The sequence below is a fragment of the Bifidobacterium ramosum genome, assembly GCF_009299505.1.
Taxonomy (GTDB): Bacteria; Actinomycetota; Actinomycetes; order Actinomycetales; family Bifidobacteriaceae; genus Bifidobacterium; species Bifidobacterium ramosum.
The window spans coordinates 346,030-461,372 of the sequence record NZ_WBSM01000001.1; the positions used below are offsets into that span (position 1 = coordinate 346,030).

Annotated in this window: 91 protein-coding genes, 3 tRNA genes and 1 other RNA gene (1 of these 95 running past the window's edge); 69 read left to right on the top strand and 26 right to left on the bottom strand. The window is 65.8% G+C overall.

The genetic code is table 11. The annotated features are described in order from the left end of the window. The first annotated feature begins 147 nt into the window (after positions 1-147). From DSM100688_RS01330 to DSM100688_RS01360, 7 genes are all read left to right on the top strand, one after another. Positions 148-2,952 (top strand): DNA translocase FtsK 4TM domain-containing protein, encoded by a 2,805-nt coding sequence (locus DSM100688_RS01330; protein WP_239519300.1) that lies wholly within the window; start codon positions 148-150, stop codon positions 2,950-2,952. 80 nt (positions 2,953-3,032) lie between these two features. Then, a complete protein-coding gene (gene pgsA / locus DSM100688_RS01335) occupies positions 3,033-3,722 on the top strand; it encodes a CDP-diacylglycerol--glycerol-3-phosphate 3-phosphatidyltransferase (protein WP_152357366.1) in 690 nt (229 codons plus the stop codon). 222 nt (positions 3,723-3,944) lie between these two features. Beyond that, a complete protein-coding gene (locus DSM100688_RS01340; protein WP_240811834.1) occupies positions 3,945-4,475 on the top strand; it encodes a CinA family protein in 531 nt (176 codons plus the stop codon). Positions 4,476-4,578: 103 nt separating this feature from the next. Then, positions 4,579-5,091 carry a helix-turn-helix domain-containing protein gene (locus tag DSM100688_RS01345; RefSeq protein ID WP_152357367.1) on the top strand — a complete coding sequence of 171 codons (513 nt, stop codon included), beginning with the start codon at positions 4,579-4,581 and terminating at the stop codon, positions 5,089-5,091. A 196-nt stretch (positions 5,092-5,287) separates the two neighbouring features. Beyond that, positions 5,288-5,530, top strand: coding sequence for a DUF3046 domain-containing protein (locus tag DSM100688_RS01350; protein ID WP_152357368.1), 243 nt, complete (start codon positions 5,288-5,290; stop codon positions 5,528-5,530). Positions 5,531-5,796: 266 nt separating this feature from the next. Further along, a complete protein-coding gene (gene recA / locus DSM100688_RS01355) occupies positions 5,797-6,963 on the top strand; it encodes a recombinase RecA (RefSeq protein ID WP_152357369.1) in 1,167 nt (388 codons plus the stop codon). A 143-nt stretch (positions 6,964-7,106) separates the two neighbouring features. Further along, on the top strand, positions 7,107-7,664 hold the full coding sequence (locus DSM100688_RS01360) for a regulatory protein RecX (protein ID WP_239519303.1): 558 nt from the start codon (positions 7,107-7,109) through the stop codon (positions 7,662-7,664). Between the two features lie 91 nt (positions 7,665-7,755). Here the strand turns inward: DSM100688_RS01360 and rnpB are convergent. Beyond that, positions 7,756-8,123: RNase P RNA component class A (gene rnpB / locus DSM100688_RS01365), an RNA gene on the bottom strand. A gap of 245 nt (positions 8,124-8,368) precedes the next feature. Here rnpB and hpf point away from each other — a divergent pair. The 3 genes from hpf (at position 8,369) to trpD (ending at position 13,406) form a co-directional block, all read left to right on the top strand. Beyond that, positions 8,369-9,022 carry a ribosome hibernation-promoting factor, HPF/YfiA family gene (hpf, locus tag DSM100688_RS01370; protein ID WP_152357371.1) on the top strand — a complete coding sequence of 218 codons (654 nt, stop codon included), beginning with the start codon at positions 8,369-8,371 and terminating at the stop codon, positions 9,020-9,022. 252 nt (positions 9,023-9,274) lie between these two features. Then, complete coding sequence (gene secA / locus DSM100688_RS01375) at positions 9,275-12,190, top strand: preprotein translocase subunit SecA (protein ID WP_152357372.1); 2,916 nt, start codon at positions 9,275-9,277, stop codon at positions 12,188-12,190. 169 nt (positions 12,191-12,359) lie between these two features. Further along, positions 12,360-13,406 carry an anthranilate phosphoribosyltransferase gene (gene trpD / locus DSM100688_RS01380; RefSeq protein ID WP_152357373.1) on the top strand — a complete coding sequence of 349 codons (1,047 nt, stop codon included), beginning with the start codon at positions 12,360-12,362 and terminating at the stop codon, positions 13,404-13,406. 282 nt (positions 13,407-13,688) lie between these two features. Here trpD and DSM100688_RS01385 read toward each other — a convergent pair whose 3' ends face one another. Beyond that, positions 13,689-14,270 carry a hypothetical protein gene (locus DSM100688_RS01385; protein WP_152357374.1) on the bottom strand — a complete coding sequence of 194 codons (582 nt, stop codon included), beginning with the start codon at positions 14,268-14,270 and terminating at the stop codon, positions 13,689-13,691. Between the two features lie 53 nt (positions 14,271-14,323). Between DSM100688_RS01385 and DSM100688_RS01390 the strand changes: the two genes are divergently transcribed. Next, on the top strand, positions 14,324-15,034 hold the full coding sequence (locus DSM100688_RS01390; RefSeq protein ID WP_152357375.1) for a lysophospholipid acyltransferase family protein: 711 nt from the start codon (positions 14,324-14,326) through the stop codon (positions 15,032-15,034). A gap of 259 nt (positions 15,035-15,293) precedes the next feature. Here DSM100688_RS01390 and DSM100688_RS01395 read toward each other — a convergent pair whose 3' ends face one another. After that, complete coding sequence (locus DSM100688_RS01395; RefSeq protein ID WP_152357376.1) at positions 15,294-17,630, bottom strand: protein kinase domain-containing protein; 2,337 nt, start codon at positions 17,628-17,630, stop codon at positions 15,294-15,296. Positions 17,631-17,763: 133 nt separating this feature from the next. After that, entirely contained in the window at positions 17,764-18,849 is a 1,086-nt protein-coding gene (locus DSM100688_RS01400; protein ID WP_152357377.1) for a polyprenyl synthetase family protein, read from the bottom strand. Between the two features lie 198 nt (positions 18,850-19,047). Between DSM100688_RS01400 and DSM100688_RS01405 the strand changes: the two genes are divergently transcribed. The 3 genes from DSM100688_RS01405 to DSM100688_RS01415 all read left to right on the top strand — a co-directional run bounded on the left by DSM100688_RS01405 (position 19,048) and on the right by DSM100688_RS01415 (position 23,666). Then, on the top strand, positions 19,048-19,725 hold the full coding sequence (locus tag DSM100688_RS01405; RefSeq protein ID WP_152357378.1) for a DUF4192 domain-containing protein: 678 nt from the start codon (positions 19,048-19,050) through the stop codon (positions 19,723-19,725). Between the two features lie 151 nt (positions 19,726-19,876). Continuing rightward, entirely contained in the window at positions 19,877-21,277 is a 1,401-nt protein-coding gene (locus tag DSM100688_RS01410; RefSeq protein ID WP_152357637.1) for an RNA polymerase sigma factor, read from the top strand. Positions 21,278-21,347: 70 nt separating this feature from the next. After that, positions 21,348-23,666, top strand: coding sequence for a DNA gyrase/topoisomerase IV subunit B (locus tag DSM100688_RS01415; protein WP_152357379.1), 2,319 nt, complete (start codon positions 21,348-21,350; stop codon positions 23,664-23,666). 68 nt (positions 23,667-23,734) lie between these two features. Here the strand turns inward: DSM100688_RS01415 and DSM100688_RS01420 are convergent, their stop codons facing one another. Beyond that, on the bottom strand, positions 23,735-25,174 hold the full coding sequence (locus DSM100688_RS01420; RefSeq protein WP_152357380.1) for an aspartate ammonia-lyase: 1,440 nt from the start codon (positions 25,172-25,174) through the stop codon (positions 23,735-23,737). A 201-nt stretch (positions 25,175-25,375) separates the two neighbouring features. Here DSM100688_RS01420 and DSM100688_RS01425 point away from each other — a divergent pair, with 201 nt between their 5' ends. Then, a complete protein-coding gene (locus tag DSM100688_RS01425; protein WP_152357381.1) occupies positions 25,376-26,590 on the top strand; it encodes an MFS transporter in 1,215 nt (404 codons plus the stop codon). Between the two features lie 28 nt (positions 26,591-26,618). Here DSM100688_RS01425 and DSM100688_RS01430 read toward each other — a convergent pair whose 3' ends face one another. Continuing rightward, positions 26,619-28,124 (bottom strand): DUF4153 domain-containing protein, encoded by a 1,506-nt coding sequence (locus DSM100688_RS01430; RefSeq protein ID WP_152357382.1) that lies wholly within the window; start codon positions 28,122-28,124, stop codon positions 26,619-26,621. 152 nt (positions 28,125-28,276) lie between these two features. Between DSM100688_RS01430 and DSM100688_RS01435 the strand changes: the two genes are divergently transcribed. The 8 genes from DSM100688_RS01435 to DSM100688_RS01470 all read left to right on the top strand — a co-directional run bounded on the left by DSM100688_RS01435 (position 28,277) and on the right by DSM100688_RS01470 (position 42,792). Further along, the gene (locus DSM100688_RS01435) at positions 28,277-28,876 is read left to right on the top strand and encodes a DUF2975 domain-containing protein (protein WP_239519272.1); all 600 of its coding nucleotides are present in this window, start codon (positions 28,277-28,279) and stop codon (positions 28,874-28,876) included. After that, positions 28,877-29,104, top strand: coding sequence for a helix-turn-helix domain-containing protein (locus DSM100688_RS01440; protein ID WP_152357383.1), 228 nt, complete (start codon positions 28,877-28,879; stop codon positions 29,102-29,104). A 51-nt stretch (positions 29,105-29,155) separates the two neighbouring features. Continuing rightward, positions 29,156-33,949: a DEAD/DEAH box helicase gene (locus tag DSM100688_RS01445; protein WP_152357384.1), complete on the top strand. Its 4,794-nt coding sequence runs from the start codon at positions 29,156-29,158 to the stop codon at positions 33,947-33,949. A gap of 454 nt (positions 33,950-34,403) precedes the next feature. Continuing rightward, positions 34,404-36,080: a potassium-transporting ATPase subunit KdpA gene (kdpA, locus tag DSM100688_RS01450; RefSeq protein WP_152357385.1), complete on the top strand. Its 1,677-nt coding sequence runs from the start codon at positions 34,404-34,406 to the stop codon at positions 36,078-36,080. A 1-nt stretch (position 36,081) separates the two neighbouring features. After that, positions 36,082-38,256 carry a potassium-transporting ATPase subunit KdpB gene (gene kdpB / locus DSM100688_RS01455; protein WP_152357386.1) on the top strand — a complete coding sequence of 725 codons (2,175 nt, stop codon included), beginning with the start codon at positions 36,082-36,084 and terminating at the stop codon, positions 38,254-38,256. Between the two features lie 64 nt (positions 38,257-38,320). Further along, positions 38,321-38,953, top strand: coding sequence for a K(+)-transporting ATPase subunit C (kdpC, locus tag DSM100688_RS01460; RefSeq protein ID WP_152357387.1), 633 nt, complete (start codon positions 38,321-38,323; stop codon positions 38,951-38,953). Positions 38,954-39,064: 111 nt separating this feature from the next. Then, complete coding sequence (locus DSM100688_RS01465; RefSeq protein WP_204316613.1) at positions 39,065-42,028, top strand: ATP-binding protein; 2,964 nt, start codon at positions 39,065-39,067, stop codon at positions 42,026-42,028. Next, positions 42,025-42,792, top strand: a complete 768-nt coding sequence (locus tag DSM100688_RS01470) for a response regulator (protein WP_152357388.1) — start codon at positions 42,025-42,027, stop codon at positions 42,790-42,792. Before DSM100688_RS01465 ends, DSM100688_RS01470 begins: the two co-directional genes overlap by 4 nt. On the opposite strand, the gene DSM100688_RS01475 is transcribed toward DSM100688_RS01470, so the two are convergent. Beyond that, positions 42,782-45,490 carry a DNA gyrase/topoisomerase IV subunit A gene (locus DSM100688_RS01475; RefSeq protein ID WP_152357389.1) on the bottom strand — a complete coding sequence of 903 codons (2,709 nt, stop codon included), beginning with the start codon at positions 45,488-45,490 and terminating at the stop codon, positions 42,782-42,784. The two genes, DSM100688_RS01470 and DSM100688_RS01475, sit on opposite strands and share 11 nt — an antisense overlap. Positions 45,491-45,610: 120 nt before the next feature. Between DSM100688_RS01475 and DSM100688_RS01480 the strand changes: the two genes are divergently transcribed. Beyond that, a complete protein-coding gene (locus tag DSM100688_RS01480; RefSeq protein ID WP_152357390.1) occupies positions 45,611-46,873 on the top strand; it encodes an alkaline phosphatase family protein in 1,263 nt (420 codons plus the stop codon). Between the two features lie 41 nt (positions 46,874-46,914). On the opposite strand, the gene sepH is transcribed toward DSM100688_RS01480, so the two are convergent. Further along, positions 46,915-47,982, bottom strand: a complete 1,068-nt coding sequence (sepH, locus tag DSM100688_RS01485; protein ID WP_152357391.1) for a septation protein SepH — start codon at positions 47,980-47,982, stop codon at positions 46,915-46,917. Between the two features lie 150 nt (positions 47,983-48,132). On the opposite strand from sepH, the gene DSM100688_RS01490 reads away from it, so the two are divergent. From DSM100688_RS01490 to DSM100688_RS01505, 4 genes are all read left to right on the top strand, one after another. Further along, complete coding sequence (locus tag DSM100688_RS01490; RefSeq protein WP_152357392.1) at positions 48,133-48,426, top strand: DUF4193 domain-containing protein; 294 nt, start codon at positions 48,133-48,135, stop codon at positions 48,424-48,426. Beyond that, on the top strand, positions 48,426-48,902 hold the full coding sequence (gene dut, locus DSM100688_RS01495; RefSeq protein ID WP_152357393.1) for a dUTP diphosphatase: 477 nt from the start codon (positions 48,426-48,428) through the stop codon (positions 48,900-48,902). Before DSM100688_RS01490 ends, dut begins: the two co-directional genes overlap by 1 nt. Positions 48,903-48,931: 29 nt before the next feature. Next, positions 48,932-51,271, top strand: coding sequence for a RelA/SpoT family protein (locus DSM100688_RS01500; RefSeq protein ID WP_152357394.1), 2,340 nt, complete (start codon positions 48,932-48,934; stop codon positions 51,269-51,271). A gap of 91 nt (positions 51,272-51,362) precedes the next feature. Then, positions 51,363-51,899: a peptidylprolyl isomerase gene (locus DSM100688_RS01505; protein WP_152357395.1), complete on the top strand. Its 537-nt coding sequence runs from the start codon at positions 51,363-51,365 to the stop codon at positions 51,897-51,899. Positions 51,900-52,008: 109 nt separating this feature from the next. Here DSM100688_RS01505 and DSM100688_RS01510 read toward each other — a convergent pair whose 3' ends face one another. The 3 genes from DSM100688_RS01510 to DSM100688_RS01520 all read right to left on the bottom strand — a co-directional run bounded on the left by DSM100688_RS01510 (position 52,009) and on the right by DSM100688_RS01520 (position 54,467). Next, positions 52,009-52,200, bottom strand: coding sequence for a hypothetical protein (locus DSM100688_RS01510; RefSeq protein WP_152357396.1), 192 nt, complete (start codon positions 52,198-52,200; stop codon positions 52,009-52,011). Positions 52,201-52,363: 163 nt separating this feature from the next. After that, a complete protein-coding gene (locus DSM100688_RS01515) occupies positions 52,364-53,326 on the bottom strand; it encodes a hypothetical protein (protein WP_152357397.1) in 963 nt (320 codons plus the stop codon). 319 nt (positions 53,327-53,645) lie between these two features. Next, positions 53,646-54,467 (bottom strand): Cof-type HAD-IIB family hydrolase, encoded by an 822-nt coding sequence (locus tag DSM100688_RS01520; RefSeq protein WP_152357398.1) that lies wholly within the window; start codon positions 54,465-54,467, stop codon positions 53,646-53,648. A gap of 279 nt (positions 54,468-54,746) precedes the next feature. Here DSM100688_RS01520 and DSM100688_RS01525 point away from each other — a divergent pair, with 279 nt between their 5' ends. From DSM100688_RS01525 to DSM100688_RS01580, 12 genes are all read left to right on the top strand, one after another. After that, positions 54,747-55,709, top strand: a complete 963-nt coding sequence (locus DSM100688_RS01525) for a MetQ/NlpA family ABC transporter substrate-binding protein (protein ID WP_152357399.1) — start codon at positions 54,747-54,749, stop codon at positions 55,707-55,709. Positions 55,710-55,861: 152 nt separating this feature from the next. Further along, positions 55,862-57,037 carry a methionine ABC transporter ATP-binding protein gene (locus DSM100688_RS01530; protein ID WP_152357400.1) on the top strand — a complete coding sequence of 392 codons (1,176 nt, stop codon included), beginning with the start codon at positions 55,862-55,864 and terminating at the stop codon, positions 57,035-57,037. Further along, positions 57,034-57,765: a methionine ABC transporter permease gene (locus DSM100688_RS01535; RefSeq protein WP_163146767.1), complete on the top strand. Its 732-nt coding sequence runs from the start codon at positions 57,034-57,036 to the stop codon at positions 57,763-57,765. The genes DSM100688_RS01530 and DSM100688_RS01535 overlap by 4 nt, the downstream gene beginning before the upstream one ends. Positions 57,766-57,833: 68 nt before the next feature. After that, positions 57,834-58,982, top strand: a complete 1,149-nt coding sequence (locus DSM100688_RS01540; RefSeq protein ID WP_152357401.1) for a M20 metallopeptidase family protein — start codon at positions 57,834-57,836, stop codon at positions 58,980-58,982. A gap of 6 nt (positions 58,983-58,988) precedes the next feature. Beyond that, positions 58,989-60,686, top strand: a complete 1,698-nt coding sequence (locus DSM100688_RS01545; protein ID WP_152357402.1) for an NAD+ synthase — start codon at positions 58,989-58,991, stop codon at positions 60,684-60,686. 82 nt (positions 60,687-60,768) lie between these two features. Then, complete coding sequence (locus DSM100688_RS01550; protein WP_152357403.1) at positions 60,769-60,984, top strand: hypothetical protein; 216 nt, start codon at positions 60,769-60,771, stop codon at positions 60,982-60,984. Between the two features lie 243 nt (positions 60,985-61,227). Next, positions 61,228-63,600 (top strand): formate C-acetyltransferase, encoded by a 2,373-nt coding sequence (gene pflB / locus DSM100688_RS01555; RefSeq protein ID WP_152357404.1) that lies wholly within the window; start codon positions 61,228-61,230, stop codon positions 63,598-63,600. A 112-nt stretch (positions 63,601-63,712) separates the two neighbouring features. Then, complete coding sequence (gene pflA, locus DSM100688_RS01560) at positions 63,713-64,594, top strand: pyruvate formate-lyase-activating protein (RefSeq protein ID WP_152357405.1); 882 nt, start codon at positions 63,713-63,715, stop codon at positions 64,592-64,594. Positions 64,595-64,928: 334 nt separating this feature from the next. Then, positions 64,929-65,651 (top strand): DUF3000 family protein, encoded by a 723-nt coding sequence (locus tag DSM100688_RS01565; RefSeq protein ID WP_152357406.1) that lies wholly within the window; start codon positions 64,929-64,931, stop codon positions 65,649-65,651. Beyond that, entirely contained in the window at positions 65,641-66,930 is a 1,290-nt protein-coding gene (locus DSM100688_RS01570; RefSeq protein WP_152357407.1) for an HRDC domain-containing protein, read from the top strand. The genes DSM100688_RS01565 and DSM100688_RS01570 overlap by 11 nt, the downstream gene beginning before the upstream one ends. A gap of 54 nt (positions 66,931-66,984) precedes the next feature. Further along, positions 66,985-68,385, top strand: coding sequence for a trigger factor (tig, locus tag DSM100688_RS01575; RefSeq protein ID WP_152357408.1), 1,401 nt, complete (start codon positions 66,985-66,987; stop codon positions 68,383-68,385). Positions 68,386-68,509: 124 nt separating this feature from the next. Continuing rightward, complete coding sequence (locus DSM100688_RS01580) at positions 68,510-69,889, top strand: chloride channel protein (RefSeq protein ID WP_152357409.1); 1,380 nt, start codon at positions 68,510-68,512, stop codon at positions 69,887-69,889. Positions 69,890-69,961: 72 nt separating this feature from the next. Here the strand turns inward: DSM100688_RS01580 and DSM100688_RS01585 are convergent, their stop codons facing one another. The 5 genes from DSM100688_RS01585 to DSM100688_RS01605 form a co-directional block, all read right to left on the bottom strand. Then, entirely contained in the window at positions 69,962-70,189 is a 228-nt protein-coding gene (locus DSM100688_RS01585) for a hypothetical protein (RefSeq protein ID WP_152357410.1), read from the bottom strand. 8 nt (positions 70,190-70,197) lie between these two features. Continuing rightward, positions 70,198-70,494: a hypothetical protein gene (locus tag DSM100688_RS01590; RefSeq protein ID WP_152357411.1), complete on the bottom strand. Its 297-nt coding sequence runs from the start codon at positions 70,492-70,494 to the stop codon at positions 70,198-70,200. Positions 70,495-70,644: 150 nt separating this feature from the next. Beyond that, positions 70,645-70,857 (bottom strand): hypothetical protein, encoded by a 213-nt coding sequence (locus DSM100688_RS01595; protein ID WP_152357412.1) that lies wholly within the window; start codon positions 70,855-70,857, stop codon positions 70,645-70,647. Further along, positions 70,850-71,122 carry a DUF4160 domain-containing protein gene (locus DSM100688_RS01600; protein WP_163146768.1) on the bottom strand — a complete coding sequence of 91 codons (273 nt, stop codon included), beginning with the start codon at positions 71,120-71,122 and terminating at the stop codon, positions 70,850-70,852. Before DSM100688_RS01600 ends, DSM100688_RS01595 begins: the two co-directional genes overlap by 8 nt. Next, positions 71,106-71,429 (bottom strand): hypothetical protein, encoded by a 324-nt coding sequence (locus DSM100688_RS01605; protein WP_152357414.1) that lies wholly within the window; start codon positions 71,427-71,429, stop codon positions 71,106-71,108. The genes DSM100688_RS01600 and DSM100688_RS01605 overlap by 17 nt, the downstream gene beginning before the upstream one ends. A 232-nt stretch (positions 71,430-71,661) precedes the next feature. On the opposite strand from DSM100688_RS01605, the gene DSM100688_RS01610 reads away from it, so the two are divergent. Further along, positions 71,662-73,146 carry a class I SAM-dependent DNA methyltransferase gene (locus DSM100688_RS01610; RefSeq protein WP_152357415.1) on the top strand — a complete coding sequence of 495 codons (1,485 nt, stop codon included), beginning with the start codon at positions 71,662-71,664 and terminating at the stop codon, positions 73,144-73,146. Continuing rightward, on the top strand, positions 73,146-74,237 hold the full coding sequence (locus DSM100688_RS01615; protein WP_152357416.1) for a restriction endonuclease subunit S: 1,092 nt from the start codon (positions 73,146-73,148) through the stop codon (positions 74,235-74,237). Before DSM100688_RS01610 ends, DSM100688_RS01615 begins: the two co-directional genes overlap by 1 nt. 20 nt (positions 74,238-74,257) lie before the next feature. Here the strand turns inward: DSM100688_RS01615 and DSM100688_RS01620 are convergent, their stop codons facing one another. Together DSM100688_RS01620 and DSM100688_RS01625 are read right to left on the bottom strand one after the other, a co-directional pair. Beyond that, a complete protein-coding gene (locus DSM100688_RS01620; protein WP_152357417.1) occupies positions 74,258-74,443 on the bottom strand; it encodes an aminotransferase in 186 nt (61 codons plus the stop codon). Positions 74,444-74,474: 31 nt separating this feature from the next. After that, entirely contained in the window at positions 74,475-75,044 is a 570-nt protein-coding gene (locus DSM100688_RS01625; protein ID WP_239519273.1) for a helix-turn-helix domain-containing protein, read from the bottom strand. A 274-nt stretch (positions 75,045-75,318) separates the two neighbouring features. Here DSM100688_RS01625 and DSM100688_RS01630 point away from each other — a divergent pair, with 274 nt between their 5' ends. From DSM100688_RS01630 to DSM100688_RS01675, 10 genes are all read left to right on the top strand, one after another. Next, a complete protein-coding gene (locus tag DSM100688_RS01630) occupies positions 75,319-76,536 on the top strand; it encodes an ATP-binding protein (RefSeq protein ID WP_152357418.1) in 1,218 nt (405 codons plus the stop codon). A gap of 83 nt (positions 76,537-76,619) precedes the next feature. Next, positions 76,620-80,096: a DEAD/DEAH box helicase family protein gene (locus DSM100688_RS01635; RefSeq protein ID WP_152357419.1), complete on the top strand. Its 3,477-nt coding sequence runs from the start codon at positions 76,620-76,622 to the stop codon at positions 80,094-80,096. A gap of 120 nt (positions 80,097-80,216) precedes the next feature. After that, positions 80,217-80,822: an ATP-dependent Clp protease proteolytic subunit gene (locus tag DSM100688_RS01640; RefSeq protein ID WP_152357420.1), complete on the top strand. Its 606-nt coding sequence runs from the start codon at positions 80,217-80,219 to the stop codon at positions 80,820-80,822. Between the two features lie 5 nt (positions 80,823-80,827). Further along, entirely contained in the window at positions 80,828-81,553 is a 726-nt protein-coding gene (locus DSM100688_RS01645; protein WP_152357421.1) for an ATP-dependent Clp protease proteolytic subunit, read from the top strand. 139 nt (positions 81,554-81,692) lie between these two features. Then, entirely contained in the window at positions 81,693-83,066 is a 1,374-nt protein-coding gene (gene clpX / locus DSM100688_RS01650) for an ATP-dependent Clp protease ATP-binding subunit ClpX (RefSeq protein ID WP_152357422.1), read from the top strand. A 117-nt stretch (positions 83,067-83,183) separates the two neighbouring features. Next, a tRNA-Arg gene (locus DSM100688_RS01655) sits at positions 83,184-83,257 on the top strand. Between the two features lie 34 nt (positions 83,258-83,291). Further along, a tRNA-Arg gene (locus DSM100688_RS01660) sits at positions 83,292-83,365 on the top strand. 48 nt (positions 83,366-83,413) lie between these two features. Further along, positions 83,414-83,487, top strand: a tRNA-Arg gene (locus tag DSM100688_RS01665). A gap of 178 nt (positions 83,488-83,665) precedes the next feature. After that, entirely contained in the window at positions 83,666-84,928 is a 1,263-nt protein-coding gene (gene nhaA, locus DSM100688_RS01670; RefSeq protein WP_152357423.1) for a Na+/H+ antiporter NhaA, read from the top strand. A 28-nt stretch (positions 84,929-84,956) separates the two neighbouring features. After that, a complete protein-coding gene (locus DSM100688_RS01675; RefSeq protein WP_152357424.1) occupies positions 84,957-85,742 on the top strand; it encodes an LOG family protein in 786 nt (261 codons plus the stop codon). Here DSM100688_RS01675 and DSM100688_RS01680 read toward each other — a convergent pair. From DSM100688_RS01680 to DSM100688_RS01690, 3 genes are read right to left on the bottom strand one after another with little or no spacing between them, the layout of a single operon-like run. After that, the gene (locus DSM100688_RS01680; protein ID WP_152357425.1) at positions 85,732-86,403 is read right to left on the bottom strand and encodes an O-methyltransferase; all 672 of its coding nucleotides are present in this window, start codon (positions 86,401-86,403) and stop codon (positions 85,732-85,734) included. The two genes, DSM100688_RS01675 and DSM100688_RS01680, sit on opposite strands and share 11 nt — an antisense overlap. A 56-nt stretch (positions 86,404-86,459) precedes the next feature. Beyond that, positions 86,460-87,401: a succinate dehydrogenase/fumarate reductase iron-sulfur subunit gene (locus DSM100688_RS01685; protein ID WP_152357426.1), complete on the bottom strand. Its 942-nt coding sequence runs from the start codon at positions 87,399-87,401 to the stop codon at positions 86,460-86,462. A 59-nt stretch (positions 87,402-87,460) separates the two neighbouring features. Next, positions 87,461-89,356 (bottom strand): FAD-binding protein, encoded by a 1,896-nt coding sequence (locus tag DSM100688_RS01690; protein ID WP_152357427.1) that lies wholly within the window; start codon positions 89,354-89,356, stop codon positions 87,461-87,463. A gap of 56 nt (positions 89,357-89,412) precedes the next feature. Here DSM100688_RS01690 and DSM100688_RS01695 point away from each other — a divergent pair, with 56 nt between their 5' ends. Further along, complete coding sequence (locus tag DSM100688_RS01695; protein WP_152357428.1) at positions 89,413-89,757, top strand: MGMT family protein; 345 nt, start codon at positions 89,413-89,415, stop codon at positions 89,755-89,757. Between the two features lie 9 nt (positions 89,758-89,766). On the opposite strand, the gene DSM100688_RS01700 is transcribed toward DSM100688_RS01695, so the two are convergent. From DSM100688_RS01700 to DSM100688_RS01720, 5 genes are all read right to left on the bottom strand, one after another. Continuing rightward, positions 89,767-91,182, bottom strand: a complete 1,416-nt coding sequence (locus DSM100688_RS01700; RefSeq protein ID WP_152357429.1) for a DNA-processing protein DprA — start codon at positions 91,180-91,182, stop codon at positions 89,767-89,769. Beyond that, positions 91,179-92,714, bottom strand: coding sequence for a YifB family Mg chelatase-like AAA ATPase (locus tag DSM100688_RS01705; RefSeq protein WP_152357430.1), 1,536 nt, complete (start codon positions 92,712-92,714; stop codon positions 91,179-91,181). Before DSM100688_RS01705 ends, DSM100688_RS01700 begins: the two co-directional genes overlap by 4 nt. Then, positions 92,714-93,163: a YraN family protein gene (locus DSM100688_RS01710; protein ID WP_152357431.1), complete on the bottom strand. Its 450-nt coding sequence runs from the start codon at positions 93,161-93,163 to the stop codon at positions 92,714-92,716. Before DSM100688_RS01710 ends, DSM100688_RS01705 begins: the two co-directional genes overlap by 1 nt. Positions 93,164-93,439: 276 nt before the next feature. After that, positions 93,440-95,074, bottom strand: a complete 1,635-nt coding sequence (locus DSM100688_RS01715) for a substrate-binding domain-containing protein (RefSeq protein WP_163146769.1) — start codon at positions 95,072-95,074, stop codon at positions 93,440-93,442. A 122-nt stretch (positions 95,075-95,196) separates the two neighbouring features. Further along, a complete protein-coding gene (locus tag DSM100688_RS01720; RefSeq protein ID WP_152357432.1) occupies positions 95,197-96,414 on the bottom strand; it encodes an NADP-dependent isocitrate dehydrogenase in 1,218 nt (405 codons plus the stop codon). 115 nt (positions 96,415-96,529) lie between these two features. Between DSM100688_RS01720 and DSM100688_RS01725 the strand changes: the two genes are divergently transcribed. The 16 genes from DSM100688_RS01725 to whiA all read left to right on the top strand — a co-directional run. Next, positions 96,530-97,651: a GuaB3 family IMP dehydrogenase-related protein gene (locus DSM100688_RS01725; RefSeq protein ID WP_152357433.1), complete on the top strand. Its 1,122-nt coding sequence runs from the start codon at positions 96,530-96,532 to the stop codon at positions 97,649-97,651. 170 nt (positions 97,652-97,821) lie between these two features. Continuing rightward, positions 97,822-98,301, top strand: a complete 480-nt coding sequence (locus tag DSM100688_RS01730; protein ID WP_152357434.1) for an Rv3235 family protein — start codon at positions 97,822-97,824, stop codon at positions 98,299-98,301. Positions 98,302-98,389: 88 nt separating this feature from the next. Further along, the gene (locus DSM100688_RS01735; RefSeq protein ID WP_152357435.1) at positions 98,390-100,450 is read left to right on the top strand and encodes an AMP-dependent synthetase/ligase; all 2,061 of its coding nucleotides are present in this window, start codon (positions 98,390-98,392) and stop codon (positions 100,448-100,450) included. After that, complete coding sequence (locus DSM100688_RS01740; protein WP_152357436.1) at positions 100,447-100,935, top strand: peptide deformylase; 489 nt, start codon at positions 100,447-100,449, stop codon at positions 100,933-100,935. The genes DSM100688_RS01735 and DSM100688_RS01740 overlap by 4 nt, the downstream gene beginning before the upstream one ends. Before the next feature lie 275 nt (positions 100,936-101,210). Continuing rightward, on the top strand, positions 101,211-102,044 hold the full coding sequence (gene rpsB, locus DSM100688_RS01745) for a 30S ribosomal protein S2 (protein WP_152357437.1): 834 nt from the start codon (positions 101,211-101,213) through the stop codon (positions 102,042-102,044). Between the two features lie 76 nt (positions 102,045-102,120). After that, a complete protein-coding gene (tsf, locus tag DSM100688_RS01750) occupies positions 102,121-102,972 on the top strand; it encodes a translation elongation factor Ts (protein WP_152357438.1) in 852 nt (283 codons plus the stop codon). 187 nt (positions 102,973-103,159) lie between these two features. Next, on the top strand, positions 103,160-103,837 hold the full coding sequence (locus DSM100688_RS01755; RefSeq protein ID WP_239519274.1) for a hypothetical protein: 678 nt from the start codon (positions 103,160-103,162) through the stop codon (positions 103,835-103,837). A 116-nt stretch (positions 103,838-103,953) separates the two neighbouring features. Next, entirely contained in the window at positions 103,954-104,694 is a 741-nt protein-coding gene (gene pyrH / locus DSM100688_RS01760; protein ID WP_152357439.1) for a UMP kinase, read from the top strand. A gap of 85 nt (positions 104,695-104,779) precedes the next feature. Further along, positions 104,780-105,334, top strand: coding sequence for a ribosome recycling factor (frr, locus tag DSM100688_RS01765; RefSeq protein ID WP_152357440.1), 555 nt, complete (start codon positions 104,780-104,782; stop codon positions 105,332-105,334). 81 nt (positions 105,335-105,415) lie between these two features. After that, positions 105,416-106,402, top strand: coding sequence for a phosphatidate cytidylyltransferase (locus DSM100688_RS01770; protein ID WP_152357441.1), 987 nt, complete (start codon positions 105,416-105,418; stop codon positions 106,400-106,402). A gap of 73 nt (positions 106,403-106,475) precedes the next feature. Beyond that, positions 106,476-107,666 (top strand): dual-specificity RNA methyltransferase RlmN, encoded by a 1,191-nt coding sequence (rlmN, locus tag DSM100688_RS01775; protein WP_152357442.1) that lies wholly within the window; start codon positions 106,476-106,478, stop codon positions 107,664-107,666. A gap of 203 nt (positions 107,667-107,869) precedes the next feature. After that, complete coding sequence (gene uvrA, locus DSM100688_RS01780) at positions 107,870-110,803, top strand: excinuclease ABC subunit UvrA (protein ID WP_204316630.1); 2,934 nt, start codon at positions 107,870-107,872, stop codon at positions 110,801-110,803. A 6-nt stretch (positions 110,804-110,809) separates the two neighbouring features. Next, the gene (uvrC, locus tag DSM100688_RS01785; protein WP_152357443.1) at positions 110,810-113,086 is read left to right on the top strand and encodes an excinuclease ABC subunit UvrC; all 2,277 of its coding nucleotides are present in this window, start codon (positions 110,810-110,812) and stop codon (positions 113,084-113,086) included. Between the two features lie 77 nt (positions 113,087-113,163). Beyond that, a complete protein-coding gene (locus tag DSM100688_RS01790; protein ID WP_152357444.1) occupies positions 113,164-114,120 on the top strand; it encodes a shikimate dehydrogenase family protein in 957 nt (318 codons plus the stop codon). Between the two features lie 23 nt (positions 114,121-114,143). Then, positions 114,144-115,097 (top strand): RNase adapter RapZ, encoded by a 954-nt coding sequence (rapZ, locus tag DSM100688_RS01795; RefSeq protein WP_152357644.1) that lies wholly within the window; start codon positions 114,144-114,146, stop codon positions 115,095-115,097. 185 nt (positions 115,098-115,282) lie between these two features. Then, positions 115,283-115,343: the start of a DNA-binding protein WhiA gene (gene whiA / locus DSM100688_RS01800; protein WP_152357445.1), read on the top strand. Its footprint extends 887 nt past the window's final position; the window shows 61 of its 948 coding nt (coding positions 1-61); it begins with the start codon at positions 115,283-115,285; its stop codon lies off the right edge, out of view.

Genomic DNA, 115,343 nt, shown 5'->3' on the forward strand with positions numbered 1-115,343 from the left:
CCGGCGCCGTCGCGTCCGCCTGGCCGGCGAAATGACGGGGCATGGGTAGAATCGTGAACCGTTATGGCACGAACAGCATCCTCATCAGGCAAGAACGGCAACGGCAACCCGCGTTCGGGGGCGCGCGGCGACGAACCCGCGACCGACATGGCGGACGAATCCCTCGGCAAGAAGATCCTGCTCGCGATCCCGCGGGCGTTCGGTGCGGCCGTACGATCGATCGCCGGCGTGGGGGAGTATGATCCGGCGTACCGCCGCGACGGGCTGTGCTTCGCGATGATCGTGCTGGCCGTCTGTTTCTGCGCTTCCGAATGGTTCCGCGTCAACGGTGTGCTCGGCCGCATCCTGCACGCGTGCGCCGCCGGTCTGTTCGGCATGATGAGCGTGATCGTGCCGGTGCTGTTGGTGCTGGTCGCCGTGCGGCTGATCCGCAACTCCGGCAAGAACTCCGACAATCCGCGTGTCGTGACCGGCTGGGTGCTGCTGCTGTGGTCGATCTGCTCGATCATCGACGTGGTCGTCGCGGCCGACACGCCGGGCTTCGACATCACGCTGCTGCAGCGTGCGGGAGGACTGTTCGGCTTTGTGCTCGGCTCGCCGTTGGCATGGGGACTTTCCGACGCGTTCGCGATCATCGTGTTCGTGGTGATCGGCCTGTTCGCGCTGCTGCTCATCACACGGACGCATGTGACCGATCTGCCCGACAACGTGCGCGCCCTGAGGGAACGGCTCGGCGGTGCGGCCGCGTCCGACGCCGACGACGACCAATTCCCGAACGAGGTGCGCGTCGGTGACGACACGTTGTCGTTCTCCGACGGCGTACCCGCGCATGACGGATCCGACGACGGGACCGATGGCCGCAAGCCCGCCAAGCAGGGCTTTTTCGCGAGGCTGTTCGCGCGGCGGCATCACGACGACGACCGGTCGCTCGACCGGTACGCCGGCGACGATCCGTTCGACCACGCCGCCGACCGCCACGGCGAAGCCGCCGAAACGTCCCTGCGCGACCCGGCCGCCGCCGTGCCGACCCGCAGCGTCTCGTCGAACGGTGGCGCATACGCGCACGATGCGATGTCGTCGCATGGCGACGCGACGCAGCGGTACGGCGCGGCCGGCGGCACCGCGGTGATGCCCACCCGTACGATCAGCGGCACGGCGACCGTTGCCATGCCCAACGACGCGACAGTCGCCACGCCGGTGTCGGCGGCGCAGGCAGCGGCCGACCCATGGGCCGGCGTCGCGCCGGACGGCACTGCCGCCATGCCGGCCGTCGGAGCGTCCGTCACACCGTCTGTCACGTCGTCGCCGGTGGCGACCGAACACGGCAACGTCGATCCGAACACCGGCGAGATCCTCGACGATCCGGACGAGGTCGCGGATCCGTCCGCGACGCCGGACGATGCGAACCGTCCATACCAGCTGCCGGATCTCAACATCCTCGCCAAAGGGCAGCCGCACGCGGCGCGCACCCCGGCCAACGACAACGTCATCCGCGCCCTGACCAACACGTTCCAGCAGTTCAACGTCGACGCGAAGGTCGTCGGCTTCCTGCGCGGGCCCTCCGTCACCCAGTACGAGGTCGAGCTCGGCCCCGGCGTCAAGGTCGAGAAGGTCACCAACCTGCAGAAGAACATCGCGTACGCGGTGGCCAGCTCCGACGTGCGCATCCTCTCGCCGATCCCGGGCAAATCCGCCATCGGCATCGAGATCCCGAACGTCGACCGCGAGATCGTGCATCTGGGCGACGTGCTGCGTTCCGACAAGGCGCTTAACGACCCGACGCCGATGCTCACCGGCGTCGGCAAGGACGTGGAGGGTCGGTTCGTCACCGCCGACCTCACCAAGATGCCGCACCTGCTCGTCGCCGGCGCGACCGGCTCCGGCAAGTCGAGCTTCATCAACTCGATGCTCACGTCGATCATCATGCGTGCCACGCCCGAACAGGTGCGCATGATCATGGTCGACCCCAAGCGCGTCGAACTGTCCGCATACGCGGGCATCCCGCACCTGCTCACGCCGATCATCACCGACCCGAAGAAGGCCGCGCAGGCGCTCGAATGGGTCGTCAAGGAGATGGACGCGCGCTACTCCGACCTCGAGTTCTTCGGCTTCCGCCACATCAAGGACTTCAACGAGGCCGTGCGCGCCGGCAAGGTGCACGCGCCCGCCGGCTCGCAGCGCAAAGTCGCCCCGTATCCGTACATCCTTGTGGTCGTCGACGAGATGGCCGACCTCATGATGGTCGCCAAGAACGACGTCGAAAGCTCCATCCAGCGCATCACGCAGCTCGCGCGAGCCGCCGGCGTGCACCTCGTGCTCGCCACGCAGCGCCCGTCCGTCGATGTCGTCACCGGTCTCATCAAGGCGAACATCCCGTCCCGGTTGGCGTTCGCGACCTCGTCGGCCACCGACTCGCGCGTCATCCTCGACACGGTCGGCGCCGAGACGCTCATCGGCCAGGGCGACGCCCTGTTCCTGCCGATGGGCCAGGCCAAGCCGATGCGCGTGCAGGGCTCGTGGGTGAGCGAATCCGAAATCCGCAAGGCCGTCGAATTCGTACGCACCCAGCGCAAGCCGCGCTATCGCGAGGACATCGAGGAAATGGCCAAGGAAGCCGAGAAGTCCGCCGTCGAACCGGACGAGGAGATCGGCGACGACATGGACGTGCTGCTGCAGGCCGCCGAACTCGTCGTCACCACGCAGTTCGGCTCCACGTCGATGCTGCAGCGCAAGCTGCGCGTCGGCTTCGCCAAGGCCGGTCGACTCATGGATTTGCTCGAATCTCGCGGCGTGGTCGGCCCATCCGAAGGCTCCAAGGCACGGCAGGTGCTCGTCCAGCCGCAGGATCTGCCGGCGGTGCTCGCGTTCATCCGCGGCGAGACGAGCACGATCCAGCGTTCCGGCGCGGCGGCGGGCGCGCCCGCGTCGCAGCAGGGCGAACTGGGGGAGTGAACCGGCTTCCCGGTTCGCCTTTCAGCCAATTCCCGGCATCCTCCCATCCGAGGTAGCAACGTAAGGGTATCGTGAACAGTATGGAAAACGACAAGATCGAAAGCCAGCAATCCGCCAAGTCGTCCCTGCTGGACGGCTGGAACGCGCCGCCGAACCTCGTCACCTACTCGCGCATCGTGCTCGTGGTGATCTTCCTCGGCCTGTACATCGCGGCAGGCCCGTGGGGCGTGGAGCACTATGCCATGCGCTGGGCGGCCGCGATCCTGTTCATCGTCGCCGCGTCCACCGACAAACTCGACGGCTGGATGGCGCGCACGTTCAACCAGGTCACCGAGCTTGGCAAGCTCATGGACCCGATCGCCGACAAGCTGCTCACCTGCGCCACGCTCATCGTGGCCGCCGCGTTCGGCGAGCTCGGGCCGACGGCGCTCGGCTGGATCGTCGTCGCGCTGTTCCTGATCCGCGAGGTCGGCATCACCGTCATGCGCTTCTTCGTCATCGACACCGGCGGCAAGGTCATCGCCGCCGCATGGCCGGGCAAGCTCAAGACGCTGTTCCAGTGCATCGGCTTGGCGATGCTGCTTCTGCCGTTCTGGCAGTTCGCGGGCGGCACCGGCGACAATCCGATGTGGCTGACCATCTACCTGTTCGTCACGTATCTCATGATCTACGTGGCGCTGATCCTGTGCCTGTACTCCGGAGGCGTGTATCTCTACAACACGTTCCACGGGCGCGGCAAGGGCGGGAAGGCTGCGGCCGACGCCCGTTAGACGGATGCGTGCCTTCGGCTCCCCGGTTGCGGGGAGCCGTTTTTCGTTACGGCGCGATGTTCGGCAAAGGAATGACGACTGACTGGCATGACTGACATGAACGACTTGACTAATGTGACTGACTTGAACGGTGCTGCTGATGCCGCCGGTGCTGCTGATGCCGCCGGTGCGGCCGACGGCGGGCGCGGTCTCGCCGGACGCTGCGACGCGTGCGCGACGGCGATCCTGCGCATATGCGAGGTGCGCCGATGGAAGATCGCGGCGGCGGAATCGTTGACGGGCGGACTGCTCGCGGACGCGTTCGTGCGCATCCCCGGTGCGTCCGCCGTGATGCTGGGGTCGGCCGTCACCTACGACATCCATGCCAAGGCGTCGGTGCTGGGCGTCGATCGCGACCTGCTGGAGCGCGAGGGGGCGGTGCATCCCGAGGTCGCACGGCAGATGGCGGCCGCGACCGCACGGCTATACGCACAGCCGGCGTACGACGGACGGATCGTCGGCCTATCGACCACCGGTGTGGCGGGGCCGGGGCCGGACGGCGACAAGCCGGCGGGACTGGTGTACATCGGCGTGTCGATGCCGGGGAGCGGTGGCGTCGGCGGCGACGGGCGGCGCACGATCGCGCGCGAACTGCATCTGGACGGTACACGCGAGCAGGTGCGGCGACTGACCGTGCTGAGCGTGCTGGAGACGGTGCTCGCCATGTTGGACGATCCGACGCACGACGGGGGCGACGCCGGGGCGGTGCGGTGATGTCAGCAAAACTTGCGTGGATTCACAGCAAGTTTTCAGGAATAAACGGTGCCGACCGGTGTTGAAGGTAATGGAAACACTGAACGAACGAAGGAGCGCCGAGATGGAAACGATGACCCGCACCGCCGACACGATGAACGTCGAGGAACTGAGCCCGCTGGCCGCGCGTCCGGGGAGCGCGCGCATGCGCGATCTCACGCCGGCGCAGCGCCGTGCGGTGATGTTCGCCCAGCAGCAGGTGCTGGCCGCGCGCGCCGCCAAGAAGGCCAAGGACGAACGCAAGGCGGCATTGAGCCGCATGTGGCAGGAGGAGGATTCCTCCGATGCGCGCACGCGTGGCATGTCGCACGTGCGCGAGACCGTCGTCGAACCCCATGACGTGTCGTTGCGCGAGGCCATCGGCCATGTGCTGCGCGAGCTGCGCACCCGCGACCGCAAGACCCTGCGTGAGGTCAGCGAAAAGGCCGGCGTGTCGCTCGGCTACCTGTCCGAGGTGGAGCGCGGCCAAAAGGAGGCCAGCTCCGAGCTGCTCAGCTCCATCGCCGAATCGCTGGGCGTGAGCACGCCGAAGATGCTGCGCATGGTCGCCGACTACCTCGAATCCGTCGAGGCGTAAGGCCGGCCGGGTGCCGACCATGTATCTCGGTCGGGCATTCGGATCCGAGGCGCATGCGTGAGTCGCGACTTTCTCAACGGACATGCAGCCGATTTCCTAGTGGGAATCGGCTGCATGTCCGTTGCTGGTTGTGCGGGAATATGCCGTCGGACGGGCGGACGGCGGTGCGCGGACGGGTGTTGTAGACTGGGGTGCCGTGCGAGAACGGGAATTCTGGGAACTGGTGGACGAGGTGTTCGGTCACGGCTACGGGCGCAGCCTGTCGCGCGACCAGCGGTTGCTGAAACTGGACGGCATGACCGTGGTGGAGGCGCTGGCCGCCGGCGAACAGCCGCGTGTGATATGGAACGTGCTCTGCGACCAGATGGATGTTCCCGACGACCGGCGATGGGGACGCGACCATCAGGCGCCACCGCTGCCGGCCGGGTTCGGTCGATGACGACACGCCGGCGATGCTGGGAAAGTGCAATTTTTCGAACAAATGTTCGCAACTGTGGGTATAGTTATCCACAGTGACAGCACGTCGTCGGATGTGGCGGGCGTTGTGCACTTACGCCGTAATCCCTTACGGCAGTAAGGGTGCGCGATTTTCGACACGCCCGAAGCGGAAGCCTTCGACCACAAGGGTCGATACGGCTTGCGCATGGGTGCGGCCGATCCGTAGCGTGGAAGTGCACCGTCACCGCAACAGGCAAGGAGAAACTCATGGCACAGCAGACCAACGGTTCGGCGAAGCAGCCGGACGCCGGCAAACCCGGCATCGACCCGCGTCGCCAGGCGGCGCTCGACACGGCGCTGGCCCAGGTCGAAAAGAGCTTCGGCAAGGGCTCGGCGATGCGTCTCGGCGACAAGCCCGAGCAGAACGTCGAAGTGATCCCGACCGGATCACTGGCATTGGACATGGCGCTCGGCATCGGCGGCCTGCCCAAGGGCCGCATCGTCGAGATCTATGGCCCGGAATCCTCCGGCAAGACCACGCTGGCGTTGCACGTGGTCGCCAATGCGCAGAAGGCCGGCGGCGTGGCCGCGTTCATCGACGCGGAGCATGCGCTTGACCCGGTCTATGCACGCAAGCTCGGCGTCGACACCGATTCGCTGATCGTCTCGCAGCCAGACAACGGCGAACAGGCGTTGGAGATCGCCGACATGCTCATTCGCTCGGGCGCCCTCGACGTGATCGTCATCGACTCGGTCGCGGCGCTGGTGCCGAAGGCCGAGATCGAGGGCGACATGGGCGACAGCCATGTCGGCCTGCAGGCGCGTCTGATGAGCCAGGCATTGCGCAAGATGACCGGCGCCCTGTCGCAGGCCGGCACCACCGCCATCTTCATCAACCAGCTGCGTGAGAAGATCGGCGTGTTCTTCGGCAGCCCGGAGACCACCACCGGCGGCAAGGCGCTGAAGTTCTACGCGTCCGTCCGCCTCGACATCCGCCGCATCCAGACCATTAAGGTCGGCGACGAAGCCGTCGGCAACCGCACGAAGGTCAAGGTCGTCAAGAACAAGATGGCGCCGCCGTTCAAGTCCGCCGAATTCGACGTGCTGTACGGCGAGGGCATCTCGACTGAGGGGTCGGTGCTCGACATGGCGTTGCAGTGCGGCGTCGTCAAGAAATCCGGCTCGTGGTTCACCTACGATGGCGAACAGCTGGGGCAGGGGCGCGAAAACGTGCGTAAGTTCCTCAAGGAGAATCCGGACGTCACCGAAGAGATCGGCAACAAGGTCAAGATCGAGTTCGGTCTGATCCCTGCGCAGGACCAGTTCGCCGAAGACGATGGGACCACGAACGCCGACGGCGGAGCGGAGGGCGGCAAAGCCGGCGACGTGTCAAAGGACGCCAAGTCCGCCGCCAAGACGGACAAGGCCGCGTGAGGCGCTGAACCATGATCGATGCCAAGGACTTTCTCGCGTCCCGGCCGCCGGTGCTGGATGGCGTCGGGACGCCGGAGCCTGACGTTGCGCCGGCGTTTGACGAGCCGCATGGTTCCGGAGCCATGGCGCGGGATCGTCATGGCATGTGTCGTGGCGGCCGCGCGCGTGTCGGCGGTGGTGCGGATCGTCGCGCCGTGGGCCGCCGTTCCCGCGGCGGATTCGGGCCGGTGACGTTGGCCGAGGATCCGCAGGACGTGGACTCCTGCCGGGAGGCGGCGTTGCGCCTGTTGGATGCGGCGCCGCGGTCATCCGGCGCGTTGCGAGACCGGCTGTGCGACAAAGGCTACGACGCCGATGTGGCCGATGCCGTGGTCACGCGTCTGACCGAGGTGCGTTTGCTGGACGACGAATCCTACGCCCAGTCGGTCGTGCGATACTGCGCCGGCCGCATGATGGGCGCCCGCGGCACGATGATGGAGCTGAGCCGCAAGGGCGTGCCCCGGGAGATCGCCCGCAGGGCCGTCGCGCAGGCCGATGAGACGGGTGTCTTCGAAGACGCCGCGTGGGAGTTGGGCCGACGCTACGCGCGCAAGACCGAAGGCATGGATCCCGACAAACGGCGTCAGCGTTTCTGGTCGGCCGGCGGCCGCAAAGGCCACGATCCGGAGACGCTGCGCCGGGTGGCCGGCGAACTGCTGTAATCGGAGGCACCGCCGCCGCGACGGCGGGTGCCGGATGCGCATCGTCGCATGCCGTGAATGCCGCGATATACGGCGCTGCACAGGAAAGAGGAAAGTGAGACCTCTTATACCCCGGGTTCTGTCACGCCGCATACGCGGCGCGGATGGCCATCCATCTCGACCTGACGTCGCCGCCAGGCTCTAGCAGCCTACCCGAAGGCATCGGGCGAGCAGCCCTCAAACGCCTTCTGCTTGGCCTTGCTCCCGATGAGGCTTGCCATGCGGCCTGCCGTTGCCGGAGGCCCGGTGGTCTCTTACACCGCCGTTTCACCCTTACCGGCCGTGCGGCCGGCGGTCTGTTCTCTGCTGCGCTATCTCTCAGGTTGCCCTGGGCGGACGTTATCCGCCATCGTGCTCTATGGAGCCCGGAAGTTCCTCAGCCCGGATCGAAGATCGGGCCGCGGCCATCAAGAGGTCTCAAGCGCACCATCATACACGACGTCCGGCCGAGACCGCAGCCGGCACGTCGACGCCCGTCACGGCGCACGCATACCGCCAATGCAAGCACGGGAACGTTACCGCGACACGAAGAAAAACATCATTATTCTTCGGGCGAGTTTCCCGCCGTTTACCATTCGTTCGGCTACAATAAAACATACCGACGGCGAAGTCGCCGCTGGTTCGCCAAATAGCGGGTAGCACCGCTTGAGTCTAGGGAGGTCCACATGGAAATCGTCGTTACCGGACGCCACACGCAGGTCAAGCAGAGGTTCCGTGATGTCGTCGAAAGCAAGATGAATCGTGTGACCGCTATCGCCCCGGATGCTCAGCGCGCGCAGATCGTGTTGACGCACGAGGGCAACCCTCGCCAGGCCGATACCGCCAAGCGAGTGGAAATCACCGTCATCGCAGGCCGCACCGTGGTGCGTGCCGAGGCGTCGAGCACCGATGAGTTCAGCGCGCTCGATATGGCGCTCGACAAGCTGACCCTGCGTCTGCGCCGCACCCGCGACCGTCGCAAGGACCATCGTCGCGGCTACACCAACCCGGTTCCGGTCGACATGGGCGTCGTCGAACCCGAGGTTGAGGAGACCGTCGAGGAGGAGCCGAACAACAGCCCGGCCGCCGCGGTCGCCTCCGATCTCGGCCCCGGCGAGTCGGTGGAGGTTCAGGTCGGCGACACCCCGATCGTCATCCGTCGCAAGCTGCACATCGCCGAACCGATGACCATCGACGAGGCGCTGTACGAGATGGAACTCATCGGCCACGACTTCTTCCTGTTCGTCAACAAGGAGACCGGCCGTCCGTCCGTCGTCTACCACCGCCACGGCTGGAGCTACGGCGTCTTCGAGATCGACACCCCCGAGAACGTGCAGTGAACGACGATCCTCCGTCATGCAGCGGCATGACGGAGCGCCCGGCGGCACGGCAGGCCGGGTGAACGACCCATAACGGGATCCATAGCGAAAGGTCCGTACGGAACATGATCCGTACGGACCTTTTTTGCGCGTCACGTGGACGATATCGCCAAAAAATCGGCGTGTTCGCGTACTATGGACGAAGTTTGAGCCCGGTTCACGCCGAATTGGGCTATGCTCGTTTACGGTAACCAACTCTATAGGGAGCGAAACGTGGTAGATATCGTCGACAAAGCCCTGCGCATGGGCGAAGGCCGCCAGATCAAGAAACTGGAAAACGTGGCCAAGGCCGTGAACGCGTTGGAGGACGAGATTTCAGCCCTCAGCGATGAGGAGCTCAAGGGGCAGACCGCCAAGTTCAAGCAGCGCCTCGACAACGGCGAGAAGCTCGACAGCCTCATGCCGGAGGCATTCGCCACCGTGCGCGAGGTGTCCAAGCGCACGCTCGGCCAGCGTCACTTCGACGTGCAGCTCATGGGCGGCGCCGCCCTGCACTGGGGCAACATCGCCGAAATGAAGACCGGCGAAGGCAAGACCCTGGTCGCCACCCTGCCGAGCTACCTCAACGCGCTCGAAGGCAAGGGCGTGCACGTCGTCACCGTCAACGACTACCTCGCCAGCTACCAGAGCGAGCTCATGGGCCGCATCTACCGCTTCCTCGGCATGTCCGTCGGCTGCATCATCACCGAGCAGAAGCCGCCGGAGCGCCGCAAGCAGTACAACGCCGACATCACGTACGGCACCAACAACGAGTTCGGCTTCGACTACCTGCGCGACAACATGGCGTGGGAGAAGAGCGAGCTCGTGCAGCGCGGCCACCACTACGCCATCGTCGACGAGGTCGACTCCATCCTCATCGACGAGGCCCGCACCCCGTTGATCATCTCCGGTCCGGCCGAAGGCGACGTGACCCGCTGGTACCGCCAGTTCGCACGCCTCGTGCCGAAGCTGACCCGCGACGAGGACTACGAGGTCGACGAGAAGAAGAAGGTCGTCGGCATCCTCGACCCGGGCATCACCAAGGTCGAGGACTTCCTCGGCATCGACAACCTGTACGAGCCGAACAACACCGCGCTCATCGGCTACCTCAACAACGCCATCAAGGCCAAGGAGCTGTTCCTGCGCGACCGCGACTACGTCGTCACCCACGGCGAGGTGCTCATCGTCGACGAGCACACGGGCCGCATCCTGCCGGGCCGCCGCTACAACGAGGGCCTGCACCAGGCCATCGAGGCGAAGGAAGGCGTCGAGGTCAAGCCCGAGAACCAGACCTTCGCGACCATCACCCTGCAGAACTACTTCCGCATGTACGACAAGCTCGCCGGCATGACCGGTACCGCCGAGACCGAGGCGGCCGAGTTCATGGGCACCTACAAGCTCGGCGTGCTGCCGATCCCGACCAACAAGCCGATGATCCGCAAGGATCAGGACGACCTGATCTTCCGCACCAAGAAGGAGAAGCTGGCGGCCATCGTCAAGGACGTCGCCAAGCGCCACCACAAGGGCCAGCCGGTGCTGCTCGGCACCGCGTCCGTCGAATCGTCCGAGATCGTGTCCTCGCTGCTCGACGTGGCGAAGATTCCGCACAAGGTGCTCAACGCCAAGCAGCACGAGCAGGAGGCGGCCGTCGTGGCCGTCGCCGGCCGCAAGGGCGCCGTCACCGTGGCCACCAACATGGCCGGCCGTGGTACCGACATCATGCTCGGCGGCAACGTCGAGTTCCTCGCCGACGCCAAGCTCAAGTCCGAGGGCTACTCGCCGGACGACACGCCGGACGAGTACGAGAAGCGCTGGCCGGGCACCCTCGCGCAGATCAAAGAGCAGGTCAAGGACGAGCACGAGGAGGTCGTCGAACTTGGCGGCCTGTACGTGCTCGGCACCGAGCGCCACGAATCCCGCCGTATCGACAACCAGCTGCGCGGCCGTTCCGGCCGTCAGGGCGATCCGGGCGAATCCCGCTTCTACCTGTCGCTTGAGGACGATCTGATGCGCCTGTTCAACACGCAGCTCGTCGCCCGCGTCATGGCCAAGGGCATGCCGGAAGGCGAGCCGATCGAGTCGAAGAGCGTCTCCAAGGGCGTGCGCACCGCGCAGAAGGCCGTCGAATCGCGCAACTTCGAGATCCGCAAGAACGTGCTCAAGTACGACGACGTGATGAACAAGCAGCGCACCGTCATCTACTCCGAGCGCCAGGCCGTGCTGCAGGGCGAGGACATCCACAACGACATCGAGCGCTTCTTCGCCGACACCGTCGAAAGCTACGTCAAGGGCGCCAACAACAGCTCCGACAAGCCGAAGGACTGGGACTGGGAGGGTCTGCTCAAGGCCCTGCGCACCGTGTTCCCGATCGACTTCGACGTCGAGGCCGCCAAGGAGGCCGCCGGCAAGCTGAAGGGCGAGAAGGCCGTCGAGGCCGTGCGCGACGCGTTCGTGGAGACCATCAAGGCCGAATACGCCAAGCTCGAGGAGAAGATCGGCGCCGAAGGCCTGCGCCAGCTCGAACGCCGCGTCGTGCTCGCCGTGCTCGACCGCAAGTGGCGCGAGCACCTGTACGAGATGGACTACCTCAAGGACGGCATCGGCCTGCGCGGCATGGGCCAGCGCGACCCGCTGGTCGAATACCAGCGCGAAGGCTACCAGATGTACAACTCGATGATCGAGGCCATCAAGGAGGAGAGCGTGCAGCTGCTCTTCCACGTGGACGTCGAGCAGGTTGCCCGCACCGAGGATACCACCACCGAATCCGACGAGGATGCGGCCGTGGACACTGCCGAGGCCGCGCTGGGCATCGACACCGCCGAGGCGGAGAGCGAGGTGGCCGACACCGATGCCGAAGTGACTTCCGAGCCGAGCGAGGACGAATCCGACGAATCCGACGAGCAGGCCGCGGCCATCGCTGAGGCCGCCAAGGAATCCGAGGCCGGCGAGGCCACTGCACCGGTGGTCGCGGGCCCCGCGCCGATGAGCCACGCCGAAGGCAAGGTGCCGGCGAACAAGCGTCCGAAGAGCGATGAGCTCAAGACGCCGTGGGCCGACGGCCGCACGTTCCCGGGCACGCCGAAGAACGCGCAATGCCCGTGCGGTTCGGGCCGCAAGTACAAGATGTGCCACGGCCAGAACGAGCAGTGACATCGCCTCGATGACCGCCGCGGTGGCGGTCATCGCATGACGGCAGGCTTCCCGTGTTCCGGGAGCCTGCCGTTTTGCTATATGGAAGATCACGCAATGGGTAACGATAAGCCATTACAATAAGCGGCGATAACATCTAGCACGGCGCCATCGCGCCAAGGAGGGCATCATGGCAGAGATCACATGGAAGTCGATTCTCACCAAGCTGGTCGGGGGAGACCATTTGAGCGCGGAGGAATCGGAGTGGTTCGTCGACGACCTGATGCAGGGCAACGCGAATCCGGCCGCCGTGGGCGCGGCGCTGGCCATGCAGCAGCAGCTCGGCCTGACCGCCGACGAGGTGTCCGGCGCGGCCAAGGCGATGGTCGCACACGCCGTGCCGCTGCACGTCTCCGGTGAGACCACCGACATCGTCGGCACCGGCGGCGACGGCTTCGCCACCGTGAACCTGTCCACCATGGGATCGGTCGCGGCCGCCGCGGCCGGCGTGAAGATCGTCAAGCACGGCAACCGCGCCGCGTCGTCCAAGTGCGGCGCCGCCGACGTGCTCGAGGCGCTCGGCCTGCCGCTGACCCTCACCCCTGAGGCGGTCGGCGAGGTCGGCGACGAGGTCGGCATCACGTTCGCATTCGCCCGCACCTTCCACCCGGCCATGCGCTTCGTCGGTCCGGTGCGCGCCGCGCTCGGCATCCCGTGCGTGTTCAACGTGCTCGGCCCGCTCACCAACCCGGCCAAGCCGGCGCATGTCGCCATCGGCTGCGCGAACCGCGCGATGAGCCCGATCATGGCGGCCGTGTACGCGGCCAACGGCCAGTCCGGCATGGTGTACACGTCGCACGAGGGTCTCGACGAGCTGGCCCCGACCGGTCCGGTGTCCGTGTGGGAGATCCGCGACGGCAAGGTCAGCGAGACCGAATTCGATCCGACCGTCGAACTGGGGCTGGCGAAGATCGACGTGGCGACGCTGCGTGGCGGCGAGCCGGAGGTCAATGCGGCGGCGTTCCGCGACTTCGTTGCCGGCAAGGACATCCCCGCGCGTTCGACCGCGCTGCTCAACGCCGCGTCCGCGATCGTGGCCGACGGTCATCTGGTCGGCGATGGCACGCTGGGGGAGCGGTTCGCGCAGGCGTATGCGCTCGCGCAGGACGCCGTCGACTCCGGCAAGGCCGAGGCGCTGCTCGCCAAGTGGATCGAGACTGCGCAGGCCAAGGCCTGACGATTCCGTAAGCAATCCGTAAATAGTGGACATACTGTATACTGTCTGTCCCACTGTCTATTTTCTTCAACGGACGTACAGCCGATTTGCCTACCGCAATCGGCTGTATGTCCGTTAACGATATTGGCATGGTGACCGGTACGTTCGATCGGTCTAGCCAATGCGATTCGCGTAGCTCGGTCATACTCAACGGACATACGGCCGATTATCATGCGTAATCGGCTGTATGTCCGTTAGTCTATGGGACGTCTGCGGCTGCCGTGCCGTACGGCAGTTACGACGCTACACCCGCGCGCCGTCGTCGGTGTAGCCGTTGCGCGTCTCGGTATGCCCCTTGTGCTGGATGATCAGGCCGGCCGCGCCGATGATCGCGCATGCGCCGAACACCGTGCCCAGCAGGGCAGCCAATGCCGGCACGAACACCGAGGCGATCACGCCGACGATGCCGGCCACCAGCAGCACCCAGAACACCAGCTTCGACATCTTCACCGGGCCGATCTCGGGATTCGGCGGCGTGAAGTCGTCGCCGTACCGGTTCATCACGTCGTCCGTGTCCAGCCAGCTGGAGGCCGTGTTGTCGCGCGGTCCGCGGATGCGCGCGCCCAGCGGCCGCAGGTCATCGGTGAACGTGCCGTTGTCCAGATCGTTGACCGACAGCAGCGCCTCCTTCTCCTTGCGACGCGCGTGCTTCTCGAAACGTTTCGCATTGCGCGAATGCTCCACGTCCTTGAGATCGTCCGCATGCGCTTCGGCGAACGCGGCCCACGCGCTGTCGAGATCGTTCGCGTCGCCGTTCCCGGCACCGTTGTCCGACTGGGGTGTCGGCTGTTCTTCACCCGCATTGCTATTGTTGAGGTCAGTCATATCCACCACTGTAATCAGCGGCAATGCCAAGCGGCTGAAAGGAGCGTCGCAATATGCTCTACTGGTTCTTCGTCAAGACGCTGGGACCCATCGCCCGCCATCATCTCGGACCGTCCGTGTCCGGCCTGAACAACATTCCGCGCAAGGGCGGCGCGATCATCGCGGCGAACCATCTCGCCGTCATCGACGACGCGCTCATTCCGATCACCTGCCCGCGCATGGTGCACTTCATGGGCAAGGCCGAATACTTCGAAGGCAAGGGCATCAAGGGCAAGTTCAAGAAGTGGTGGTTCACGTCCGTGGGCGTGTTCCCGGTGGACCGTTCCGGCGGCTCCAAGTCGCTCGGCGCGCTGGAGCACGCGCGTGAGATCATCGAGGACGGCCACCTGTTCGGCATCCACATCGAAGGCACCCGCAGCCCCGACGGCAGGCTGTACAAGGGCCACACCGGCGCGGCGCGCCTCGCGTTCGAAACCGGCTGTCCGATCGTGCCGACTGCGATCATCGGCACGCGCGAACTGCAGAAACCGGGCACGGTCATCCCGCACAAGGGCAGAACGCAGGTGATCTACGGCAAGCCGATCCCGGTCGAACGCAAGGCCGACGTGACGCATGAGGAGCTGCGCGAGCTTACCGACCGCATCACCCGCGAGATCCAGGCCATGAGCGGTCAGGAGTATGTGGACGAGTATGCGCAGAAGGTCAAGGCGCAGCTTAAGGCGGAGGCGGAAGCCGCGGCCGAGGGTGAGGCCAAGCAGGCGTAAGCCACAGGCGGCAGGCGTAGGCCGAACGGGCATACCGAATACAGGCTAGTCCCAATACGGGCATAGCCCAGCGTCTCGCCAATACACCACAACCACAACGGACATGCAGCCGATTTTCCTATGGAAATCGGCTGCATGTCCGTTTCTTATGTCCGTTTATGCAGGTTTTCTTATGCGCTCTTATGCCCGTTTTCCTATGGCAAGATGCGGTAAACACATGGCGAAAAGAGGAGAAGAGAAGGAGCTTGAGAGAACGGTCTCACACGATCGTCAGCGTGATGACGGTGGGATTGCCATCGGTGTCGCGCAGCCGCACTGATCCGCCGTCGGACACGTCGTCATTACCGTTCTTGATCGACCGCACAGTGCCGAACAGGCCGCCGAGTACACGCTCGGTCTTGACCTTAAAGCCGAGTTTCTCGAGCTGTTTGGTCACGTCGCTTTCCTGCTTGCCGACGAGCCCGGACGGAATCGTCGCCGTTTCGGGACCCTTCGACACCACGACATCCACCGAATCGCCCCAGTGCAGCTGCGCGCCCGCATCCTGCGACGCGGACACCACCGATCCGGCCTTGACCTTGTCGTCGTACGCCTCGGTCACGTTCGCCGTCAGCCGCAGCTCCTCGAGCGCGGTCTCCATCTCGGCCTGCGTCTTGCCCACGATGTCGGGCATCGTCACCGGCATCGGCCCCTTCGACAGCACCACCGTGATCTTCGCGTTGTGCTTGAGCTTCAGCCCCGGTTCGACCACGTTGCCCGACTCGTCGGTGATGCTGATCGCCGCGCCGGCCGGCAGCGTCTCGTCGTACTGGTCGTTCGCTGCATCGTGCTGGATGTTGTCAAAACCTGCCTGCTTGAGCGCGGCCAGTGCGTCCTTGCCGTTGCTCGACGTCGCGTCGAGGATGTCGGACGGCACCGTGGCCGTCTTCACGCCCTTGGACACGACGACGGCCATCGTGCCGTCACGCTTGCTGATGCGAGTGCCCACGTCGGACGGTTCGGCCGAGATGATCGCGCCGGCCGCGACGGTGTCGCTGTATTCGTCGCTGGACGTGTACCTGATCTGCGCGTCGTGCAGCAGCTGCTCGTAGTCGGACCATTTCGCGCCGGTGACGCTGCACACCTTGCCCTGCGTGCAGGAGACGTCGCCCGGCTGGGGCACGGTCCAATAGCTGCCTGGCCCGAAGTTCTGCCACCATGTCGCGCCGCCGATCGCGCCGGCCACGGCGAGCAGCAGAACGATGATGGCGATGACGAGCGGCGTGCGCAGCTGGCGAGGACGCTTCGCCGGCCGCGGCGCAGCTGGCGAAGCGGACGAAGCCGCGTCGTTGTGATGCCCGGTCGTGTCGTCAGTGTGCGCGGCGTCGCCGGACGGCGCCGGGAAGGTCTTGGTCGGACTGGTCGCCAGTTCGATGTCGTCGAAGATCTGCGTGGCACCGGTATCGGCATGGATATCGGCATCGGATGATTCATGCGATGCCGACGTGACGGATGATGCTGCCGCGGCGGATGCGGCGTCGCCGGTCGGCGGAGCCGGGGGTCCGGTCAGGGTTTTTCCGTTCGACGTCAGCGCGACCGTCGCCTGGCCGTCGCCGACCGTTGCGGACGCGTGCGTATCGTCCGCCAACCGATCGGCGGACGGCTGGTTCGGGATCGGCTTATCCGCGGCGGGACGCACCGGCACCGCGATCGTGCCGTCGTCATCGCCCTGCGTGCGCGGACGACGATACGTCCACGACGGGATCGCCAGCGTGGACGTCAGATCAAGCAGCTCGTTCGACGCCGCCACCGCATCCGCCGGACGATCCTCGACCTTGCGCGCGGTCAGATGCGCGATGAACCTCGCGACCCCCGGATCGATGCCCGGGCACGGCACCGCGATGGGCGGCACGTCCTCATGCACGTGCTTGAACACGAGCGTCACCGGATTATCGGAGACGAACGGCACCTCGCCGGCCAGCATCTCCCACGCCATGATGCCCACCGAATACAGGTCGCCCTGCGGGGTCGCCTGGTTGTATTCGATCATCTCCGGCGCCAGATAGGCGGCGGTGCCCAGCAGCATGCCCGTCGACGAGAGCGTGGCCTGCGACGCGGCCTTCGCCAGACCGAAATCGGTGATCTGCACATGGCCGCGGTCGTTGAGCAGGATGTTCTCCGGCTTGATGTCACGATGCACCACGCCCGCACGATGCGCCGACGCCAGCCCGTCCAGCGTCTCGGCCACGATGCGCAGCGTCTCGCGCACGCTGAACGGCCCCTGCTCGTTCATTTCGCGGCGCAGGTTCACGCCGTGCACGAACTCCATGACCAGATAGTCGAGCCCGTCCACCTCGCCGGTGTCGTACACCTGCACGATATGCGGGTTCGCGATCGCCGCGGCCGACTTGGCCTCGCGGCGGAACCGCTCCACGAACTGCGCGCGGTGAGGGCCCTGCGCGAGCTGGGTGTGCATGATCTTGATGGCCACCGTGCGTTCCAGCCGCATATCCATGGCCTGATACACCGTGGCCATGCCACCCTCGGCGATTCTGCGGATGATACGGTAGCGCCCTTCGATCATCTGCCCTTCATGGGGGTGTACGGATTCGCTCATGGTGCGGTTCGGTTCCTTGCTACTGCTGATGTCAGGACTCATATCAGAACTCACGTGTCCTGCACACAGTGTACATGCAGCCGTACATTATTCGGTACCGTCGTCCAAGGATCATGCGGGACCATGCGTCTGCTCATGCCAGCGGCACGAACCGTGCGCATGCGGCCTCCAGCAGTGTCCTGCCGGTCTCGTCCAGACCGAGTCCGCCGATCGCGGCCCTGGACTCCCGCCACAATCCGGCGATGCGCTCGCGGGAGCGGTCGACCGCGCCGGTCGCCGTGAACATGCTGATCGCGCGGCGCACGTCGTCGTCGCTGCGCGACGGGGCCTCGAACATCGCACGCAGCGCGACACGTTCGTCGTCGTTCGCCGCGGCAAGCGCGTCGGCCAGCAGCACCGTGCGCTTGCCCTCGCGGATGTCCCCGCCGACCGGCTTGCCGGTGTTGCGGCTCGATCCGACCACGTCCAGCAGATCGTCCGCCAGCTGGAACGCGAGGCCGAGCGGCCGGCCGACCGCCAGCGCCTGCTTGCGTGCATCGCGCGGCGTGCGCCCAGCGGCCAGCAGCGCCAGCTCGATCGGCGCGATCGTCGTATAGCTCGCCGTCTTCCAACGGAACACGTTGAGCGAGGCGTCGGCCAGCGCCTGCGGATCGTCCAACGGCGTGAGCTCCACGGCCAGATCGAGCACCTGGCCGACCTCGACCTCGCGATGCATGGTGAGGAACGTGTCGACGAGCGCCGCGGCGTCGCCGAACCGGCGTGCGGCCGTATTGGCGATGGCGACGCTCGCGGTGGCCAGCAGGTCGCCGAGCATGATGCCCAGCCCGGTGCCGATCGGATCGCTGCGCGTGGCGGCGGCGAGCGCACGGTGCGCGGACGGCTTGCCGCGGCGCAGGTCGGAGTCGTCGATGATGTCGTCGTGGACGAGGGCCGCCGTCTGGAACACCTCGATGGCGCAGGCCAGATCGAGCATGGCGTCGTGACCGCCGTCGGCGTCCTGCGCCGGCGTCGCGCCGGCGGCCGCGGCGTACGCGTCGAGCGCCAGCAGCGCGCGCAGCCGCTTGCCGCCCTCGCTGGAGGTCACCGCCTGCGCGACCACCTCGTCCATCACCGTGCGGCATGCGGCGGCGACCGCATCATCGTTCGCCGCGGCCAGATAACCGCGCACCAGCGCGACGATGCGCGACTCGATCAGGGCCTTGTTCATGTCAACACTCATGCCCCCAAGGTTATCCACATGGGTTGTCGAACACAAGAACGTTGCAATGCCGCCGTTCGCTACCGTTCGACCACATAGGTCGAAAACCGGCCGCCGGGGCGCGCCGAACGGGCACAGTGGAAGGTGACGCGCATGGTGCGCGCATGGCGGCCCGGCCACGCCCGCCGCCATCGGACGATCCACACAGGAAGGATGATCATGGACACGACGACGATGCGACGCACGGCCGCCATACGACGGCTGGACCGCGGCCGTAACGCGGACCGCGACGGTGACACGCCGTTCGACGAGAGCGGACTGGAGACGATCACGCGACGGTTTCGCGCCGCACGGATGGAACACGGGCGGCGCAAGGCCGACGAGGCATGGGTGCGCGGGCCGTTCGCCGCATGGCTGGGCAATCTGGCCGCCGGTGCGAGTGATCCGTGCGACGCGACGCTGCACGACGACCATGTCGCGTCGATCGCGGTCGGCATGCGCGAGTCGCTGCCGATCCGCGACGCGCTCATCGTGTCGCTGCTCGCCGCTCGGCCCTGCGACCGTGCGACGATGACGGCATGCGCCGCCGACCCGCACGGCGCGGCGACACGGCATCTCATGGCCGACCTGATGTCGACGGCGTACGAACGCCCCGACCCGCCGGACTTCGCCCGGTGCCTCGCGGGCCTGTCGATGCTGGCGCAGATCGCGCGCGGGGTGCCGCCGCGCTGGCGCGTGCAGCCGATTGCGGCGCTCGCCTACGTGCTGTGGTGGCTCGACGACGACCTCGCGGTGCCGTACGCCTTGGAATGCCTGGCCTTGGACGGCGATTGCACGCTGGCCGGCATCGTCGTGTCGACGGTTGAACGGGGCGTGTGCCCGGCGTGGTGCCGATAGGGACGCGGGGTGGTTTTCCGTTCGCTGGCGGAACAACGGGAATAATCGTCCTTGGAGGGTGGTTTACTCCAATAGTTGACGATTTGCCCTTGCCAGAAGTGCGCCCTATGTGGTATAAGCGCGACTGGCAGGATCATGCAGGAGGATGAACTTGGCCAAGAAGGATGCGACGGCAACCAAGGACAACGCCGAAGAGAACGAGAAGGCGACGTCCGCGAAGAAACCCGCCGCCAAGGCGAAGAAGAAGACCTCGGCGAAAACCGCTGCGACACGCAAGACCGCCTCCGACACCAAACGCAAGGCCACCGCCAAGCAGGACGAGCCCAATGAGGTCGACGAGAAGGTCGATGACGATCTGGACGAGGACGACGACCAGGACGTCGACGCCGATCTGGACGATCTGGACGAGGATCTGGACGACGTCACCGATGATGACGACGATCTGGACGACGAGGACGACTCGGACGATCTGGACGACGAGGACGTCGACGATGACGAGGAGGACGACGAGGACGAGCCGAAGGCCAAGGAGATCGAGACCCCGAAGGCCAAGGGCGCGTTCGTCGTGCGCGACGACGATGACGACGACAACCTGACGCCGTCGGGCAACCCGAAGCGCCGCGTCATCGCCGCCGGCGCCACCGCCGACCCGGTCAAGGACTACCTCAAGCAGATCGGCCGCGTGAGCCTGCTGAACGCCGAACAGGAGGTCGACCTGTCCGAGCGCATCGAGGCCGGCTTGTACGCGCAGCACCTGCTCGACACCGAATCCGACAAGATGGACTTCAAGCGCAAGCGCGAGCTCAAGTGGGCCGCGAACGACGGCAAGAAAGCCAAGGACCACCTGCTCGAGGCCAACCTGCGACTCGTCGTCTCGCTCGCCAAGCGCTACACCGGCCGCGGCATGCTCTTCCTCGACCTCATCCAGGAAGGCAACCTCGGCCTGATCCGCGCCGTCGAGAAGTTCGACTGGAAGAAGGGCTTCAAGTTCTCCACCTACGCGACCTGGTGGATCCGTCAGGCCATCACCCGCGCCATGGCCGATCAGGCGCGCACCATCCGCGTGCCCGTGCACATGGTCGAGGTCATCAACAAGCTGTCCCGCGTGCAGCGCCAGATGCTGCAGGATCTCGGCCGCGAGCCCACGCCCGACGAGCTGGCGCGCGAGCTCGACATGCCGGTCGAGAAGGTGCAGGAGGTGCAGAAGTACGGCCGCGAGCCGATCTCGCTGCACACCCCGCTCGGCGAGGACGGCGATTCCGAGTTCGGCGACCTCATCGAGGACACCGACGCCATAGCGCCGTCTGACGCGGTCGCGTTCTCGCTGCTGCAGGAGCAGTTCAAGCAGGTGCTCGAGACGCTCAGCCCGCGCGAGGCCGGCGTCATCAAGATGCGCTACGGCCTCGAGGACGGCCAGCCGAAGACCCTCGACGACATCGGCCGCGTGTACGGCGTGACCCGCGAACGCATCCGCCAGATCGAGTCCAAGACCATGTCGAAGCTGCGCCACCCGTCGAGGTCGCAGACCCTGCGCGACTTCCTCGACCAGTGACCCGCTCCCGTGCTCCCCGTCAAACAGGGAGCACGATTTTTTCCCACGTGTAGACCGAACAAGGAGAACCATGCCCGAATCCTACGGCGCCGACAGTCTTACCGTGCTCGAAGGCCTTGACGCGGTGCGCAAGCGCCCCGGCATGTACATCGGCACGACCGACAGCCAGGGCCTCATGCACTGCCTGTGGGAGATCATCGACAACTCCGTGGACGAGGCCCTCGCCGGCGCGTGCGACCACATCACCGTCACCCTGCACACCGACGGCTCCGTCGAAGTGGCCGACAACGGCCGCGGCATCCCCGTCGACGTCGAACCGAAGACCAAGCTCACCGGCGTCGAGGTCGTGCTCACCAAACTGCACGCCGGCGCGAAGTTCGGCAACGCCTCGTACAACGCCGCCGGCGGCCTGCACGGCGTCGGCTCGTCGGTCGTCAACGCGCTGAGCTCACGACTCGACGTCGAGGTCGACCGCGACGGCAAAACCCATCACATGGCCTTCCATCAGGGCCACCCCGGCGTGTACACGGACGCCGACCCCGCGCATCCGTCACCGGACTCGCCGTTCAAACGCACCCGTAAGAACAAGCCCACCGAACTCGAGATCATCGGCAAGGTCAGTCCCCGGACCACCGGCACGCGCATCCGCTACTGGGCCGACCCCGAGATCTTCAACGACACCGCGCAGTTCAGCTACGAGCAGCTCATCGACCGCGTGCGGCAGACCAGCTTCCTCGTGCCCGGACTGAAGATCACCGTCATCGACGAGCACATTCCCGAAACCGGCGACGCCGGCATCGACGAACTGCGCGAGATCGACGACATCGTCCCGCCGGACGCGACGAACGACACGGCCGCCGATACGTCGGCGACGGACACGGATGCCGCGGACGATGCCACGGCGCCGCTGCTCGATGGATTCACGGAAGCCGCCGCGACGTCGTCATCGGCCGGTTCCGCCGCCGTCGCGGTCGCCAAGGCCGACGAGGCAGGCCACACGCACCGCCGCATCGAGGAATTCTGCCACACCGGCGGTGTCAAGGACTTCGTCGACTTCCTGTCGAACGGCGAGCCCGTCTCCGACATCTGGCGCATCAGCGGCCAGGACACGTACGTCGAGGAGACGCAGGCCGTCGGCGAGAACGGCGAACTGCACGCGCAGAAGGTCAAGCGCGACTGCGGCGTCGACATCGCGCTGCGCTGGGTCAACGGCTACGACACCGTGATCCGCAGCTTCGTCAACGTCGTCGAGACGCCCGGCGGCGGCATGCACGTCGACGGGTTCCTCAACGGCATCACCAAGCAGATCCGCAAAACCGTCGAAGACAACGCGCGCAAGCTCAAGGTCAACCTCAAGGACCCCGCACAGAAGGTCGAACGCGACGACATCACGGCCGGACTCGTGGCCGTCGTCACCGTGCGCATCGCCGAACCGCAGTTCCAAGGCCAGACCAAGGACGTGCTCGGCACCGCGCAGGTGCGCCCGATCGTCACCAGAATGACCGACAAGCAGTTCGGCGAGATGATCACCGGATCGAAACGCGGCTACAAGGAACAGTCCGGCCGCGTGCTCGACAAGATCGTCGGCGAGATGCACGCGCGCATCCAGGCGCGCAAGACCAAGGAGGTCACGCGCCGCAAGAACGCGCTCGAATCCGCGTCCATGCCGCCGAAGCTGTCCGATTGCCAGCCGGGCAACGACGACGTGGCCGAACTGTTCATCGTCGAGGGCGACTCCGCGCTCGGCACCGCCAAGGCCGCGCGCAACTCCGCGTTTCAGGCGCTTCTGCCGATCCGCGGCAAGATCCTCAACGTGCAGAAGGCGTCGCTCGCGCAAATGCTGTCCAACAAGGAATGCGCGGCGATCATCCAGGTCGTCGGCGCCGGCTCCGGCCAAAGCTTCGACATCGAACAGGCGCGGTACCACAAGATCATCATGATGACCGATGCCGACGTCGACGGCGCACACATCCGCATCCTGCTGCTCACCCTGTTCTACCGGTACATGCGCCCGCTCATCGAAGCCGGGCACGTGTACGCCGCCGTGCCGCCGTTGCACCGCATCGCGCTCGCCGGCTCGCACAAGGGCGAGTTCATCTATACGTACTCCGACGACGAACTCGCCGGCAAGCTCGCCGATCTCGACCGCCGGCACATCGCGTACAATCCCGACATCCAACGATACAAGGGTCTGGGCGAGATGGACGCCGACCAGTTGGCGGACACGACGATGGACCCGCGCACGCGCATGCTACGCCGCATCCGCATGGAGGACGCCGCACAGGCCGCGGGCATCTTCAGCCTGCTCATGGGCGACGACGTGCCGCCGCGCAAGCAGTTCATCGTCGACAACGCCGATGATTTCGACCGTTCCAAGATCGACACCTGATCCTGAACGACATTCGCCCCTCTCCGCCTGTACGACGGGGAGGGGCGAACCGTTGGTACCGTCTGCCGCTACTCGTGATGCTCGCGGCAGGTCTGGCCGAGCCGACGCGACAGGGCGATCGGGTCAAGCAGCGCATCCAGCTGCTCGGCCGGCAGATCGGTGCGCTCGCCGGCGACCTCGCGCACGGACCGTCCGCTGACCGCCGCCTCCTTGGCGATGTCGGCAGCATGCTCGTAGCCGATCGCATCGTTGAGCGTGGCCGCGATCGACGGCGAATACTCGGCGTAACGGCGGCCCACGGCCGCGTTGATGGTGATGCCGTCCACGCAACGTTCGCGGAACATCGCCATCGCGCGGGTGAGCAGATCGATGCCGCCGAGCAGCGCGTGAATCATCACCGGGTCGAACGCGTTGAGCTGCAGCTGGCCTTCGGACGCGGCCCAGGTCACGGTCGTGTCCATGCCGAACACCATGAAGCAGCACTGGTCCACGCATTCGGGGATGACCGGGTTCACCTTGCCGGGCATGATGCTGCTGCCCGCCTGCCGTGCCGGCACGTTGAGGTCGTTGAAGCCGTCGTGCGGACCGGAGTTGAGCAGGCGCAGGTCGTCGGCGGCCTTCTTGAGGTGGATCGCGAGGTTCTTGACGGTCTGCGAGACGGCGATGTACGCGCTCATGTCCGTCATCGCGGCGATCGGGTCGGGCGCGGCCGTGATCGGCAGTCCGGTGATGCGGGCGAGATGCTCGGTGGCCGCCTTGCGGAAGCGCAGGTCGGCGCAGATGCCGGTGCCGATGGCCGTCGCGCCGAGGTTGAGCGACATGAGCTGCGGCACGACGCGTTCGAGCTCCCCGGTGTCGGCCTTCATGAAGCTGGCGAACGCGTGGAACTCCTGACCGTAGGTCATCGGCACGGCGTCCTGCAGCTGCGTGCGGCCGATGGTCACGTCGTTGGCGTGCCGGTCGGCGAGGTCGTGGAACGCGCGCGCGAGCTTCTTCGTCTCCTCGGCGAGCGGGCCGAGCGCGTCGATCAGCGCGAGCTTGCAGGCGGCCGGATACGTGTCGTTCGTGGACTGGCTGTGGTTCACGTCGTCGTTGGGGTGGATGTAGGCGTAGTCGCCGCGGGCGTGGCCGGCGATCTCGAGCGCGCGGTTGGCGATCACCTCGTTCATGTTCATGTTCGTGGAGGTGCCCGCGCCGCCCTGCAGCACGTCGACGGGGAACTGGTCGGCGAGCCCGCCAGCCTCGATTTCGAGGCAGGCCGCGATGATCGCGCGCGCCTTGTCGCGGTCGATCAGGCCGAGCTCCTCGTTGGCTTCGGCGCAGGCGCGCTTGACGGTGGCATAGGCCTTGACGAGCTGGGGATGCGCGGAGTCGGGGATGCCGGACACGGTGAAGTTGCCGATCGCGCGTTGGGTGTGGATGCCCCAGTAGACGTCGTCCGGCACCTCCATCGTGCCGATACAGTCATGTTCCAGCCGGGTCCGTCGCGTCGCGTCGTTCGTGCTCATCGTGTGCTCCTTTATTCGGCTCGTGGCCTTATGTTCCGTCACCATCATGACGGGTTTGCGCGCGACATGCCATAGTTCGCCGTGCGCGAAGGCGATGTGATCCGCGACACGCCGTAGATTACCGACTGGTAATTATCGACGGGTTCGGATACCATGTGTACGAACGTACACTATCGATCGTCGAATATCGAAGGGGTCCCGATGGTCAATCTGCTGCTCGCCGTGATCTACATCGCCTTCATCTCCTTAGGGCTGCCGGACGCGCTGCTCGGCGCGGCGTGGCCGACCATGAGCCAGACGCTGGGCGCGCCCGTTTCGTGGGCCGGCGGCATCTCGATGACGATCTCCGCGGGCACGATCGTCTCGGCGCTGCTCAGCGACCGCATGACGCTGCGGTTCGGCGCCGGCCGGGTCACCGCCGTGTCGGTCGGCATGACCGCCGCCGCGCTGATCGGCTTCTCCATCGCACCGAACTACTGGGTGCTCATCGGCATGGCCATACCGTACGGCCTCGGCGCCGGCGGCGTGGATGCGGCGCTCAACAACTACGTCGCCATCCATTACGAAAGCAAGCATATGAGCTGGCTGCACTGCATGTGGGGCGTCGGCACGCTCATCGGCCCGTACGTCATGGGCTATGCGCTGTCCAACGGCCAGGGTTGGCCATGGGGCTACCGCTACATCGGCCTGCTGCAGATCGCGCTCACCGTCATGCTCGTGATCAGCCTGCCGCTGTGGAAATCGCGCAAGACGAGCGCGGCCGAACGGGCCGGCAAAGGGGCCGATGCCGGTGCCGACGCCGGCGCCGGCGCGGCCGCACCGTCCGAGCCGCGCAAACCGCTCGGACTCAAGGGCGTGCTCGCCATCCGCGGAGCCAAGGAGATCCTCGTGATGTTCCTGTGCTACTGCGCCATCGAACAGACCGCGATGCTGTGGGGCAGCAGCTACATGGTGCTCGCCGACGGCGTCGACAAGGTCACCGCCGCCAGCCGCATCGCCGTGCTCTACTTCGGCATCACCATCGGCCGCGCCCTGAGCGGATTTCTGACCATGAAATTCAGCGATCCCGCGATGATCCGCCTCGGGCAGGCGCTGATCCTCGCCGGCATCGTCATCATGCTGATCCCGCTGCCCGCGCACCTCGGCGTCTACGCCGGGCTCGCGGTGCTCGGCCTCGGCTGCGCGCCGGTCTACCCGTGCATCATCCACTCCACCCCGTCCTATTTCGGCGAGGAGAACTCGCAGGCCATCGTCGGCGTGCAGATGGCGTGCGCGTACGTCGGCACCATGCTCATGCCGCCGCTGTTCGGCCTGATCGCGCAGTACGTGACCATTCGGCTGCTGCCGCTGTACCTGTTCGCCTTCCTCGTGCTCATGGTCGTCATGCACGAATCGCTGCGCCTCAAGCGCGCCTGACGGCGCGGCGGCGGATCGCCGAGCGTGGTCAGTACGCCGGATCGAAGCCGTGCGCCGCATTGTATCCGTCGACGATCGACGCAACGTCGCCATAGCCGAGCGCGACGAACCAGAGTGTGAACAGCACGAAGCACACCGCGACCAACGGCAGACGGTCCGCGGCCATCCTGACCAGACACAACGCCAGCATCGACGCGAGCAGTCCGATGAACGTCATCGACGTGAACCGCAGCCACGTCAACCCGTACGCACCGACGTACAGCGCGAGCCGCAACGCCGCCGAAGCGAGCATCACCCCGGTCGCCGCGACCAGACCGACCAGCATCACGGCGATCACGCGCGTGCGCCGCACATACGTCAGCACCACGCCGAACAATGCCAGATTCACCGCGGCGACGAACAGCAGCTGGAAGAACCCGCTGCGCGCATACTCGGCGTAGGTCAGCCCGCCCGGCAGACCCTCGCGCGCGAACAGGAACGTGAACTGCACCGCGCAGAACAGCGCGTACACCGCCAGCAGCGATCCGAGCACGATCGAGGCGACCAGCGCATCCGGCCTCGCCGTCACCGAACGCCCGTACAGGGCCGCAAGCTCGCCGCGGTCGCGATCCTGGCAATCCAGCAGGGAGAACATGAACGGAAAGGCGACCAGCACGAACGCGGCGTGCGGCAGGAACGACGCCAGGTCGACGTCGCCGATCACACGCCTGACCGCATAGGAGAACACCATGTCCGCGTTCATCAGCAGCGCGGTCATCGCGATCAGCATGGGCACGGCGATCAGCGCGGCCACGCCGATCCTGCGCATGACGGGACGCGTGCGGCCGCGAACCAGCGCATGCGCCACGTCGGCGGCCGCACGCGCGAACGCGCCCAATCCGGCGAACGGCTGGACGATCCAGCCCGTGAACCAGCGCAACGCGATGCCCAGCGGGCGGCGGACGTCGTACCGGCCGTTGACGAGCTGCAGATGCAGCATGAGCAGCGACGGGACGGCGACGAGGCCGGTGATGAGTTCGAACGCGGGGTCGCCGGTATCGGTGCCGCCGCGCGAGACCATCCAATAGGCCAACGCCGCGATCGCCGCGACGGTGAACCATGCCAGCGGCCGGGTGCGCGCGGCGCGCCAATGCAGCGCGGTCACGGTCGCGGCGCAGGCCAGCCAGAAGACGGCGAACAGCAGGCTCGTCCGATCGGGATATCCGTAGACGGACGTCAGACCGGCCAGCACCAGCCGGTCGAACAGCAGCGGGATGGCGAATGCGGCGGCGAACAGTTGGATGGCGCGGGTGCTGACGACCTTCGGCCTGGTTTCCGGCGGTGTCGCTTGTGGTTGCGGCTGTGTCCGGGCCGGCGCCGTGTGTGCGGGCTGCGTTGCGGGTTTCGACGCGCGGTCGGCATTCCGGCCGCAGGGCAGCTGCGAGGCGAGGACGATGGCGTTCGGCGCGATGCCGTCGCGGCGGACGGCCGCCGGATCGGCGGATGACGGGGAGCCGGGCACGGCGGCCGGCCGGTTGTGCTGTGAGACGTTCATGGCTGCAAGCGTAGGCCGCCGATGGTCGCGCGGATATGCCGACCGATGGTTCTTCACCGAACTTGCATATCGAAAAACGATAGGTTACTATCGAATTGCGATTGTTGATGATTGTAATTCGATAATATCTGCGATAAGGATAGGTGATCGACATGGGGGATATGAGTCGACTGCGCGGCCGTGCGGCGGCCGCTGGGATGCCGAAGGACGGCGGCGATCCGTCGTGGAAGGAATTCCATCCGCGGGCGATCGCCGCGCTCAAGGTGCTGATCGTCCTGTTCGAACTGATCTGCATATGGGGGCAGGTCGGCGTGGTCGCCGCGGCCGGCGACTTCGTGACGGCGTATCCCGAATTCGCGGCCGCGCGATGGCCGTACACCATCGCCGGAGTGCTTGGCGTCGCGTGCTTCGAGATCGCGCTCGTGCCGCTATGGAACCTGCTGACCCTGGTGAAGCGCCGCGACGTGTTCTCCGGCAAGGCAATCCTGTGGGACAACGTCATCATCGGATGCGCCGGCGCCGAAGGCGTGCTGGTGCTGTTCGTGCTGCTGTACAACTCATTCGCCCACGACTCCTACTATGACGCGTATCAGAGCGCGACGGTGGATGTGGCGATGGGCGCGTTCGCGTTGAGCCTCGTCTGCCTTGTCGCGCTGCTGCTCATCGCCGCGTTCATCCTGCTCATGCTCGTCATGCGATCGCTGCTGACGGCCGCCATCGCCCAGCGTGACGAACTCGAGGCGGTGATCTGAATGGCGATCCTCGTGAACCTCGACGTGATGCTCGCCAAACGCAAGATGAGCGTGGGCGAGTTCGCCGAACGCATCGGCATCACGCCGGCCAACGTGTCCGTGCTCAAGAACGGTCGCGCCAAGGCCATTCGATTCTCCACGCTCGACCGCATCTGCGAGGTGCTGGACTGCCAGCCCGGCGACGTGCTCGAATGGGTCGACGGCGGTGGCGCGCGGGATGCCTCGTAGGTGATGGCGCCGCGTGTCGCCTCGTCCGAGGCGGCGGGCATAATCGAACACATGTACGAATGCTTGGACCTGTTCTCGGAGCCCACCAGGGCATGGTTCAAACATGCGTTCGGAGAGCCGACCGAGGCGCAACAAGCGGCATGGCCGGCCATCCATGCGGGAGGCAACGTGCTGGTGATCGCCCCCACCGGCTCGGGCAAAACCCTTTCCGCGTTCCTTTCGGCCATCGACCGGCTGATGGGGGAGCGAGCCGCACGGTCGGCGAAAGGCGTCACGGTGCTGTACGTCTCGCCGTTGAAGGCGCTCGCCGTCGACGTGGCGAAGAACCTGCAGGCGCCGCTCGAGGGCATATCCGCCCAATGCGATGCGATGGGCCTGCACGCGCCGGCCATCGCCGTGGCGACCCGCAGCGGCGACACCACACCGAAGGAACGGCGCGCGATCGTCTCCCATCCGCCGGACATCCTCGTCACCACGCCCGAATCGCTGTACCTGCTGCTCACCTCCAAGGCAAGGCGGATCCTCAAGACCGTGGGCACGGTGATCGTGGACGAGGTGCATGCGCTCGCCGGTACCAAACGCGGCGCGCATCTGGCGTTGAGCCTCGAACGGCTCGACCTGCTCACGGCCGGTCCCGCCCAACGCATCGGCCTGTCCGCGACGGTGAATCCCGCCGGGGAGGTCGCACGGTTCCTCGGCGGCGCGCGACCGGTGACCATCGTGGATCCGTCCTCACACCCGGCGATGGATCTGCGCGTGGTCGAACCGTTGGCCAATATGCGCGACCTGCACTCCGCCGATGCGCCGTCCCGTTCCAGCGGCGCGGGCGTGCAGCGGCCGGCCACGCCGCATATCTCCGGAGTCACGCCGGCCATGCAGCGGCTGGCCGAGCGCCGCGGCCTCGCCGTTGCCTCAGAAAACGGCAACAGTGGGGCAGGCGGCGCTCGGCACGGTGCCGCATCCGCCGAAGCGGCCGGCATTGCCGGAGTGCGCGACGATCGCGCCTCCGGCTCCATCTGGCCGGTCGTGGAGCGCAGCGTGCTCGACGAGATCCTCGCCCACCACACCACGCTCGTCTTCGTCAACTCGCGCGGGCTGGCCGAACGGCTCACCGCACGGCTCAACGACCTGTACGCCGACATGCGCGGCGCCGGGCACGCCATCGCCTCGCCGGAGGGGCGCGAAGGCTTCGCCGAACACTACGATGCGGTGGTCGGTTCGACCACCATGCTGGTCCAATCGCACGGGCCCGATGACGTGATCGCGATGGCGCATCACGGCTCCGTCTCCAAGGACCGGCGCAAGCAGATCGAGGAACAGCTCAAGCACGGGCGGCTGCGCTGCGTGGTGGCCACGAGCAGCCTCGAGCTCGGCATCGACATGGGATCGGTGGACCTGGTCATCCAGATCGCCCCGCCACTGTCGGTCGCCTCGGGCCTGCAGCGCGTGGGCCGCGCCGATCACCGCGTCGGCGGCGTCTCGCACGCGCTGTTCTACCCGCTGACCCGCGAACAGATCATCGGCGTCGCCGCCAGCGTCGAAAGCATGCGATCCGGCGACATCGAACCGCTGGCGATACCGCGCAATCCACTTGACATCCTCGCCCAGCAGACCGTCGCCGCGGCCGCGATGGACGACCTCAAACCGGACGAGTGGTACGCCACGGTGCGCAAGGCGGCCCCGTTCGCCGAGCTGGACCGCGACGTGTTCGACGCGGTCATGGGCATGATGACCGGAGCCTACAACACCGAGGAGTTCTCCGCGTTCCGCCCCGCCCTCGTCTGGAACCACGAGGACGACATCATCTCCGCCCGTCCCGGTGCGCAACGGCTCGCCGTCACCAGCGGCGGCACCATCCCCGACCGGGGACTCTACACGGTCGTCCTCCCGGAGGCGGATGCGGGCAAAGGGCAGCGACGGGTCGGCGAACTCGACGAGGAGATGGTCTACGAGTCGCGCGTCGGCGACGTCATCACCCTCGGCACCTCCACATGGCAGATCCAGGAGATCACCCGCGACCGGGTCGTCGTCACCCCCGCGCCGGGGTGCACCGCACGTCTGCCGTTCTGGCATGGCGAGGGGGACGGGCGCGATGCGGGATTCGGGGCCGCCAAAGGCCGATTCATACGGGAAGTGACGAAAGGACTGCGCCCGGCATCGACATACGAGGGCCCGGATACGGGCGCAGCCGGCCCGGACGGCGGGAAACCCCGCTTCGACGACGGCACGGGGCGGCGCCTGCGCGACGACGGTCTCGACGGCAACGCCATCGACAACCTCGCCGCGCTGCTCGCCGAACAGCAGGCCGCCACGGGCGTCGTGCCGAATGATCGAGACCTCGTCATCGAACGCTGCCCCGACGAGGAGGGCGACTGGCGCATCGTCCTGCATTCGCCGTACGGCCGGCGCGTGCACGAGCCATGGGCGATGGCCATCACCGACCGGCTCAGGCAACGCTACGGATTCGACGGGCAGGTGTATGCGGCCGACGACGGCATCGTCATCCGACTACCAGATGGGGAGGGAACCATACCCGTCCGCGAACTGGTCACGTTCGACCCCGACGACCTGCAGCGCATCGTGGAGACCCAGGTGGGGGAGAGCGTCCTGTTCGCCGCGCGCTTCCGCGAATGCGCGGCACGGTCCCTGTTCCTGCCGCGCACCGAACCCGGCAAACGCGTGCCGTTGTGGCAGCAGCGGCTGCGGGCCGCCCAACTGCTCAACGCCGCCCGGCTGAAGCGCAACTTCCCGCTGCTGCTCGAAACCGCGCGCGAATGCCTGAGCGACGTGTACGATCTTCCCGCGCTGCGCCGGATCATGACCGGACTGAACGCCGGAACCATCGCCATGCACGTGGCGGACACCGGCACCCCGTCGCCGTTGGCGGAGAACCTCCTGTTCGGATTCGTCGGCTCGGTCATGTACCAGTACGACGTGCCGCAGGCCGAACGCAGCACGCAACTGCTGTCCATGGATCCGGACGTGCTGGAACGGCTGCTCGGCACGACGGACATATCCGCCGTGCTCGACCCGGACGTGATCGCCGAAGTCGAAGGCCGGCTCGCCGAACGCACCTTCTGGAACGAGCTCGCCGAAGACGACGTCGTCGGGCGCGTCACGCGATACGTCAAAACCCACGGGCCGTTCACCACCGACCGGCTCATCGCCGACCTGCATCTCGACGCCGAGGACGCCGTGCACACGCTCGACCGGCTCTCGCAACGGGGCGTCCTGCTGCGCGGCACGTTCCTGCGGACGGCGGCGCGATCCGGCGACGCCGACGCGCAGGGCACGGGGTCGTCGCATGACGGCACGCAATGGCTGCACCGCGACGTGTTCCGCCGCATCCGCGCCCTGTCGCTCGCCAAGGCGCGCAAGACGATCAAACCGGTGCCGCCGGACGTCTACCAGACGTTCCTGCTCGACCGCCAGGGCGTCGGGCCGGTCGGCGGCGCACGATACCAGGGCGCCGACGGGCTGATGCGGGTCCTCGAACAGCTGGAGGGCGTGTCCCTGCCGATAACGGTGTGGGAGACCTCGGTGCTCCCCGCCCGGGTGGCCGACTATACGCCCGCGATGCTGGACGAACTGCTGGCCGGAGGAGACGTCATCTGGGTGGGCGACGACGCCGGCGACGGCCCGTCCTCAGAACGCGGCCGGCATGACGGGCGCATCGCCTTCCACCCCGCCGATTCGCTGCTGATCCCCGCGCACCCCGATGCCGCGACCAGGCCGGCCGGCGGCGACGCGCGCGCCGGCGACGCCGCTTCGACCATCCCCGACGCCATCCTCGGCGTGCTGGCCTCCGGCGGCGCCTACCGCGCCGACCAGCTCGCCATGATGACCCGCGAACGCTGGCGGCACGACGGCGCCGAAACCGTCGACCCCCGTACCGGCGAGATCCTGCCGTCGCCATGGTCCGACCGGCAGTTCGAAGAGGCGTTATGGTCGCTGGTCTGGCGGGGCGCCGTCACCAACAGTTCGCTGACGCCGGTACGGGCGCTCGGCGCCGGTACCGGGACCGTGCGCGCGCCGGCCCGTGCCGCGCGCCGGCGCATCCGGGTGCAGCCGCGCATCCCGCAGACCATGGCGGGGCTCTGGTCGGCGATCGCCGCCGAACCGGAGGAACGGGAACCCTACGACGGGACGACCGGGCACGGCGGCGATCCCGACCGGAAGACCGACGTGACGGAGGCGGGCGCGGGAGCCGACGGCGGCGCCGTCACGCCGGAACGGCTGGCCATCGCCCGCGTGGACGCGCTGCTCGACCGCTACGGCGTGATCGCACAGCCGCTGGTCGACAAGGAGGACGTGCCCGGCGGGTTCTCCGGACTATATCCGGTGCTCAAACGCATGGAGGAGCACGACATGCTGGTCCGAGGCCTGTTCGTCGCAGGTTTCGGCGCGGCGCAATTCGCCGTCAGGGACACCGTCGACGCGCTGCGCGATGCCGACGCCTCGCACAGCCGATCCGCGATCGCCCTTGACGCCACCGACCCGGCCGCCCTCTCCGGAACGGCCGTCGCATGGCCGGACAGCGCCGGCCGGCCGACGCGTCGGGCCGGCACCCTCGTCGTCCTCGTCCACGGCAGGCCGGTGCTGTACGCCGCGCCGCGCAGCCACCATCTGCTCGCCTTCGACCACGACGAATCCGCGTTGCGCCCGGCCTGCGACGAACTCGCCTACACGCTGCAACGGCGGATGTCGTACACCGGGCCATCCGCCGGCGGCGTCACCTTCGCCGATCTCGACGGCGAACCGCTCACCCAACGCAACGACGCCACGCGCATCCTGCACGCGGCCGGCTTCACCCCCTGCCCCCAGGGCATGAAGCTGTACCGATAGGTCCGCCCGGCGTCCCCTCACGCCGCCTTCCCGCGCACACCCGTTAGGAAACCGTTAGCGAATCGCCGCCGCGCGCCTGCGGGGGCGTATGTGAACCGTAAAAACCGGTCCGCGCGCGATTGCGCCTCCATAGCATGAAGGTGTCATGCCTCGACGGCGTGCGTTCCGAGCATTCCGGATACGGGAGGGAAGGGGCGCATGCCATCGGGCTGCCTCGATTGAAGGAGCAAACATGCCTTGGTGGGTCGATCTCGCCTATGTGGTCTGCACGATCGTGATCTTCGTGCTGTTCGATCTGTTCGGAAAGTGGGTGGACAAGCTATGATGACGTTCTTCGCCGTCCTGGGCGTCGTCCTGGGCATAGCGGCAATCGCCTACATGATCTATTCCCTGTGCCGCCCCGAGAAGTTCTGAACTGGTTTTGAGCGATCTTTAGGAATCAAAGGTTCATCACATGGTATATCTTTTTGCGATCATGGCGTTCGCATTGATCGCCATCATCCTAGCGGCGATCTACAAGCCGCTGGGCGACTACATGTTCAACGTGTTCACGGCCGACAAGGACCTCTTCTTCGAGAAGTGGATCTACAAGGTGGTCGGCGTCGACTCCAGAAAGGGCCAGACCTGGAAGGCATACCTGCGCGGCGTGCTCGGGTTCTCCCTGATGAGCGTGCTGGTGCTCTACCTGCTCCAGCGCGTGCAGCACTGGCTGCCGTTCTCGCTGGGCTTCCCGAACGTCGAAGGCCCGCTCGCGTTCAACACCGCGGCCTCATTCGTGACCAACACGAACTGGCAGTCCTACTCGCCGGACGTCACGCTCGGCTACACCGTGCAGTTCGCCGGCCTCGCCGTACAGAACTTCGTATCCGCGGCCGTCGGCATCGCCGTGGCGATCGCGCTCGTGCGCGGCTTCGCATGGCGCAAATCCGAAACCATCGGCAACTTCTGGGTCGACCTGACCCGCTGCACGATGCGCATCCTCATGCCGATCTCCATCGTCATGGGCATCATCCTCATCGCCCTCGGCGTGGCCCAGAACCTCGCCGGCTTCGTCGACGTGAACACCGTCGCCGGCGACACCCAGAGGATCATGCAGGGCCCGGTGGCCTCCCAGGAGGTCATCAAGGAACTCGGCACCAACGGCGGCGGCTTCTTCAACGCCAACTCGTCCCACCCGTACGAGAACCCGAACATGTGGACCAACCTCATCGAGATCGTCCTCATGCTCGCCATCCCGGTGGCCCTGACCCGCACGTTCGGCCGCATGGTAGGCGACATCCGCCAAGGCTATGCGCTGCTCGGCGCGATGGTCATCCTCTTCGGCGTGAGCTTCCTCGCGGTCGTCACCGCCGAATCGTTCTCCGACGACCCGATCACCGCCCTGACCGGCGGTTCGATGGAAGGCAAGGAGACCCGCTTCGGCATCGTCTGGTCCGGCCTGTTCGGCACCACGTCGACCAGCACGTCCACGGGCGCCGTCAACTCGATGCACGACTCGTACACCGCGCTCGGCGGCATGATGTACATGCTCAACATGATGCTCGGCGAAGTCAGCCCCGGCGGCGTGGGAGCCGGCCTGTACGGCATCCTCGTGATGGCCGTCGTGGCCGTGTTCATCGCCGGCCTCATGGTCGGCCGCACGCCGGAATACCTCGGCAAGAAGATCGGCCCGCGCGAGATGAAGATGGCCTCGCTCTACTTCCTCGTCATGCCGATCACCGTGGTGCTGGGCGTCTCCCTGAGCTTCGCCCTGCCGTTCGCACGCCAGTCGATCTTCGACACCTCGCTCAACAACGACGGCAACCACGGCTTCTCCGAAGTCGTCTACGCCTTCACCTCGGCCGCCAACAACAACGGCTCCGCGTTCGCCGGCCTCACCGCCGACACCCCGTGGCTCGACACCGCCCTGGGACTGGCCGTGCTGATCGGCCGCTTCCTGCCGATCGCGCTGGTGCTCGCGCTCGCCGGCTCCCTCGCCAAGCAGGACAAGGTGCCGGTGACCGCCGGCACGATGAGGACCGACAACGGCCTGTTCGTCGTCCTTCTGGTATTCGTTATCTTCCTGATTTCCGCGCTGACGTTCTTCCCGACGCTTGCTCTGGGACCGTTGGCAGAAGGTTTGGTGGCTTGATATGACTTCCGCAACTGCGAACGACGTCGCCGACAACGCGACCTCCATCGCGAACGACGTCAAAAAGTCCAACGAGCAGTCGTTGGGCGCGATGCTGGGCAAGAGCCTGCCGGATGCGTTCCGCAAGTTCGACCCGCGCAACATGTGGCACAACCCCGTCATGTTCATCGTATGGGTGGGCGCCGCGTTCCTGACCCTGCTGGGCATCTGCCAGTTGTTCGACCCCGCGCTGGCCAACGGCGAGCCGATCTACTTCACGTGGATCGTGGCCGTCGTGCTGTGGGCCACCGTGCTGTTCGCCAACCTCGCCGAGGCCGTGGCCGAAGGGCGTGGCAAGGCGCAGGCCGACGCGCTGCGCAAGACCCGCACCACCACGCCGGCGCGCATCGTCAAAGGCTACGATGCGAAGAACGACCCGGACGTGCGCGGCCCGGAACGCGGCGAGGGACCGGCCTACATCGAGGAGATCCCGAGCTCCGACTTGAAGCTCGGCGACGTGGTGGTCGTCTCCGCCGGCGAGCTCATCCCCGGCGACGGCGACATCATCTCCGGCATCGCCTCGGTCGACGAATCCGCCATCACCGGCGAATCCGCGCCCGTCATCCGCGAATCCGGCGGCGACCGCTCGTCCGTCACCGGCGGCACCCGCGTGCTGTCCGACCGCATCGTCGTGCGCATCACCCAAAAGCCCGGCGAAAGCTTCGTCGACAAGATGATCGCCCTGGTCGAAGGCGCGAACCGCCAGAAGACCCCGAACGAGATCGCCCTCGACGTGCTGCTGAGCTCGCTGACCATCATCTTCCTGGTCGTCGTGCTGTGCATCAACCCGCAGGCGTCCGCGGTCGGCGCGTCCGTGAGCCTCACGGTGCTCGTCGCCCTGCTCGTGTGCCTCATCCCGACCACCATCGGCGCGCTGTTGAGCGCCATCGGCATCGCCGGCATGGACCGTCTGGTCCAGCGCAACGTGCTCGCCACCTCCGGCCGCGCCATCGAGGCGGCCGGCGACGTGACCACGCTGCTGCTCGACAAGACCGGCACCATCACCTACGGCAACCGTCAGGCCTCCGAATTCCACGCCCTGCCGGGCGTGGACCACGATGAGATGGCCAAGGCCGCGGCCCTGAGCTCGCTGGCCGACGCCACGCCGGAAGGCCAGTCCATCGTCGCCCTCGCCAAGTCCGAAGGCTTCGAGATGGACGAGGTGCCCGGCTCCGTAGCCGTGCCGTTCACCGCCGAGACCCGCATGTCCGGCCTCGACCTGCCGAACGGCGACCGCATCCGCAAGGGCGCCGCCTCGGCCGTCGAGGCGTGGATCGACAGGGAGGGCGGCGCGATGCCGGTCGAGGTGCGCGACGCCCTGCACCAGAAGGTCTCCTACATCTCCGCTCAGGGCGGCACCCCGCTGGTTGTCGCCGAACAGTATGCGAACGGCGAGGTCAAGGTCCTGGGCGTCGTCCAGTTGAAGGACGTCGTCAAGAAGGGGCTCAAGGAGCGTTTCGCCGATCTGCGCAAGATGGGCATCCGCACCGTCATGGTCACCGGCGACAATCCGCTCACGGCCAAGGCCATCGCCAAGGAGGCCGGCGTGGACGATTTCATCGCCGAGGCCAAGCCCGAGGACAAGCTCGCCTACATCAGGAAGGAGCAGGCCAAGGGCCAGCTCGTCGCCATGACCGGCGACGGCACCAACGACGCCCCGGCGCTCGCCCAGTCCGATGTCGGCGTGGCCATGAACTCCGGCACCTCGGCCGCGAAGGAGGCCGGCAACATGGTCGACCTCGACTCCGACCCGACCAAGCTCATCGACATCGTGGCCATCGGCAAGCAGCTGCTCATCACGCGCGGCGCCCTGACCACCTTCTCCATCGCCAACGACGTGGCGAAGTACTTCGCCATCATCCCGGCCATGTTCATGGAGAAGTTCCCGGGTCTCGGCCTGCTCAACATCATGGGCCTGCACAGCTCGCTGTCCGCGGTGCTGTCCGCGATCATCTTCAACGCGATCATCATCGTGTTGCTCATCCCGCTGGCCCTGAAGGGCGTGAAGTACCGCGCCGAAGCCAGCGAGAAGATCCTGGGCCGCAACCTCAAGGTCTACGGTCTGGGCGGCATCGTCGCGCCGTTCATCGGCATCTGGATCATCGACCTGTTCGTCCGTCTCATCCCGGGCTTCTGATCCCTCGGATCCATGAAACGGAACCGATTCGGACATCGAAGACATTGAAGAAGGAATGAATGCAATGAAGAACACCATCTCATTGAACATGCGCAGCTATTGGGCCGGGTTCAAGGCCGTGATCGTCTTCACCGTCATCGTGATCGTCTACACGTTCGCGATGACCGGCATCGGCCAGCTCGGCATGCCGGCCAAGGCCAACGGTTCGATGCTCACGAACGCGCAGGGCGAGGTCGTGGGGTCGAGCCTGATCGGCCAGTCCTTCACCGACGAGAACGGCGACGCGCTGCCGCAGTACTTCCAGTCCCGCCCATCGGCCGCATCAGACCCGAACAAGGACGAGGACAACCAGGGCTACTATGCCGCCGCATCGTCCGGCACCAACAAGGGCCACGCCGACGCCGACCTCATCAAGAACGTCACTGAGCTGCGCAAGGCCATCGCCAAGCGTGAGGGCGTGAGTGCCAAGGACGTGCCGGCCGACGCCGTCAGCGCATCCTCCTCCGGCCTCGACCCGGAGATCAGCCCCGCATACGCGGCCATCCAGGTCAGGCGCGTGGCCAAGGAGCGGGGGTTGAGCGAGGAACAGGTCGAGACTCTGGTCAGGAAGTACACCACCGGCCGCGGTCTCGGCTTCATCGGCGAGCCCACGGTCAACGTGGTCGAACTCAATCTGGCGCTTGACGAACTCAAGTGAGCCGATCTCCCGTGAAGGGACGATGGCGTGGAGCTTCCGCGTCACCGCCCCTTCACGGCGTTCATCGTATACAGTCGTATAACGGGATGTTTCGCAAGCACGGGGGATGATATGGCACAGGCACGGGGAACGTTCAGGGTGCTGCTGGGCGCGGCGCCGGGCGTCGGCAAGACGTGCGCGATGCTCAAGGAAGGGCATCGGCTGCAGGAGGACGGCAAGGACGTGGTCATCGCCCTGTTGGAGACCCACGGCCGCGCCGCCACCGCCAAGGCCGCCGAAGGACTGGAGATGGTGCCGCGACGCCGCGTGCGCTACCGCGGCATGTGGCTCGAGGAGATGGACCTGTTCAGGATCATCGAACGGCACCCGCAGGTGGCGCTCGTCGACGAGCTCGCCCACACCAACGCCCCCGGATCGGTGCACAGGAAGCGCTGGCAGGACGTCATGGACCTGCTCGACGCCGGCATCGACGTGATCACCACCATCAACGTGCAGCACATCGAATCGCTCAACGACGTGGTGCGCGAGATCACCGGCAGCACGCAGAAGGAGACCGTGCCCGACAAGGTGCTGCGCTCCGCGTCACAGGTCGAACTGGTCGACCTGCCGCCCGAGGGCCTGCGCGAACGCCTCGCCGCCGGATTCGTCTACAAGCCCGACCGCGTGGACGCGGCCCTGAGCAACTACTTCCGCGTCGGCAACCTCACCGCGCTGCGCGAACTGGCCCTGCTGTGGCTGGCCGGCCGCGTGGACGAGGCGTTGAAGACCTACCGCGAGGAACACCACATCAACGCCAAATGGGAGACGCGCGAACGCGTGATCGTGGCGTTGTCAGGCGGCCCCGAAGGCGAACAGCTGCTGCGCCGCGGCGCACGCGTCGCCCGGGCGTCCGGCGGCGGCGACCTCATCGCCGTGCACGTCACCCCCGAGGACGGACTCGCCGGCTCCAATCCGGCGCTGCTCATCAAACAGCGCGAACTCGTCGAGGAACTGGGCGGCACCTACCATCAGATCGTCGGCGAGGACATCGCCGAAGCCCTGCTCGACTACGCCCGCGCGAACAACGCCGCGCAGGTGATCGTCGGCGTCTCGAGGCGCAACGCGCTGTCCCGCTGGCTCGGCCGCCCCTCCACGCCCAACAGCATCATCGAGAAATCCGGCGACATCGACGTGCACATCGTCACGCACGCGTTCGCCAGCCGGGGCTTTCGCATGCCGTCGGCGAACAGGCCGCCGATCGAGTGGAAGCGGCGGGCGGCGGGATTCGCGTTCGCCGTGCTGTCCGTACTGCTCACCGGCTGGATGCTGTACCGGTTCAGCGCGCCCGCCTACGCGCAGCGCGACGCGCTGGTCCTGCAGCTGCTGGTCGTGATCTCCGCCGTGGTCGGCGGACTTGCGCCCGCCATGGTGTGCGCCGTGCTGTCCGGATTCGTGCTGGACCTGCTCTATACCATGCCCATCGGCACCCTGCACGTGATGCGCGTCTCGGACATGGTGACCATCGTGCTCTACGTGCTCGTGGGCATCATCGTCTCCGCCGTGGTGGACCGTGCCGACACGATCGCGCGGCAGGCCCAGCGCGCCAGCGCCGAATCGGAGATCCTGGCCGGCGTGGCCGGCGCCGTGCTGCGCAGCGACGACCCGTTGCAGGCCATCGTGCACCGCACTCGCGAGGCGTTCGGCTTCTCCTGCGTGCGCGTCGTGCAGGACGGGCGCATCATCGTCTCGGACGGCGAGCCGGGCACCGTCGCGGGCGGCGGCACGGGGGAGACCGGCACCGACGTCGCCACGGGCGTCGAGGAACCGGAGACCATCGCCATGTCCGACTCCGGACCGCAGCTCAAACTGTACGGCAAACCCGTCGAGGCATCGGACCAGCGCATGCTGCTGGCCATCCTCTCGCAGATCCAGACCGTGCTCGAGCACAAGGACCTGGAACGCAAGGCCAGCGAGATCGGCCCGCTCGCCGCCGCCGAAAAGGTGCGCACCGGCCTGCTCAACGCGGTCAGCCACGATCTGCGCCGTCCGCTCGCCTCGGCCACCGCCGCCGTCTCGGGACTGCAGCGCATGGGCGACACGATGAGCGAACGCGACCGCCGGGAACTGCTCGGCGTGGCCGCCAACGGGCTCAAACAGCTCACCAGGCTCGTCACCGACCTGCTCGACGTCTCCCGCATCCGCGAGGGCGCCCTGCCGCTCGCGCTCGCCGCCACGGACGTGGGCGAGGAGATCATCCCGCTGTTCGACGAGCTGAACATCGGACCGTGGTCCATCGACCTGGACATCGACCCCGATCTGCCGCTGGTCGTCGCCGACCCGGCGCTGCTGCGACGCGCCCTGTCGAACGTGCTGGTCAACGCGATGCGGTTCACGCCCGCCGGCAAACGCGTGCGGCTGTCCGCGTCCGCGTTCAACGGCGTGGTCGAGATCCGCGTGGCCGATCAGGGGCCGGGCGTTCCCGACTCGCGCAAGAACGACATCTTCCTGCCGTTCCATCGGCTCGGCGACACGGACAACACCACCGGGCTCGGATTGGGCATGGCGCTGTCGAAGGGGTTCGTCGAGTCGATGGGCGGTTCGATCAGCCCCGAGGACACGCCCGGCGGGGGACTGACCATCGTGATCACCCTGCGCGCGGCCGACCGCACGCTGCGCGCCGGGCAGCCGATCCCGCCCGACGAGCGGCCCGATCCGGCCGACATCCTCGAAAAGGACACGCTCAACGTCTCCGGGGCCGTCTCCGACGTGATCCTGCCGCTGCCGGGCGACGGACGCTCCGACGAACGCGGCCTCGACCGGTTCATCACCTACGGCATCATGCGCGGCGACGACGCGCACGACGAGGGACGCGACGACGGCCGGTCGCACGACGACGCGGATGACGGCGCGGATGACGGTGCACACGACGGCGCGGACGACGGTGCGGACGACGACCTGAATGATGACGCGCATGACGACGCGCATGACGACGGCGGACGCGATGATGGACGAGTCGACGCGCGCGACGACGGCGACATGCGCGACGACGATGACGACGAGACGGCCACGACCGCATCGGAGGGGGCACGGCGATGAAGATTCTGGTGGCGGACGACGATCCGCAGTTCCTGAAGGCGTTGAAGATCACCCTGCATTCGCAGGGCTACGGCATCGTCACCGCGCGCGACGGCGTCGAATGCATCACGGTGGCGGTGCAGGAGCATCCCGACCTGTTCGTACTGGACCTCGGCATGCCGCGGATGGACGGCATGGGCGTGATCCAGGGGGTGCGCGGCTGGACCGACGCGCCGATACTGGTCGTGTCCGGGCGCACCGACGCGCGCGAGAAGGTGGCCGCACTGGACGCGGGCGCCGATGACTACGTGACCAAACCCGTCTCCATCGACGAGCTGCTGGCCCGGATCCGCGCGCTGCTGCGCCGCGTCTCCCAGGAGAACGCCGCCAAGAACGAGACACCGCTGGTGCGGTTCGGCGACGTGACCGTGGATCTCAACGCGCACGCCGTGTTCCGCGGGGGAGCGGGGCGCGAGACCCGCGTGCGGCTGACCCCCACCGAATGGAAGGTGCTCGAGGTGCTGGTGCGCAACGCCGGCAGGCTCGTGACCCGCCACGACATGCTCACCTCGATCTGGGGCGCGCAGCACGTCAGGGACACCGGCTACCTGCGCCTGTACATCTCGCAGCTGCGCAAGAAGATCGAACCCGACCCCTCGCATCCGAGGTATCTGAAGACCGAAACCGGCATGGGATACCGTCTGGACACGTCCGGCGGCGCGGGCGACGGCACGGCCGGAGACCCGGGTTCCGTGCCGTCGCCGGCCGCACCGCCTACCCGATGAACGCGATCGGCGCCGCCAGATCGACGCCCGAGCCGTCGCGGCGCATGTCCGGCTTCGGCAGCTCCACGGCCGCGCCTCCTTCGGTGGAGGCGTGCAGCGGATACGCGCCGACCCATGCCAGGATCAGCGCGTTCTGACCCTTGAGGAAACGTTGCGAGCGCACGCCGCCCGTGCCGCGCCCCTTGGTCGGGTACATCTCCAGCGGCGTCACCTTCGCGGCGCCGTTCTCCGTGCCGGCCAGGGCGTCCTTGTCGCCGGCCACGGTGAGCACCACCGCGCCGGACGCGGAGAACATGCCGTTGTCGCCCTCCTCGTACGTCCACGCGATCTTGCCGGCCGGCACCACGTTGAACGACACCGCGGCGCAGTCCTCGGCCAGGCGGATGCCGGCCATGCCGCCGGCCGTGCGTCCCTGCGGGCGCACGTTGCCCGCGTCGAACGTGAGCAGCGACGAATCCGACGAGACGAACACCAGACGGTCGTCGTCCGCGGCGTCCGCGGCGAACAGCACACGGTCGCCGTCCTTGAGGTCGATCACGCTCCACGAATCCATCGTGGTCGGCGATTCGCGGTTCCACCGCTTCACCACGCCGTCGCGCGTGCCGATCGCCAACGGCGGCAGCTGCACCGCGTCCGACGAGCCTTCGCCCACCGGTTCGACGCCGTTGAGCGTGCCGGTCATCGGCACGGCCGCCACCACGCTCTCCCCGCGCACCGGTTCGGTGCTTTCGGTCGATCCCAGAAGCTCGTCGGCCCGCACGCCGCCGGTCGTGCTCAGCACCTCGGCCGCGGGCAGCGACGGCAGTTCGACCACGTGGGCGAGCACCAGCCGGCCGACCGACGTGACCAGACCATACGACGAGCGCGTGCTCGTGCGGAAGATCGACGTGATCTGGTCGTCCGCCCTGCGCGTGTCGGTCGACGAGCGCGACTCCCATACGTCCCATGCGGCGGCCGACGTGCGGGCGATCAGACCGGACGCGCTGAGCATCACCACGCACGGCTCGTCGTCGATCTGCAGCGCGGCCGACGCGGCGCCCTCCTCGCCGGACCGCTTCGCCGCCGCCGTGGCCGCGGCGACATCGGCGGCTGCCGATGACAGCGTCGCCGCCGTGCGCGCCGCCTCCAGCGCGGCCGTCGACGCGCTGTCGTCGCCATGCGGCACCACCGGTGTCAGCGTCCCGTCCGGACCCTCGTCCAGCAGCACGGTACGCCGCGGCGAACCGTACGCGGCGACCGCCTCGTCCATTTCGCGCACCACCACACGGTCCAGCTCCTGACCGGACGCGAGGATGCGGTCCAGCTCCTCGATGCGGCGTTTGAGATCGTCGCGCTCCGCCTCGAGTTCGATGCGGCTCATCTTCGTGAGCCGACGCAGGCGCAGGTCGAGGATGTACTGCGCCTGGACGTCGTCGAGGTCGAACACCGCGATCAGACGGTTCTTCGCCGCATCCGCGTCGTCCGACGTGCGGATCACCTGGATCACCTCGTCGATGTCGAGCAGCGCCAGCAGCAGGCCCTCGACCAGATGCAGACGCTCCAGCGCCTTCTTGCGGCGGAACTCGCTGCGCCGGCGCACCACGGAACGCCGGTGGTCGATCCACACGCCGAGCATCTCCTTCAAGCCCATCGTGTGCGGGCGGCCGTCCACCAGCGCCACGTTGTTCATCGTGAAGTTGTCCTGCAGCGGCGTGTTGCGGAACAGCTGCGCGAGCACCGCGTTCGGATCGAACCCGGTCTTCACCTCGATCACGAGCCGGGTGCCGTTGTGCCGGTCGGTCAGGTCGATCGCCCCGGAGATGCCTTCGAGCTTATGGTTCTTCACGCCTTCGGAGATGCGTTCCAGCACGCGTTCGGGCCCGACCATGTACGGCAGTTCGGTCACCACGATCGCCTTCTTGCGCGCGGTCACGTTCTCGATATGCGTCTTGGAACGCGTGGTGAGCGACCCTCGGCCCGTGGCGTACGCCTCGCGGATCCCGTCGCGGCCGATGATGATGCCGCCGCCGGGCCAGTCCGGCCCCGGCACGTAGCGCATCAGCTCCTCGAGCGAGGACGTCGGATACTTCATGAGATGCTTCGCGGCCGCGACCACCTCGCCGAGGTTATGCGTCGCCATGTTCGTGGCCATGCCCACCGCGATGCCCGAGCCGCCGTTGACCAGCAGGTTCGGGATGGCCGACGGCAGCACCGTCGGCTCCTTGAGCTTGTTGTCGTAGTTCGGCGTGAAGTCGACCGTGTCCTCGTCGAGCCCCGCGTTCATGCCGAGCGCCGCCGGGGCGAGCCGGGCCTCCGTGTATCGCGAGGCGGCCGGGCCGTCGTCCAGCGAACCGAAGTTGCCGTGGCCGTCCACCAGCGGCAGGCGCATCGCGAACGGCTGGGCGAGGCGCACCATCGCCTCGTAGATCGCCGAATCGCCGTGCGGATGCAGCTTGCCCATCACCTCGCCGACCACGCGCGCCGACTTCATGTACGGACGGTCCGGATTGAGGTTCATCTGCCCCATCTGATAGACGATGCGCCGCTGCACCGGCTTCAGACCGTCGCGCGCGTCGGGCAGGGCGCGCGCGTAGATCACCGAATACGCGTATTCGAGGAACGACTTGCTCATCTCCTCGTTCAGCGGCGTTTCGACGATATGCTCCTTGACCTGGCGGAGGTCATAGGCGGGTGATGCCGGCTTGCGGTGTGATGCCATGCGTGCGCTCCCAGCTGTCGATGGTCGGATGATGTCAACAACCGCACCATGATACCGAAACCGCACGCCAACCGCCGCCCGGGAACGGATTGTTCACCCCGCAGTGATTGAATGGAAACCATGAGTGTGGATGTTCCCGACATGGAAGAGCTGCTGCGGTTCGCGCCGGTCGCCCGGTACGACGACCACGCCGACGCCGTCCCCCCGGCCGACACGGCCGCGGGCGACGCCGGGCGGGGCGCGCGCGGGGGAGCGCTGCACCTGTCCGCGATCCTGCCGGCGATGTCCGCGGCCATCGGCCATCCCATCCCCACCGTCGTCCACCACGACCCCGAACGGCTGCGGCGCGCGCTCGGCATGCCCGAGGCGGCCTCCGCGATCGTCGTGCTCATCGACGGGCTCGGATACTGGAACCTCGCCATGCGGCTCGGCCATGCGCCCTACCTGCGTTCGCTGATGAACGAGCCGGCCAACCAACGCCCGATCGCCACCTGCGCGCCCAGCACCACCGTCGCCGCGATGGCCACGTTCGGCACCGGCACCTGCCCGGGCCTGACGGGCATGGCCGGATACACGCAGCTCAACACCGAAACCGGCAAACTCTGCCAGCTCATACAGTTCACCGACGCGATCCCTCCCACCGACCTGCAGCGCCAGCCCACCGTGTTCGAGCGGCTCGCCCTGCGCGGCGTGCGCGTCACCAGTTGCGGTCTGCCGAAGTTCAAGGACTCGCCGCTCACCGAGGCGGCCCTGCGCGGCAGCGACTACATCGGCGGGGTCACGCCGCGCGACCGTGTGCTTGCGGCCTGCCGTGCCGCGCAGACCCCCGGCCTGACCTATCTGTACGTGCGCGACGCCGACAAGATCGGCCACGGCCACGGCTGGGATTCCGACAAGTGGATCGCCGTGTTCGAACGCATCGACGCGCAGCTCGCGCAGCTCAAACGCAGCGCGCCGGCCGGCACGCTCATCGTCATCACCGCCGATCACGGCATGATCATGGCCGATCCCGAGCAGCGCATCGACATCGCCGACGAGCCGGAGCTCAGCCGCGGCGTGCGCGTGGTCGGTGGCGAACCGCGTTCGCTCATGCTGTACGCCGACGACGGCGAGACGGCCGAGACGATCGCCGCGCGGTGGCGTGCGCGGCTGGGGGAGTCGGCGCTGGTGCGCACGCGCGACGAGGCGATCGCGCAGGGACTGTTCGGCCCGGTCGAGGACCGGATCCGCCCGATGCTTGGCGACGTGATCGTCTCGGCCGCGGCCGCGGTCACGATCGTCGATTCACGCACGCAGTCGGACAAGGCGACGCATCTGCCGAGCGTGCACGGATCGTGCAGCTATCTGGAATCGGACATCCCGTGCCTGATCGACGTCGCGTGATGCCGGCCGCGTCGCATGTCATGGACGATCCATCGGCCGGTTCACTCGCCGAACAGGATCTCGTCCCAGCTGGGCACCGCCGACCGGCCGGACTTGCGTTTGGCCGGCTTGACCGGTGTCGGGGACGGATTCGGCTGGACGAGCGCGTCCGGTTGGGCCGTCGATGACGTGGCCGACGTTGCGTTCGGCTGTGCCGGTGCCGACGTCGGTGTCGGTGCGGCCTGAGCGATGACGGTCTGTGACGGCGTGGATTCGGCGGCCGACATGGGCGCCGCGGTCGGCGACGCGACGGTGCCGGCTGACGTCGAGACCCCGGCGGCAACCGTGCGCGGGTCGATGCCGTCACCCGTCAGCGACGGCGGAACCGCGGCCTGACCGTCCGCGGCATCCGGCGTGGCCCACCGCGACACCTCGCGTTCGATCCGCGCCGAACGCAGCGAATCGCCCGGCAGATTCAGCGACAGCGCGAACCCGTCCTGCCCCTCGGCGTCCGCATCGTGGTCGCCGGATTGCCCTTTCACGCCCAGATTCTGCTCGCCGAGCAGCTTCTTCGCCGTCGAATTGACGCACACCACCGCATTGTCGTGCATGTCCCACGTCCACTCGGCCTTGATCCCGCGCCCCGCGGAGGTGAACCGCGCGGTGATCCGCCACGGCTCATGACCCCGGCGTGTCGCCTGCCATGCCAGCGTTTCCATGCCGATGCGCGCCGTCGCCAGCGTGCGTTCGATGAGCTCCGACACCGTGCGCACGCGGCTCTCCTTGGGCGCGGGCACCGACAGGAACTGTTCGATCGCGTACTGCTTCTCGGTCTCCACGGCCGACGAGAACCGGCGCACCAGCGCCTCGCTCAGCCCGTAACGTTCGGCCACGCGCGCCGGGTCGGCGCCCGCGCGGATCAGCGACTGGATCTGCGAGATCGGCAGCGACTCCACCGGTTTGGGCTGCCGCGTCTGCGATTCGGAACGGATCTGCTTGGCTTCGAGAATGGCGCGTTCCAGCGTGTCGTCGACGCTCACCGCGAATCGCAGGTTACCCACCGCGAACACGAGATCGCCCGCGTCGTCGACATGGTCGAAACGGGCTTGCTCCAGCGGATTCTCAGGCATGCGCAACCACTTTCCTTGACACTCGGGCCTACGTCTCTATTGTGCCCTACGTGTCGTATTTTACGAGTATTTCGAATCGTGTATCCTATGCCGAGTAAAAGTCATGTATTCTATGGCGCAGAAGAAGTCAATCTCGACGAAAGGATCACGATGGCTCAGGATTACGATTCCCCTCGTAACAAGGATGAGGACGAGGAGTCGCTGCAGGCGCTCGGCAAGGGATCGCAGAACTCCTCCAGCGACATCGACGACGATGAGAACGCCATCGCCGAGGACTACGAGCTGCCCGGCGCCGATCTGAGCAACGAGGACGCTTCGGTGACCGTCATCCCGATGCAGGGCGACGAGTTCATCTGCTCCGAATGCTATCTGGTCAAGCACCGCAGCCAGCTCGCCTACACCACCGACGACGGCCAGCCGGTCTGCAAGGAGTGCGCCGCCTGATGGCGATCGACGAGACCTACAACGAGCCGGAAACCGTCGAGGTGCTGGTCAAATCCCTCGACCCCGAGCATCCGGCCGATCTGCATTACGCCCACGCCGGCGACGCCGGCGCCGACCTGCGCACCACCGAGGCCGTGACCCTCAAGCCGTTCCAGCGGGCGCTCGTGCCCACCGGCGTGGCCATCGCGCTGCCCGCCGGCTACGTCGCGCTCGTCCACCCGCGTTCCGGACTGGCCGTCAAACGCGGCGTCACCGTGCTCAACGCGCCCGGCACCGTGGACGCCGGCTACCGCGGCGAGATCAAGGTGCCGCTGATCAACCTCGACCCCGAGCAGACCGTCGAATTCCAACCCGGCGACCGCATCGCGCAGCTGGTCATCCAGCGATACGCCGAGGCGCGGTTCATCCCGGCCGAGACGCTGCCCGGTTCCGACCGCGCGGAACGCGGCTTCGGCTCGACGGGCGTGGCGGAGTAGGATAGGAACCCATACGAGGGAGGTGGGCTATGGCGAACGCCGAAAACGAGTATGCGGCCGCACGCAAGCTGGGATGCGAGATCAGCGATGATCCGGTCAACCCGCTCAAGCCGATCATGGAGGCATGCCGCGCCCACCATCCGAACGAGGACCTGTCGATCCTCGAACGCGCCTACCGTCGCGCCGTCACCCAGCACGCCACGCAGCGGCGCAAGTCCGGCGAACCGTACATCATCCATCCGTTGGCCGTCGCGCAGATCCTCGCCGACCTCGGCATGGGACCGCTTGTCGTCGCCGCCGGTCTGCTGCACGACACCGTCGAGGACACCGACTACACGCTCGACGAGTGCCGTGCCGAATTCGGTGACACCGTCACCGGGCTCGTCGACGGCGTCACCAAACTGAGCAAGATGGAGTACGGCGACTCCGCGCAGGCCGAGACGATCCGCAAGATGGTCGTCGCGATGAGCCGCGACGTGCGCGTGCTCGTCGTCAAGCTCGCCGACCGCGTGCACAACGCGCGCACCTGGCGCTACGTCAAGCCGGCCGGCGCGCAGAAGAAGGCACGCGAGACGCTCGACGTGTACGCGCCGCTCGCCAACCGCCTTGGCATGAACGCCATCAAGACCGAGCTCGAGGAGCTCAGCTTCAAGGTCCTCTATCCGAAGATCTACAACGAGATCGTCGTGCTCGTCGCACGCCGCGCAGGCCAGCGCGACGTGTACCTCAAGCAGATCCTCGCCGAAATCAACGAGGACCTCGACGCGCAGCACATCAAGGCGTACGTGACCGGCCGTCCGAAGGACTACTTCTCGATCTACCAGAAGATGATCGTGCGCGGCCACGATTTCGCCAACATCTACGATCTGGTCGGCGTACGCATCATCGTCGACACGATCCAGGACTGCTACGCGGCGCTCGGCGCCGTGCACGCGCGGTGGAGCCCGGTGCCCGGCCGGTTCAAGGACTACATCGCCATGCCCAAGCTCAACATGTACCAGTCGCTGCACACGACGGTCGTGGGGCCGGGCGGTAAGCCGGTCGAAATCCAGATCCGCACGTGGGACATGCACCGGCGCGCCGAATTTGGCATCGCCGCGCACTGGAAGTACAAGGAGAACGGGCAGGCCGGACGTGCGCTGAGCTCGCCGGACAAGGCCGACCGCAAGCGCGGCAGCGGCGAATCCGACAATCAGGAGCTCAGCGAGGCCGACAACCTCAAATGGATCCAGCAGCTCGCCGACTGGACCTCCGAAACGCCGGACTCCGACGAGTTCCTCGGTTCGCTCAAGGAGGATCTCGGCGCGGCCGAAGTATACGTGTTCACGCCGAAAGGCAAGATCGTCTCGCTGCCGGCCGACGCCACGCCGGTTGACTTCGCATACGCCGTGCACACTGAGGTCGGCCACCGCACCATGGGCGCGCGCGTCAACGGCCGTCTCGTGCCGCTCGACACCAAGCTCGAAAACGGCGACACCGTCGAGGTGCTCACGTCGAAATCCGAGACCGCCGGCCCGTCGCGCGACTGGCTGAGCTTTGTCAAAAGCCCGAAGGCGCGCAACAAGATCCGCCAGTGGTTCTCCAAGGAACGCCGCACCGAGGCGATCGAGGAGGGACGCGACGAACTGACGCGCGCCATGCGCAAGCGCAATCTGCCGATCGCCGCGCTGCTCATCCCCAGCGCACTGGTTGGTGTGGCTGACGAGCTCAACTTCTCCAGCGCCGACAATCTGTTCGCCGCCATCGGCGACGGGCAGATCTCCACGCAGAACGTCATCGCGCACCTCGTCAAGGACGCGGGCAGCGACGAGGTCGACGAGGAGATCGAGCAGGAGGCGCTGCCGCTGCGGCAGGTCGAGGCCCCCAAGAAGACCACCAACGCGCTCGGCGTGTCCGTCAAGGGCGTCGGCGACGTGTGGGTCAAGCTGGCGCGCTGCTGCATGCCGGTGCCGGGCGATCCGATCATCGGCTTCATCACGCGCAGTCAGGGCGTGTCCGTGCACCGTGCCGACTGCCAGAACATGCTCGACCTGAAGAAGCGTCAGCCCGAGCGCGTCGTCGACGTGCAATGGACCAGCACCAAGGGCCTGTTCATGGTCAAGATCCAGGTGGAGGCGCTCGACCGCCAGCATCTGCTCAGCGACGTGACGCGCGTGCTGTCCGACCACGGCGTGAACATCATCTCCGGCTCGCAGGCCACCGGCCGCGACCGTGTCGCCATCAGCCAGTTCAGCTTCGAAATGGCCGACCCGCAGCATCTCAACCGGCTGCTGGCCGCCGTGCGCAAGATCGACGGCGTATTCGACGTGTACCGCATCACCGGATCCAAGGATTCGCAGGAGCCGCGGCTGCGCAAGATGCAGCAGTGACGCTTCGGAGCGGGGCGTGCCGTCGGCCGCCCCGCGTCGTCATGCGCGATGCGCGTCGGCCGGTCGGGAGCATCTGGGAGACTGTGCTGTTATGAGTACTATTGTCATGCACACCTCCGAAGGTGACATCAAGATCAACTTGTTCGACGACGAGACCCCGGTTACCGTCAAGAACTTCCTCGGCCTCGCCACCGGCGAGAAGGAATGGACGGACCCGTTCACCGGCCAGCCGTCGCACGAGCCGTTCTACAACGGCCTGACCTTCCATCGCATCATCAAGGACTTCATGATCCAGGGCGGCTGCCCGCTCGGCAACGGCACCGGCGGCCCGGGCTACGACTTCGACGACGAGATCGTCCCCGATCTCAAGTTCGACCGCCCGTACCTGCTCGCCATGGCGAACGCCGGCCTGCGCCGCGGCCGCGACGGCAAGATCCACGGCACCAACGGTTCGCAGTTCTTCATCACCACCGTGCCGACCCCGTGGCTTGACGGCCACCACACGATCTTCGGCGAGGTCGCCGACGACGAATCCAAGAAGGTCGTCGACAAGCTCGAGGCCGTGCCGACCGACCGTTCCGACGCGCCGCTCGAACCGGCCATGATCGAATCGATCGACGTGTTGTGACGTAATCGCTGTGCCTCCTTGCCGTTGATCGGCAAGGAGGCACGATCGTCTGTGGGCGCATTGACGGCCGCCGATGCGCCGATGCCGCTTGACGTCCATGTCCTGCCGCCTACCGGGCATACACCGTCGGCGAACCGGTCAGCCGTTCCCGGGCCGACGGCGGAATCGCGCGGATCTGCCGGATGATATCCTCCAGCGCCGGATCCACGGGATCGTCGCATCCTGCGTCGAACCGGGCCGTATTGCTGTTGCGCACCACACGGGCCAGTGCCGGGCGCTGCCTGCGAGTGAAGAAGACCATGATTGCCTCGATTCGGTGGGATGATTGGCGGTTGCCCTCTGACGGTTCCCATCATGGCCGATCCGGCCGGGGTTCGTCATCGGGGACATGCCCCATTCTTCCCTGAATCGCCGCCGCCCGTCCTCATCCGCATGGGTGATCTTCCGTTCTCCGCCGCCGACGATCATCCTCCCGGACGATGCCGCGGCACGCCGGCCTCGACGAGCTTGCGCTCCAGCCGTTCCGGGTGCGTCAGATCGTCGAACTCGAACCGCACGATGCGCGTCACCCCCTGCGCCAGCAGATGCACCTCCCGCTCCCGCTCGGCATGCACCCGGGCCTGGATGGTGCCACGTCGAGCGTCGGCCATCACATACTTGCCCATGCCGTCGTACTCGCCGACGATCACGACGCCGCCCGGCAGCTCCCACGTGAAATCCGCACGATACGGCGTCTCCGGGTTCGTGGGATGGGGAAACTCCCGCTGCAATCGCGGCACCATGAACCCGAGTTCGATCATCATCGCCCGCGCCAACGACTCGCCGCCGTTCTCGCTGAGCGGGTCGGCGTAGGCGCACGATCGGGCGATCATCGCACCGTCCTGTCCCAACTCACGGCACAACGACGGCAACCCTTGGATATCCACGCCCCGACGCGCGGCAGAATCGACCATCGGCAGCATCTCGCGGAACGAATGCCGTTGCGCGCAGTCGATCAGCGTGCGCCGCGCGTCGGTCACCCGTAGCCCGTCGACGACGACCGGCCGTACGTCCGGCATATGCAGACGATGCACGATGCCGGACGAACGCCGTGGTCCGGCATACGGGTCGGCCACGAATACGGCTGCGTTGCGGTGCGTCGCATACTGGTGCTCGAATCCGTGTACGCAGGCCGCGGTCAGCCCGGCGAACACCCATTGGGGATGCAGCACGGCCAGCGAACGCGCCAGATGCAGATGCTGCTGATGGGGCGTCAACGAGCGCCAGTACTCGCTTCTGACGTATAGGTTGCGATGCGGGCGGTCCAGCAATCCTTCGCGCGCCCGCCGCAGCAATGCGCGCCGGTCACGGTCGGCGAGACCGACGGCGCATCGTTGTTCCCGCTGCGCCGTATCCAGTATGTCTTCGATGCGTCGATTGGTTTTCATGCATCGGACGATACGGCATACGGCAAGGGGAAGGAGCGATATTCGACCTATGTGGTCGAACGCTATTGGATAAACCGCTTTATGTGGATAACTGGGATGCCCGTGTCTGCGATTTCATGCCCCCCGGCGTCGGCTAAGCCGTGCGATCGGCAACCGCTGACGTACGTTTGTGCACAACCATCTGCAAAAACGTACAGACAGAGCCCCGTCGTGTACGTTTTTGCAGAGGCTACGGCAGAAACGTACGGATGAGCGTGCGTAGCGTACGTTTCTGCCGATGGGGTTGGCGAAAACGTACGGATGGCCGCGGGCTTAGCCGCTACAGCACGCGGAAGTGGCGCAGGGCGTTCATGATGCCGTCGTGGTCGACATCATCGGTGATGTAATCGGCGGCCCGTTTCGCCGGCTCGGTGGCGTTGCCCATCGCCACGCCGATCCCCGCGAATTCGAGCATCGCCGCGTCGTTGCCGCCGTCGCCAAACGCGATCGTCTGCTCCCTCGTCCACCCGTAGTGGCGCATGAACCGTTTCATGCCCTCGGGCTTGCCGCCGTTCGCGGGGATCAGATCGGTGAAGTCCGGATGCCAGCGCACGCCCATGATGTTGCGGCACAGGGAGGTCACTTCGGCCTCCTGCTCGGGGGTGATGTAGGGGCTGATCTGGAACGTCTCGTGCGTGAGGGTGCGCACATGCGGATCGTCGACGAACACCTTGGGTGCGGTCTTGCCCAGCTGCGCCCATGTGGCGCGCATCGCGTCGGTGACCTGGTTGAAGTACACGTAGTCCTTCTCGCAGTAGTTCGCGCACACGTCGGGATGCTCGTCCAGCCAGCGTGTGACGACGGCGATGTCGTCGGCGTCGAGCGGCTGCTTCTCGAGGAATCCGTGGTCGTCGAAGCAGTACTGGCCGTTCAGTCCGACTATACCGTCGAAGTGCACGGGGATCGTCTCGAGCACGACCGTCATGTGCGAGGGAGCGCGGCCGGTGCAGATGAACACCTTGATGCCGCGATCCTGCAGCCGGTGCAGCGCGTCGATGGTCGACCGCGGCACGATGTGCGTGACGAAGCTGGTGAGCGTGCCGTCGATGTCGAAGAACGCGGCGCGGACGTCCGGTCGGTCGGATGGTGCGGTGACGGTCATGCGGTGCTCCGTTTCGTAATGCTGAGAGTTGATGTCCGTCTCCAGTGTACGGACGATCATGATGGGACGCGTCGTCCGAAACACCGTCCACGATACGGAAAACAGGCCGACTCGGACGGCCGTAGCCGGTTATCAGGACCCCGCCGTCATTGGGGATTCGCGCGCGCTATAAGGAACGCGTATACGGCAATCCGCCATTTTCCGCCGATCCGGAGCCATTGGCGTCGTATGGTGGGATACGTCAACAAGCCAGGACATGAGAAGAGAGGAAGACTACTCATGGCAAACACCACCCAGCAGCCGGCCAGCCCGAACGAGCCGGTGCGCGTCAACCACACCGCCCGTAACATCGTCATCGCCGTCGTGGTCGTGGCGCTCGTCGCCGTGGCCGTGTTCTTCGGCCTGCGCACCGTCAACGCCAAGGACAGCGACGCGAAGGGCTCCGCGAACAACCCGGTCAAGATCGGCGTGGTCGGCGCCACCGATCCGCAGTGGACGGTGTTCCAGAAGAAGGCCGAGGAGGCCGGCATCCACGTCAAGATCGTCGACTTCCAGGACTACACCTCCGAAAACCCGGCGCTCGACTCCGGCGAGCTCGACCTCAACGAGTTCCAGCACCTGCTGTACCTCGCCAACTACAACGTGCAGAACAACAAGGACCTCCAGCCGATCGGCGGCACCGCCATCTACCCGCTCGGCGTGTACTCCGCCAAGGTCAAGAGCATCGACGAGATCAAGTCCGGCGACACCGTCGCCATCCCGAACGACGAAACCAACCAGGCGCGCGCCATCGGCGTGCTCAAGGCCGCCGGCCTCGTCGAGCTCAAGGGCGACTGGACCGCGTTCACCACGCCCGCCGACATCGACACTGCCAAGTCCAAGGTCAAGGTCACTCCGCTGAAGGCCGAGCAGGTCGCCAACTCGCTCAAGGACCCGACCATCGCCGCGGGCGTCGTCAACAACGACTACGTCGCCGACGCCGGCCTCAAGCCCACCGACGCGATCTACCAGGACAACGCCGAAAGCGAGGAGGCCCGCCCGTACATCAACGTGTTCGTCGCCCGCAAGGCCGACGTGAACAACGAGACCTACAAGAAGCTCATCAAGATCTTCCAGACCAAGGACGTGCTCGACAAGCTGCAGGAGAACTCCGGCGGCACCGCGGTCTTCGCCGACAAGTTCAGCGCCTCCGACCTGCAGGGCTATCTGGCCGACATCGAGAAGGACGCCAAGGCCCAGTGACCCGCGTGAGACGCGAGCCCTCCAAGATAGCCCCGTCGGCGTAGCATCGGCATGACGCCGATCCCATCCATACGGCTCCTGCCACCGTGCCACGCACGGCGGCAGGAGCCTCGTCCATGCGTGCGGCACACGCCGCGCATAAGGAGCACCGCATGTCCCAACCCATCATCACGTTCGACCACGTGGTCAAGGAATTCCGCCAGAAAGGCGCGAAACAGGCGTTCCGGGCCGTCGACGACGTGAACCTGACCATCAACCGCGGCGACGTGTTCGGCGTCATCGGCTATTCCGGCGCCGGCAAGTCCACGCTGGTTCGTCTCATCAACGCCCTCGAACGGCCCACCTCCGGCACCGTCACCGTGCTCGGCACCGATGTCACCAAGCTGAGCGAATCCAAGCTGCGGCCCATCCGCCAGAAGATCGGCATGATCTTCCAGCAGTTCAACCTGTTCTCCACGAAGACCGTCGCGCAGAACGTCGCCTACCCGCTGCAGCTCGACCATTGGCGCAAGGACTATCAGGACCGACGCGTGGCCGAACTGCTCGAGTTCGTCGGCCTCGCCGATCAGGCCGGCAAATACCCGTCGCAGCTGTCCGGCGGGCAGAAGCAGCGCGTCGGCATCGCCCGCGCGCTCGCCACGAACCCCGAGATCCTGCTCGCCGACGAGGCGACCAGCGCGCTCGACCCGGACACCACCAACGAGGTGCTGGCGCTGCTCAAACGCGTCAACGAGGAGTTCGGCATCACCATCGTGGTGATCACGCACCAGATGAACGTCGTGCAGCGCATCGCCAACCGTGTGGCCGTGATGAGCAACGGCCGCATCGTCGAATCCGGCGACGTGTACGACGTGTTCGCCGCGCCGCGCGAACCGGTCACCAAGCGGTTCATCGCCACGGCCGTGGACGGCGTGCCCGAGCCGGACCGCGTCGCGCAGCTGCACCGCGACTGGCCGGGCCGGATCGTGACCGTGCTCATCCGCCAGAAGGATGTGGCCGCGGGCGAACACGGCGACGCGGTGAACGCGTCCGGGCAGAACATTTCGCAGCTGATCGCCGAGCACGGCGTGCCCAGCAGCCTGCTGTACGGTGGCATCGACACGGTCGGCGGGGTCGCCATCGGCGCGATCACGTACGAGTTTTCGGGGGACGAGACGCGTCTGCGGGCGTTCCTCGATGCGCTGGGGCGGGACAGCGATCTCATCGATTTCGGCACGGCCGCGCAGCCGATCGACTACGACGCGGCACTGGCGGCCGCTCACGGCACCACGTACGGCACCGCGCATGACGCGGCCGCCGCGAACAACGGGGAAGGGGAGACACGATGAACGCATACGCCGCATACGCAGTGCAGCACGCCACGGACGGGACGGTGACGCTGGCCGCCCGTCCGACCGACTGGACGGTGCTGAAGCCCCTGCTGTTCCAGTCCATAGGGCAGACGCTTGAGATGGTGCTGGTCACGCTGGTGATCGGCGGGTTCCTCGGCCTCGTGCTCGGCGTCGTGCTGTACGGCACCCGCCCCGGCAACCTGTTCGAGAACGCGGTCGTCTACCGCATCCTCGACTTCATCGTCAATATCATCCGGCCGATCCCGTTCATCATCTTCCTCGCCGCGATGCAGCCGGTCACCATCGCCGTGGTCGGCACGTCGATCGGCACCGTGGCGGCGATCTTCCCGATGGTCGTCATGTGCACCGTGGCCACGTCCCGACTGGTCGAGCAGAATCTCGTGCCGGTCGACCACGGCATGATCGAGGCGGCGCGCGCGATGGGCGCCTCGAAGCTCACCATCATCCGCACCGTGCTCATTCCCGAGGCGCTCGCCCCGCTCATCCTCGCCTACGCGTTCCTGTTCATCGGCGTGCTCGACATGTCCGCGATGGCCGGCTACATCGGCGGCGGCGGACTCGGCAATTTCGCCATCGCCTACGGCTACCAGAAGTTCGACCAGACGGTCACCTGGACGGCCGTGGTCATCATGATCGTGCTCGTGCAGGTCGTGCAGGGCATCGCGAACGCGATCGCCAAGCGCATCCTCAAGCGCCAGCAGTAGCCTTGGCATTACCGTCGTCCGGCGATCCGACATGGGCACGGATCGCCGGCACAGATTAGGAGGTTCCCATGACCGAACACATCACCGTCGGTGACGACCTGATCGCCATCCGCCATTACCTGCACCAGCATCCCGAACGCAGTTTCGAGGAGCACGACACCAGCGCGTATCTTGCGCGGCAGCTGTGCGAGCACGGCATCGACGTGCTCGACACCACGCTGGAGACCGGCGTGGTCGGCCTGATCGAAGGAGACCGTCCCGGCCCGCGCATCGCCTTGCGCGCCGACATCGACGGCCTGCCCGTCCACGAGGAGACCGGTCTGCCGTTCGTCTCCGTCAACGACGGCGTCATGCACGCCTGCGGCCACGACCTGCACATGACCGGCCTGCTCGGCGCCGCGTTCTGGCTCGCCGACCACCGCGACAGGATCGCCGGCAGCATCAAGATCATCTTCCAGCCCGCCGAAGAGCTCGGCATGGGCGCGCGCCGGGTCATCGCCGCCGGCGTGGCCGACGACGTCGAAGCGATCATCGGCACCCACAACAACCCGAACTACGCGCCCGGACAGATCGCCATCGGCCCCGAGCCGATGATGGCCGGCTGTGTCAAGTTCAAGGTGACGCTCCACGCGCAGGGCACCCATGCCGGCTACCCGCAGAAGGGCACCGGTCCGATCGAGGCCCTCGCCACGATGATCCTCGCGCTGCAGACCATCGTCAGCCGCAACATCTCGCCGTTCCATGCGGTCGTGCTGTCCATCACCGAAGTGCACGGCGGCGACGTGTGGAACGTGGTGCCCGCCGAAGCTGGCTTCCAGGGCACCGTCCGCTTCTTCGACAACGACGACGAGGCGCTCGTGCACCGCCGCTTCGTCGCCGAGGTGAACCACACCGCCGAAGCGTACGGCATCGGCGCCGACGTCGACTGGGACTGCATTCAGCTGCCGCTCGTCAATGACGCGCCGCTCGCCGAGGCCGTGGCCGCCGACGTGCCGCAGTACGCGACGCTCAAGTCGATCCGCGCCAGCATGGCAGGGGAGGATTTCGTCGAATTCGGCCGCAAGGCGCGGCTCGTGTTCGCGTTCATCGGCTCGAACGGCCAGGAGGGTTGCGCCGACTGGCACAGTCCGCACTTCGTCGGACTGGACGGCGCGATCGAACCGGCCGTCAACTTCTATGCGAACGCCGCGCTGCGCGTGCTCGACGAACTACACTAGGAAGCCATGACACAGATTCGCTTCGCACTCGCCCAGATCGACACCTGCGTCGGCGACCTCGACGGCAACGCCGACAAGATCATGCAATACGTGCACCTCGCGGCCCGCAACCGCGCGCAGGTCGTCGTCTTCCCCGAGATGACGCTCACCGGCTACCCGATCGAGGACCTCGCTCTGCGCGGCACGTTCCGCCGAGCCGCATGGGACAAGGCCAACTGGCTCGCCACCGAACTCGCCGCCGACGGACTCGGCGACCTGTACGTGGCGGTCGGCACGGTCGGCACCGACCACGCGTCCGACAAGCCGCGCAACCGCATGGTCGTCCTGCACGACGGCGTGGTATGGGCCGGCTACGACAAGCACTTCCTGCCCAACTACGGTGTGTTCGACGAATTCCGCATCTTCACCGCCGGCGACCGGTCCGTCGTGCTCGACGTGGACGGCGCACGCATCGGCGTGGCGATCTGCGAGGACATCTGGCAGGACGGCGGCCCGGTCGCCGAACTCGCGGAGCGCGGCATCGACGTGCTCATGACCATGAACGGCTCGCCGTACGAGGAGGGCAAGACGCACGTGCGGCATGAACTGGCCGTGCGCCGCGCCGCCGAAGTGCACGCGCCGGTCATCTACGTCAACCAGGTCGGCGGACAGGACGACCTCGTCTTCGACGGCGGCAGCTTCGTCGTCGACGCGGACGGCACGATGCTGGTCCGCTCGCCGATGTTCATGGAACACCTCGGCTTCTTCGACCTCGATACGATGGCCGCGAAGCAGACGCCCGGCGAGATCGCGCCCGAGCTCGACCCCGACGAGGAGGTGTATACCGCCTGCGTGCTCGGCCTCAAGGACTACATGGCCAAGAACCACTTCCACGGCGTGTGCCTCGGCCTGTCCGGCGGCATCGACTCCGCGCTCGTGGCCGCGATGGCCGCCGACGCGGTGGGCGGCGAACACGTGCAGGGCATCTCCATGCCGTCCATGTATTCGTCCGACGGCTCGAAGGACGACGCGGCCGACCTCGTGGCCAACATCGGCGCCAAATACGACATCCAGCCGATCGAACCGCTGTTCAACGCCTACCAGCAGCAGCTGCACCTCGACGGCGTGGCCGCCGAGAACCTGCAGGCGCGCATCCGCGGCGTCATCGTCATGGCTTACTCGAACTCGAAGGGGCTGCTCGCCGTGGCCACCGGCAACAAGTCGGAGCTGGCGTGCGGCTATTCGACGATCTACGGCGACGCGGTCGGCGGCTACGCGCCCATCAAGGACCTGCTCAAGACCCGCGTATGGGAGCTGAGCCGCTGGCGCAACCGCGCGGCCGCGGCCGGCATGGGCATCGGCGGCCTGCACATCGTCGGCAACGAGCAGGGTGACTCCGGCACGCCGCTGCCCGGCGGCGTGATGATCCCGGTCAACTCGATCGAGAAGGCGCCGAGCGCCGAACTGCGCCCCGGCCAGAAGGACTCCGACTCGCTGCCCGAATACGCGCTGCTCGACCAGGTGCTTGCCGCGTACATCGAACACGCGCACGGCCGCGCCGACCTTTTGGCCGACGGCTTCGACGAGCAGACCGTCGACACCGTGATGCGACTCGTGGACCGCGCCGAATGGAAGCGCCGCCAGTACCCGCTCGGCCCGAAGGTCACCGCGCTCGCGTTCGGCCGCGACCGTCGTCTGCCGGTGACGAACGCGTTCCGCGAGTGACGTCGACGTACACGGCATGATGCGGCCGTGCGTGTTCCCGGTTCCGGGCATGTGCGCGGCCGTTCGACGACAAGGAGGGGACATGACCGACAAGGAATGGTATTTCAACACCGTCACCGAACAGCCGGAGCTCGGCAAGCTCTCGCCGATCGGACAGCGGATGGGGCCGTACAAGACCCGCCAGGACGCGCTCGACGCGTGGAAGATCGTCAAGGAGCGCAACACCGTATGGGACGAGCAGACCCGCGAATGGAACAAGTGGGGCGGCGGCCGGTCCGACGGCGACGACGAACGCTGACCGTGCGTACATGCGTACCGCGCACTCATAGCGCCGCATGACAGGGGCGTCCGATGCACGCGCATCGGACGCCCCTTCGCGTACGCGGCAGAACGGCGGCGCCGCGGCGTCTGTGAACGATCACGAATAATGTGATATAGCTCACTGACGAAATCAGCCAGTTCCCAGACTCGTTCAACTACAATTCATAAATGAAAACGCAACGACAAGGAAGCGTTGCATACCACGACACCAAGGAGTGACATGACAGCAGTTGAGAACGCAGTCTCCCAGGAGGAGCTCGAGGCCAAGGCATGGGCCGGCTTCACCGAGGGCAACTGGCAGAAGGATATCGACGTCCGTGACTTCATCCAGAAGAACTACACTCCGTACACCGGCGACGAGTCGTTCCTGGCCAACGCCACCGAGAAGACCAAGCACCTGTGGAAGTACCTCGACGACAACTACCTCGCCGTCGAGCGCAAGCAGCGCGTCTACGACGTGGACACCCACACCCCGGCCGACATCGACGCGTTCCCGGCCGGCTACATCGAGTCCCCGGAGATCGACAACGTGATCGTCGGCCTGCAGACCGACGAGCCGTGCAAGCGCGCCATGATGCCGAACGGCGGCTGGCGCATGGTCGAGCAGGCCATCCGCGAGGCCGGCAAGGAGCCGGACCCGGAGATCAAGAAGATCTTCACCAAGTACCGCAAGACCCACAACGACGGCGTCTTCGGCGTGTACACCAAGCAGATCAAGGTCGCCCGCCATAACAAGATCCTCACCGGCCTGCCGGACGCCTACGGCCGCGGCCGCATCATCGGCGACTACCGCCGCGTGGCCCTGTACGGCGTCAACACGCTGATCAAGTTCAAGCAGCGCGACAAGGACTCCGTGCCGTACCGCAACGACTTCACCGAGCCGGAGATCGAGCACTGGATCCGCTTCCGCGAGGAGCACGACGAGCAGATCAAGGCCCTCAAGAAGCTCATCAACCTCGGCAACGAGTACGGCCTCGACCTGACCCGTCCGGCGCAGAACGCGCAGGAGGCCGTGCAGTGGACCTACATGGGCTACCTCGCCTCCGTCAAGAGCCAGGACGGCGCCGCCATGTCCTTCGGCCGCAACTCCGCGTTCTTCGACTGCTACATCCAGCGCGACCTCGACAACGGCACGCTCGACGAGACCGGCGCCCAGGAGCTCATCGACAACATCGTCATGAAGCTGCGCATCGTGCGCTTCCTGCGCACCAAGGACTACGACGCGATCTTCTCCGGCGACCCGTACTGGGCGACCTGGTCCGACGCCGGCTTCGCCGACGACGGCCGTCCGATGGTCACCAAGACCTCGTTCCGTCTGCTCAACACGCTGACCCTCGAGCACCTCGGACCCGGCCCGGAGCCGAACATCACCATCTTCTGGGATCCGAAGCTGCCGGAAGGCTACAAGAAGTTCTGCGCCAAGATCTCCATCGACACCTCGGCCATCCAGTACGAGTCCGACAAGGAGATCCGCTCCCACTGGGGCGACGACGCCGCCATCGCCTGCTGCGTCTCCCCGATGCGCGTCGGCAAGCAGATGCAGTTCTTCGCCGCCCGCGTCAACTCCGCCAAGGCCCTGCTGTACGCGATCAACGGCGGCCGCGACGAGATGACCGGCATGCAGGTCATCGACAAGGGCGTGATCGACCCGATCGCTCCCGAAGCCGACGGCACGCTCGACTATGAGAAGGTCAAGGCCAACTACGAGAAGGCCCTCGAATGGCTGTCCGAGACCTACGTCATGGCGCTGAACATCATCCACTACATGCACGATAAGTACGCGTACGAGTCCATCGAGATGGCCTTGCACGACAAGGAGGTCTACCGCACCCTCGGCTGCGGCATGTCCGGCCTGTCGATCGCGGCCGACTCGCTGTCCGCCGTCAAGTACGCCAAGGTGTACCCGATCTACAACAAGGACGCCAAGGACCTGCCGGGCCACGAGTACGAGTACGTCGAGGGCGCCGATGACGATCTGGTCGTCGGCTACCGCACCGAAGGCGACTTCCCGGTCTACGGCAACGACGACGACCGCGCCGACGACATCGCCAAGTGGGTCGTCTCCACGGTCATGGGCCAGGTCAAGCGTCTGCCGGTCTACCGCGGCGCCGTCCCGACCCAGTCCATCCTGACGATCACCTCCAACGTGGAGTACGGCAAGAACACCGGTTCCTTCCCGTCCCGCCACAAGAAGGGCACCCCGTACGCCCCGGGCGCGAACCCGGAGAACGGCATGGACTCCCACGGCATGCTCCCGTCGATGTTCTCGGTCGGCAAGATCGACTACAACGACGCGCTGGACGGCATCTCGCTGACCAACACGATCACCCCCGACGGCCTCGGCCGTGACGAGGACGAGCGCATCAGCAACCTCGTCGGCATCCTCGACGCGGGCAACGGCCACGGCCTGTACCACGCCAACATCAACGTGCTGCGCAAGGAGCAGCTCGAGGACGCCGTCGAGCACCCGGAGAAGTACCCGCACCTGACCGTGCGCGTCTCCGGCTACGCGGTGAACTTCGTCAAGCTCACCAAGGAGCAGCAGCTCGACGTGATCTCCCGTACGTTCCACCAGGGTGCCGTCACCGACTGACGACGAGCCTGCGTGAGGATCACGCGGTAAACGGATGAAGGGGTGGAGCGCCGCGCTCCGCCCCTTCTTTCATGTACGAACCCCGTACGCATTCAGCTTCAGGAGGACAACGATGCCCGACACCACGCAATTCCGCACTACGACCCGGCACATGCTCAAGGAGTCGAAAACCTACGCCTCGCAGACCCTCATGGGCGGCCTGTCCGGCTTCGAATCGCCGATCGGCCTCGACCGGCGCGACCGTCTCGAGGCGCTCAAGACCGGCGACATCGGATTTGTGCACTCGTGGGACATCAACACCTCCGTCGACGGGCCGGGCACGCGTATGACCGTGTTCATGAGCGGCTGCCCGCTGCGCTGCCAGTACTGCCAGAACCCCGACACGTGGAAGATGCGCGACGGCCAGCCCGTGTACCTCGACGCGATGATCAAAAAGGTCGAGCGCTACGCCGACCTGTTCAAGGCCACGCACGGCGGCATCACGTTCTCCGGCGGCGAGTCGATGATGCAGCCCGCGTTCGTTTCGCGCGTATTCCGCGCCGCCAAGGAGATGGGCGTGCACACCTGCCTCGACACGTCCGGCTTCCTCAACAAGAGCTACACCGACGAGATGATCGACGACATCGATCTGTGCCTGCTCGACGTGAAGTCCGGCGACGAGGAGACGTACCACAAGGTGACCGGCGGCCTGCTGCAGCCCACCATCGACTTCGGCCAGCGGCTCGCCAAGGCCGGCAAGAAGATCTGGGTGCGCTTCGTGCTCGTGCCCGGCCTCACCTCGTCCGAGGAGAACGTCGACAACGTGGCGAAGATCTGCGCGTCCTTCGGCGACGCGCTCGAACACGTCGACGTGCTGCCGTTCCACCAGCTCGGCCGTCCGAAGTGGCACGAGCTGCGCATCCCGTACCCGCTCGAGGATCAGAAGGGGCCGTCCGCCGCGCTCAAGCAGCGCGTCGTAAGCCAGTTCGAGTCGTACGGATTGACCGTGTACTGAGCCGCACGGATTGGTCGTGTGCCGAGCTGCGCGGTTGCATGGTCTCACGCTCGCTTCCTTAACGGACATACAGCCGATTTCGATGACGAAATCGGCTGTATGTCCGTTAAGAGGGGAGCTCAGTATGTTCGTTGGGGATTGTGATCACGTAGTTGGCGTGTTGCGGCTGTATCGTCGGCGTGCGGTTTCTGGGATGCGGTATCCGTTCTCTTCAACGGACATACAGCCGATTCGGTGGTGTGTTGCGGCTGTATGTCCGTTGGTATTGTGTATCACGTCGTGATTCCCGCGCGCCGATGCGGCGGAATCGGCCGCGGTGACGTAGCCTTGAGATATGGCTGAGATCTTCGCTTTCCCGGCGGGCGATCAGACGGCGACGATGCCCGGCGGCGATGGTGCCGCACGACCGATGCCGACCCGCCCTCGCGGCGTGCCCGACGCGATGTGGCACGCCGTCGAATCCGTGCGCGCGATGCCGCTGGTGCCCGGCGTACGGTACCGCGAGATACCGGTGCCGGAGACGCTGGCCGAATACGGGATCGGCGTGGACGTCGCGTACGTCGGCGATACGGTCGATCGCACGGCCCATACGACTGATCGGGTCGCCGGACGCGACGGAGCGGCGACGGATGACGACGACGGGGCCGACGCCCGGTCCGGCGGCGGTCGATTGGATGCCGTTGGCTGGATCATGATCCTCTATTCGCGTGCCGTGTGCGAGACATGGCGGTCGCGGTGGCGGTGCGTCGCGTTCGCGCGGCTGGCCCTGCCTCCCGCCGAACACGACGGGCTTGCATCCGACCTGTATTGGGACGATCTGCACACACGGCTCGCGCGGATCGGCGCCCACGAGATCGCCGGCACCGTCACCGTCGCTCGGGACACGCCGTTCGGCGCGTTGGCGGGGGAGCCATCCGCAGGTTGCGAGATGCGCGTATCATGGACGCCGCTTGAAGATTCCATGAACGGTGTGGACGCCGGCGCGCAGGTGGCAGTATGGGCGCGGTTCGTGCGTTCCGCCGTCGACCACGAGGAGGAACCGTCCGTTGACCGCTGAGCCGAGGCTGCAATCCGAACCACGCGGCGGCGTGCCCGACGTCACCGCCACGATCGGCGACTACTGGCGGGTATGCGAACGGTTCGCGAATGCGACCGGCTCGCTGGCGGCCGACGCGGAACGGGCCTCCGGATTCCGCTACGGGCACGAGGACTGGCTGGTGCAGTTCAAACGCGGCGACGCGGGCATCGCCCTGCTCGACCCGATCGCCTTGAACGCGCTCGGCGTGGACTGGGACGAATTCAACGACGCCGTCGGTGACGCGACGTGGATCATCCACGATTCGCTGCAGGACCTGCCCGGCTTTGCCGACCTCGGCCTGCGGCCGAAGGCCTTGTTCGACACGGAAATCGCGGCGCGCCTGCTCGGCCTGCATCGTTTCGGACTGGCGGCCGTCACCGAACACTACCTCGGCATCACCCTCGCCAAGGAGCACTCCGCCGCCGACTGGTCGTACCGTCCGCTGCCGCGTGACTGGCGCAACTACGCGGCGCTCGACGTCGAACTGCTTATCGAGCTCGAACGGCTCATGCGCGCCGACCTCGCACGGCAGGGTAAGGACGAATGGGCGGCCGAGGAATTCGCCCACGCGCTGGCCGAAGGCATGTCGCCACGCACACCCCATCCGGCGCCCTGGACCCGCGTGTCGCACATCACCACGCTCAACCGCGACCGTTGCGGCCTCGCCGTTGCCAAGGCGCTGTGGGAGGAACGCGACCGTCTCGCGCGCCAATACGACATCGCGCCCACCCTGCTGCTGTCGGACGCATCGATCATCGAAGCGGCGCAGAAGAAGCCGCGCAACGCTCGCGAATTCCGCGCGATCCGATCGCTCAACGAACGCGTGCGCATGCACACCGGCGGCGAACAGGACAAGATGTTCGAACGGTACGCGCCGATCCAACGCAAGGTCAAACCGTCCGTCTGGCGTGCCGTCATCCAGCAGGCGCTGGCCTCCGGGCCGCAGGACTGGCCGGCCGTGCCGGCGCATGGCAACAACGACGACGGCAACGGCGGCGGCCCCCGCTCGCTCAAGGTGTGGGCCGCGCGCCACCCGGACCGGCTCGAACGGCTGCAGCGCGTCCGCCGCGTCGTCAACCGCATCGCCGACGACACGCGCACCCCACCCGAAATCGTCATCAAACCGCAGCTCATCCGCAACCTGTGCTGGAGCGACGACCCGGCCGAACTCGACGTCGCCGCGTTCCTGCGCGAACAGGGCGCGCGCGACTGGCAGGTGCGGCTGGTTGCGGCGTCCGTGAGTAGGGTTATCATGTAACGGTTGCCCAATGGGCAGAACTATGACAGTAACGACTTTTCAGGAGCGTCTAGCGTGAAGATCAGCGTCAGGAACCTCGAGCCCACCAAGGTGAAGCTCACCATCACCGTCGAGCCGGAGGAGTTCAACCCCTTCCTCGATGAGGCCCGCAAGGAGATCGGCAAGCAGGTGAACATCCCCGGCTTCCGCAAGGGCCACGTGCCCGGCAAGATCATCGACCAGCGCGTCGGCTTCGCGGCCGTCGCCGGCGAGGCCGTGAACAACGGCGTGCCGGAGCTGTACTCGCAGGCCCTCGACGAGAAGAAGATCCGCCCGATGGCCCAGCCGGAGATCGACGTGCAGGAAGTGCCGGCCTCCGCCAAGGACGAGACCAAGCTCAAGTTCGTCGCCACCGTCGAGCGTCGCCCCGACATCGAGCTGCCGGAACTCGAAGGCATGACCATCGACGTCGCCAAGCCGGAAGTCACCGACGAGGACGTGGCCAAGCGCCTCGAGACCCTGCGCCAGCGTTTCGGCACCCTCGTGGGCGTCGACCGCCCGGCCGGCAAGGGCGATTTCGCCAACATCGACCTGAGCGCCGAGATCGACGGCGAGGTCGTCGACTCCCAGGAGGGCGTGAGCTACGAGCTCGGCTCCAACACCATGCTCGACGGTCTGGATGAGGCCCTCGACGGCCTGTCCGCCGGCGAGGAGACCACCTTCGAAGGCACGCTGGAAGCCGGCGAGCACGAAGGCCAGAAGGCGAACGTCAAGGTCAAGGTCAACTCCGTCAAGGCTGAGGAGCTGCCGGAGCTCAACGACGACTTCGCCCAGGATGCCTCCGAGTTCGACACCCTCGATGAGCTCAAGGCCGACATCCGCAAGCAGATCGAGCAGGACGGCGAAGCCCGCCAGGCCACCGAGGCCCGCGACGCGTTCCTCGCCAAGCTCGCCGAAGGCGTGGAGATCCCGGTGCCGAAGGGCGTGAAGGCCGATGCCGCCACCGAGCACCTCAAGTCCCTCACTGCCGACCCGGACAAGGCCACCGACGAGCAGAAGCAGCAGGCTGAGGAAGCCGCCGAGAAGGAACTCAAGGATCAGATCCTCCTCGACACCCTCGCCGAGAAGCTCGACGTCAAGGTCTCCCAGGCCGACGTGTTCAACTTCCTCGCCTCCATCGCCCAGCAGTACGGCATGGACCCGAACGCGTTCATCAACGCGATCGTGAAGAACGGCCAGCTCGGTTCCGCCGTGGCCGAGGTCGGCCGCTCCAAGGGCCTGCTCGCCGGCATGCGCGCCGTGTCCTTCACCTCCGCCGGCGAACCGCTCGACCTGAGCGCCTTCCTCGGTGATGATGAGGCTGCCGAAGACGCCGCCGAGAACGAAAGCGTCGAGGCCGCGTCCGCCGCTGCCGCCGTCGCCGACGAACTCGCCGCCGACAAGGGCGACGAGGCTCCGGCCGAGAACGCCGAGTGAACTGCGACGCGCGCGATAGCGTAGCGTGATGCACCGTACAGGGCTTGGAATCGTAAGGTTCCAAGCCCTTGTCATTTCTGCGGATGACTGAGGACGACTGCGGACGATGAGGAAAGGACGGGCGATGGATAGGAAACGTCTTGGATGGATGGCGGCGGCGACGCTGGTGCTGGGGTCGGTCATCGGCGTCGGTGCCGGATTGCTGACGCTGCTGCTGTACGGCATCGAACAGCTCATGCTTGGCTATGTCGAGGGGGCCGCGGCTCCCGGACCGTTCGGTGTGCCGGCCGTGCGCCGTGCGATCTCGGTCACGGTCGGTCTGAGCGTCGCCGGCGTGATCTGGTGGCTGCTGCGTACGAGGACCACGAAGGTGCCGTCGGTCAAGAAAGCCGTCGCCGGCGATCGCATGCCGGTCTGGCAGACGATCGTGCATGTCTGCCTGCAGATCTTCATCGTCGGCACCGGCGCGTCGATCGGCCGTGAGGTCGCGCCGCGCGAGCTCGGCGCGATGCTGGCGCAACGGTTCTGCGACCTGTTCAGACTCGATGACGTCGATCGGCGTGTCGTCGTCGCGGTCGCAGCCGGCGCCGGACTGGGCGGCGTGTACAACGCGCCGTTCGCCGGCATGTTCTTCGCCGTGGAGATTCTGTTGGCGGATGTGGCGATCGAACGCGTCGCGTTCGGGCTCGGCATGTCCGCGGTCGCGGCGTTCGTCGCCGCGACCGTCAAAGGCCGGCATGTGTTCTATGACATCGCGCTCATGCAGAACGATCTGACGCCGACGATCATGCTGGCCGCGCTGCTGATCGGCGTGGCCTGCGGCGTGGCGGGCGCATGGTTCCGGCGTGGTTCGCAATGGGCCGAATCGCATAAGCCGACCGGCACGGCGATCCTGTGGCAGATGCCGCTCGCCGGCGTGCTCACCGGCCTCATCGCCATCGTGGTGCCGCAGATCATGGGCAACGGCCGTGCGGCCGCGCAGCTCGGGTTCAGCACGGTGTCGCTGATGCAGGGGCTTGGATTAGCCGCCGGCGACGATGTCGCGATGAACGCCGTGGCCGCCGCGGAACAGGGGATCGCGGACGGGTCGAGTTCGACGGGAACGCCGGTCTCGCCGTGGACGCTGCTCGGGCTGGACGGTCAGCAGTCGCAGCTCGCCGTCGTGCTGCTGGTACTGGTCGTCACGTTCGTCGCCAAGGCCGTGGCCACGCTGCTCACGATCCGTTCCGGTGCGTCAGGCGGCGTGCTCCAGCCCGGCATCGCGCTCGGCTCCACGCTCGGTGCGATGATCGGCGTGCTGTGGACGCTCGCGTTCCCCGCGGACTCGGTCACCGCCTGCGCCCTCATTGGCGCGGCCGCGCTGCTGTCCGCCTCCCAGCAGGCCCCGCTCATGGCCATGTGCCTCGTGTTGGAACTCACCGCCGCCCCCAGCGCGTTCTATGTTCCCGTGGGGCTGGGCGTCGCCGTGTCGGCGTTCCTGTCGCGCCAGCTGTTGCGCAAATAGGCGAGAGCGTGGATGGCGAGGGCCGATGCCATTCGCCGCACCGAACCGAACCATCCATGCGGGATGACATCGTCAGTCTTCGTCGTCCCGATGCACCCATTCCGGATGCTCGTCGATGAGCTTCTGGAACCACGGTTCCATCGGCCGGTCCTTCGGCCAGTGCTGCGGGTAGATGACGGTCTTCCCGGGCGTGCCCGGGAATCTACCGGTGCCGATCAGCGACTCCCAATACTGCATGCGTTCTTCCGACACGTCGACCGGCGAACGGTCGATCGACGGCCGGACCATCGTGCTCGTCATATCTCCTCCTAGGCCAATCCGAATTCGTGCAGGAACTTGGTGGTCGCCTGATTCGCATGGTAGAGCACCCGCAATGGGTGGCCATGCCGATCCTGATACGCTCCCGCGTCATAGGCGACCATTTCGATCATTCTACCGCTCGGATCGCATCCCAACGCCGTGATCTGCAACGGGTCCGTAGAAGGGCGGTTCTGGTGGAAAAGCTGGTTTCTCCACGCATATGAGACATCTTCGGGGGAAAGGTGTCTGCCATTGCCGTCTATTGTGCGACAGTGCAATGCATAGTTCGGGCTGATATCGGCCATGTCGTCTCCTTCGCTGTATTGCAGGGCGTTATTTCCACGGTAGACGACGTCATGATGGTCCGTCCAGCCGAACCGGGGTATGTGGTCGAACGGTTGGGAACGTTGGAATATGGCGGTTGTGCCGTCGGATGGGGGGGGGTTGTGGATAAGTCATGTGCCGTCGTGATGCCGTTGGGAGAGATGCGACCGCAGTCGGCTGATATCCTCGTCAGACGCTCCCCAATTGCGTGCGACGGTGTACGAAGGAACGTCGAACAGCACCGTGGCGAGATCGGTGTCGCGTTCGCAGATGATCCGGCGGTTGAGCGGGTTATAGTACAGATCGTATGCGCGGTAGCGGCCGAGGAATGTGAGCTTAGGCATGGAATCGTACATAGCCGAAGATCTCCTGCCATGAGACGACAATGTCAGGGGAGACGGATCGAAGAAAATCGGTGATGCCGCGCAACTCCTTTGCCGTCATGCCGTTTCCGGCTCCGTCCAGCAGAACGTCACCGTTCTCGAGTATCCAGAATGTTGCGGCGTTGGGAGATTGCCGTCCGCGGGCGACGTGCACGTGGACGGGCTTGTCGCTTTCGTTCGCCCAGAAATAGATGAGAAAACCGTGGATTCTATACAGACCAGGCATGATCAAGACCGCCTTCCCGTGCATATCGCATGATCGAGGTCATGCCGCGGGTGGTGGTGATGAGGAACGACGATGATTCTTCCTTGGTGAAGCCGTCGTTTTCGGTCAGAATGCCGTCGGGAAGCTTCACCTCGGCATGCTTGCGGCCATTGTCGAAGAATACGCGCACGCTGCCGTCCGGCTGTATGTCGGAATGGGTGACCTTCGTTCCGTCGCCGGTTTCGTAATAGTCGTACACGTGCATGATGACCTCCTTGACGCGATTCCATTGTAGGGCAGGAGGCGGGAGAGAGCCGAGGGCGTTCATCGTTGATCCTTTCGTTATTGGGCGTTGTTCCAGCGTATGGTGACGATGATGCGTCACGCAAGCCGAACCGGGGTATGTGGTCGAACGGTTGGGAACGTTGGAATATGGCGGTTGTGATGTCGGAAGGGGGTTGTGGATAACCGGACGACTGCGTGGCGTCGGCATATCGGACGGTAGAGTTGGGAGGAATGCACACCGTGACGGGACGTACGAGATCGACGGAAGGGATGCGATGATCACCGGAGCCGTGAAGAACAAGGTCGACGACATCTGGCAGCGCATGTGGGAGGGCGGTATCACCAACCCGCTCGAGGTGATCAGCCAGCTCACCTACCTCATGTTCATGAAGTCGCTCGATGACCGCCAGCTCGAGGCCGAACAGATGGCGCAGCTCACCGGCGCGCCGCTCGCCAACCCGGTGTTCCCGGACACTCCCGAAGGCCAGCGTTTGCGCTGGCACAACTTCAAGAACGAACCGGCCGAACAGATGTTCGCCACCGTGTCCCAGCAGGTGTTCCCGTTCCTGAAGACCCTGCACACCGGCAACGCGTTCGCCGACAGCATGGAGGACGCCTCCTTCGGCTTCAACAAACCGAAGACCCTGGAACGCGCGGTCGCCGGCATCGACGACCTGCTCACGAACATCGTCAAGGATCAGGACGATCTGGGCGACCTGTACGAATACATGCTGAGCAAGCTCAACACGGCCGGCGCGAACGGCCAGTTCCGCACGCCCAAGCACATCCGCGATCTGATGGTGGGGCTGCTTGACCCGAAACCCGGCCAGCTGATCGGCGACCCGGCATGTGGCACGGCCGGATTCCTGATCTCCGCAGCCGAATGGATCCGCCGCACCTATGGCGAGACGATGAGCGCCGACCAGTGGAATCTGTTCGAGGGCGACCAGTTCGCCGGATTCGACACCGATCAGACGATGGTGCGCATCGCCGCGATGAACATGCTGCTGCACGGCGTCGAACACCCCGACATCCGCAACCAGGACAGCCTGTCGCGCCTGAACACGATCCGCGGCAGATTCGACGTGATCCTCGCCAACCCGCCGTTCACCGGTTCCGTGGATGTCGAAGACATCGACGACTCGCTCAAGGCCATCGTGGAGACCAAGCAGACCGAACTGCTGTTCGTGGCCCTGTTCCTGCGCATGTTGAAGCTCGGCGGTCGTTGCGCGTGCATCGTGCCCAACGGCGTATTGTTCCGCTCCAACGCGAAGGCGTATCGTGAACTGCGCCGCGAACTCGTGGACCATCAGCGGCTCGAAGCGATCATCTACATGCCCTCCGGCGTGTTCAAACCGTATTCGGGAGTGAGCACCGCGATCCTCGTCTTCACCAAAACCGACGCGCCGAACAGCACCGACAAGGTCTGGCTGTACAACATGGAGCACGACGGCTACACGCTCGACGACAAACGCGACGAGGATCCGACTCACAACGACATCCCCGACATCCTCGCACGATGGAAGAACCTCGACGCCGAAGATGCCCGCGAGCGCACCGAGCAGAGCTTTATGGTGACCCGCGACGACATCGCCGCGAACGACTACGACTTCAGCTTCAACAAATACGTCAAGGTCGAATACGAACGCAAGGAATACCCACCGACCAGCCAGCTCATGGCCGAACTGCGCGAGCTGAACGCCAAGTTCGCGGACGGTCTCAACACCCTCGACGCCATGCTCACCAAGGACGGTGAGTGATGGGGGATCTGGTTGATTTCAAGGATGTATTTGCCGATGTAACCCGCAAGGCGGTCAAGATTCCCGCGAAAGCGTATGAGCCTGAGGGAATATATCCGATTATTGATCAGGGACAGAATACTATTGCCGGTTATTCTGATTCTGAGAACGGTATTTATGATGATGTTCCCGCAATCGTATTTGGTGACCATACTTGCGCGGTGAAGTACGTGGAGGAACCATTCTTCATCGGTGCCGATGGAACCAAGGTACTTAAGCCATTGCGTTCCGATGATCTGAGATTCCTCTTTCATGCGTTGCGATATTATGCATCCCGATTGCCGGGTGAGGGAGAATACACCAGGCATTTCAAATGGCTGAAGGAATGTGTATTCGTCATTCCTGATATAGATGAGCAACACAGAATCGCAAACATTCTGGACGGTATCGAATCGCAGATTGTTGTTGCCAAGCAGATGCTCGCCAAAGCCGACGAACTCATCCAATCCCGCTTCGTCGAGATGTTCGACGATCCGACGGTGTCCTCTGACAAGATTCTTGGTGATGTTGCCGATATTCAGACGGGTGCTACTCCGCTTCGCTCAAATGCTGAGTATTACGATGGCCGTATTCCGTGGGTGAAAACCGGGGAGATCGATTATTCAGTTATTAAGGATGCTTCTGAGCATATTAGCGATAAAGCGGTGCAGGAGACGAATTGCAAATTATTTCCGATTGGCACAATCCTGATCGCAATGTACGGCCAAGGCAATACGCGCGGTAAAGCCGGCATTCTTGGTGTTGAAGCTGCTACTAATCAGGCTTGTGCCGCTGTCCTGTTGGATGCAGGCATATGCAATCCAATGTTTATGCTGTGGCAGCTGAAGCTGAAGTATGAAGAGTTGCGCTCGATGAGCTTGGGCGGTAATCAGAAGAACCTCAGCCTCGGGATTGTCAAATCGCTTTCAGTAAGTGTGCCGCCCCTCGCCCTGCAGAACGAGTTCGCCGAGTTCGTCACGTCGGTGGAATCCCTCAAATCCACCACCCGCCAACAGCTCGACCGCCTCACCACCCTCTACGCCAGCCTCACCCAACGCTACTTCGCCCAATAACAGATGGTCCTAAGTAAATGTTAGCTGCGTTCGTAGAGCGCGTCGAGGATTGGATACAGTCGTTCGGCGAATCGAGGTAGACCGCAGCGTTGGAGCAGGTATGCATAATCGGGCGTGAAAAACCGTTCTTCGGCGAGACGAAGCACCAGATCGTTGACGATCTCGCCGAAGAGGCTGCATGTGTCGAAAAATACGGGGAAGCTCATAGATCGCCTTTCTGCCGATCGGGTGACGTCGTCAGGAGAGCAGGGGATTGTCCAAAGTCGCCCGTGGATCCTCGTCGGCGGCGAGATCGTCGAACGTGCTGATGTTCTCGCGGTGCCGGGCGTTCATGTACTCCTGCAGATCGGCGAGCAGCACGCGACGGTGGCGGCCGACCTTTTCGAACGGGATTGCGCCATCTTCAAGCAATTTCACCAACGTGGGGCGTGAAACGCCGAGAAAATCGGCGGCATCCTGCGTGGTGAGCATCGTATCGTACGGTGCCACGAACACGGCCCGGCCGCGGGACAGCTGATCGGCGACCTGCATCAGCACATCCGCCAGTTCCGGGGTGAGCGGTCGTGCCGGAAAGCCAGGCACCTTAAGCGTCGCAACAGGGAAATCCGATTGACCGGATATGTCGTCAAACACGGCATCGGGAACCTCCCTTGCATCCTGTGCGATATGAGACAGGGCTTCCTTGATGTCCATAAGCCGGCGGCGATCCTCTGCGTTGGGCAGATAGGTCGTCGCGTCGTTGGCGAGACTGCGTGTTCCCATAATGGATCCTCCTTTTTGGCTGTAGCGGCAATCATGCAATGCCATATCAGCATATCAATAAACGAAATATTCGAAAACTCTTGCGTGTTCGCTGAGTTCGTCGCTTCGGTGGAGTCCCTCAAATCCACTACCTGTCAGCAGCTCGATCGTCTGGGCGCCCTCTGCGCCAGCCTCACCCGACGCTACTTCGCTTAGCGCCGACGGGCATCGACATGCAAGTAGTTTTATTTATTCCAGAAAAATGAAATAAATAAAATGTATTTGAATAATTCTGATATTATTGGAGAGTGAAAGTTGAGATTGCCTACATAGGGAGGTGATGGTGGTGATTGATCGGCCGCTATACCTGAAGAAACTTGACGCATGGAAGGACCGTGACGTTATCAAGGTGATCACCGGCGTGCGCCGTTGTGGCAAATCCACATTGATGACGTTGTGGAAACAGCGGCTGATCGATGAATACGGCATCGACCCGTCTTCCATCGTGCATATCAACCTTGAACTGCTGGAGAACGAGCCGCTGCTTGAATACCATCGGCTGTATGGTGAGATCCTCCATCGGCTCGACTCCTCGGCCGGCCGACGCTACGTCCTACTGGACGAAATCCAGAACGTGCCGGACTTCCAAAAAACACTGGACGGCCTGCAGGCTCGAGGAGACATGGACATCTACGTCACCGGATCGAACGCCACGCTGTTGTCGGGCACGTTGGCGACTCTCATCTCGGGCCGGTACGTGGAAATAGCCATGACACCGCTGTCGTTCGCCGAATACATGGGCGCAGCCCCCGTGCAAAGTAAAACTCCCCAACGCGCATGGTCCGAATACCTGCATGACGGGGCCCTGCCGGCCACACTCGCCCTCGCCGGCGATGAATCGCTGCTCCACGACTACCTTGACGGCATTCTCAGCACCGTGTTGTTCAAAGACGTGGCCGCGCGTCTCGGACTGTCCAACATGGCAGCACTCGAAACGATCACGCGCTACATGTTCGACAACATCGGCAACCTCACCAATCCCAAAGCCATAGCGAATGCCATGACCTCATCGGGCACGAAGATATCCGCCCCCACGGTGTCCAACTATCTGGAAGGGCTGGCCGCTGCATTCATCTTCTACCCGGTGCAACGCTACGACATCAAAGGCAAACGTGCATTACGACAGGAACGCAAGTACTATGCCGTGGACCTCGGCATGCGTCGCGTGCTGTGCTCCGGCAACGTGCGCGACACCGGTCGTCTGCTGGAAAACGTGGTGTTTTTCGAACTCATGCGACGGGAGGGGGAAGTGTACGTCGGGCAAAGCGCCGGCGGCGAGATCGACTTCGTGACCAACGGCGCCACCGGACGACGATACTATCAGGTCAGCGAATCCGTTCACGACCCGAACACGTTGGAACGAGAGCTGTCATCGTTGCGCGCGATACGCGACAATTATCCGAAGATGCTTATCACGCTGGATGACGAACGCCCTGTATCCCACGAAGGCATCCGGCAGATCTACGCGTTGGATTGGTTGCTCGAGACTCGAAGCTAGCGGTTTGCGGATGGACGCCTGTTGTACGATAGCGTTGGACGGGCGGCGACGGATGCCGCGACGTGGCGCATAAGGAGACGGATATGGCCAACTTCTCGTTTCTGCAAGGCCAAGACGACTACGCGATGTTCGCCGATGCGTGCCTGGAAGCGGAACGTGCGTTGTCGCTGTCGCCGACCATCAGCGCACTGGCCGCGCGCCGCGCGTTCGAATTCGCCGTCAAATGGACATACGCCGCCGACGACACCATCAAGCCGCCATACAAGGACAACCTGCAATCCCTCGTCCACGAACCCACCTTCCGCGCCGCGCTCGCCGACAACCACCTGTGGGAATCCCTGCAATACGTCATCAAAGCCGGCAACATGGCCGCCCATCAGGGCGCGCAGCTCAAACCCGAAGACGCGATGTTCTCCCTGAGCATCCTCTTCACGTTCATCCAATGGATCGACTACAGCTACGGCCGCCGCTACGTCAAACGCACCTTCGACCCCAAACAGGTCCCCGCCGTCAGCCGCGCTCTCGCCGCCAAGGAACGCAAGGCGCAGGAAGACGCCGCACGCAAGGAATACGAAGCGCAACTCGGCGAGCAGACCAAACAGATCGCCGAACTCGAAGCACAGGTGCGTGCCCTGAGCAGCCAGCTCGCCGCACGCAAGGCCGAACAACCCGCCGTCGAACACGTCTCCGCCGACGAATTCAGCGAATACCAGACCCGCACACGCTTCATCGACCTCGACCTGCAACTCGTCGGCTGGAACACGGCCCGCGACGTCATCGCCGAATACCCCGTCACCGGCATGGAAGGCAACCCCGGGCAGCAAGGCTACATCGACTACCTGCTCAACGGGCGCGACGGCAAACCGCTCGCCATCATCGAAGCCAAACGCACCGCCTACGACCCCGCCAAAGGACTCCAACAGGCACGCCTCTACGCCGACTGCCTCGAACGGCAATTCGGCTACCGGCCGCTCATCTTCCTCTCCAACGGATACCGGACCTACTTCGTCGACGACGAGCACGGCTCCTACCGTCAAGTCGGCGAAGTCTTCGCCCAGGACGACCTGCAACGCATCATCGACCGCCGCCGCACCGCCATCGACCCATCCACGGTCCCCGTCAACCTCAACGTCGCCGGCGGCAACGGGCGAGCCTACCAGCTCGAAGCCATCCAGGCCGTCTGCGACAACCTCAGCCAAGGCCAACGCCGCAGCCTGCTCGTCATGGCCACCGGCACCGGCAAGACCCGCGTGTCCGCCGCGCTCGCCGACGTGCTCATGCGCGCCGGACTCGTCAAAAACGTGTTGTTCCTCGCCGACCGCGTCGAACTCGTCGCGCAGGCGAACAGCGCGTACGGCGAATACTTCCCCGACTGGTCGCTGTGCAACCTGTGTTCCAACAAGCACGACACGGACGCGCGCGTTGTGTTCTCCACCTACCAGACCATGATCAACGCCATCGACGTGGAAACCGGCGCGGACGGCAAACCCGCGTTCTCCGCCGGACATTTCGACCTCATCATCGTGGACGAGGCGCACCGGTCGATCTTCAAGAAATACAGGGTCATCTTCGACCATTTCGACGCGCTCATGGTGGGGCTGACCGCCACGCCGCGCGACGACGTGGACCGCAACACCTACGACTTCTTCCACGTGCAGCACGGCGTGCCCACCTTCGTGTACGAGTACGCGCAGGCGCTCGCGGACCATGTGCTCGTGCCGTTCGTCAACGTCGAGGCTAAAACCAAGTTCATGGACGAAGGCATCACCTACGACGACCTGTCCGACGAAGACAAGGAGCGCTATGAGGAGGACTTCGGCGACGGCGACACCGATGACGACGGGGAGGACTGCGACACGGACGGCGGCACGACGAACCTGCCCGCGCACATCGACGCGGCCGCGATCAACACCTACGTGATGAACCCCGCCACCGTGGACACCGTATTGCAGGACCTGCACGACCACGGCATCGCGACCGACGGCGGCGAACGACTCGGCAAAACCATCGTCTTCGCCGCCAACCAGGCGCATGCGCGCTACATCGTCGAACGCTACACGGCGCTCTACCCCAAGGAATCGGCGCACGGCTTCATCAAAACCGTGCTGCACGGCGACGATTACGCGCACAGCATCATCGCCGAATTCAAACGCAAGTCGCTGCCCGTCATCACCGTCTCCGTCGACATGATGGACACCGGCGTCGACGTGCCCGACGTCGTCAACCTCGTGTTCTTCAAACCGGTGCGCTCCAAAATCAAGTTCTGGCAGATGATCGGCCGCGGCACGCGGCTCAGCCCCGAACTCGACTGCGTCGACAATGTCGACGGCGAATACGTCGGCAAACGCCGCTTCAAGATCTTCGACTACTGCGGCAACTTCGCGTTCTTCCGCGAACGGACGAACCCGGTCGAAGACAAGCTCGCCGCATCCGTCAGCGAGCGCATCTTCGCGCGCAAAGCCGAATTGGTGCAGGCGTTCCAGTCGAGCACGTTCACGGACGATCCGCAGACCGTCCGGTGGCGCGACGACCTGATCGCGGACCTGACCGGACAGATCGGCTCATGGGACACGAACACGGTCGGCGTGAGGCTCAAACGCGAATACGTGGAACGATACCGCACCGCCGACGCATACACGTTCCTCAACGACCTGAACGTACGCGAACTCACCCACGAACTCGCGCCATTGGCCCACTGGGACGAACAAGACACGTACGCGCTGCGCTTCGACGCGCTCATGTACGGCATGATGGTCGCCCGTGCGGCCGGCGAACCGGCGAAGGCCTATACGACCAAGCTGCGCACGATCGCCGTGCAACTGGGCGAACGCATGACCATCCCGCAAGTGCAACGGCAACGCGAACTGGTCACGACGATCATCAACGACGACGGATACCTCTCCGGACTGCCGGTGAGCGAACTGGAGCACATGCGCGTCCGACTGCGCGACCTCGTCCGATTCATCGCGGACACCGGACGACGCAGGACCATCATCACCGACCTGACCGACCCGCTCGTCGAACGTACCGAAAACCAGCCATTCGACATCGCCGAACACTACGACGACTACCGTCTCAAAGTCAACCGATACGTCAACGAACACCACGACGACGAAGCGATACGCAAACTCCGGCACAACGAACCATTGGACGCCGACGACTACAGCGAACTCGAACGCGTGCTCGTCCACGAACTCGGCACGCCTGCCGAATACGAGACGGCATACGGATCGCTGCCGTTCGGACTGCTGGTGCGGCGCATCGCCAAACTCGACCATACGGCCGCCATGAACGCGTTCGCCGAGTTCATCAACACGCACACGCTCAACCAGGCGCAGATCGGTTTCCTGCACACCGTCATCGACTACATCGAGCACAACGGATACCTCGACCCCGAACAACTCACCAGACCGCCGTTCGACCGACCAAGACCGATGTTCAAACTGTTCGACACGAAACAGGCCATGGACCTGATCCTGTGCATCCGCAAGGTGCGCGACAACGCCACGGTGCCGGGCGGCACGGCGGGCGGTGCGGTGGACAGGGCGCTCGCCGGCTGACGGGCGCATCGCTATGCGGGTAGCCGAAAATGGGCGTCGCGGGCGGCGGCGGTCGCTTTGAACGGGTAGAGTAGCACAACGTAATGTATTGTGAACCAAGGAGATAAGGTGGCAGGATTCATGACACCCTCACCCACGATGGGCGAAGGCGACGCCCCGTCCATGGTGGATCCGATTTTCAACCGGCTGCTCAAGGACCGCATCATCTGGATGGGTGAAGAGGTCAAGGACGATATGGCCAACCGCATCTGCGCCCAGATGCTGATGCTCGCGGCAGAGGATCCGAAGAAGGACATCTGGCTGTACATCAACTCGCCGGGCGGTTCGATCACCGCCGGCATGGCGATCTACGACACCATGCAGCTCATCGAACCCGACGTGGCGACCGTGGGCCTGGGCATGTGCGCGTCGATGGGCCAGTTCCTGCTCAGCTCCGGCACGCCGGGCAAGCGCTTCCTGACCTCGCATGCGCGCGTGCTCATGCACCAGCCGTCCGGCGGCATCGGCGGCACCACCACCGACGTGCGCATCAACGCCGAGCTCATCATGGACATGAAGAAGACCCTCGCCGAGCTCACGGCCAAGCAGACCGGCCACACCGTCGAGGAGATCTACCGCGACAACGAGTACGATCACTGGTTCACCGCGCAGGAGGCGCTGGAATACGGTTTCGTCGACAAGATCGTGTCCACGCACGACACGATGAGCGCGAAGGAAGGGGAGTGAGTCACATGGCATCCGAGGAAGCGAAGTTCGTCGCACGCGCCGAACGTCTGGCCGGTCCGGCCGGCGTCGTCGGCTTCATGCCGGCCGCCGCGCGCGAGGCCGCGTTCGCCGGCCGCGGCATGGCCCCGGCCGCGCCGCAGGACCGGTACATCCTGCCGCAGTTCAGCGAGAAGACGCCGTACGGCATGAAGACGCAGGACCCGTACACCAAGCTGTTCGAGGACCGCATCATCTTCATGGGCGTGCAGGTGGACGACACGTCCGCCGACGACATCATGGCCCAGCTGCTCGTGCTCGAATCGCAGGATCCGAACCGCGATGTGATGATGTACATCAACTCGCCGGGCGGCTCCATGACCGCGATGACCGCGATCTACGACACCATGCAGTACATCAAGCCCGACGTGCAGACCGTGTGCCTCGGCCAGGCCGCGTCCGCGGCGGCGATCCTGCTGGCCGCCGGCGCCAAGGGCAAGCGCCTTATGCTGCCCAACGCGCGCGTGCTCATCCATCAGCCGGCCATCGATCAGGGCTTCGGCAAGGCCACCGAGATCGAAATCCAGGCCAAGGAGATGCTGCGCATGCGCGAATGGCTCGAGACCACGCTCGCGAAGCACACCGGACAGGACATCGAGAAGATCCGCAAGGACATCGAGGTCGACACGTTCCTGACGGCCCAGGAGGCCAAGGCGTACGGCATCGTGGACGAGGTGCTCGAACACCGTTCGTGAATTTCATGACGGATACCCTCAGCCGGGTTCGGCCGAGGGTATCTTTGTATGTGGCCGCATAGGGCATGGCCGTGCGGCGCGGACGCACGGGATGCGCGGCGCGCGGCACGGGCCGCGGCCGGCGAGACGAGGGAGTGACATGGGACGCGTGGTGAGCTACAACGAGGACGTGCCGCGCTGCACGTTCTGCGGCAAGACCGAACACCAGGTGCGCAAGCTCGTGGCCGGACCGACCGCCGCGATCTGCGACGAATGCATCGAACTGTGCGTCGAGATCATCTCCGAGGAACGGCGGCGCAACGCCGACGTCAACGCGCTCTCGCTGCCCAAGCCGGCCGAGATCAGCGCCTACCTCGACCAGTACGTCGTCGGCCAGCAGGCGGCCAAACGCACGCTGTCCGTCGCCGTGTACAACCATTACAAGCGCGTCAACATGGAGCTGCACGAGGCCGCCGACCAGCTGGGCGGCCGAGCCGACGGCCGTGCGGACGGCATGGGAGCCGGGGTGAACGGTGCCGGGGCGTCGAGGCGGCGCGGCACCGACCCGCTCGACGGCGTCGAGGTCGCCAAATCGAACATCCTGTTGCTTGGCCCCACCGGCGTCGGCAAGACGTATCTCGCGCAGTCGCTCGCCCGCGTCATGAACGTGCCGTTCGTCATCACCGACGCCACCACGCTCACCGAGGCCGGATACGTGGGCGACGACGTCGAAACCGTGCTGCAGCGGCTCATCGAGGCCGCCGACGGCGACGTCGAACGCGCCCAGCATGGCATCGTCTACATCGACGAGATCGACAAGATCGCCCGCAAATCCGGCGAGAACACGTCCATCACGCGCGATGTGTCCGGCGAGGGCGTGCAGCAGGCGCTGCTCAAGATCCTCGAGGGCACCATCGCGTCCGTGCCGGTGGAGGGAGGCCGCAAGCACAAGGAGCAGGAGACCGTGCAGATCGACACGCGCGGCATCCTGTTCATCTGCGGCGGCGCGTTCGTGGGGCTGTCCGACATCATCTCGCGGCGCGTCGGCGCGCGGGAGACCGGCTTCGGCGCCGCATGGCACGATCACGAGGTGCGGCCGGAGGAGCTGCTCGAGCAGGTCAGCGCCGACGATCTCGCCGAATTCGGACTGCTGCCCGAGTTCATCGGCCGTCTGCCGGTCGTGAGCGTGTTGGACGAGCTGACCGAGGACGATCTGGCGCGCATCCTCGTCGAGCCGCGCAACGCGCTGACCAAGCAGTACCGCAAGATGTTCGCCGCGGATGGCGTGGATCTCGCGTTCACCGACGAGGCGGTGCGCGCGATCGCCGCGACCGCGATCACGCGGGGGACCGGCGCGCGCGGCCTGCGGTCGATCATTGAGAAGACGTTGGAATCCACGATGTTCACGCTGCCGAGCCTGGACGACGTGGGACAGGTGATCGTGGACGCCGCGTCGGTCAACGGCACCGGCGAGCCGAAGCTCGTGCGCGCCGAGGAGACGACGGTGCCGGTGCGGCGGAGGCGTGCCGCCTGACGGTCGCGCATGCGATGGCATGCGGTGAGAACGGCCTGATATGGCGCGACACGCCGAATGTTGCGATTCCGGCGATGGTGTTGTAGTTTATACGGGTTGCCGAAAACAAGACAACATGCGCCAGTAGCCCAGCGGATTAGAGCAGCTGACTACGGATCAGCAGGTCGCAGGTTCGAATCCTGTCTGGCGCACGCCTCTGGCCACAAGAGGTTAAAGAGTGGTGTTGCGCCAGTAGCCCAGCGGATTAGAGCAGCTGACTACGGATCAGCAGGTCGCAGGTTCGAATCCTGTCTGGCGCACGAGCTGTGAAGCGATTCACGGCACAACCAATAACCGAATAACGGTATGCGCCAGTAGCCCAGCGGATTAGAGCAGCTGACTACGGATCAGCAGGTCGCAGGTTCGAATCCTGTCTGGCGCACGCTGAAACCCCTTGTTTCCGCATGGAGACAAGGGGTTTTTCAATACGTCCGGCCGGGAGACTCATCACGGCTACGCTCCGGGCGAAATAGAACATATGTTCGTATACGATGGAATGACCGATCCCGCGGCAAGCGGGCGGTGCGTGGAAGCGATACCGAGCGGATATGGAGGATGACATGGGCGTACGACGTGGATTCTGGGGCACGGCGCGGCACATCGCCGCGTCGGACCGTCTGTCCGGCCTGATCATGCTCGGATTCGCGCTCATCGGCCTGATCCTCGCGAACCTGCCGGCCACCGCCCACCTGTTCGAAGCGGTCGCGGAGACGCACATCGCCGTGCCGCACACCAACCTTGACCTGCCGATCGGCCATTGGGCGCAGGACGGCCTGCTCACCATCTTCTTCCTGACCGTCGGGCTCGACCTCAAACAGGAGCTCACCACCGGCTCCCTCGCCAATCCCAAGGCGGCGGCCGTGCCGATGCTGTGCGCGGTGGGCGGCATGATCGCGCCGCCCATCCTGTTCGTGGTGGTCACGTTCCTGTTCGCCGCATATGGGCCCGGGGACCCGGGCAGCGTGATTCTGCCGACCACCGGCGGCATGATCCCGTTCGCCGAGACCGTGCACGGTTGGGCGGTGCCCACGGCCACCGACATCGCGTTCTCACTGGCCGTCCTCGCCCTGTTCGCCAAAGGGTTGCCCGGCTCGATCCGCGCGTTCCTGATGACGTTGGCCACCGTCGACGACCTGTTGGCGATCATCCTGATCGCCGTGTTCTTCTCGTCGGTGAACGCATGGTACTGGTTCGCCGGCATCGCCGTATGCGCGGCCGCATGGGCCGTGCTCGTGCGCATGCGCCGCGTACCGTGGATCGCCGTCGCCGTGGTGGGCGTGCTCGCCTGGGTGATGATGTTCGAGGCCGGCATCCATCCCACGCTCGCCGGCGTGCTGGTCGGCCTGCTCACGCCGGCACGGGAACGGTTCGGCGAGGCCACGCCGCGCGCCGAACGCTACGCCGACAAGCTGCAGCCGTTCTCCGCCCTGCTGGCGCTGCCGATCTTCGCCTTGTTCGCCACCGGCGTCCACTTCGAGGCGCTGACTCCCGAACTGCTGCTGTCCCCGGTGGTCATCGGCATCATCGTGGCGCTGGTGGTCGGCAAGCCGCTGGGCATCATGACCACCGCATGGCTGTCCACGCATCTCGGCGGCCTGAGGATGGCCGAAGGACTGCGCGTGCGCGACATGTTCCCCGCGGCCTGCGCCTGCGGCATCGGTTTCACGGTGTCGTTCCTCATCGCCTCGCTGGCATACACGAACATGGAGCTCTCCGCAGAGGCGCGGTTCGGGGTGCTCATGGCCTCGCTGATCGCCGCCGCCGTCTCCGGCGTGCTGCTCAGTAGGCAATCGCAGCGGTACGCCGCCCGGCAAACGGCATGAGCATATGAGCCTATGAAGGAGGACTCGCATGACGAACGATCACGACATTCACGGTATCCACGACGTCCACGCCACCGGCGGCAATCCGCTCGGCGCGACATACCAACGCGGGCCGGCCATCATGCGCGGGCCCATGATCCCGGCCGACAGCAGCACCGCCAGCCTGCTCAAACACGATGACGGCGCCGTCTGGCGGGACCTCGACCCGTGGCGCGTGCTGCGCATCCAATCGGAGTTCGTCGAAGGCTTCGACGAACTCGCCGGACTCGGACCGGCGGTCAGCGTGTTCGGCTCGGCGCGTACGCAACCGGACAGCGACGACTACCGTGCCGCGGAACGTATGGGACGCATGATCGCCGAACGCGGCGTCGCCGTCATCACCGGGGGAGGGCCCGGCATCATGGAGGCCGCCAACAAAGGCGCGGCCATGGCCGGTGGCAAGTCGGTCGGCCTCGGCATCGAACTGCCGCATGAGCAGGGACTCAACGATTATGTGAACCTCGGACTGAGCTTCCGCTACTTCTTCGTACGCAAGACCATGTTCACCAAATACTCGTCAGGCGTCATCGTCTGCCCGGGCGGTTTCGGCACATTCGACGAGATGTTCGAAGTGCTGACGCTCGTGCAGACGCACAAGATCACGTCCATGCCCGTGGCCCTCTACGATACGGTCTATTGGCGGGGCCTGTTCGACTGGCTGAACGGCACGGTGAAGGACCGGGGCATGATCTCCGACATCGATCCGAATCTGGTGGTCATGACCGACGACGTGGACGAAGCGGTCGCCGTGGCCACGTCGTCGATCAGCGCTTGACGGCGACGAGCAGGCCGGTGCCGCTGGGCGTCAGCGTCGAATCGAACCGTTCATCGGACTCCACGACGTCGATGAACTCGCGCATGGCGACGGCCTTGTCGCCGCGGTCGGCGGGATTGAGCACGCCGCCGTTCGCGCCGGCCGTCTCCAAGGCCAGTACGTCGGTGAATACGACCGCGCCGTGGCCGCGCAGCAGACGCGGCGCCTGATCGAACGTCGCCGCATAGTTGTCGGCGTCACCCGCCACGACGATCAGATCGTAATCGTCGCCGTTCAGACGGGGAAGGAACGTGCCCGCCGGAGCGTTCACGGCACGCAGTTTGGTGGCGGTATAGTCGGACAGTTTCGCGAACGCGCCGCGGATCAGGCCGATGCCCTGCGCCGACGAGTCGACGGCGGTCAGCTGGCCGGCATTGCGCAAGCCGCTGACCAGCTGCAGCGTCTCCACCAGGGAACCGGTGCCCACGGCGATCACCGACGTCGCGCCGGTCAGCTGGACCAGCGTCGCCAGCAGCTCCGCCTGCGCCGCCGAACCCTGCGGGAAGCCGGCCTCCTCGGCCTGCCGGCGCATCACGTTCAGAAACGACGCCTGACGGGAGAACGCGTGATCCTCCGCATACTCCCAAGCCTTGGCGAGATTCGTGTACGACGTCTTGTCCATAACCACCTACCGTTTACCGTGTATATCCGCGATCCGCACCCGCATATGGCGGGAGCTCAACGTTCTTTGACCTTGGCGACGATCTGCCACATCTCCTCGCCGACATCGATGCCGCGCGGGCATTGTCGCGAGCAGGCGCGCACCGACTGGCATGCAGCCACGCCGTCCGCCGTGTCGATCGCGTCGAGACGCGCCGCCGTGGCCGTGTCGCGGGAATCGTTGACGAACCGGGATGCCGCGATCAGCGCGGCGGGGCCAATGAACGCGTCGCCGCCGGCGAACACCGGGCAGCTGCCCTCGCACACGCCACAGGCGATGCAGTTCGACAGCATCTCGTATTTGGCGAGCTGTTCGGGCCGTTGCAGGTATTCGAACACATCCACCTTGCCGTCATGCGTGGTGGCGAGCACGCCGTCGGCCTGCAGATACGGCTTGAGCTTGCGGATCTGGTCGAGCATCGGATCGATGTCGGCGATCAGATCGCGCTGGACGGGGAAGCCGGGAAGCGGCGCAAGCTCGATCACGCCAAGCCCATCCGATGCGTCGGTCCCGGCGTCGGGCAGAGTCGTCTCGTCATCGGCGTCGCCGGTGTGACGGAAGCCCTCGTCGTCGGGCTGCGCGAACGGGTTCGGACGCTGCGCCCAATCCTTGACGGTCGCGGTGCACAGCAGCGTCGGCGTGCCGTTGATCGCGACCGCATCCGAACCGCACATGCCATGCCCGCACGAATACCGGAAGGCGAGCGTCGGATCGACGGTGCGCTTGACGGTCAGCAGACAGTCGAGCACCGTGTCCTCCGGGCGGACGCGCAGCGTATACTCCTGCGTCCACTGCTTACCGCGCGGACGACGGTTGCGCGACGCGCCGCCGCCGAACGGGGATCCGCCCTTCTTGGCGAACGGACTGCCGCCACGAGCACCGCGGTCACGTTCGGGACGCGGGGTGAACCGGTTCACGCGCAACGTCACCGTGGTCAGCGCATCGTCCATGCCGCTCATACTTCCTGCCTCCTGATCACACCGGAATCGACATTACATTGTGCCATAAGCCGTGGCCGTCAGTATGCGCGCGCCTGGGGCGGGTAGTCGACGATATGCACCGGCTGCCAGAGCAGCCCGTCGCCGGAGCACATCGAGTGGGCGAGGAAATGCGCATCGTCACGGTCGGGATAGTCGAGCCGCTTGAGCGAGCCGCGCGACTCATGCCGTGCGTCGGAGGCGCGCAGCACCGTTTCGCCCAGCGACACCAGATGCCGCGCCTCCCAGATCGCGGTGACCTCCTGGTTGAACGCCGCCATGTCGCTGTGCGCGTGCAGCGCGGCTGCACGCGGCGCGAGCTCGTCATGCAACGCGGCGAGCGCCGTGCCGATCGTGTCGGCGCTGCACCGGACCGCCACGGCCCGTTCCATGACGCGGCCGAGATCGGCGAGCAGCCGGTACGGATTGTCGTCGATAGCGTCGGACGCGCCGTTGGCCGCATCATCCGCGGCGTCGGCGGGGGAGAGCAGCATGGCGAGTTCGTCCTTGCGCGCGGCCGCGGCCGCATCGACCGCCGCCGTCAGCGGGTCGTCCGTCGTATCCGCCGCATCGGCCATCGGATCGTCGACCGGATGTTCGACGATCCGCGCGGCCAACGCCAATCCGGCACGGTTGCCGAACAGGCAGGCGTCGAGCAGCGAGTTGCCGCCCAGACGGTTCGCGCCATGCACGGACACGCACGAGCATTCGCCGGCGGCGAACAGTCCCTCGACCACCGTACGCCGACCGGCATCGTCGCCGGCCATCCACCGGTATACCTCGCCGTCCGTCGTGATCGGAATGCCGCCCATCGTGTAATGCGCGGTCGGTTTGACCGGCACCCAATGCTTGGCGGGATCGATGTTCGCGTATTTGCGGATCGTTTCGACCACCTGCGGCAGCACCGCCTCCATATGATCGCGGTCGATGCCGGTCATATCCAGCCACACGCAGTCCTTCGGGCCGTCGGGATCCTTCGGATCGGCCACGCCGCGGCCGGCGTCGATCTCCGCCATGATCGACCGGCTCACCACGTCGCGCGCCGCCAGATCACGATGCTCCGGCGCATACTGCGCCATGAACGCCTCGCCGTCCGCGTTGCGCAGTACGCCGCCCTCGGCGCGCGCCGCCTCGGACAGCAGAATGCCCGTATGCGCCAGACCCGTCGGATGGAACTGCACGAACTCGGCATCCTCCAACTGCAATCCCGCGGCCAACGCCAACGCCATGCCGTCGCCGGTCAGATCCCACGAATTCGACGTCGTATGGAACAGGCGTCCTGCGCCGCCGGTCGCCAGCAGCACATTGCGCGCATGGATCGCATGCACGGCACCGGCATGCGTATCGTAGGCGACCACGCCGGCGACACGGGAACGATCGGCATCCAGCACCAGATCGGTCACGTACCATTCCTCGGCGAACTCGACGCCGGCCGCCACGCACTGCTGCCACAGCGAATGCAGGATCTGATGGCCCACGCGGTCGGCCGCATACGCCGCGCGACGCACCGGCTCCCTGCCGAAATCCTTCGTGTGGCCGCCGAACCGGCGTTGCGCGATACGCCCGTCGTCGGTACGCGAAAACGCCACGCCGTCACGTTCCAGATTGATCACCGTCTGCGGCGCATACTCGGCCAGCAGTTTCGCCGCATCCTGATCGACCAGCCAATCGCCGCCCTTGACCGTGTCGAAATAATGCCATTGCCAGTCATCGGCCTCCACGTTGCCCAGGCTCGCGGCGATGCCGCCCTCGGCGGAACCGGTGTGCGAACGCAACGGCTGCAGTTTCGAGATCACCAGGATCCTCGGCTCGACGCCGTCATCGCGCAACCCGCGGATCGCATCGGAACGCAGCATTCCCAACGCCGCCGACAGGCCGGCCGCGCCCGCGCCGACGATCACCGCATCATACATGTCTTCGATATGCTTCGGACTCATACCCACGATTGTCGGGAGACGTCGGGACGAAGCGTCGGCGCGCCATAATGGAACCCATGACAGTAGCATTCAACCAGCGGGTATACGACGTGGTGCGCCGCATACCGCGCGGCATGGTCGCCACCTACGGGCAGATCGCCTCGTTGGCCGGCAACCCGCGCAACGCACGATTCGTCGGATACGCCCTGCACGCCAACCCCGAACCCGGCGTGATCCCCTGCCATCGCGTCGTCTTCCGCGACGGTTCGCTCGCCCCCGGATTCGCCTTCGGCGGTCCCGACGAGCAACGCGCGCTCCTCGAAACTGAAGGCGTGCCGTTCATCCCGCCGCGGACCGACGACGGCAACGCCGGCGCCGACGGCTGGCGCGTCGACCTGTCCCGATGCCAATGGGACGCCTGACCGTTCGTCTCATCCGCACTCATGCGAGCCGACCACACGAGACCCCGCTTTTCCCTCCTTTCCGCCCTTCGACCGCACCGACACGACGCCATCCGCAACCGTCACCAGCCCATCGGCCTCCAACCGGCCCAGCAACGCCAACGCCCGACCGATCGACGGTACCCCATCCATCCGCTCGGCGATCGCCGCGACGCTCGCCGCGACCCGATCGCGCCGACAACGCCGCAGCGCCGCGGCCACCGAACGACACATCGCATCGCCGTCGTCGCGTTCGGCATCCGAACCGCCACACGATTCCGACGGCACGGGTGACGGCACGGCCGGCAGCACGGGCGCATGCGCCGGATGGCACACGCCCTCAGCGCTCGCCGACAACAGCAGGATCGCCCGGTTGTCGTGAATCAGCCTGTTGCATCCCGCATTGTGCGGTGTACCGGCGTCACCGGGCGCGGCATACACCTCACGGTTGAGCTCCGCGGCCCAATTCGCCGTATTGAGGGCGCCGGAACGCAGCCGGGCCTGCGTGACGACGACCGTGGATGCCAACGCCGCGATGATGCGGTTGCGCAGCAGAAACCGGCGGCCCTCCGGAACCGTGCCGGGCGGCAGTTCGCTGACCAGCGCACCGCCGTGCTCCACGATGGCCTCGAATAGCCGGCGGTTGCATTGCGGCCCGGCCAAATCCAATCCACCGGCGAACACCGCCACCGTACGTCCGATCGCGGTCCGATCCGGCGACCGATCCATCGCCGCCAACGCACCCCAATGTGCGGCCGCATCGGCGCCCATCGCCCCGCCGGAGACCACCAGATGACCGGCCAGCGCGGCACGCTCGCCGAACCCACGCGCCAACGCCCGGCCATACTCGTTCACGCCGCGCGAACCCACCACCGCCACCGGTTTCGAACAGCTCGTCAACGCGGCCGGATCGCCCACGCCCCACAGGCACAACGGAGGCGCCCAATCCTTGCGGATGGACAGATCGGCCAGCTGCGTCGGCCAGAACGGGCTTGACGGGTCGATGATCCACTGCGTGCCATGGGCCGTCAACCGCCGTTCCAGATCGGCCGGATCCAGTGACTCCAACCGTGCCAACCGCCGATGCCAGCCGGCCAACGCGGTGTGGAAGGCCTGCATGGCCCGCGTCGTGCGTTGACGACCCCACCGCGCCAATCCCACGGCGAACACGTCATCCAACGCGCGCCGGGCCGCACCCGCCCGAGACCCCTGAACCTCCCGTGGCCGTGCGTCGACGATCAGCCGCAGCAACGCCGTCGCGTCACCGTCGACGCCTTTGAGCGCGGCGACCATGATGGCATCCGCGCCGTCCAGACAACAGGTGAGCGTGGCGAGCGCCAACGTCTGCACGCCGGTCGTCAATGTCTGTGCACTGGCTGCGCCGTCTGCACCGATCCCGCCGGTCATCGCAGCCTCGTCCGCAACATGATGCCCTGATCGATCTCGTCAACGCCGGGTGAGACGCGCCCGCCCAGATCCGCCAACGTCCACGCCAACCGCATCGCACGATCCGCGCCACGCAGACTCAGCCGATGCGTCTCCAACGCATGATTGACCGACGCGATCACCTTCGCCGACGTCCGCGCACGCAGCCACTCTCCGGACGCCTGCGCATTGCACGACCACCCGTACGCGGCGAACCGTTCCCGCGCCACCGTCCGCGCCAGCACCACCATGCGGCGCATATCCCGACTGCTTTCCCGAGGCCGGCCATCATCCCCGCCGATACGATCGACGGGCGGCACCTCCACCTGAATGTCGATCCGATCGAGAATCGGACCCGACAGCCGCGCGAAATAACGGACCCGTTCCCGCTCACGACAGGTGCACCGCTCGCCGCTGCCATACGCGAACCCGCACGGACACGGATTCGCGGCCATGACCAACTGGAACCGTGCCGGATAATGCGTCGTGCCCTTCGCCCGCGACAACGACACATACCCGGATTCCAACGGCTCACGCAACGTCTGCAACGCCTGCGAGGAGAACTCCGGCGCCTCATCCATGAACAGCACGCCGCGATGCGCCCTCGTGATCGCGCCCGGACGCGCCAGCCCCGAACCGCCGCCGACCAGCGCGGCATTCGACGCGGTGTGATGCGGCGCCTCGAACGGCGGCACGTCACTGATGCCGAAATACGGCAGCGTCCCGCACAACGACCGTATCGACGCCACCTCCAGCTCCTCGTCGGCATTCAACGGGCACATGATGCCCGGCATGCGCGAGGCAAGCATCGTCTTGCCCGAACCCGGAGGGCCGACCATGATCACATGATGCCCGCCGGCGGCCGCCACCTGCAACGCCCACTTGGTCATATGCTGACCGACCACCTCGCCCATATCGCCCGCGACCGGCGGCGTGAACGGCTCGGCATCGGCACCGCAGGACGAGGCCGCCGGCGTGTCGGCCGGAATCCGATACCGCGCGTCACCGCCCATCAGCTCGATCAGCTCGCCGACATGACGGATACACGTCACCTCTAGACCCTCGACCAACGCGGCCTCCTGCGCATTGCCCTGCGGCACGATCATCCGCGGTATGCCGCGCTCGCGGGCGAGCAGCATGATCGGCAGCAGCCCCTGCACCGGCAGCACCGTGCCGTCGAGATTCACCTCGCCGAGCGTGATGGTGTGTTCGAGGCAGTCGTGCGGGATCACGCCCGATGCGCTCAGGATGCTCGCCGCGATCGCCAGATCGTGCGACGATCCGCGTTTCGGCATGGATGCGGGGGAGAGGTTGACCGTGACCCGGGTCTCCGGCCAGTGGAATCCGCTCGCCTGGCATGCGGACTTCACCCGTTCGCGCGATTCGCTGAGCGAGGCGTCGGGAAGTCCGACGACCGAGAAATGCGGCAGTCCCGGCGACACGAACGCCTGAACCTGCACGATGAAGGCCTTGAGTCCGAGCAATCCGACCGATAATGCGCTGCCGATGGCCATCAGAACGCCTCCCGGATGTGATTGACCGCCGGCTGGCCGTGCGACGGCACGGTGATGGCGATGACGTCGAACCGCACGCCGCGGTGGGCGAATCGGTGTTCGGGGTCGGTCAGCCACTGCACGCCGGCGCGTCGCAGTCCCATGCGTTTGCGTGCGGTCACCGCCTCCTGTGGAACGCCGAACCGCGTGCTGCGTCGCGTCTTGACCTCGACGAACAGGATGACGCGCTGATGCGTCAGCGCGATGAGGTCGATTTCGCCGTAGCGCGTCCGCCAGTTGCGGTCGAGGATCGTGCAGCCCTGCCGCTGCAGCCACAGGGCGGCGTAATCCTCGCCGAGCGAGCCGAGCCGTTTCGGATCGAGCGTGGGGTCCGCGAGCCGTGCGGCGAGCTCGCCCGTTGTGGACGTGGGGCTGATGGTGGTCTGGCTGGTGGTGATTGCAATGGTCATGGTTCCAGTGCACCAGACCCGTGCCGGGGCGCACAAGGCCAACCGGGCAATGTGGACGCAAACGGCGACGCTCGGCGTGTTGTGGATAACTCGATGTGGACAAGTAGGGGGTATATTGCCCCGTAATCGTTGCCGTTGCTGGGCTGAGGCGTTGTGGATAACCGTCGGCGGCGGGATGGGTCACGGTGTCGCGCGCCACTGAACCGTCACCGGATCGTCACTGGGCCGTCACTAGGCCGCCGGCGAACCGTCACCGGCGGGCACCGCGGACGGGCCCTACAGGCCGGCTTCCGCCAACGAGATGTAGCCCGTGTCGATCAGCGTGGCCTTGAGGTTCGATGCGCTCACCGCGAGCAGATCCTCGCTGATGACGGGGGTCGTCTTGCCGTTGATCTTGGCCGAGCCCAATGCGGCCACGTCGGCCTTGCTGAGCTTGGACCCGGCGTTGAGCGCGAGGCTCGCCTTCGCCACGTCGTCCGCCAGCGCGTCGCGGTTCTCGAGCGCGGTCATCCACTGCTGGCCGGCGACGATCTGCGGCATCGAGTCGACGTATGCGCCGTACCCCGTGACGATGGGCCAGCGGGCGTTGATCGTCTCGGCGTTCTTCGCGGCGTCGGCATCGTCGTTGCCATCGGTCGTCTCGCCGTCCGCTTCGGGGGCCTTGATCGGATCGGGCACCTTGCCGCGTTGCAGGTCCTTCTTGCCGGTGATGTTCTCCACGATGCCCGAAATGGTGATCTCCGGATTGATGTCGGCCGCGGAACCCGTATAGCCCAGATCGGTCAGCTCCTTGACCACGCCCGACGCGACGTAGTCGTTCATCGCGATGATGCCGTCGATGCGCGTATGCGTCTTCGCGTGGTCGTCCATGCCCAGCCGCCGGCGCAGCTCGTCGCGCACGTCCGTGTCCTTGGACGAGGCGAACGCGACGTTCATCCAATCGTCGTCGCCGGTGTCCGCGGTCAGCATGCCGGACGGGCTCACCGCCTGCCCGGACCGGAAATACGGCTGCAGCACCGACCATACGCCCTTGAACGCCGCCTTGGCGAAGGCTGCGCTGTCGTCCGAAGGCGTCGCGTCCTGCGCATCGCCGGACGCCGAACCGTCCGTGGCGGCGACGCTGTACGGCAGCAGCACCTCGATGTTCTTGGGATTGTCGACGCTCGTCTTGTCCAGTTCGAGTTTGTCGGCCAGCTTGCGCGCCTGCACGGCGCCGATCTGTTCCGCGGTGGACATGCGCACGTAGACGTCCGGCTGGAATCCGGGGATCGTACCGGCTAGCAGGATCACGTGCATGCCGTTCTCCTGCGCGAGACGCAGCGCGGACGCGAGCCGTTCGACCGCCTCGGTATCGGTGCCCTCGGTGCTGCCCTTCGCGTCGGCGGTGCCGCCGTCGGTGCTGTTCGCGACGGTCTGGTCGAGATAATCGCCGTACTGGCGGACCGTGTCGTCAGGCGACGTGACCGGGGCGACGACGAGCGTCGTATGCTTCGCGTCGGCCGTGTCGGTGGCATCGGACTGGGCCGCGTCTGATTGGGCTGCGTCGGATGCGGACACGCCGGAGACCACGTAGTCCTGGATGTCGCGGCTCTGCTTGTCGAGATCGTCGGCGGAGGACGCCATGATGCGTTTCTTGGCCACGCCGGCGTCCCGCAACGATTGCGTCAGCGCCGGAACGAACTTCGTCCACTTGTTCAGCGGCGTGTTGCCGGAGATGGTCACACCGTCGGACGGCGTGAAGATCGCCACCGCGCCGGCCGACGCGGTCTGCGACTGCGTGCCGTTCGTCTGGGCGTCCGCGTTGTCCGACGTCGGCCCGTCCGGCGCGCAGGCGGCAAGGCCCAGCGTCATGGCAAGGCATGCCGCCATCGACGTCATGCGCCGCACGGCGCGTCCGATTCGCAAGGCCATGATCCATCCTCCCCAACATGGCGGTCGGTTATGCTGAGATGATTCTAGTAGGTCGGGTATGAAAAAGCCCGGATGCGTGCTGATCCACGCATCCGGGCCGTGCCGGTCTGCCGACGTGCCGGTCAGTGCAGCGCCTTGGCGAGGTTCTCGTCGAGCGCGTTCATGAAGCCCTCGGTGTCGAGCCACGGCTGGTCGGGGCCGATGAGCATCGCGAGGTCCTTGGTCATCTGGCCTCCTTCCACGGTGTTCACGATCACCTTCTCCAGCGTTTCGGCGAAGTGACGCACCTCGGGCGTGCCGTCGAGGTCGGCGCGGTGCTTGAGACCGCCCGTCCATGCGAAGATCGACGCGATCGGGTTCGTGGAGGTCTTCTCGCCCTTGAGCCAGCGGCGGTAGTGGCGCGTCACCGTGCCGTGCGCGGCCTCGGCCTCCACGGTCTGGCCGTCCGGGGTCATGAGCACCGAGGTCATCAGGCCCAGCGAGCCGAAGCCCTGCGCCACGGAATCGGACTGCACGTCGCCATCGTAGTTCTTGCATGCCCAGATGTAGCCGCCATGCCACTTGAGCGAGCTGGCCACCATGTCGTCGATCAGGCGGTGCTCGTAGGTGAGCCCCTCGGCTTCGAAGCGGTCCTTGTACTCCGTCTCGTACACTTCGGCGAAGATGTCCTTGAACTGGCCGTCGTACGCCTTGAGGATCGTGTTCTTCGTGGACAGGTACACGGGGTAGTGGCGCATCAGGCCGTAGTTGAAGCAGGCGCGCGCGAAGCCGCGGATCGAATCGTTCACGTTGTACTGCACCTGCGCCACGCCGCCGTCCGGGCCGTAGTCGTAGACGACGTGCTGGATCGGCTCCGAACCGTCCTCCGGGGTGAACGTGACGGTCAGCCGGCCGGCCCCCGGCACCTTGAAGTCGGTGGCCTTGTACTGGTCGCCGAACGCGTGGCGGGCCACGACGATCGGCTTCGTCCAGCCGGGCACGAGACGCGGCACGTTGCTCATGACGATAGGCTCGCGGAAGATCGTGCCGCCCAGGATGTTGCGGATCGTGCCGTTCGGGGACTTCCACATCTTCTTGAGACCGAACTCCTTGACGCGTGCCTCGTCGGGCGTGATCGTGGCGCATTTGACGCCGACGTGCTCGCGCTGGATCGCATGGGCCGCGTCGATGGTGACCTGGTCGTCGGTGGCGTCGCGGTTCTCGATGCCCAGATCGTAATAGTCGAGATTCACATCCAGATAGGGCAGGATCAGCCGATCCTTGATGTCCTTCCAGATGACGCGCGTCATCTCGTCGCCGTCGAGTTCGACGACGGTGCCTTCGACCTTGATTTTGGCCATGTTGTCTCCTTAATGGACTGGCGGATATGGGTCAAGTCATAGCGCATGTTTGTAACGGGCGGGCGTGCCGTATCCGAAACGCGGACTGTCACGACTCGGCATTAGCCTTGGCATCATGTCTCAGGAAATTGAAATCGGTTTGGGCAAGAAGGGCCGTCTGGCCTACTCGCTGGACGATGTCGCCATCGTCCCCTCCCGTCGTACGCGCGATCCCGAGGACGTGTCGACCTCATGGCAGGTGGACGCCTACGAGTTCGACGTGCCGGTCATCGGCGCGCCGATGGATTCGGTGACCAGCCCGGCGACCGCGATCGCCATGGGCAAGCTCGGTGCGCTCGGCGTGCTGGACCTCGAGGGTCTGTGGACCCGCTACGAGGATCCGGAGCCGCTGCTTGCCGAAATCGCCGATCTGCCGGCCGACAAGGCCACCTCCCGCATTCAGGAGATCTACGCCGAGCCGGTCAAGCCGGAACTCATCACCGAGCGTCTGCACGAGATCCGTGACGCGGGCGTGACCGTCGCCGGCGCGCTGTCGCCGCAGCGCACCCAGCAGTTCTACTCCACGGTGCTCGAAGCGGGCGTCGACCTGTTCGTCATCCGCGGCACCGTCGTGTCCGCCGAGCACGTCAGCCAGGATCACGAGCCGCTCAACCTCAAGAAGTTCATCTACGACCTTGACGTGCCGGTCATCGTTGGCGGCGCGGCCAACTACACCGCGGCCCTGCACCTCATGCGCACCGGCGCCGCCGGCGTGCTGGTCGGCTTCGGTGGCGGCGCGGTCTCCGCGACCCGCAAGACGATCGGCGTGCATGCGCCGATGGCTACCGCCATCGCCGATGTGGCCGAGGCTCGCCGCGACTACATGGACGAGTCGGGCGGCCGCTACGTGCAGGTCATCGCCGACGGCGGCATGGGCGACTCCGGCAGCTTCGTCAAGGCCCTCGCCATGGGCGCCGACGCCGTGATGCTCGGCGCGCCGCTCGCCCGCGCCACCGAGGCGCCGGGCCATGGCAAGCACTGGGGTTCCGAGGCCCGTCACCAGACGCTGCCGCGCGGCTTCCGTACGGACGTCGGCACGGTCGGCTCCCTCGAGCAGATCCTGTTCGGGCCGAGCCATCAGGCGGACGGCCAGGTGAACTACATCGGCGCGCTGCGCCGTGCGATGGCCTCCACCGGCTACGTGGACGTCAAGAACTTCCAGCGCTGCAACGTGGTCGTCACGCCGTACGGCCGCTGACCGGCGGTCGGGTTCCGATCGGTTTTTGCAAACGTTGTCCATAACGGGCGCCCGTCGATTTGACGGGTGCCCGTTTCTATGTTGAGGTGGTGTCATGCCGTCGTGGTCGACGGTGCGGCGTCCGTTATGACAACGTTCGCTATTCAAGAGAGATCAAGGAAACAACCATCGTGAACCAACGCCTCTTCTCGCTGTGGCAACGCAATCCCATCCCGCCCTTCGAAGGGTTCCTCTTCATCGAACTGTCGAAGAAGCCGGTGCCCTACCGCATCGCACGATGCTTCGCAGGGCAGATCGACGCACGGCAATGCCATGCGTTGGCGCTGTCGTCCTGCCACATCTCCTGCATGGCCACCGACATGGTGCGCGGCCGGCTGCCCCGGGCCAAGCTGCAGCGCAGCGTCACCAGCCCCTGCCTGCGCAAGCTCGACACGATGGCCATGCTGCTGCGCGGCGACAACCTGCCCGGCCAGGGCCATCCGATGGGAACGCTGCCCGTCATCCCGCAATCCCTGCACGGCATGCTGGTCAGCCCCACCCGCATCGAGGTCGCCGTCCACCTGACCATCGGACTGGAGCATCATTGGGTGAACCTCATCCTGCAGGAGACCGGCAGCCGCTGGATGTGCGTGATGGTCGACGTCGGCTGACGCGGCGATCCGGCTCCCGCCCGCCGTCGATCGCCGATCGGCCGGACCACGGCCGCGGCGAGGGCCGGCACGCGTTATAGTACTTACTATGTTGCGTGAATATTCCGTGGATACGATTCGGCCAACCACCGAGAAGGACACCATATACTCGCTGCTCGCCAACAGGGTCGAGCGCGATCCCGACGACCTCATCGCCCAATGGCAGGACGACGAGACCCGTCAATGGCACGACGTCACCGCTGGGCAGATGAACGAACGGGTGCGCCAGATCGCCAAGGGCCTGATGGGCCTCGGCGTGAAGGCCGGCAGCATGGTCGTCATCTATTCGGCCACCTGCTACGAGTGGGGCGTCGTCGACTTCGCCTGCGCGGCCATCGGCGCGGTCAGCGTGCCGATCTACGAGACCGACTCGTCCAAGCAGGCCGCGAACATCGTCGGCGACGTCGATCCGGTCATCGCCTTCGCCGGCGACTACGCGCACGCGCAGACGCTCGACCAGATCCGCGAGGGTCGAGACGGCCTCAAGTACGTCTTCAACTTCAAGGCGTCCGGGCTCGACGCGGTGGCCGACTTCGGCGAATCGGTCACCGACGCCGAACTCGACGCGGCCATCGCGCGCGTGCAGGCCGACGACATGGCCACCATCGTCTACACCTCCGGCTCCACCGGCAAGCCGAAGGGCGCGATGCTCTCGCACCGCAACTTCACCCACACCGTGCTCAACGGCTACGAGGTGCTCAACGACATGCTCTACCAGCCGAGCCGTCTGCTGCTGTTCCTCCCGCTGGCGCACTGCTTCGCACGCTACATCCAGTACGTGGCGATCGGTTCGCACGGCGTGGTCGGCTACATCCCGGGCGCCAAGCACCTGCTGGCCGATCTGCGCGGCTTCAAGCCCACCTACCTGCTCGGCGTGCCGCGCGTGTTCGAAAAGGTGTACAACGCCGCCTCGCAGAAGGCCGGCGCCGGCATCCAGGGCCGCGTGTTCGCCAAGGCGGTCGCGCATTTCGTGCAGTGGTCGAAGGATGCCCAGGACAGCGGACGCCATTCGGTCAAGGCACGCATCGAGCACGCGTTCTTCATGAAGACCGTCGGCTCGTCCATCCGCTCCGCGCTCGGACCGAACCTCAAGTACCTCGCCTGCGGCGGCGCGCCCCTCAATGTCGATCTCGCCCACTTCTTCAACGGCATGGACGGCATCACGTTCATCCAGGGCTACGGCATGACCGAAACCGCGGCGCCCTGCATGGTCAACTTCCAGGACTCCAACCGCGTCGGCTCGGTCGGCCACCCCGGCTGCGCCGAAGTGAAGCTGGCCGACGACGACGAGCTGCTCATCCGCGGCGAGAGCGTCTTCCTCGGCTACTACAAGCAGCCCAAGCTCACCGCCGAGGTGATGGAGCCGGACGGATGGCTGCACACCGGCGACCTCGCGACGATCGACGACGACGGATTCATCTACATCACCGGCCGCAAGAAGGACATCATCATCACCGCGGGCGGCAAGAACATCAGCCCGGCGCCGATGGAGGACACGATCGGCACCTGCCCGATCGTGTCGCACGCGGTCGTGATCGGCGACGGCAAGCCGTTCGTCGCGGCGCTGATCGAGCTCGACCCCGAGATGACCCGGTCGTGGCTCGAGGCGCAGGGGCTCGATCCCGACATGCCGATGAGCGAGGTGGCCCAGTCCGACGCGGTGCGCGCCTTCATCCAGCAGTACGTGGACCAGGCGAACAGCAACGTGTCGCGCGCCGAATCCGTGCGTAAGTTCGCCATCCTCGACGACGAATTCAGCCAGGACAAGGGCACGCTGACCGCCAGCCTGAAGGTCGTGCGTCCGAAGGTGCTGCAGCGGTACGCCGACGTGATCGACAACGTGATCTACACGTCCAAGTCGCCCGCGCGCCCGCTGCCCAAGACCGTGCAGATCCTCGACAAGACCACCGAAACGGTCAAGCAGGCGTCCGAAAGCGTCAAGCAGGCGTCCGAGAACGTCACGCCGATGGTTCGGCAGGCGTTTGATACCATGCAGGACAGAATCAAACGGCAGCAGGCTGACGGCGACGCGTCCGAACGCGACGAGACGGCCGAGCCCGCCGCGGCCGGCGACGGCCAGTCCGACAACCACGAGGAGAGCAGCAAGTGACCATCCGAGAAATCCGCGTCGTCCCCGACCCCGTCCTGCGTACGCCATGCGACGAGATCACGGCCATCACCCCGGCCGTGCGCCGTCTGGTCGACGACCTGCTCGAAACCGTCGACGACCCGGGCCGCGCCGGCCTGTCGGCCAACCAGATCGGCGTGAGCCTGCGCGCCTTCTCGTACAACATCGACGGCAAGATCGGCTACATCCTCAATCCGGTCATGGAGGAGCGGCGCGGCGAACAGTACGGCGACGAGGGATGCCTGTCGGTGCCCGGCCTGTGGTACAAGACGCGGCGCGCCGACTACGCGCGCGTGCGCGGCATCGACCTCGACGGCAACGAGGTCGTGCTCGAAGGCAGCGGCCTCATGGGACGCATGCTCCAGCACGAATGCGACCATCTCGACGGCCACGTCTATCTCGACCGCCTCGAAAAGGAGGAGCGCCGAGAAGCCCTGCGCTATATGCGCGCCCACGGCGCCAAGTGACGGCCCCGCGCACGGCCGACGGCCCGGATCGTCCCGACGGAGGATCCGGGCCGTTTTTGTATATGCCGTGTAATATCCTGAATCCTTGTGCGTCATCCGGCAATGGTCGCAGTCGCAGGCGGCCCGAGCCAACCGATATTGTCAACCGACGCACACCATATCGCGCCATGTCCGCGACGGCCTGTGTCGGTCGGCCGGAGTCCCGCCAAGACGGGGCCGAGGCTGCACGCAGGCGCGCATGGCCAGGCAATAACCGACAAGAAAGGTAGTGCACTATGGCACAGATCACGATGAGCGAAATGCTCAAGGCCGGCCTCCACTTCGGCCACCAGACCCGCCGCTGGAACCCGAAGATGAAGCAGTTCATCCTCACCCAGCGCAACGGCATCCACATCATCAACCTGTTCAAGTCGCTCGAAATGATCGACAAGGCGTACGACTTCATCAAGACCACGGTCGCCCACAACGGCACCGTGCTGTTCGTCGGCACCAAGAAGCAGGCCCAGGAAGCCGTGGCCGCGCAGGCGACCCGCGTGAACATGCCGTATGTCTCCGAGCGTTGGCTCGGCGGCATGCTGACCAACTTCCAGACCGTCTCCAAGCGCGTGAGCCGCCTCAAGGAGCTCGAGGAGATGGACTTCTCCGACGTGCACGGCTCCGGTCTGACCAAGAAGGAGCTGCTGCTGCTCGAGCGCGAGAAGGACAAGCTGGAGAAGCAGCTTGGCGGCATCCGCAACATGGGCCGCACCCCCTCCGCGATGTTCGTCGTCGACATCAACAAGGAAGCCCTGGCCGTCGAGGAAGCCCACAAGCTGGGCATCCCGGTCGTGGCCCTCGTCGACACCAACGCCGATCCGGAAGCCGTCGAGTACCCGATCCCGGCCAACGACGACGCCATCCGCGGCATCGAGCTGCTGACCAGCCTCATGGCCGACGCCGTGGCCGATGGCCTGCTGGAGCGTTCCGGCAAGGCCGCCAAGGCCGAGGGCGAGACCGAGCAGCCGATGGCCGCTTGGGAGAAGGAGCTGCTGACCGAGGGCAACGCCGAGCAGGCCGCCCCGGCCGAGGCCGCTCCCGCCGCTGAGGCTGAGGGCGAAACCCAGGCCTGAGCATCCGTTATGATGGGAGACGGCAACGTCTCCCATTCATATATGGGAACACAACGAATCTAGAGGAGACAAACCAATGGCAGCAATCACTGCAGCTCTGATCAAGCAGGTGCGCGAGGAGACCGGCGCCGGCATGATGGACGTCAAGAAGGCCCTCACCGAGGCCGAAGGCGACGTGGCCCGCGCCAAGGAGATCATCCGCGCCAAGGGCATCCAGGCCGCCGGCAAGCGCGAAGGCCGCAAGGCCCAAGAAGGCACCATCGCCTCCAAGGTCGTCGAGACCGCCGAAGGCCAGACCGGCTACGCCGTCGAGCTGAACTCCGAGACCGACTTCGTGGCCAAGACCCCGAAGTTCGTCGAGTTCGCCGACACCGTGCTCGGCTACGCCGTGGCCGCCGACGCCAACTCCGTCGACGAACTGCTCGAGGCCAAGGCCGAGGACGGCACCGTCAAGGTCGCCATCGAAGAGGCCGCCGCCCTGTTCGGCGAGCACGTCAAGGTCGGCCAGTTCGCCAAGATCTCCGGCCCGCACGTCGAGATCTACGCGCACAAGAAGTCCGCCGAGATGCCGCCGAGCATCGTCGCCATGATCGCCACCGACGAAGCCGGCGCCGCCGTGGCGCACGAGGCCGCCCTGCAGATCTCCGCCATGGGCGCCAAGTGGCTGACCCGCGAGGACGTCCCGGCCGACGTGGTCGAGTCCGAGCGCCGCGTGGCCACCGAGAAGTCCTTGGCCGAAGGCAAGCCGGAGAAGATCGTCCCGAAGATCGTCGAGGGCCGTCTCAACGCCTTCTACAAGGAAGTCGTGCTGCTCGAGCAGCCGTTCGTCAAGGATCCGTCCAAGACCGTCGGCAAGCTGTTCGAAGAGGTCGGCGGCAAGGCCGTCGCCTTCGCCCGCGTCGAGGTCGGCAAGGGTGAGGAGGAGTGAGCCTGACACGGCTCGCCCGTCCGCGGCGTCGGCGGTGATGCGCCCGCGCAGGACCGCCGCGCGATAAGGACCGCATGAGGGCGGCCCGCACCCATCGTGGTGCGGGCCGCCCTCATGCTTATCGCCGCGCACGCCGCGACGACGGGTTATAGTGGTGTGTTGGTTCGAAACGAGGGGAGTGCATGCGATGATAGCGACGACAATGGGCCAAGGCGGCGTGACGCCGACCTACACGATGAGCGCATGGCGCAAGAACCGTATCCCGGCGGGGCGGGCCGGCAGACGCGTGCTGCTCATGCCCGGCACCGGCTACAACTGCGACCGTCCGCTGCTGTACTACACGGCGATGGCGCTGATCGAAGACGGATGGTACGCCAACCGGCTCGACGTGAACGCCGACCTGTCCAAGACCCCGGCGACGCGTATCTTCGCGATGCTCGACGAGGCGGTGGATCGCTGGTTCGGCGCCGTGCGCGCGGATGCCGGCGACGGCGACATGCCGCAGCTCCTGATCGTCGGCAAGTCGCTGTCGACGTTCATCTACCCGCACGTCGCACGGCTCGGCCTGCCGATGGCGCTGCTCACCCCGGTGTTCTCCCCGGCCGATTTCGATCCGGCGCGATCGGTCATCCCCGTTCCCGGCGACGCCGACTATCATGCGAGCGACGCGCCGGCACCGCTGATCTGCGCCGGCACCGCCGACCCGTTATACGAATCCGGCCGCGCGCACCGTCTCAGCACGCTCATCCACGAGTATCCCCGCGCCAACCATTCGATCGAGGTCCCCGGCGACTGGCGCACCTCCATGCGCTATCTCGGCGACGTCGTCGAACACGTGGCCGCATACGCCGCATCCCTGCGCTGAGCAACCGCAGCATGTCGCTACCGGCACTGTCGTCTATTGCGGATAGTCTGAGAGACGGTAAATTTTGCGGCACCGCGGCACTGTCAGGCCGCGGGCCGTCCGAAGAAAGGCTGTGTATGACTGGAGAAACCAAGCCTCGCAGAGTACTGCTCAAGCTGTCCGGCGAAGCGTTCGGCGGCGGCAAGGTCGGCATCGACACGCACGTGGTGCGTCGCATCGCCGAAGAGATCGTCCCCGCCGTCAAGCAGGGCGTGCAGGTCGCGATCGTGACCGGCGGCGGCAACTTCTTCCGCGGCGCCGAACTGCAGCAGGCCGGCATCGACCGCTCCCGCGGCGACTACATGGGCATGCTCGGCACGGTGATGAACTGCCTCGCGCTGCAGGACTTCCTCGAGCAGGAAGGCCAGGCCACCCGCGTGCAGACCGCCATCACCATGGGCCAGGTCGCCGAGCCGTACATTCCGCTCAAGGCCATCCGCCACCTCGAAAAGGGCCGCGTCGTGATCTTCGGCGCCGGCGCCGGCATGCCGTACTTCTCCACCGACACCGTGTCCATCCAGCGTTCGCTCGAAATTCACTGCGACGAGGTGCTCATGGGCAAGAACGGCGTGGACGGCGTGTATACCGCGGATCCGCGCAAGCACCCCGAGGCCAAGCGCTTCGCCACGCTCGACTACAACCGCGCGCTCGTCGACAACCTCGCCGTCATGGACGCCTCCGCGCTGTCCATGGCCCGCGACAACAAGCAGTGCATCCGCGTGTTCGGCCTCGAGGGCGCCGGCAACGTGACCAAGGCGCTGCTTGGCGACAACATCGGCACGCTCGTGTCCGCCGCCGAGTCCAGCCTCGCCGAATAAGGCGCCGGACCCGCGCGACGGCATGCGCCGCGCATTCAACGAAGAACCAACGCAACCGACCAACCAACACAAAGGAGCACACATCATGGCTAGCCTCATCGATCAGGCCAAGGAACAGATGAAGAAGACCGTCGAGAACACCAAGGAGAACTTCTCCGGCATCCGCACCGGCCGTGCCAACCCGGCGCTGCTCAACGGCATCACCGTCGAATCCTACGGTATGACCATGCCGCTTAAGTCCGTCGCCACCATCGGCGTGCCGGAACCGCGCACCCTGTCCGTCTCCCCGTTCGACCCGTCCCAGGCGAACGCCGTCGAGAAGGCGCTGCGCGACTCCGACCTCGGCGCCTCTCCGCGCCGTGACGGCAACGTGATCCGCCTGACCATGCCGGAACTTACCGAGGAACGCCGCAAGGAGTACGTCAAGCTCGCCAAGACCAAGTCCGAGGAGGGCAAGGTCGCCGTGCGCAACATCCGCCGTAAGACCAAGGAGACCATCGACAAGTCCGTCAAGGACGGCGACATGGGCGAGGACGAGGGCGATCGTCTGCTCAAGGAGCTCGACAAGGTCACCAAGCAGGTCACCGACGAACTCGACGCCCTGCTTGAGACCAAGCAGAAGGAGATCATGGAGGTCTGACCTCCACCATGGGTCGTCCCGTCCGTTCGCCGGGCAGGACGACCTCGCCGGACGGACGTTCAGCAGAGCAGGAGGCATGCGATGGAGACGCGCGAGCAACGCGAGCACGAGGCCGAGGAGGCCATCGACGCGATCAACAAGAAGACCGGGCGCAACATGCCCCAGGCCATCGGCACCGCCGTGGTGCTCATCGCGATCATCCTCGCATGCCTGCTCGTCAGCATCGACCTGTTCGTCGTCCTGCTGGTCGTGTTCATGATCCTCGCGCTGTGGGAGTTGCGCGTCGACTTCGCCACCGCGGGACTGCACATTCCCGTCGTCGTGCTGTGGATCTGTTCGACCGTGACCCTGATCGCGACCTACTATGCGCCGCGCCACATCGCCACCATGGCCATGTGCATGCTGGTCTCGTCCGTGCTGGTGACCCTGGCCGCCAGCGCCAAGCTCAGCATCGGCACGCGTCTGTCGACCGCAGTGGCCGCCAAACTCGCCAGCACCGATGCCGGCGCGCGGCTCGAATCGTCGTTCAACCACGAGGGCGGCGAGCAGCATCACAGCCGTCTCAGCCACGTCGCCGTGTCGCTGTTCACGCTCCTGTACATCCCGCTGCTGGGATCCTGCATCGTGATCGCCCTGACCTTCAACGCCCACCCCGTCGCGCACGCCATCATGCTCGTGTTCCTGCCGGCTCTCAGCGACACCGGCGGGCTGTTCGCCGGCGCCTGGTTCGGCAAGCACAAGCTCAGCCCGCGCATCTCCCCGAAGAAATCGGTGGAGGGCCTCGTCGGCTCCATGCTGTTCGCGATGGCCGGCGCATTCGCTATCTTCGCCTGCACCTACGATCCGTCGCTGTGGGCGTCGCGCTGGTGGGTGCCCGTCGTCGCCGGCATCATGGTGGGCGTCGTCGGCACGTTCGGCGACCTGTGCGCCTCCATGCTCAAGCGCGACATCGGCATCAAGGACATGGGCCACCTGCTCAAAGGCCACGGCGGCGTGATGGACCGTATCGACTCCATCTTGCTGTCCGCGCCGTTCACCTGCCTGCTGCTGTGGGCCACCGGACTGTGATCATCGATCCCCGGCCCGTGGCGCCGTATCCGGCGCCGATCATCGTCATGACCGTGTTGCGGAAGGACTGCAGATGACCGAACACCATTCCGATACGCCCGAAACCGGCATCACGCCGGGCGGCACCACCGGCGCGTTCCGCGACGTGCTGTCCAAGGACCATGCCCGCCGCGGCAAGCCGCCGCTGCACTTCGCCGATATGACGACCGACCAGCGCATCGCCAAGGCGGCCGAACTCGGTCTGCCGAAATTCCGCGTCAAGCAGCTCGCGAACCACTATTACGGCCATTTCGACGTGAACGCCGCCGAATTCACCGATTTTCCCGCGGCCAAGCGCGACGAGGCGGCCCGTGCGTTCTTCCCCGAACTCATCCATGAGGTCACGCGTCAGGTGGCGGACAGCGGCACCACCATCAAGATCCTGTGGCGGCTGTTCGACGGGTCGCACATCGAATCCGTGCTCATGCGCTATCCGACGCGCACCACGCTGTGCATCTCCAGTCAGGTCGGTTGCGGCATGGGATGCCCGTTCTGCGCCACCGGCAAGCTCGGCCTCACCCGCAACATGTCGGCCGGCGAGATCCTCGAACAGGTGCGCGTCGCCGCGCGCATGATGCGCGACGGCGAGGTCGCCGGCGGCCCGGGGCGCCTGAGCAACATCGTGTTCATGGGCATGGGCGAGCCGATGGGCAACTACAACTCGGTGCTGTCGGCCGTCCGCCAGATCAGCGCCATGCCGCCGGAGGGCTTCGGTATCTCCGCGCGCAACATCACCGTCTCCACCGTCGGCGTCGTTCCCGGCATCAAGAGGCTCACCGCCGAGGGCATCCCGGTGCGCCTCGCCGTGTCGCTGCACGCGCCGAGCGACGAGCTGCGCGACGAGCTCGTACCGATGAACCGGCGCTTCAACACCACGCAGGTGCTCGACGCCGCGCACGACTACTATCTCGCGTCGAAACGCCGTGTGAGCATCGAATACGCGTTGATGCGCGGCATCAACGACCAGGCCGAGCATGCGCGCCTGCTCGCCAAGCGGCTCAACCACTACGGCGACGACTGGGTGCACGTCAACCCCATCCCGCTCAACCCGATCGAGGGGTCGCGCTGGACGGCGTCGAAGCCCGAGGACGAACAGCGGTTCCTCGACATCCTGCACGCCGCCGGCATCACCGCCACGCTACGCGACACGCGCGGACAGGACATCGACGGCGCCTGCGGCCAGCTTGCGGCCAAGACCAAGGAGTCGTTCGGACAGAGCGCGTAGGCCGTGCGCCGCCCGCCGTCCATCCCGCGACACGCTATCGAACAACTGTTCGAACCTTGTCGTATGATGGAATATCCTAATGGTGGATCAGGCATCCGCCCGGAAACGGGCGATGCCGGCGGCGACTACGGAAGGCGGCAGGTTTGGCGGCAACAAGGAAGTCCTCGGGCGGCACCAACGGCAACGTGGTGGTGGAACGCATGATGACCAGCGACACGTTCCTGTCACGGGAGATCGCCAAGGCGCCCATGCGGCGCACCGACACCTCGCTGGTGGCGGACATCTCACGCATCCCCAACGATCTCAAGATCACGATCCAGGGCGCGCGCGAACACAATCTCAAGAACGTGGACCTCGCGATCCCGCGCAACCGCATGGTCGTCTTCACCGGCCTGTCCGGCTCGGGCAAGTCGTCACTGGCGTTCGACACGCTGTTCGCCGAGGGCCAACGGCGCTATGTGGAGTCACTGTCCGCGTACGCGCGCCAGTTCCTCGGCCAGATGGACAAGCCGGACGTCGACTTCATCGAGGGCCTGAGCCCCGCCGTGTCGATCGACCAGAAGACCACGAATCGCAACCCGCGGTCGACGGTCGGCACCATCACCGAGATCTACGATTATCTGCGACTGCTGTTCGCCCGCACCGGCGTGCCGCACTGCCCGGTGTGCGGCGCGCCGGTCAGCGCGCAGACGCCGCAGCAGATGGTCGATGCGCTGCTGAAGAACCCGGAACGCACGCGGTTCCAGATCCTCGCGCCTGTGGTGCGTGGCCGCAAGGGCGAATTCGAGGACCTGCTCGAACTGCTGCGCGGCGACGGCTATGCCCGTGCGCTCGTTGACGGTGAAATGGTGCAGCTGAGCGACGACATCACGCTCGCCAAGCAGAAGAAGCACACGATCGAGGTGGTGGTCGACCGTCTGGTGGTCAAGGACGGCATCCGGCAGCGGCTCACCGATTCGATCGAAACCGCCCTGCGGCTGGCCAAGGGCATCGTCGTCATCGATTATGTGGACCGTGACGCCGACGACCCGGCGCGCCGCCAGCCGTTCTCCGAGAAGCGCGCCTGTCCGAACGGCCATCAGCTCGAACTGGACGAGATCGAACCGCGTACGTTCTCGTTCAACGCCCCGTACGGCGCATGCCCCGACTGCACCGGCATCGGCTATTCGCTGGAGATCGACCCGGAACTCGTCATCCCCGACCCCGGCAAGACGCTCAACGAGGGCGCGATCGAACCATGGGGCCTGACTAAGGGCACGGGGGAGTACTACCGCCACGTGCTCGAGGGACTCGGCGACGAGATGGGCTTCGACCTCGACACCCCGTGGCGGGACCTGCCCGAGGACGTGCGCCACGCGATCATGTACGGCCGCAACTTCAAGGTGAAGGTCTCCTACCGCAACCGGTGGGGGCGCATGCGCGAATACTCCACCGGATTCGAGGGCGTGGTGCGCACGCTCATGCGGCGGCACGACGAGACCGACTCCGACCAGATGAAGCAGTACTACGAGTCGTATATGCGCGAAGTACCCTGCCAGACCTGCAAGGGGCGGCGCCTGCGCCCCGAGGTACTGGCCGTCACCATCGACGGCAAGTCGATCGCCGACGTGTGCGACATGTCCGCCGAGGCGAGCCTCGCATGGGTGAACGGATTGGAACTGACCGGCGCCGCCGCACGGATCGCCGGCGAGGTGCTCAAGGAGATCCGCGCCCGGCTCGGCTTCCTCAACGATGTCGGTCTGAACTACCTGACGCTGTCGCGCGCCGCGAAGACCCTGTCCGGCGGCGAGGCGCAGCGCATCAGGCTCGCCACGCAGATCGGCTCGGGTCTCGTCGGCGTCATGTACGTGCTCGATGAGCCGTCCATCGGCCTGCACCAGCGCGACAACGAACGGCTCATCGAGACGCTGCACCATCTGCGCGACCTCGGCAATACGCTGATCGTGGTCGAACACGACCAGGAGACCATCGAGAAGGCCGACTGGCTCGTCGACATCGGCCCGGGCGCCGGCGAGCACGGCGGAGAGGTCGTCTATTCCGGTCCCGCATCGAAGCTCGTGGAGGCGCCGCGATCGATCACCGGCGACTACATCGCCGGACGGCGGGAGATCGTCGTGCCCGACCACCGGCGCAAGGTCCGCAAGACCAAACAGCTGCGCGTGGTGGGCGCCAGGGAGAACAACCTCAAGAACCTCACGGTGAACTTCCCGCTCGGCGTGATGACCGTCGTCACCGGCGTCTCCGGCTCCGGCAAATCGACGCTGGTCAACCAGATCCTGTATCCCGTCCTCGCCGACAAGCTCAACGGCGCACGCATCGTGCCCGGCAAGCACACCCGCGTCGAAGGCGTCGACCAGTGCGACAAGGTCATCCACGTCGACCAGAATCCGATCGGCCGTACGCCACGGTCCAATCCGGCCACCTACACGGGCGTGTGGGACAAGATCCGCACCCTGTTCGCCAAAACGCCCGAGGCGCAGATGCGCGGCTACGGTCCGGGGCGCTTCTCGTTCAACGTCAAGGGAGGCCGCTGCGAAGCGTGCCACGGCGACGGCACGCTCAAGATCGAGATGAACTTCCTGCCCGACGTGTACGTGGAATGCGAGGAATGCCACGGCAAGCGGTACAACCGCGAGACGCTCGAGGTCAAGTACAACGGCAAGTCCGTCTCCGACGTGCTCGACATGCCCATCGAGGAGGCCGCCCGGTTCTTCAAGGCGTACCCGTCGATCTCCCGCTATCTCGACACGCTCGTCGAGGTCGGCCTCGGCTACATCCGCCTCGGCCAGCCCGCACCCACGCTGTCCGGCGGCGAATCGCAGCGTGTCAAGCTCGCCACCGAACTGCAGCGGCGTTCCACCGGCAAGACCGTGTACATTCTCGACGAGCCGACCACCGGCCTGCATTTCGAGGACGTGCGCAAGCTCCTGCTCGTACTGCAGGGCCTGGTCGACAAGGGCAACACCGTGATCGTCATCGAGCACAACCTCGATGTGGTCAAATCCGCCGACTGGATCATCGATCTCGGCCCGGAGGGCGGCGATGGCGGCGGCACGATCGTCACCGAAGGCACGCCCGAACAGGTGGCCGACTGCGCCGACTCCTGGACCGGCAGGTTCCTCAAACCGATGCTGTGAGCCGCCATGACCAACGACATCGAACGACACGCGCCGGACGTATGGCGCAAAACCGCTGATGCGCTGCAACGGGAGACGGAACAGGTCGCCACGCCCGGTGACGTGAATGTCAACGGGGCGCCGCTGTTGGGCGACACCCGTGATCTGTTCCGCCCGAAGACCGGCGACATCCCCGCGCAGCCAGGCGTCTACAAGTGGCGCGACGGCGAGGGGCGCGTGATCTATGTGGGCAAGGCGAAGAACCTGCGCAATCGCTTGACCAACTACTTTCAGCCGTTGTACCTGCTCCACCCGCGCACGCAGACCATGGTGCTCACCGCCCGCAGCCTCGAATGGACGGTGGTCGGCACCGAGCTCGAGGCACTGACGCTCGAATACACGTGGATCAAGGAATTCGATCCGCGGTTCAACGTGCAGTTCCGCGACGACAAGACCTATCCGTATTTGGCGATCTCCGTGGGGGAGCCGTACCCCCGTATCTGGGTGACGCGCAGCCGCAAACGCCGCGACGCGCGATACTTCGGCCCATATGCGAAGGTATGGGAGCTGCGCAAATCGCTGGACCGTCTGCTGCGCACGTTCCCCGTGCGCACCTGCACCGGCAGCGTGTTCCGCAAGGCCGAGCTGACCGGACGCTCTTGCCTGCTCGCCTCGATCGGCAAGTGCTCCGCCCCCTGCACCGGACGCGTCGACCCGAAGGAGCACCGGCGCATGTGCGAGCAGCTCGTCGGCGTCATGACCGGCCGGCTCGGCAAATCGTACATCGCCCAGCTCACCCGCGACATGAAGGAGGCCAGCGCCGAACTCGAATTCGAGAAGGCCGCGCGGCTGCGCGACGAGATCCAGATGCTCGGCACCGTCATGCAGCAGAACGCGGTCGTCTTCGATCAGGACGTGGACGCCGACGTGTTCGGCATGGCGTCGGACGAACTGGAGGCGTCCGTGCATGCGTTCATCGTGCGCGACGGGTCGATCCGCGGCGAACGCAACTGGAGCGTCGAACGCGTCGAGGACATCGACGACGCGGAACTCATCGCCGATCTCATCGTGCAGGTGTATTCGGACGCCGAACCCGATACGTCGATCGACATGGGCAGCAGGGTGGAGGAACGTCGCGACGCGATCGGCTCGACGCAGTCGATGACCGCCACGGATGCGACGGCGCGTGCCCAGGCAACGCGCGAACGGCATGAACGTCAGGAGCAGACCGGCCGCGCCGACCTGCTCGCCCCGGTCGCCCCCGTGCCCCGCGAGGTGATCGTGCCGGTCGAACCTGCCCGCCGCGGAGAACTCGAAACATGGTTGTCCGGGCGGCGCGGCGCGGCGGTGACCATCCGCATCGCCAGCCGTGGCGACAAGAAGACGCTCATGGACCGCGCCACGGACAACGCGGACCAGGCGCTACAACGCAGCAAGATGAGCCGCATCAGCGACATGGGCGCCCGGTCGGAGGCCATGAACGACGTGGCCAAGGCGCTGGGGTTGAAGCAGGCGCCGCTGCGCATCGAATGCTACGACATCTCCAACACCGTCGGCGGCGCGTTCCAGGTCGCTTCCATGGTGGTGTTCGAGGATGCGATCGCCAAGAAATCGGAGTACCGGCGGTTCGCCATCCGAGGCAAGGACGGCTCCGGCGCGGTCGACGATCTGAGCGCGTTGTACGAAACGCTGACCAGACGGTTCCGACACGGCAACATCGCCGGCGACACCGGCGACAGCATGGACAACGAGCGACGCGAACGCGAAGCGGCGAACACGGTCGACGGACAGGAGCGCGCGGACGGCCATCCCGGAACCGGGGAGCCGGTCGTCCAGCAGAACACGGACCGGCGGCGCTTCGCCTACAAGCCGAACCTCATCGTCGTCGACGGCGGCCAGCCGCAGGTCATGGCGGCCGCCAAGGCGCTGGCCGACTGCGGCGTGGACGACGTGGCGTTGTGCGGCCTCGCCAAACGGCTCGAAGAGGTCTGGGTGCCGGACGACGACTACCCGATCATCCTCAAACGCCAGTCCGAAGGCATGTACCTGCTGCAGCGCGTGCGCGACGAATCCCACCGGTTCGCCATCACCTACCACCGGCAGACCCGCCGCAAGGGTGCGCTGCGCTCCGCGCTGGACGACATTCCCGGCATCGGCGAAGCCTACCAGAAACGGCTGCTCAACCATTTCGGGTCGGTGCGCGCCATGCGCGAGGCCGACGTCGAGGAACTCGAACAGGTCAAGGGTGTCGGCCATGCCAAGGCCGAGGCCATATACCGTGCGCTGCACGCCGACCGGTCATGACCGCGATTGACCGCGATCATGACACGGCATCAACGTCCATGTACGGTACGATAGGGGGAGCGGAACAAGGAGGGGGTATGACCCAGATCAATCATCGCTGCGCCGTGCTCGGCAAGCCGATCGCCCATTCGCTGTCGCCGGTGCTGCACATGGCCGCGTATCGGGCGTTGGGGCTCGACGATTGGCGCTATGACCGGCATGAGGTCGGCGAGCATGATCTCGACGGATTTCTGCAAGGGCTCGACCCGACATGGCATGGCCTGAGCCTGACCATGCCGCTCAAGAAAACCATCCAACCGTACGGCACCCCCAAGGACGTCTGGGCCAAATCCCTGAAGGTCGCCAACACAGCGGTGTTCGACTGGACCCATGCGGCGGACCATGACGGCAAGCCGGCCATCGACCTGTACAACACGGACGTGCCGGGCATCATCTACGCGTTCCAGCACGCCTGCGACGCGGCCGGCGGACCATCGTTGGAGGAACGGTCCCTCCGGCGCGCGACGGTGATCGGCAACGGTAACACGGCGGCGTCGGCCGCCTGCGCGATCTCCGTCATGCTCGCGGCGTCGGCGGGCGAGGACGAGCCAGGCAAAGGCGACCTCACCGTGGTGGCCCGCCATCCGCGCAAGAATCCGGACATTCCCCGCATCGTGGCCGAAGAGGACGGTGCGACCCTGCACGAAGTCGGTCTGGAACAGGCCGTCGAATCGTTGCGTGGCGCCGACATCGCCGTCAGCACGATCCCGGGTCACGCCGCCGATGCGATCGCCGAGACCATCGAGACCGACGACTCGTTCTTCCCGCACGGCATACTGCTGGACGTGGTGTACGACCCCCGCCCCAGCGCGCTCATCCGCGCATGGCGGGACAAGGGCGGCGTCGCCATCGGCGGCGAGGAGATGCTGCTGTATCAGGCCATCCTGCAGGTGCGGCTCATGACCGGATCGTGGGGAGCGGCGGCATTGCACGGCGGGGATTGGATGAAGACCCTGGAGGCGCCCATGCGCGCGGCGCTCGAGGAGGCATTGTGATGGATCAGACGGATCAGCGGGACATGCGGGTCCCGGTGTCGGCTCCCGTTGCCGGAACGGCCGTGGGCGGCGACGATCGCCCGGCGCCGGCCGACGGCTTCGAAGTGCTGCTCATCACCGGCATGTCGGGCGCGGGCCGTTCCCATGCGGCCGACAGCGTCGAGGACATGGGCTGGTACGTGGTCGACAACATCCCGCCGAAGCTGCTGGTGCCGCTGGTCGACATGATGACCCAGGGCGGCGGCCGGTCCGGCAGCGGCGTGCACAAACTGGCCGCCGTCATCGACGTGCGGTCGCGCGAATACTTCGACGACCTGTCCGCAGTACTCAGCCATCTCGACGACCTCGGCGTGAAGACCCGCATCCTGTTCCTCGACGCCAGCAACGACGTGCTCATCAAACGATACGAATCCGTGCGCCGGCCGCACCCGCTGCAGCACGGCAACCGGCTCATCGACGGCATCATGGAGGAGCGCGCGCTGCTCGCGAACCTCAAGGAGCGCGCCGACATGGTGATTGACACCTCCGCGCTGAGCATCCACCAGCTGTCGACCAAACTGTACGAGGGCATGCTCGGCTCCGGCCCCAAGACCGTGTCCGTGCACATCTTCAGTTTCGGCTTCAAATACGGGGTGCCGCTGGACGCCGACTTCGTGGCCGACGTGCGGTTCCTGCCGAACCCGTTCTGGGTGCCCAGCCTGCGCGAACTCACCGGCCAGGACAAGCCCGTGGCCGATTACGTGCTGTCCAGCGAAGGCGCGACGGCATTCCTCGACGCGTACGAGCAGGCCATCCTCGTGGCGCTGCGCGGCTACGCGCAGGAGGACAAGCATTTCGTGACCATCGCCATCGGCTGCACGGGCGGGCAGCACCGCTCCGTGGCCATGAGCGAGGCGTTGGCCGCCCGTCTGCGTGCGCACGGGTTGGCGGTCAGCGTCTCGGCACGCGAACTGCAGCGTCGTCACGGCGATCGCTGACCGTCGCACGTTCCATGGCCGAACCCATGGATGACCACATGCCGAGAAACCGGCGGCCGATTGATGGATGTATGCGCTTGAGTTGTCCAAGTGATCAGATATCACAGTAAGCCGATGGCACGGTGGGCCACAGCCCAGACGGCAGGCCGAAACGGTGAAGAGGACGAGAAGTAGGAGGTTGGCTCTTGGCTCTTCTGGATGATGTCAAAAGCGAACTCGCCGCAATCGATAACGAACTGCCTGCGG

Bases quoted from the DNA above. Each gene is read 5' to 3' on its own strand.
- DSM100688_RS01330 (WP_239519300.1), top strand. From the start codon at position 148: ATGGCGGACGAATCCCTCGGCAAGAAGATCCTGCTCGCGATCCCGCGG.
- pgsA (WP_152357366.1), top strand. From the start codon at position 3,033: ATGGAAAACGACAAGATCGAAAGCCAGCAATCCGCCAAGTCGTCCCTG.
- DSM100688_RS01345 (WP_152357367.1), top strand. From the start codon at position 4,579: ATGGAAACGATGACCCGCACCGCCGACACGATGAACGTCGAGGAACTG.
- recA (WP_152357369.1), top strand. From the start codon at position 5,797: ATGGCACAGCAGACCAACGGTTCGGCGAAGCAGCCGGACGCCGGCAAA.
- DSM100688_RS01360 (WP_239519303.1), top strand. From the start codon at position 7,107: ATGTGTCGTGGCGGCCGCGCGCGTGTCGGCGGTGGTGCGGATCGTCGC.
- hpf (WP_152357371.1), top strand. From the start codon at position 8,369: ATGGAAATCGTCGTTACCGGACGCCACACGCAGGTCAAGCAGAGGTTC.
- trpD (WP_152357373.1), top strand. From the start codon at position 12,360: ATGGCAGAGATCACATGGAAGTCGATTCTCACCAAGCTGGTCGGGGGA.
- DSM100688_RS01385 (WP_152357374.1), bottom strand. From the start codon at position 14,270: ATGACTGACCTCAACAATAGCAATGCGGGTGAAGAACAGCCGACACCC.
- DSM100688_RS01390 (WP_152357375.1), top strand. From the start codon at position 14,324: ATGCTCTACTGGTTCTTCGTCAAGACGCTGGGACCCATCGCCCGCCAT.
- DSM100688_RS01395 (WP_152357376.1), bottom strand. From the start codon at position 17,630: ATGAGCGAATCCGTACACCCCCATGAAGGGCAGATGATCGAAGGGCGC.
- DSM100688_RS01400 (WP_152357377.1), bottom strand. From the start codon at position 18,849: ATGAGTGTTGACATGAACAAGGCCCTGATCGAGTCGCGCATCGTCGCG.
- DSM100688_RS01405 (WP_152357378.1), top strand. From the start codon at position 19,048: ATGGACACGACGACGATGCGACGCACGGCCGCCATACGACGGCTGGAC.
- DSM100688_RS01415 (WP_152357379.1), top strand. From the start codon at position 21,348: ATGCCCGAATCCTACGGCGCCGACAGTCTTACCGTGCTCGAAGGCCTT.
- DSM100688_RS01420 (WP_152357380.1), bottom strand. From the start codon at position 25,174: ATGAGCACGAACGACGCGACGCGACGGACCCGGCTGGAACATGACTGT.
- DSM100688_RS01425 (WP_152357381.1), top strand. From the start codon at position 25,376: ATGGTCAATCTGCTGCTCGCCGTGATCTACATCGCCTTCATCTCCTTA.
- DSM100688_RS01430 (WP_152357382.1), bottom strand. From the start codon at position 28,124: ATGAACGTCTCACAGCACAACCGGCCGGCCGCCGTGCCCGGCTCCCCG.
- DSM100688_RS01435 (WP_239519272.1), top strand. From the start codon at position 28,277: ATGGGGGATATGAGTCGACTGCGCGGCCGTGCGGCGGCCGCTGGGATG.
- DSM100688_RS01440 (WP_152357383.1), top strand. From the start codon at position 28,877: ATGGCGATCCTCGTGAACCTCGACGTGATGCTCGCCAAACGCAAGATG.
- DSM100688_RS01445 (WP_152357384.1), top strand. From the start codon at position 29,156: ATGTACGAATGCTTGGACCTGTTCTCGGAGCCCACCAGGGCATGGTTC.
- kdpA (WP_152357385.1), top strand. From the start codon at position 34,404: ATGGTATATCTTTTTGCGATCATGGCGTTCGCATTGATCGCCATCATC.
- kdpB (WP_152357386.1), top strand. From the start codon at position 36,082: ATGACTTCCGCAACTGCGAACGACGTCGCCGACAACGCGACCTCCATC.
- kdpC (WP_152357387.1), top strand. From the start codon at position 38,321: ATGAAGAACACCATCTCATTGAACATGCGCAGCTATTGGGCCGGGTTC.
- DSM100688_RS01465 (WP_204316613.1), top strand. From the start codon at position 39,065: ATGGCACAGGCACGGGGAACGTTCAGGGTGCTGCTGGGCGCGGCGCCG.
- DSM100688_RS01470 (WP_152357388.1), top strand. From the start codon at position 42,025: ATGAAGATTCTGGTGGCGGACGACGATCCGCAGTTCCTGAAGGCGTTG.
- DSM100688_RS01475 (WP_152357389.1), bottom strand. From the start codon at position 45,490: ATGGCATCACACCGCAAGCCGGCATCACCCGCCTATGACCTCCGCCAG.
- DSM100688_RS01480 (WP_152357390.1), top strand. From the start codon at position 45,611: ATGAGTGTGGATGTTCCCGACATGGAAGAGCTGCTGCGGTTCGCGCCG.
- sepH (WP_152357391.1), bottom strand. From the start codon at position 47,982: ATGCCTGAGAATCCGCTGGAGCAAGCCCGTTTCGACCATGTCGACGAC.
- DSM100688_RS01490 (WP_152357392.1), top strand. From the start codon at position 48,133: ATGGCTCAGGATTACGATTCCCCTCGTAACAAGGATGAGGACGAGGAG.
- dut (WP_152357393.1), top strand. From the start codon at position 48,426: ATGGCGATCGACGAGACCTACAACGAGCCGGAAACCGTCGAGGTGCTG.
- DSM100688_RS01500 (WP_152357394.1), top strand. From the start codon at position 48,932: ATGGCGAACGCCGAAAACGAGTATGCGGCCGCACGCAAGCTGGGATGC.
- DSM100688_RS01505 (WP_152357395.1), top strand. From the start codon at position 51,363: ATGAGTACTATTGTCATGCACACCTCCGAAGGTGACATCAAGATCAAC.
- DSM100688_RS01510 (WP_152357396.1), bottom strand. From the start codon at position 52,200: ATGGTCTTCTTCACTCGCAGGCAGCGCCCGGCACTGGCCCGTGTGGTG.
- DSM100688_RS01515 (WP_152357397.1), bottom strand. From the start codon at position 53,326: ATGAAAACCAATCGACGCATCGAAGACATACTGGATACGGCGCAGCGG.
- DSM100688_RS01520 (WP_152357398.1), bottom strand. From the start codon at position 54,467: ATGACCGTCACCGCACCATCCGACCGACCGGACGTCCGCGCCGCGTTC.
- DSM100688_RS01525 (WP_152357399.1), top strand. From the start codon at position 54,747: ATGGCAAACACCACCCAGCAGCCGGCCAGCCCGAACGAGCCGGTGCGC.
- DSM100688_RS01530 (WP_152357400.1), top strand. From the start codon at position 55,862: ATGTCCCAACCCATCATCACGTTCGACCACGTGGTCAAGGAATTCCGC.
- DSM100688_RS01535 (WP_163146767.1), top strand. From the start codon at position 57,034: ATGAACGCATACGCCGCATACGCAGTGCAGCACGCCACGGACGGGACG.
- DSM100688_RS01540 (WP_152357401.1), top strand. From the start codon at position 57,834: ATGACCGAACACATCACCGTCGGTGACGACCTGATCGCCATCCGCCAT.
- DSM100688_RS01545 (WP_152357402.1), top strand. From the start codon at position 58,989: ATGACACAGATTCGCTTCGCACTCGCCCAGATCGACACCTGCGTCGGC.
- DSM100688_RS01550 (WP_152357403.1), top strand. From the start codon at position 60,769: ATGACCGACAAGGAATGGTATTTCAACACCGTCACCGAACAGCCGGAG.
- pflB (WP_152357404.1), top strand. From the start codon at position 61,228: ATGACAGCAGTTGAGAACGCAGTCTCCCAGGAGGAGCTCGAGGCCAAG.
- pflA (WP_152357405.1), top strand. From the start codon at position 63,713: ATGCCCGACACCACGCAATTCCGCACTACGACCCGGCACATGCTCAAG.
- DSM100688_RS01565 (WP_152357406.1), top strand. From the start codon at position 64,929: ATGGCTGAGATCTTCGCTTTCCCGGCGGGCGATCAGACGGCGACGATG.
- DSM100688_RS01580 (WP_152357409.1), top strand. From the start codon at position 68,510: ATGGATAGGAAACGTCTTGGATGGATGGCGGCGGCGACGCTGGTGCTG.
- DSM100688_RS01585 (WP_152357410.1), bottom strand. From the start codon at position 70,189: ATGACGAGCACGATGGTCCGGCCGTCGATCGACCGTTCGCCGGTCGAC.
- DSM100688_RS01590 (WP_152357411.1), bottom strand. From the start codon at position 70,494: ATGGCCGATATCAGCCCGAACTATGCATTGCACTGTCGCACAATAGAC.
- DSM100688_RS01595 (WP_152357412.1), bottom strand. From the start codon at position 70,857: ATGCCTAAGCTCACATTCCTCGGCCGCTACCGCGCATACGATCTGTAC.
- DSM100688_RS01600 (WP_163146768.1), bottom strand. From the start codon at position 71,122: ATGCCTGGTCTGTATAGAATCCACGGTTTTCTCATCTATTTCTGGGCG.
- DSM100688_RS01605 (WP_152357414.1), bottom strand. From the start codon at position 71,429: ATGAACGCCCTCGGCTCTCTCCCGCCTCCTGCCCTACAATGGAATCGC.
- DSM100688_RS01610 (WP_152357415.1), top strand. From the start codon at position 71,662: ATGATCACCGGAGCCGTGAAGAACAAGGTCGACGACATCTGGCAGCGC.
- DSM100688_RS01615 (WP_152357416.1), top strand. From the start codon at position 73,146: ATGGGGGATCTGGTTGATTTCAAGGATGTATTTGCCGATGTAACCCGC.
- DSM100688_RS01620 (WP_152357417.1), bottom strand. From the start codon at position 74,443: ATGAGCTTCCCCGTATTTTTCGACACATGCAGCCTCTTCGGCGAGATC.
- DSM100688_RS01625 (WP_239519273.1), bottom strand. From the start codon at position 75,044: ATGGCATTGCATGATTGCCGCTACAGCCAAAAAGGAGGATCCATTATG.
- DSM100688_RS01630 (WP_152357418.1), top strand. From the start codon at position 75,319: ATGGTGGTGATTGATCGGCCGCTATACCTGAAGAAACTTGACGCATGG.
- DSM100688_RS01635 (WP_152357419.1), top strand. From the start codon at position 76,620: ATGGCCAACTTCTCGTTTCTGCAAGGCCAAGACGACTACGCGATGTTC.
- DSM100688_RS01640 (WP_152357420.1), top strand. From the start codon at position 80,217: ATGACACCCTCACCCACGATGGGCGAAGGCGACGCCCCGTCCATGGTG.
- DSM100688_RS01645 (WP_152357421.1), top strand. From the start codon at position 80,828: ATGGCATCCGAGGAAGCGAAGTTCGTCGCACGCGCCGAACGTCTGGCC.
- clpX (WP_152357422.1), top strand. From the start codon at position 81,693: ATGGGACGCGTGGTGAGCTACAACGAGGACGTGCCGCGCTGCACGTTC.
- nhaA (WP_152357423.1), top strand. From the start codon at position 83,666: ATGGGCGTACGACGTGGATTCTGGGGCACGGCGCGGCACATCGCCGCG.
- DSM100688_RS01675 (WP_152357424.1), top strand. From the start codon at position 84,957: ATGACGAACGATCACGACATTCACGGTATCCACGACGTCCACGCCACC.
- DSM100688_RS01680 (WP_152357425.1), bottom strand. From the start codon at position 86,403: ATGGACAAGACGTCGTACACGAATCTCGCCAAGGCTTGGGAGTATGCG.
- DSM100688_RS01685 (WP_152357426.1), bottom strand. From the start codon at position 87,401: ATGAGCGGCATGGACGATGCGCTGACCACGGTGACGTTGCGCGTGAAC.
- DSM100688_RS01690 (WP_152357427.1), bottom strand. From the start codon at position 89,356: ATGAGTCCGAAGCATATCGAAGACATGTATGATGCGGTGATCGTCGGC.
- DSM100688_RS01695 (WP_152357428.1), top strand. From the start codon at position 89,413: ATGACAGTAGCATTCAACCAGCGGGTATACGACGTGGTGCGCCGCATA.
- DSM100688_RS01700 (WP_152357429.1), bottom strand. From the start codon at position 91,182: ATGACCGGCGGGATCGGTGCAGACGGCGCAGCCAGTGCACAGACATTG.
- DSM100688_RS01705 (WP_152357430.1), bottom strand. From the start codon at position 92,714: ATGGCCATCGGCAGCGCATTATCGGTCGGATTGCTCGGACTCAAGGCC.
- DSM100688_RS01710 (WP_152357431.1), bottom strand. From the start codon at position 93,163: ATGACCATTGCAATCACCACCAGCCAGACCACCATCAGCCCCACGTCC.
- DSM100688_RS01715 (WP_163146769.1), bottom strand. From the start codon at position 95,074: ATGGCCTTGCGAATCGGACGCGCCGTGCGGCGCATGACGTCGATGGCG.
- DSM100688_RS01720 (WP_152357432.1), bottom strand. From the start codon at position 96,414: ATGGCCAAAATCAAGGTCGAAGGCACCGTCGTCGAACTCGACGGCGAC.
- DSM100688_RS01725 (WP_152357433.1), top strand. From the start codon at position 96,530: ATGTCTCAGGAAATTGAAATCGGTTTGGGCAAGAAGGGCCGTCTGGCC.
- DSM100688_RS01735 (WP_152357435.1), top strand. From the start codon at position 98,390: ATGTTGCGTGAATATTCCGTGGATACGATTCGGCCAACCACCGAGAAG.
- rpsB (WP_152357437.1), top strand. From the start codon at position 101,211: ATGGCACAGATCACGATGAGCGAAATGCTCAAGGCCGGCCTCCACTTC.
- tsf (WP_152357438.1), top strand. From the start codon at position 102,121: ATGGCAGCAATCACTGCAGCTCTGATCAAGCAGGTGCGCGAGGAGACC.
- DSM100688_RS01755 (WP_239519274.1), top strand. From the start codon at position 103,160: ATGATAGCGACGACAATGGGCCAAGGCGGCGTGACGCCGACCTACACG.
- pyrH (WP_152357439.1), top strand. From the start codon at position 103,954: ATGACTGGAGAAACCAAGCCTCGCAGAGTACTGCTCAAGCTGTCCGGC.
- frr (WP_152357440.1), top strand. From the start codon at position 104,780: ATGGCTAGCCTCATCGATCAGGCCAAGGAACAGATGAAGAAGACCGTC.
- DSM100688_RS01770 (WP_152357441.1), top strand. From the start codon at position 105,416: ATGGAGACGCGCGAGCAACGCGAGCACGAGGCCGAGGAGGCCATCGAC.
- rlmN (WP_152357442.1), top strand. From the start codon at position 106,476: ATGACCGAACACCATTCCGATACGCCCGAAACCGGCATCACGCCGGGC.
- uvrA (WP_204316630.1), top strand. From the start codon at position 107,870: ATGACCAGCGACACGTTCCTGTCACGGGAGATCGCCAAGGCGCCCATG.
- uvrC (WP_152357443.1), top strand. From the start codon at position 110,810: ATGACCAACGACATCGAACGACACGCGCCGGACGTATGGCGCAAAACC.
- DSM100688_RS01790 (WP_152357444.1), top strand. From the start codon at position 113,164: ATGACCCAGATCAATCATCGCTGCGCCGTGCTCGGCAAGCCGATCGCC.
- rapZ (WP_152357644.1), top strand. From the start codon at position 114,144: ATGCGGGTCCCGGTGTCGGCTCCCGTTGCCGGAACGGCCGTGGGCGGC.